The organism is Humiphilus diazotrophicus (assembly GCF_059726315.1).
Window position 1 is genome coordinate 2,291,517 of record NZ_AP040870.1, and the last position, 115,343, is coordinate 2,406,859.

At 51.2% G+C, this 115,343-nt stretch carries 68 protein-coding genes (1 of these 68 only partly in view); 34 read left to right on the top strand and 34 right to left on the bottom strand.

What is annotated here, in order from left to right; all coding sequences use genetic code 11:
• Positions 1-524 precede the first annotated feature (524 nt).
• The 7 genes from AC6I7T_RS10560 to AC6I7T_RS10590 form a co-directional block, all read right to left on the bottom strand.
• Positions 525-1,760, bottom strand: a complete 1,236-nt coding sequence (locus AC6I7T_RS10560) for a Gfo/Idh/MocA family protein (protein WP_497793351.1) — start codon at positions 1,758-1,760, stop codon at positions 525-527.
• Positions 1,753-2,784, bottom strand: a complete 1,032-nt coding sequence (locus AC6I7T_RS10565; protein WP_497793352.1) for an FAD:protein FMN transferase — start codon at positions 2,782-2,784, stop codon at positions 1,753-1,755. The genes AC6I7T_RS10560 and AC6I7T_RS10565 overlap by 8 nt, the downstream gene beginning before the upstream one ends.
• A 126-nt stretch (positions 2,785-2,910) precedes the next feature.
• Positions 2,911-4,140, bottom strand: a complete 1,230-nt coding sequence (locus AC6I7T_RS10570) for a Gfo/Idh/MocA family protein (RefSeq protein WP_497793353.1) — start codon at positions 4,138-4,140, stop codon at positions 2,911-2,913.
• A gap of 613 nt (positions 4,141-4,753) precedes the next feature.
• Complete coding sequence (locus AC6I7T_RS10575; protein WP_497793354.1) at positions 4,754-7,822, bottom strand: beta-mannosidase; 3,069 nt, start codon at positions 7,820-7,822, stop codon at positions 4,754-4,756.
• A gap of 325 nt (positions 7,823-8,147) precedes the next feature.
• Positions 8,148-8,873: a TIGR03435 family protein gene (locus AC6I7T_RS10580; RefSeq protein ID WP_497793355.1), complete on the bottom strand. Its 726-nt coding sequence runs from the start codon at positions 8,871-8,873 to the stop codon at positions 8,148-8,150.
• 278 nt (positions 8,874-9,151) lie between these two features.
• Entirely contained in the window at positions 9,152-11,782 is a 2,631-nt protein-coding gene (locus tag AC6I7T_RS10585; protein WP_497793356.1) for an ABC transporter permease, read from the bottom strand.
• 8 nt (positions 11,783-11,790) lie between these two features.
• Positions 11,791-12,117, bottom strand: coding sequence for a PadR family transcriptional regulator (locus tag AC6I7T_RS10590; protein ID WP_497793357.1), 327 nt, complete (start codon positions 12,115-12,117; stop codon positions 11,791-11,793).
• A 200-nt stretch (positions 12,118-12,317) separates the two neighbouring features.
• Here AC6I7T_RS10590 and AC6I7T_RS10595 point away from each other — a divergent pair, with 200 nt between their 5' ends.
• A complete protein-coding gene (locus tag AC6I7T_RS10595; RefSeq protein WP_497793359.1) occupies positions 12,318-13,784 on the top strand; it encodes a hypothetical protein in 1,467 nt (488 codons plus the stop codon).
• A gap of 1 nt (position 13,785) precedes the next feature.
• Here AC6I7T_RS10595 and AC6I7T_RS10600 read toward each other — a convergent pair whose 3' ends face one another.
• The 3 genes from AC6I7T_RS10600 to AC6I7T_RS10610 form a co-directional block, all read right to left on the bottom strand.
• Complete coding sequence (locus AC6I7T_RS10600) at positions 13,786-14,787, bottom strand: glycosyltransferase family 2 protein (RefSeq protein WP_497793360.1); 1,002 nt, start codon at positions 14,785-14,787, stop codon at positions 13,786-13,788.
• Between the two features lie 7 nt (positions 14,788-14,794).
• Positions 14,795-15,577, bottom strand: coding sequence for a methyltransferase domain-containing protein (locus tag AC6I7T_RS10605; protein WP_497794590.1), 783 nt, complete (start codon positions 15,575-15,577; stop codon positions 14,795-14,797).
• A 198-nt stretch (positions 15,578-15,775) separates the two neighbouring features.
• Positions 15,776-17,023, bottom strand: a complete 1,248-nt coding sequence (locus AC6I7T_RS10610; RefSeq protein WP_497793361.1) for an acyltransferase family protein — start codon at positions 17,021-17,023, stop codon at positions 15,776-15,778.
• A gap of 340 nt (positions 17,024-17,363) precedes the next feature.
• Between AC6I7T_RS10610 and AC6I7T_RS10615 the strand changes: the two genes are divergently transcribed.
• From AC6I7T_RS10615 to AC6I7T_RS10655, 9 genes are all read left to right on the top strand, one after another.
• Positions 17,364-20,807, top strand: coding sequence for a TonB-dependent receptor (locus AC6I7T_RS10615; protein WP_497793362.1), 3,444 nt, complete (start codon positions 17,364-17,366; stop codon positions 20,805-20,807).
• A 96-nt stretch (positions 20,808-20,903) separates the two neighbouring features.
• Entirely contained in the window at positions 20,904-22,259 is a 1,356-nt protein-coding gene (locus AC6I7T_RS10620) for a Gfo/Idh/MocA family protein (RefSeq protein ID WP_497793363.1), read from the top strand.
• Between the two features lie 592 nt (positions 22,260-22,851).
• On the top strand, positions 22,852-23,877 hold the full coding sequence (locus tag AC6I7T_RS10625) for an IS110 family RNA-guided transposase (RefSeq protein ID WP_497793364.1): 1,026 nt from the start codon (positions 22,852-22,854) through the stop codon (positions 23,875-23,877).
• Positions 23,878-24,767: 890 nt separating this feature from the next.
• The gene (gene amrS / locus AC6I7T_RS10630; RefSeq protein WP_497793365.1) at positions 24,768-25,847 is read left to right on the top strand and encodes an AmmeMemoRadiSam system radical SAM enzyme; all 1,080 of its coding nucleotides are present in this window, start codon (positions 24,768-24,770) and stop codon (positions 25,845-25,847) included.
• 21 nt (positions 25,848-25,868) lie between these two features.
• Positions 25,869-27,419, top strand: a complete 1,551-nt coding sequence (gene amrB, locus AC6I7T_RS10635; protein ID WP_497793366.1) for an AmmeMemoRadiSam system protein B — start codon at positions 25,869-25,871, stop codon at positions 27,417-27,419.
• 502 nt (positions 27,420-27,921) lie between these two features.
• Positions 27,922-28,059, top strand: coding sequence for a hypothetical protein (locus AC6I7T_RS10640; protein WP_497794591.1), 138 nt, complete (start codon positions 27,922-27,924; stop codon positions 28,057-28,059).
• Between the two features lie 347 nt (positions 28,060-28,406).
• Complete coding sequence (locus tag AC6I7T_RS10645) at positions 28,407-30,257, top strand: CRTAC1 family protein (protein ID WP_497794592.1); 1,851 nt, start codon at positions 28,407-28,409, stop codon at positions 30,255-30,257.
• Between the two features lie 210 nt (positions 30,258-30,467).
• Entirely contained in the window at positions 30,468-33,953 is a 3,486-nt protein-coding gene (locus tag AC6I7T_RS10650; RefSeq protein ID WP_497793367.1) for a CRTAC1 family protein, read from the top strand.
• A 186-nt stretch (positions 33,954-34,139) separates the two neighbouring features.
• Entirely contained in the window at positions 34,140-35,759 is a 1,620-nt protein-coding gene (locus AC6I7T_RS10655) for a S41 family peptidase (RefSeq protein WP_497793368.1), read from the top strand.
• An 83-nt stretch (positions 35,760-35,842) separates the two neighbouring features.
• Here AC6I7T_RS10655 and AC6I7T_RS10660 read toward each other — a convergent pair whose 3' ends face one another.
• Positions 35,843-36,979 (bottom strand): tetratricopeptide repeat protein, encoded by a 1,137-nt coding sequence (locus tag AC6I7T_RS10660; protein ID WP_497793369.1) that lies wholly within the window; start codon positions 36,977-36,979, stop codon positions 35,843-35,845.
• A gap of 92 nt (positions 36,980-37,071) precedes the next feature.
• On the bottom strand, positions 37,072-40,626 hold the full coding sequence (locus tag AC6I7T_RS10665) for a carboxypeptidase-like regulatory domain-containing protein (protein WP_497793370.1): 3,555 nt from the start codon (positions 40,624-40,626) through the stop codon (positions 37,072-37,074).
• Positions 40,627-41,414: 788 nt separating this feature from the next.
• Here AC6I7T_RS10665 and AC6I7T_RS10670 point away from each other — a divergent pair.
• From AC6I7T_RS10670 to AC6I7T_RS10680, 3 genes are all read left to right on the top strand, one after another.
• Entirely contained in the window at positions 41,415-44,474 is a 3,060-nt protein-coding gene (locus AC6I7T_RS10670; protein ID WP_497793371.1) for a sensor histidine kinase, read from the top strand.
• A 130-nt stretch (positions 44,475-44,604) separates the two neighbouring features.
• Entirely contained in the window at positions 44,605-45,231 is a 627-nt protein-coding gene (locus AC6I7T_RS10675; RefSeq protein ID WP_497793372.1) for a response regulator, read from the top strand.
• The gene (locus tag AC6I7T_RS10680) at positions 45,224-45,787 is read left to right on the top strand and encodes a hypothetical protein (RefSeq protein ID WP_497793373.1); all 564 of its coding nucleotides are present in this window, start codon (positions 45,224-45,226) and stop codon (positions 45,785-45,787) included. The genes AC6I7T_RS10675 and AC6I7T_RS10680 overlap by 8 nt, the downstream gene beginning before the upstream one ends.
• A 222-nt stretch (positions 45,788-46,009) precedes the next feature.
• On the opposite strand, the gene AC6I7T_RS10685 is transcribed toward AC6I7T_RS10680, so the two are convergent.
• Positions 46,010-49,015: a TonB-dependent receptor gene (locus AC6I7T_RS10685; RefSeq protein WP_497793374.1), complete on the bottom strand. Its 3,006-nt coding sequence runs from the start codon at positions 49,013-49,015 to the stop codon at positions 46,010-46,012.
• Positions 49,016-49,550: 535 nt separating this feature from the next.
• On the opposite strand from AC6I7T_RS10685, the gene AC6I7T_RS10690 reads away from it, so the two are divergent.
• The 3 genes from AC6I7T_RS10690 to AC6I7T_RS10700 all read left to right on the top strand — a co-directional run bounded on the left by AC6I7T_RS10690 (position 49,551) and on the right by AC6I7T_RS10700 (position 56,421).
• A complete protein-coding gene (locus AC6I7T_RS10690) occupies positions 49,551-52,931 on the top strand; it encodes a carboxypeptidase-like regulatory domain-containing protein (RefSeq protein ID WP_497793375.1) in 3,381 nt (1,126 codons plus the stop codon).
• Positions 52,932-53,299: 368 nt separating this feature from the next.
• The gene (locus AC6I7T_RS10695) at positions 53,300-54,295 is read left to right on the top strand and encodes a LacI family DNA-binding transcriptional regulator (protein WP_497794593.1); all 996 of its coding nucleotides are present in this window, start codon (positions 53,300-53,302) and stop codon (positions 54,293-54,295) included.
• A gap of 251 nt (positions 54,296-54,546) precedes the next feature.
• Positions 54,547-56,421 (top strand): glycoside hydrolase family 35 protein, encoded by a 1,875-nt coding sequence (locus AC6I7T_RS10700; RefSeq protein ID WP_497793376.1) that lies wholly within the window; start codon positions 54,547-54,549, stop codon positions 56,419-56,421.
• 62 nt (positions 56,422-56,483) lie between these two features.
• On the opposite strand, the gene AC6I7T_RS10705 is transcribed toward AC6I7T_RS10700, so the two are convergent.
• The 5 genes from AC6I7T_RS10705 to AC6I7T_RS10725 all read right to left on the bottom strand — a co-directional run bounded on the left by AC6I7T_RS10705 (position 56,484) and on the right by AC6I7T_RS10725 (position 65,419).
• Positions 56,484-57,656 carry a glycoside hydrolase family 5 protein gene (locus AC6I7T_RS10705; RefSeq protein ID WP_497793377.1) on the bottom strand — a complete coding sequence of 391 codons (1,173 nt, stop codon included), beginning with the start codon at positions 57,654-57,656 and terminating at the stop codon, positions 56,484-56,486.
• A 183-nt stretch (positions 57,657-57,839) separates the two neighbouring features.
• Positions 57,840-59,069, bottom strand: coding sequence for a hypothetical protein (locus AC6I7T_RS10710; protein ID WP_497793378.1), 1,230 nt, complete (start codon positions 59,067-59,069; stop codon positions 57,840-57,842).
• The gene (locus AC6I7T_RS10715) at positions 59,066-60,226 is read right to left on the bottom strand and encodes a hypothetical protein (RefSeq protein ID WP_497793379.1); all 1,161 of its coding nucleotides are present in this window, start codon (positions 60,224-60,226) and stop codon (positions 59,066-59,068) included. Before AC6I7T_RS10715 ends, AC6I7T_RS10710 begins: the two co-directional genes overlap by 4 nt.
• Positions 60,227-60,239: 13 nt before the next feature.
• Positions 60,240-61,643, bottom strand: a complete 1,404-nt coding sequence (locus AC6I7T_RS10720; RefSeq protein WP_497793381.1) for a tetratricopeptide repeat protein — start codon at positions 61,641-61,643, stop codon at positions 60,240-60,242.
• 155 nt (positions 61,644-61,798) lie between these two features.
• Positions 61,799-65,419, bottom strand: a complete 3,621-nt coding sequence (locus tag AC6I7T_RS10725; protein ID WP_497793382.1) for a TonB-dependent receptor — start codon at positions 65,417-65,419, stop codon at positions 61,799-61,801.
• An 824-nt stretch (positions 65,420-66,243) separates the two neighbouring features.
• On the opposite strand from AC6I7T_RS10725, the gene aroF reads away from it, so the two are divergent.
• The 8 genes from aroF to AC6I7T_RS10765 all read left to right on the top strand — a co-directional run bounded on the left by aroF (position 66,244) and on the right by AC6I7T_RS10765 (position 77,261).
• The gene (gene aroF / locus AC6I7T_RS10730) at positions 66,244-67,113 is read left to right on the top strand and encodes a 3-deoxy-7-phosphoheptulonate synthase (protein WP_497793383.1); all 870 of its coding nucleotides are present in this window, start codon (positions 66,244-66,246) and stop codon (positions 67,111-67,113) included.
• Positions 67,110-68,483 (top strand): HzsA-related protein, encoded by a 1,374-nt coding sequence (locus AC6I7T_RS10735; protein ID WP_497793384.1) that lies wholly within the window; start codon positions 67,110-67,112, stop codon positions 68,481-68,483. The genes aroF and AC6I7T_RS10735 overlap by 4 nt, the downstream gene beginning before the upstream one ends.
• 1 nt (position 68,484) lies before the next feature.
• Positions 68,485-70,155 carry a CRTAC1 family protein gene (locus AC6I7T_RS10740; RefSeq protein WP_497793385.1) on the top strand — a complete coding sequence of 557 codons (1,671 nt, stop codon included), beginning with the start codon at positions 68,485-68,487 and terminating at the stop codon, positions 70,153-70,155.
• A complete protein-coding gene (locus AC6I7T_RS10745) occupies positions 70,152-72,035 on the top strand; it encodes a YVTN family beta-propeller repeat protein (protein WP_497793386.1) in 1,884 nt (627 codons plus the stop codon). The genes AC6I7T_RS10740 and AC6I7T_RS10745 overlap by 4 nt, the downstream gene beginning before the upstream one ends.
• Positions 72,032-73,132, top strand: a complete 1,101-nt coding sequence (locus tag AC6I7T_RS10750; protein WP_497793387.1) for a ligand-binding sensor domain-containing protein — start codon at positions 72,032-72,034, stop codon at positions 73,130-73,132. The genes AC6I7T_RS10745 and AC6I7T_RS10750 overlap by 4 nt, the downstream gene beginning before the upstream one ends.
• Positions 73,133-73,142: 10 nt before the next feature.
• Positions 73,143-73,640, top strand: a complete 498-nt coding sequence (locus AC6I7T_RS10755) for a Rid family hydrolase (protein WP_497793388.1) — start codon at positions 73,143-73,145, stop codon at positions 73,638-73,640.
• 147 nt (positions 73,641-73,787) lie between these two features.
• On the top strand, positions 73,788-75,794 hold the full coding sequence (locus AC6I7T_RS10760) for an ABC transporter substrate-binding protein (protein ID WP_497793389.1): 2,007 nt from the start codon (positions 73,788-73,790) through the stop codon (positions 75,792-75,794).
• A gap of 60 nt (positions 75,795-75,854) precedes the next feature.
• On the top strand, positions 75,855-77,261 hold the full coding sequence (locus AC6I7T_RS10765) for an amidase (protein ID WP_497793390.1): 1,407 nt from the start codon (positions 75,855-75,857) through the stop codon (positions 77,259-77,261).
• 108 nt (positions 77,262-77,369) lie between these two features.
• Here AC6I7T_RS10765 and AC6I7T_RS10770 read toward each other — a convergent pair whose 3' ends face one another.
• The 4 genes from AC6I7T_RS10770 to AC6I7T_RS10785 are packed head-to-tail and all read right to left on the bottom strand — an operon-like array spanning position 77,370 to position 81,816.
• Complete coding sequence (locus AC6I7T_RS10770; protein WP_497793391.1) at positions 77,370-78,500, bottom strand: DegT/DnrJ/EryC1/StrS family aminotransferase; 1,131 nt, start codon at positions 78,498-78,500, stop codon at positions 77,370-77,372.
• 2 nt (positions 78,501-78,502) lie between these two features.
• Entirely contained in the window at positions 78,503-79,651 is a 1,149-nt protein-coding gene (gene neuC, locus AC6I7T_RS10775) for a UDP-N-acetylglucosamine 2-epimerase (protein ID WP_497793392.1), read from the bottom strand.
• Complete coding sequence (locus AC6I7T_RS10780; RefSeq protein WP_497793393.1) at positions 79,648-80,748, bottom strand: polysaccharide biosynthesis protein; 1,101 nt, start codon at positions 80,746-80,748, stop codon at positions 79,648-79,650. Before AC6I7T_RS10780 ends, neuC begins: the two co-directional genes overlap by 4 nt.
• 42 nt (positions 80,749-80,790) lie before the next feature.
• Positions 80,791-81,816 (bottom strand): Gfo/Idh/MocA family protein, encoded by a 1,026-nt coding sequence (locus tag AC6I7T_RS10785; protein WP_497793394.1) that lies wholly within the window; start codon positions 81,814-81,816, stop codon positions 80,791-80,793.
• A gap of 243 nt (positions 81,817-82,059) precedes the next feature.
• Between AC6I7T_RS10785 and AC6I7T_RS10790 the strand changes: the two genes are divergently transcribed.
• The 5 genes from AC6I7T_RS10790 to AC6I7T_RS10810 all read left to right on the top strand — a co-directional run bounded on the left by AC6I7T_RS10790 (position 82,060) and on the right by AC6I7T_RS10810 (position 89,600).
• Positions 82,060-82,734 carry a 3-keto-disaccharide hydrolase gene (locus AC6I7T_RS10790; RefSeq protein ID WP_497793395.1) on the top strand — a complete coding sequence of 225 codons (675 nt, stop codon included), beginning with the start codon at positions 82,060-82,062 and terminating at the stop codon, positions 82,732-82,734.
• Positions 82,735-83,004: 270 nt separating this feature from the next.
• Positions 83,005-83,844 (top strand): ATPase domain-containing protein, encoded by an 840-nt coding sequence (locus AC6I7T_RS10795; protein WP_497793396.1) that lies wholly within the window; start codon positions 83,005-83,007, stop codon positions 83,842-83,844.
• Between the two features lie 6 nt (positions 83,845-83,850).
• Positions 83,851-85,368 (top strand): DNA polymerase Y family protein, encoded by a 1,518-nt coding sequence (locus AC6I7T_RS10800; protein WP_497793397.1) that lies wholly within the window; start codon positions 83,851-83,853, stop codon positions 85,366-85,368.
• A complete protein-coding gene (locus tag AC6I7T_RS10805; protein WP_497793398.1) occupies positions 85,361-88,594 on the top strand; it encodes a DNA polymerase III subunit alpha in 3,234 nt (1,077 codons plus the stop codon). The genes AC6I7T_RS10800 and AC6I7T_RS10805 overlap by 8 nt, the downstream gene beginning before the upstream one ends.
• Before the next feature lie 169 nt (positions 88,595-88,763).
• Positions 88,764-89,600 (top strand): hypothetical protein, encoded by an 837-nt coding sequence (locus AC6I7T_RS10810; protein ID WP_497793399.1) that lies wholly within the window; start codon positions 88,764-88,766, stop codon positions 89,598-89,600.
• A gap of 83 nt (positions 89,601-89,683) precedes the next feature.
• On the opposite strand, the gene AC6I7T_RS10815 is transcribed toward AC6I7T_RS10810, so the two are convergent.
• Entirely contained in the window at positions 89,684-90,157 is a 474-nt protein-coding gene (locus AC6I7T_RS10815; protein ID WP_497793400.1) for a YbhB/YbcL family Raf kinase inhibitor-like protein, read from the bottom strand.
• Between the two features lie 407 nt (positions 90,158-90,564).
• Between AC6I7T_RS10815 and AC6I7T_RS10820 the strand changes: the two genes are divergently transcribed.
• Positions 90,565-91,008, top strand: a complete 444-nt coding sequence (locus AC6I7T_RS10820; protein WP_497793401.1) for a DNA-binding protein — start codon at positions 90,565-90,567, stop codon at positions 91,006-91,008.
• A 236-nt stretch (positions 91,009-91,244) separates the two neighbouring features.
• On the opposite strand, the gene AC6I7T_RS10825 is transcribed toward AC6I7T_RS10820, so the two are convergent.
• The 4 genes from AC6I7T_RS10825 to AC6I7T_RS10840 form a co-directional block, all read right to left on the bottom strand.
• On the bottom strand, positions 91,245-94,673 hold the full coding sequence (locus AC6I7T_RS10825; protein WP_497793402.1) for a TonB-dependent receptor: 3,429 nt from the start codon (positions 94,671-94,673) through the stop codon (positions 91,245-91,247).
• 168 nt (positions 94,674-94,841) lie between these two features.
• Complete coding sequence (locus AC6I7T_RS10830) at positions 94,842-97,043, bottom strand: alpha-galactosidase (protein ID WP_497793403.1); 2,202 nt, start codon at positions 97,041-97,043, stop codon at positions 94,842-94,844.
• Between the two features lie 371 nt (positions 97,044-97,414).
• Positions 97,415-99,478 carry a glycosyl hydrolase family 79 C-terminal domain-containing protein gene (locus tag AC6I7T_RS10835; RefSeq protein WP_497793404.1) on the bottom strand — a complete coding sequence of 688 codons (2,064 nt, stop codon included), beginning with the start codon at positions 99,476-99,478 and terminating at the stop codon, positions 97,415-97,417.
• Between the two features lie 319 nt (positions 99,479-99,797).
• Positions 99,798-102,311, bottom strand: coding sequence for a glycosyl hydrolase family protein (locus AC6I7T_RS10840; protein ID WP_497793405.1), 2,514 nt, complete (start codon positions 102,309-102,311; stop codon positions 99,798-99,800).
• Between the two features lie 1,026 nt (positions 102,312-103,337).
• Here AC6I7T_RS10840 and AC6I7T_RS10845 point away from each other — a divergent pair.
• Positions 103,338-104,225, top strand: coding sequence for a rhamnogalacturonan acetylesterase (locus AC6I7T_RS10845; RefSeq protein WP_497793406.1), 888 nt, complete (start codon positions 103,338-103,340; stop codon positions 104,223-104,225).
• A 29-nt stretch (positions 104,226-104,254) separates the two neighbouring features.
• Here AC6I7T_RS10845 and era read toward each other — a convergent pair whose 3' ends face one another.
• The 5 genes from era to AC6I7T_RS10870 all read right to left on the bottom strand — a co-directional run bounded on the left by era (position 104,255) and on the right by AC6I7T_RS10870 (position 109,323).
• Positions 104,255-105,301: a GTPase Era gene (gene era / locus AC6I7T_RS10850; protein WP_497793407.1), complete on the bottom strand. Its 1,047-nt coding sequence runs from the start codon at positions 105,299-105,301 to the stop codon at positions 104,255-104,257.
• A 32-nt stretch (positions 105,302-105,333) separates the two neighbouring features.
• A complete protein-coding gene (locus AC6I7T_RS10855; protein ID WP_497793409.1) occupies positions 105,334-106,623 on the bottom strand; it encodes a hemolysin family protein in 1,290 nt (429 codons plus the stop codon).
• The gene (gene ybeY, locus AC6I7T_RS10860) at positions 106,623-107,183 is read right to left on the bottom strand and encodes an rRNA maturation RNase YbeY (RefSeq protein WP_497793411.1); all 561 of its coding nucleotides are present in this window, start codon (positions 107,181-107,183) and stop codon (positions 106,623-106,625) included. The genes AC6I7T_RS10855 and ybeY overlap by 1 nt, the downstream gene beginning before the upstream one ends.
• 175 nt (positions 107,184-107,358) lie before the next feature.
• A complete protein-coding gene (locus tag AC6I7T_RS10865; RefSeq protein WP_497793412.1) occupies positions 107,359-108,390 on the bottom strand; it encodes a PhoH family protein in 1,032 nt (343 codons plus the stop codon).
• 333 nt (positions 108,391-108,723) lie between these two features.
• A complete protein-coding gene (locus tag AC6I7T_RS10870; RefSeq protein ID WP_497793413.1) occupies positions 108,724-109,323 on the bottom strand; it encodes a TetR/AcrR family transcriptional regulator in 600 nt (199 codons plus the stop codon).
• A gap of 92 nt (positions 109,324-109,415) precedes the next feature.
• Between AC6I7T_RS10870 and AC6I7T_RS10875 the strand changes: the two genes are divergently transcribed.
• The 3 genes from AC6I7T_RS10875 to AC6I7T_RS10885 all read left to right on the top strand — a co-directional run bounded on the left by AC6I7T_RS10875 (position 109,416) and on the right by AC6I7T_RS10885 (position 114,225).
• A complete protein-coding gene (locus tag AC6I7T_RS10875; protein WP_497793414.1) occupies positions 109,416-111,014 on the top strand; it encodes a phytoene desaturase family protein in 1,599 nt (532 codons plus the stop codon).
• Positions 111,015-111,222: 208 nt separating this feature from the next.
• Complete coding sequence (gene rpsT, locus AC6I7T_RS10880) at positions 111,223-111,498, top strand: 30S ribosomal protein S20 (RefSeq protein WP_497793415.1); 276 nt, start codon at positions 111,223-111,225, stop codon at positions 111,496-111,498.
• A gap of 192 nt (positions 111,499-111,690) precedes the next feature.
• Positions 111,691-114,225 (top strand): ABC transporter permease, encoded by a 2,535-nt coding sequence (locus tag AC6I7T_RS10885; RefSeq protein ID WP_497793417.1) that lies wholly within the window; start codon positions 111,691-111,693, stop codon positions 114,223-114,225.
• A 30-nt stretch (positions 114,226-114,255) separates the two neighbouring features.
• Here AC6I7T_RS10885 and AC6I7T_RS10890 read toward each other — a convergent pair whose 3' ends face one another.
• Complete coding sequence (locus tag AC6I7T_RS10890; protein WP_497793418.1) at positions 114,256-114,420, bottom strand: hypothetical protein; 165 nt, start codon at positions 114,418-114,420, stop codon at positions 114,256-114,258.
• A gap of 285 nt (positions 114,421-114,705) precedes the next feature.
• A protein-coding gene (locus AC6I7T_RS10895; RefSeq protein WP_497793419.1) for an HD domain-containing protein crosses the window boundary here: on the bottom strand, positions 114,706-115,343 show its 3' portion. It continues 4 nt past the right edge of the window; 638 of the gene's 642 nt are visible here — the last part of the coding sequence; the start codon falls outside the window, past its right edge; it ends in the stop codon at positions 114,706-114,708.

The window sequence follows — 115,343 nt, forward strand, 5'->3', positions numbered from 1 at the left end:
TGCATCGTTCCGTAAAGAAAGCTGCACCTAAAGTCATTGAAGAGTTCACAGCGCTACGAAAGATGTTCTAGTGCACATCGACAGTCCGTTCCCCTTCGTAATGCAGGATGTGGTAATATCCCTCCCAATCTGCCCAGCGTATAGGTGCCGGAATCAAGTTCGAAGGATCGGCAAGAAACTTCTAGTAGTGGGCGAGCGCCTCTCGTGTACGATCAACACTTGTAAACCAATCCGGAAATATTGGCGAACGTGATTAATAATCTGCCTCCAGATTGGCAGACTAGGAATCTGTAAATTTTGATATCTACAGCTGTCATTGGCTGGAGGGCTGGGCCTCCGCAAGTTGTGGCAGTTCAAGTTTGGTGACATACACCACGGATATCAACATCAGTGTCAATGCAAACCTCAAATGTGGCCGTGTAGCGAAGCTTATAGACTGAAAGATGTTTTCATCCAAGCTTCAGCCTGCACTGGCAAATCTTGTTATCTGGGTAGTCCCCTCGATGAGGGGGACTACCCATACCTTATGCAGTCGCAGAACCGAGAAACTCGGCCATCGTCACTTTACGTCCAAGCTCCATCGCACGATTACATAGAGCAACTGTCACACCTTGGCTCCAACCAGCATTTTCGTCCGCAACGGGGCGACGGTGATGACGAATGCAATCGATAAACTCTCGACAAGCTAGTAAGTCGGCATCCGAAGCATTCCCTTTGATCGGACAATCCCCTTTGCCTGTATATGGCTGCTCTGCCGAATAGGTGGGCCCGGTAATCAGTTTGTGCTGGATGGTAATTTCAGGAGGAATTGCGGAATTTGGATACCAGGGTTCTTCAAAGTAGCTAGCTTCTGTATGCGTCAAAACCACGCTTCCGCCAGTTCCGAAAACGCGTTCCTGAGCGCCCTCCAGACGGTTCGTTGTAATGTAGCTCGCCTGTAAAGTTTGGCCTCCGGGATAGCGCAAGGTTGCATAAGCATTGTCGGCAATCTCCCGACCATCCTTCCAGAAGTCGATGCCACCGTCGGCAATTGCCGATTCCGGCAATGAACCATAAATCCTGTTAACAAAGCTAATATGATGTGAGCCTAGCTCAGCAAACAAGCCACCGGACCATTCACGATAGAGCCGCCAATTGAGTAGATGCTCCAACTGTGCGCCTCCATCCTTCGGCACGGGCCGACGCCAGTTATTGTTCCGGTGCCAGTAGGAGTGGATGTGAGTAACCTTTCCAATTTTGCCTTCTCGGATACGCTTCTCCGCTTCCTGATACCAGGGCGCATAAGTATATTGGAGGCCAATCTGAAGCATCTTCCCCGTATGCCGAGCAGCATCGCGAATGCGATTGCAGTCCTCCAAAGTACGCCCCATGCTCTTTTCGCCATACACCGGGCGGCCACTGTCTAGAGCAGCCGTAACATGCTCAGCATGCAGCCCCAGAGGGGTTGAAACCATTACCGCATCGATATCGCGTGCCTCAAGTAGCTTACGATAATCGCTGTAAGCCGGGGTTTGCTCTCCGGTTACTTTGCGGCCTTCGTCGATGCGGGGTTGATAGATATCGCAGAGCCCTGCAATCCGAACACCTGGGACACGCAGCATCATGCGCATCATGTGTTGGCCACGGCTGCCGATTCCAATCACCCCTAAATGAACCCAGTCACTGGGCGCAATTTTTTGAGGGGAACCACAACCGCGCAAACCAAGTGACAGACCTCCAAGTCCAGCAGCAGCGAGTCCAATAAAGTCACGTCTATCCATCTTCACCCTCGTTCAGATTTGCAGGGGAACCAGAGCCTTTAGATTCATAAAATCCTCCAGGCCACCGAAATGCCCTACAAATTATGTCTTCAGCATTTGAACACACCCAGAATGCTGCACAACCGGAAAATCTCTCCATGACAACGCTGCCACGTTCGGGGCCGAGCAAAAACATAGCAGTAGACAAAGCATCGGCCACCGTAGAAGACGGTGCAAGGACCGTGACTTGCAGAACTTGGAAGCCGTCTGCAGCACCTGGATCCGCAAGAGCTTTGGGATCGATCAAGTGGCTATAAATACGGCCTTTCTCGACAAAACTTTGCTCCCGCACTCCTGAGGTCGAAACCGACCAACCTGCAAGATCGAATTCACCTAGCGATTGCGATGTATTGTTTGGATGAGCTATTCCCATCTTCCACCCAAGACCGAAAGTCTTGTCTGTGGCGGCAATGCTGCTCGATCCACCATCGACTAATGCCGATATGCCAAGGGAGGACAGCAAGTCAATCGCGCAATCCACGGCATAGCCCTTGGCAATACCGCCCAAGTCGAGCTCTATTCCAGGCTTCAGGAACTGTACGGTACGCCATTCCCGGTTCAGTTCTACAAAATTCCAGCCGGTCATCGCCTTGGCCGTGGCCAGAACATCCGGCTCTGGGACCTTGGGCTGTCGTGATGCAAAGCCCCAAGCTGATGTGAGACGTCCTATAGTGATGTCAAAAACGCCCTCAGTTGACGCGCTAATCTCAAGGGCTGTTGCTAACAGCTGGAAGACCTCCGGATCTGTAACAACCGGTCCTTCTGCAGCTTCTCGATTCAGACGTGAAAGTTCACTCGAAGCACGAAAACGGCTGAAGGTATTCTCAATGCGATCAAGCTCCTCACAAACACTCTGAAAGCAGGCTAAAGCCTGCCCAGGCTCTTTCTCATCAAGATAGATGGTAAAAGCCGTCCCCATGGCAGGATGAGTCTGCGCCCAAAGATTACTGGTTCTCTTTGCCGAGTGTGGAGCGAATTGAATCATACTGTAGAGAAATCATCGAGAAGAAGGATGCATCTAGAACGCGGGAAAACTGCCCGATACATACCTCCTAAAGAAGAAACATATCGGGCACTAGGGTTTTCCCCATAAAAAGTATCCGCCATTCAGCTAAACTTTCTTCTCCCAATCGACATGAGCGTGCGTAGCATGGAGCTGGGCCTTGATCGAAAGCTCAGCGGCTAAAAGGCACTGCGTCTGATCCTGGGCAGTATGAGTACGGTTGACAACATCGCTAACAAATTGCAAACCAAAGGGCAACGTCAAATTATTGCAGTCGATATATCTCGCATTCTTTCCATCGACAACAAACAGGTTGTTCCCTTGCTTACTCACGGCTACATTCGTATATTTACGAAGCTCCATATAACCATCTGTGCCGAGAATGAATAAGCGGCCATCTCCCCAAGTGCCTAAGCCGTCGGGAGTAAACCAGTCAAGCCGAACATAACCAAACCCCTTATTGCCACGAAGCATCATATCGCCGAAGTCCTGGAAGTGGGGATGCTCCGGATGACGCAGATTTGCCACCTGAGAAGCTACGACCTCAGCCTCTGTGCTGCCGGTGTAGTAAAGGAACTGATCGAGCTGATGCGAGCCGATATCGCAAAGAATTCCTCCGAATTGGACATCATTCCAGAACCAATCCGGCCGGCCCCCGTTGCTCCCTTTGCTCCCCATCACACTTCCAGACCCCTGAACAATTTGGTGAGGAGCGATATTGATAGTCTGAATCACCTGCCCTATTGCGCCGTCCTTTACCAGTTCACCGGCTTTGACCGCTGCCTTCACACTAAGGCGCTCAGAGTACATAATTCCAAAGATGCGTCCGGTTTCCGCGATACATTTCCTGACTGCGGCTAATTGATCTAGAGTGGTTATTCCCGGCTTATCCGACAGGAAATCTTTTCCAGCCTTCATCATGCGCAAACCAATTGGAGTGCGTTCGTTGGCCACTTGAGAACTAAGAACAAGCTGGATAGAAGAATCGTGCTCGATGGCTTCCTGGCTGTCCACCACTACAACTTCGGGATGACGCTTCTTAAAAGCTGCCACTTTCTCCGGTTCGCTGCCCCAGAGCTTTACCAGTTCGCCTCCGCCTTCTTTGATAGCCTCCGTCATACCGTAGATGTGGTCATGACTAATACCGCACACGGCAAACTTGATCGAATGCTTGGGCGTGTCAGTGGCAGGAGTATCCGGCATAGCTACCTCATGCAGAATGTGCCCCGTGCCGAAGCCCGCACTGCCAAGTTGTCCAAAAGCTGGCAAAGCGGTTGCAATCCCCGCAAGACCGAAGGACTGTAAAAACTGACGACGCTGAAAAGAAGATGAAGGCATCTACATTACCCCACAATGATTTATGGAACCGGACCAAGCCAAGTTCGTTCTTCAAAACCAGTTTTCGAACTTCGTTCGGTGAAACAACAAATATTACAGGTTCTCAATAGGGTTTGTCTCCCTACTTTCTGGAGCATAAGAAGAATAGACATTTCGCTTTCTGTGTCAACCGCAGACATCCCTTTACGTCAACACACGGCTAAAGAACCGTCGCGATTGGAGAATGTGCCCAATTAAGTCTGAATGCCCAGCACTACTGATGTCGTTATTGTGATCTACAACTCACCACAAGCTATCGATCGTCAATCATGGTACTCAGAAAGAGCACGCCACGCGATGGCAAGTTGAGTATTACCGGATACCATATTTATGGCTTTCAACGTCTTTTGGCTTCAGGGAAATAGTCGCTATCGTGATTCCTGTCCGAAGAGAACGAATCGTGCCGCATTATTGTTGTTCCAAGCATCGGTACCTTTATCTTGATGTTGAGGGAAATATCCGTGATTTGAGCTACTCAGGATTAGCGCTACTGATCAAAAAACATGCGAGCATGGCCATTCCGTCAGAGAATGGCCACGCTCGCAATGAATCGTTTGATGTCACCTGTGGGGATCTACTTTTTAGCCGCAATTGGATGTGCAGGAGGAAAAGCATCGGACAAGCTCATCACCTTCAATGCAGATCGCAGCTCCTCTAGAGAAGCATTACTATGAATGCTGACCTCTGCAGTCTTTCCGGGTACGAGATCGAAGTAGTTATCTGAAAGAGTTGCATCCAATTTCCCGAAGCTAATGAACACTGAACGAGCCAGCATCTTCGACGAAAGTTGAAGATGATAAACCTTGTTCTCTCCCTCCAGATGGCTATCGATTGCCACCGGGATGAGTGACATCTCTTTAGGTTTGGCAAAATACAACTGATTGGAAGAGACCTCCTTGTCACCGACCAGCAACTCAGAAGCAATGAAGACCTTTGCAGGATCGTAGGCGTGAATTGCGCTTAATTCCGCCATCGTCCATTGCATAGCGGATGTACTGGCGAGTGCTGGAAGCTGAACTTCACGCGTCTCCTCTTTCAGCACCTCTCCACTGAGGTTCATCAGCCTCAAATGAAGCTTCGCACTGGTAGCGGTTGTGCGATCGGAAACGATATAGGTATTTACCGCGCCGTCTTCAACATGCGAGGTCACCAGTAGATCGTTGTAGAAGCGCCGGGCATAGTAGTGGAGAGCTTTCCACCGCCCGTAATAGTCCAAGCTTGCCCAGGAAGCCACGGGCCAACAATCATTCAACTGCCAATAGATCGAGCCCATCGAACGTGGACGAATACGCCGCAAGTGTTCAGCTCCATACTTAATAGCCTCGGCTTGCAATACCTGACTGACATAGAGGAAAGAAGCAAAATCCTTTGGCTCAGGATAGTCCCGCAGCATGTATTCATGAATCTTCGCATTGCCGGCTGCATTCTTCTGGTGGATTAGCATCACTGGTGTCAGAATGCCGGTGCGATCTTCGGGCTCTGTAAAGGCTTCCACGCTGCGCATCTCCGGGAAGGACTGAAAACCAAATTCAGTCATAAAGCGGGGGAAATATTTATCGTAATCCTGTATGGGAACCATGCCATGCCAGATGTCCCAGTTATGCGTGTCTCCCGACTGATATTCCTTCGATGTATCTTCATAGTCAGCACTTGGAGAACTCGGCCAGTATGGAATCTCTGGTGAATACTGATGCACGGCACTGGCTAATACTCCGCTGAACAGTACAAGGTAGTCTTGCCACATGCGACGTTGAGCGTCAGGAGTAAGCGTTTTCGTAATATCTTGTTGCCAGTTCCATGAAATCTCGGTCTCATTATTCCCGCACCAGAGAACAATGCTCGGATGATTCCGCAAACGACGAAGCTGATACTCGGCCTCCTTCTCTACGTTTTGTTTGAAGTCATAGGTGCCCGGCTGCCAATTGTTGCCGAACATAAAATCCTGCCATACCATGATTCCCAATTCGTCGCAGATTTCGTAGAACTCGTCGCTCTCATAGTATCCGCCGCCCCAGTGCCGAATCATATTCATATTGGCATCGCGAGCCGACTGCAGTACGCGACGATACTCTAGGGTACCTACTCGCGTTGGAAAGCTATCGAAGGGAATAACATCGGCACCCTTCGCGAAGATTGGAATTCCATTGACTTGGATTTCAAACGAGCGTCCCCACTTATCCTTTTCCCGGCGCAATACTACAGAGCGCAGCCCTGTGCGGACCGTGGCGGCATCTACAACTTCGTTCCCAATCTTCAGCTGCGCATCGAATTTGTACATCGCCTGTGCACCATAACCTGCGGGGTACCAGAGCTCAGGATTCTTAATGTCAACAGGTAATACAACCCGATTCACCCCAGGATGCAAGGTAACCGCTAATGGGACACTCTGCGGCTTGCCATCATGTCTATAAGATACCGTCAGAGTTCCAGAGCAGCTTTCCGCTGCGGTAAGCTCTACCTCAGCACTGAGATGAGCAACCTCTTTCGTAATATCTGCCTGGCGGATATGAAAGTCAGAGACGCGAGCCTCATCCCAAGCTTCGAGATGTATAGGCTTCCAGATTCCGCTGGTCACAAAACGCGGGCCCCAATCCCAACCGAATTCATATACTGCTTTGCGCAAATATGATTTATCGGGAGTCTTGAACTCCTTATGCCACTTGTCCTTTTCTGCTAGCCTTGCACCTTCCTTTATCGGCGAGATAAAGAGAATCCGGATTTGATTTGCACCTGCATGCAGATAAGGTTTTGCGTTCACCCGCCAGGCACGAAACATATTGTCGGCAGCAAGCACCTGGGTGCCATTGAGATAAACTTCTGCCGTTGTATCCAAACCGTCAAAGACCAATTCGAGATTCCGGTGCTTCAGAAGTTCGGGAGAAACCTGGAAAGTGGTCTGATACTCCCAATCGGCGTTTTCAATCCACTGCAACTTCGATTCATTATCACGATAGAAAGGGTCGGGAATCACTTTATTCCGCAGCAAATCGGTATGAACAACTCCAGGGACCTGTGCGGGTAGCCACTTGGCGCTGGAGACATCGCCTCCTACCTGGCGAAATGTCCAGTTCTCATTCAAATTCAAGCTTTGCTTCTTGGTCGAACTCGATTGTGCTGCCAGGGGCAGAAGCAGCAGAAGGGTTGACAGTAAGATGACCAGAGGACCTTGTCTTTGCAACTGCATCCGTATCACTCCCAGAAAAGAATAAATATGTGTATATCTCAGAAAATCGATTACTAGAACTGAACTCAAGACTTCACCTCCACCGGATATACCAGTTGAGGTGGAGTCTTCGGAAGTTGAAAGCACGAAGAAATGTTGGGTGCCGTCCGTGCCTTTCAAATTACCACTCGAAACGAGCGCCACCCTGTCCCTTCCTTGGATCACCCAAATACCAGTTACATTGCCGAAGTGCTGGCCTTGAGTAGATCCTGCAACAGGATCATTGTAGTGATGACGGTTGAATGCGTTGAAGAATTCCGCACAGAAGGTCACCCGGAAACGGCCGTCGAGGCCGAATTGAGTTTTCTTCAGAAGGATCAGACCTTCATTCGGACATCCGAAACCGCGGAATTCCGTGTAATACGGCTTTTGATTGGCCAACTCGCCGTATGCGGGGTTGGAGAAAGGCAGCTGGCCCAAACTATTGATTACTATGATTATCTAGATTTGAGAGGTTGAGCTTTTTGAAATGGCGGGATAAGGGAACCGACTTATCGCGATTGGCATAGACCGCAGACCATTCGGGGCTTCAACAGGAAGGCACTGAGGCGGCGGGTTTACTTCTTGCAGAAGAAGAAGGACGACGCAAGCTTCGTAAAGTTCTGAATATTTCCGATAGCCAGCAAAAGCCTGTGTACTTCGAAGTCCTTCTACGTACTTCTACAGTGAACGGAGCTCCGGGAAACACGGATATTGTTGCCGCACGTCTACCGCAATGAACATGCACCAGGCAGCCCCAACTTCCTTAATTGCTCGTCGGCTCTTTATCGACGTGATCGACAATCAGAAAATCCACTGGAACCTTCTGCGGCACGAGTTTTAGTCCAAGCTGTTCCTGTACAGCGGTGAAGATTGTGGGAAGCTCCGAATCAGTAGAATCAACCGGGGCATAACGGAGCGAGATTTCATAGTTTCCTGTCAGCCCTGTCTGATCGATAACAGGTCGCCTCACCGGACGTGACAGCAGAGCAGCAAAGACTTTCATCGGCATGCTCTGACCTCGAATCTCTGACGGCAGGATGTTCCCCTGTGCCAGCGGAGCCTTGGTTGGCGTTAGCCTCTCAATGCCTCCTCCTAATACGAGGGCATAGCCTGATACCTGCTTAACGCTGTGATGCATAACCAAATGGAAGCGCTCCTTGAGTAATTGCTGAAGTGCAGGGCGCAATGTTTCGTAACTAAGATCTGCCTCATCTCTACGCCGAGCTGAAACGTCAAGATAGAGAGAATCAGTCTCCTTGGGCATTTCCAGATTTGCCGAGTCGAGATTGTAGGCAAGAGCTATCAGGATTGATAGCGGGATGTTTGTGGCCGTAAATATCCTCTCGTTATAAGGACCGATCGATGTGAACCCCCTTCGTTCCGGCGGAACAATGTGAATTGAAGCTACTTCAAAGGTCGAGCCTTCGACCGAGGTACCCGACACCGCGTTGTGCGCGTCCACATTTTGAGCCCAGAGAACGCTCGACATCAATATCCCAAAAATGAACGTGGTCACATACCTAGAATTGGAAACGCGATGGTTCTTCAACATAGGGTTCTCGTTTTACCGTCGCGTACATCTTACCTCAAGAGCTATGCGATCCTACTTCTTTCTATGGGTGTTACCCATTAAGACTGGAAGCAATCACCTCGTAAGGCATCAACCATATTAATTTGCCCAGGTATGGCTGGAAGATCAGCTCTCGTTGTTATTAACTTGTTTTGACAGAAATGCGAGCGCAAGGCCTATACCGGGACCCAAAAACCTTAGTCTTCCCGCAATAGACGTGCCGGATTAGCGGACAGAGCACGACCTGCCGGAATCCATGTTGCTACCAGACCAACAAATGCCATGACTCCGATAGCACCTATAAGAACCAGGGGATCTTTCGGAGTTGCCTGATAGACAAGAGCTGCAAGCAGATTTCCGGCTCCAATTCCTAATAACAAACCTACAAGCGATCCCACGAGGAGCAAAACAATTGGCCGACCTAAAGCAGAACCCAGCAATTGCGATCGTCTCGCACCTAAAGCTATGCGGATGCCAAGCTCGCGTAAGCGTTTCGATACAGAATAGGCTGCCATCCCGAAAATGCCAGTAACAGCGAGCATTGCGGCAAGCAGGCCCATAACTCCCAGAGAAATGGTAGCTACGCGTACAGGAAAAAGGACCAGAGCTAGAGCGTCAAACCAATTTCTGCAACTAAAAGGAATACTGGGATCCGCCTCCGACAATATATAGCTGAGCGAGCTTGTTATCTCTGCTGACGGCAGCTGCGAACGGACAACTATTGTCGTATCGTCTTCCGGCTCTTGCGCGAGAGGAAGAAACGCAGCCGCTGTGGACTCTTCTGTTAAGGAGCCATATTTGCCATCCTCGACAATTCCAACGATCTCGTACGGCGTTTGGCTATTGCGCAGAAAGTACCCGCCTATAGCCGTAGCACCTCCCAATAGCCTGCGGGCGAAAGTTCTGTTTACTATTGCGACCTTTGGTTTATTGGCATCGTCCTGCCAGGTAAAATCCCGTCCACTTAATAACTTCGTACCTGCTGCTTGCAGGTATCCAGGAGAGATAGTGAATGACCGCGAAGACATCACACCATTGGAAGGACGCAGATCTGTAGTACCCTGCCGGAAGATACGAACCGTATCACCATGCCCACTCAGCGGCAGGCCATCGATCGTTCCGACTCCAGTGACGCCAGGAATACGAGCAATTTCCCGAATCAAACGACGCTGCATAGGAAAGGCCGTGGCATCTGTATAACCGGCCATATGCATGTCCATCTCGGCAAGCACCACATTCTGAGGAACAAAACCGAAGGGAGCATGTACGGCTCGCGCCATTGCGCGCAGAGAAACGAGTGAGGCCGTTACCAGCAACGCACAGAGTGTAATCTGAACGACTAGCAAGATATCGCGCAAGGTAAAACGCTGCGCTAGCCTCTTCTCGGACCATCCCTTCATTGCTTGCATGGCACTCGTTTTCCAGACCTGTCTCGCAGGCAGAAGCCCGGGTAGCAGCCCACTCACGAAGGAAAGCAGCAAGGCCATTCCATAGACACGGGTGTCAGGCAGCACTGTAACGTGGATAGGAAATTCCGTAATCGGCTGCCAGCGACTGAGAACATGGAGCAGTCCAGAAGCAACAGCAGTTCCCAGTAGTCCACCGATCATTGAAATCAGTACCGATTCCGTAAGCAGTTGCCGGAGGATTCGCCAGCGAGTTGAACCAATCGAGAGACGGATTGCCAACTCCCGCGTCCTGTCCGCAGCTCGCGCCGCAAAGATCCCGGCCAGATTTGCGCACGCAGCTACCAGCACCAGCAGAGCGAGAGCCATGATTGCCGTAAGGAAAGGCTTGGCCGGTCCGCCGAGGGTGTCTCCCATCAGTCCCGGCTTGATCAGCCGTGCTCTCAGGCCGTCGTCGGTAGACGGGTACTCTTTGGACAATTGCAGGGAAATCGTATTGAGATCATTTGTTCCCTGGTGAACGGTAACTCCAGGCCGAAGCATTCCAAGAATAAAAAGCCCATGGTTGCTTCTGCGCTCTAGGAAGTTAGAACCCTCAATTTGCGCTCCGTTCACAATTGGTATCCAGAAGTCGGGCCAGAAGAAAAGCTCTGTGCCATTGAAGGTTCCAGGAGCCACACCAATGATAGTGAAAGGATGCTTATTCAGATCTACGACTTTACCAACCACACCCGGATCGGAATGGAAATGAGTACGCCAGTAAGCATCACTCAAAACAATGTACGGAGCGGAATTAGGACCATGTTCGTCGCTCGCATGAAAGAAACGGCCTAGTGCAGGTTTAACACCCAACATGTCGAAGTAATTGCCGGAGACCGAATACTCCCAAGCCTTCTCTGCCGTCCCACTAATGCCGATACCGACCATACCAATACGGAAGGTTGCAAGATCGCTGAACGTGCTATTGCGATTCCGATAATCGAGATAGTCCGGATAGGACTGCGTCATACTATCGTGCTGGCCCACTTCAAAGAGCCTGTCGGCTCCTGGGACATTAAGCGGACGCAGTATCAGAGAATTCAGGACGCCGAAAACGACCACATTGGCGCCAAGGCCTAAGGCGAGTGTGAGGATGGCAGTTAGCGCGAAGCCCGGCGAACGGCGTAGCTGCCGGGAAGCATAACGAAGATCCCGGACAATACTCGCTACACCAAGATTTGTGTCTGCTGCAGTTGCGCGTTCTTTCATGACAGCAGGATTGCCGAAACGAAGCATAGCATCGTGCCTGGCCTCATCCGGAGACATGCCGGAAGCAAGGTTGTCTTCGATACGCATCTCGATATGAGACTGTAGCTCCCTATCGATTTCACGCTCTACGCGAGAGCGGCAAAGGAGATTTGTAAGGCGACGCAAGCTGGACATAACACTCCTTACGCATAGCGCAGAATGGCACGAACGCCTTTCACCAACTGCTCGAAGCTTTCCTCGGCCTCCTGTAATTGCTTCTTCCCGGCAACAGTCAGCTTGTAGTACTTGGCTTTGCGATTTGTCTCGGTCATGGCCCACTCCGAACTGATCCATCCACTCTGCTCCATACGATGGAGAGCGGGATAAAGAGAACCTTCCTCTACCTGCAGCAACTCGTCGGACGCCTTTTGAATATGGAGGACAATCCCATATCCATGCAGTCTTCCCCTTTGGGACAGGGTCTTGAGGACCAAGAGATCGAGGCTTCCCTGTAGATCATTTCTCGCCATGCAGAACGCACCCCTTTGCTTCTTGGTATGGAGCATAGGCCTAGACATCTTGGGATGTCAAGATACTGAGAGCTTCGTCATAGGCAATCTTTGCCTGTGGCAGGCATAATCGTAGATAGATGAGAATATCGGGAAAATTTCTTTTACTACTTATAAGCCTTTTGGCAACACTTCCTATTTGGCTGTCGCCCTATCCCCCGATGTCTGATTTACCTCAGCATGCGGCACAGATTGCGCTGCTCCAGGATTTGCACAACCCCAACTTTGCCTTCGCGTCGTTATACCGGATCCATTGGTTCACGCCCTATCTATTCGGCTACATGCTGGTATATGCGGTAGCTTCGTTGACCGGAATTGCGATGGCCTGCAAGATTGTTGTGGCTCTTCTATTGGTCGCTGTTCCGTTAACAACGGCGCTGCTGTTGCGCTGGGCTGGTATCGATAGATTCTGGGCAATCCTTACAATTCCCGGCTTATATGGCTTCGCACTGCAATGGGGCTTCCTCAATTTTGTAGTCGCAGCACCTGTGGGGCTATTGTTTCTCTGCTTCGTGCTTTATCAGGCCAAGAACGTAACCGTTCCGAAGGCGGCACTCATTGCTGCCTGTACTATCGGGCTCTTTTTTTGCCATGCGCTCGTCTGCGCATTTCTGCTGCTCGTAGCCGGGGGATATACGCTACTTGAAATCCGTCCTGTTAAGAAAGCAGCACTCCTGCTGGCATCCTTTGCCGCAGTTGTTCCGGTAGCCGGGCTTTGGGCACATAATACGATGTCGAGTCCAGGGGCGAAGAGGCCGTCCCTCTTGGACCTGCATCTTTTCCAGACGGCTGAGCCTTATTACGCCTTTCTCTTGGACGCAACACCGCACCAGGGATGGGGACGCTTGAGCGGCTTTTTCCCACGCTTATTCGGTATGCGTGAGGCACTGCCCTCCCTACTGATCGGACTAGCGATTCTGGTGCTTCCCCTCCTTGCCGGTATGCGTCTTCAAAAAAGATTCAGTCGCTGGCTGCCTCTTTTAGTGTGTCTCGCGATCTTGTTCTTTCTGCCTGCCACGCTCTTCGGAACAGACTTCACTTACCAACGGTTTGCCGTCTTTCTGCTGCCCATGTTTCTTCTCGTGCTGAAACCGGCAGATGCCGAAGGTAGAAAAACACAATGGGCAAAAGCTGCAGCGATTCTCCTTGTTGTGGGCTGTGTCGCCAACTTTTCTTACCGGACATGGGATTTCGGAAAACAGGCAAAGCAGTTCCGGCAACTCGAAGCACAGATGCAACCCGGACAGAGAACTTTGTCCATGGTGTTCAACTATGACCATGAGCTGTTTCTCTCTCCCCTCTTCCTACACTTTCCAAGCTGGTATGCGGCAGAGAAGGCCGGGGTCGTCGATCCCAGTGTTGCCATGATGCATCCGGAGTTGGTTGTTTATCGGGAAGGGAAAATACCACATGCCGTGCTCTGGGATTTCGAATGGAACCCGGATGAATTCGAGTGGCAGGAGTTTCATGGGGACCTCTATCGGTACTTTGTTGTCAAAGCCGATCACGATATCTCGTCAGAGTACTTTGCCAAGGCACCCTGTACCATTCAGCTCCGGTATCACGTGGGGGAATGGTGGCTCTATGAGAGGATTGGAGCCTGTCCTGCTACGCCTCAGGAAGAATAAGCTATAGCGTCTTTTCGATGATGAAACGCGGGCGTCCTTTGGCCTCTGAATATACCTTCGCAAGGTATTGGCCAATGACGCCCATGCAGAAGAGCTGGATTCCTCCAAGCAGATAGATAGGAATCACAATAGATGCCCATCCCGGTACCGCAGCCGGATTGAGAATCCTCACCCACAGAGCCCAAAGCGCCATCATGAAGCTGGCAATCGAAACCAGCACCCCAAGCACGGTAATAAGCTTCAGCGGTATCTCAGAGAAGGATGTGATTCCTTCTATCCCTAAAGCCAACATCTTTGCAAAGGGATATTTGGATTTCCCAGCAAAGCGTTCTCGACGATCATAGGCAACTACTGCCGAACGGAAGCCAAGCTGAGGAATCAATCCTCGCAGAAATAGATTGGTTTCTTTATAGCTATCCAATGCCAGAATGACACGACGGCTCAACAATCGATAATCGGCATGATTAAAGACAAGCTGAACACCCATCCGCTGTAGCAGGCGGTAGTAAGCTTCCGCAGTAGAGCGCTTAAATAACGTATCGGTACTGCGTTCGCGGCGGATTCCGTAGACAATCTCCGCACCGGCACAATACTCATTCACCATGCCACGAATTGCTTCCAGATCGTCCTGCAAATCGGCATCGATGCTAATTACAGCGTCTCCAGGAACATTCAACAAACCCGCAAGCAGAGCGGCCTGATGTCCATAGTTCCGAGAGAGCTTGATTCCATGGATAAAGCTGTTCTGTGAGGACAGTTCTTCGATCAGCTGCCAGGTACGATCATTCGACCCATCGTCCACAAAATAGGCAGCAGCTTCGTCAATAAACCGATTCTGTAACAAATCTTGCAGCAGAGCAGTCAGGCGAAAGGAGGTTTCCGTCAGAACCTCTTCCTCGTTATAGCAAGGAATAACGATCGACAGCTGATGCAGGGATCGCCTGGCAACAGGGCCGGACTCTGTTTGACTCACAACAGACTTGTTTTGTACTGACGTTTCCATTTGCTCGCTACAGGGCTGCTTTTTTCTGCTTCAGAATCCCTCGGTATGTGAGGATACACCGGTGCTTCAAGATCGCGACTTTCGATAAAGAGGAAGGTGGCAATAAAGAAAGAATCCCACACCTGAGCCCATAGAACAGGCTCCAGACCTTTGGTATCGGCTTTCCATCCGGAATCGCAGTCGCAGCAACAGCAGCCGGAAGTGAGGGAATCTCCCTCTCCGCTACATACAGGATTACGTTGTGCCGGTACCAGCACTCCACATCCGCATTTCCCCGGATTGCCGGACGGACAAAGTCAAAGGGCTTATATCCGTGCTTGGCAAAAAGAGCACGCCAGTATTCGAACGACTGTTCATTGAGATGGTTCTCACCACCCTGTCCCGGAGGCGCGGCAGAGAACAATACCTTGCCGCTATGCCTGACAAGATTTTCGACCATTGTGGCAGCAGCGGGCTTCGGCAGATGTTCTGATACTTCCAGGCATTGAACCAGATCGAATTGCCGCTTCAGATCGAAGGGCTGGGTGAGGTCATGAGGCTGGAAATGATCGGCTGGAATCAGCAAAGACTCAGGCAGGACGTAGTCCCCATCAATTCCCATATAGTCTTCGAGGGGCTGGTTACGATACGCACTCAACCACGCACCCGCTCCACAGCCCACATCCAGTACGCTCCGTAGCCCCAGAGCGTTGACTACCAGTGGAACAACTTTTTGCGCAGATCGAATCGAGCCTTCCTGGATGTACCGGAAGAACTCATTGTCGTAAACATAACCGTCGGATTTCTTCATTAGCACCTGGGAGCCGATATCTCCCGCCGCCTCTCATTGCAAAGCGGAGCACCGGCTCATACCTTTATGTGTGTGTTGCAGCTCTTGCCGCAAAAGGCAGGACGACCTAAAGACTCCTGACCCACACATTAATGCTACATGCTTACGACGGTTTTGGAACAATCCTGAAAAACACACCATTCCAGGGCTGAATTCGCCTCAGATCCGGATGAATATCTTATTCCGGTACATCCAGTACAAAGCTAGCCAGTAGCACAGCATCACGCCGATTCCCAGCATCAGTGGCTCCATCGATGCCCCGATAACCTGAAAGACCCTGTATCCAAAGTGAATATGGAGATTATTGACGATGAACCCCTCCCAGAGATGGGCCATCATGTAGGCGGCGATAGAGTTCATCCCTACAATGACCAGTGGAAAAGCCCAGCGACGATTGCCTTTGACATCAATCAACCAGGAAAAGGCAACAAGGAAATAGAAGCAGAGGCCGCCGCTGAAGAGCGTCCAGCTCGGCGTCCAAATGCGCTTCACAATGGGGCAGATACCGAGAAAATGCAGCATCAGACTGCCGAGAATCAGCGCTGAACCAACAAGGAAGAAGCGTTTTAAGGGAATCTTCGGAGAAGAGGCCCGGAACCACTCTCCGGCAAAGAGCCCCAGCAGCATCGTCCCCAACGTCGGGATAAAGCTGAGTGTGAGATAGCCCCCTTCGTTAAACCGGAATGGCGAAGAACGAGGGAAAAGGTTTAGGAACCAGAGATCGAAGGCCTGCCCAAGATTGCTGTTCTTGTTCCAATGAGACGCAAACCCTGTAAAGTTATGGTGCCAGTCCGGGGGCACTCCGACGGCAGCATAATCGAACCCCGGACCAGGTGCCGGATAGAGTGCCCAAGCCAGCCAATATCCAAACAGAATTGCTCCTAATGAGATCCATTGCCATTTGGGACGGCAGAAAGCCAATAGAAACGCAGCAGTGTAGCCGAGGCCGATCTGGGTTAAGGTGTCCTCAAAGGTGAAATAGGTCTGAGTATCATGAAGCGAACGGAGGAAGATTCCGAGAGCAATCAGGACGAAGCTTCTCCACAGCGTGTGAAAGAAAAGCTTCTTGACGCTGTCGCCTTTTCGAAGCCGGCTCTGGATGGAGTAAGGCAGGGCAACACCGACCAGGAAAGTAAACGAGGGCTGGATCATGTCGTGCAGCCCAAGGCCTGCCCACTCCACGTGCGTTTGGTTATAAGCCAGCACTCTCCAGAAAAGACTGTCCGGATGACTGTGGGAGACAGCCGCAAACTGCAGGACCTCCCCCATCATGAGCAGCATTACCAGTCCCCGATATGCGTCTACCGCGACATTGCGCGGCGGAGGCTTAAGAGTTGAGCTCTGGGAGACAGGCTGGCTATCGACCTTTTCTGTCTCGAAAGGTTGAGAGCTGACAACAGAATGCATCTGGGCCTCCGTTGCTTGTCGGGTCATTCTTTGAACGGAATGACCACGCACATATCAATGTTTGGTCTGCACCGAAACGAAAACTGTTCTAGAACTTGATATCACATTTCTATTTGTTATTAAAACTTTCTTTATATTTCTTATTTTCCGAGTAGCCGGTAGCCCGATTCACCCAGGATTTTGTTGGATAGTCGCTCAAACTTCAAGATATTTTGCGAAATATCGAGTAGATTTTCATTGACAGGTGAAAGCATTGATCCTAAACTCGGCCAACATACGAAAGTATTCGAAATAAATGGAAATATAAGAGTCAAATATCAAAACACGAAGGGAAGTTCCGATGCAATCCCTACATCGTTGTTCCGTTCGGGCCATCCTTACCCTACTGCTCCTTCCCTGTCCAATGTTCGCGCAGAAGGACACAGCTTCCATGACCGGCCAGGTGACAGACAGCTCCGGAGCTGTAGTTCCCGGAGCAAAGGTTGACGCCGTCAACCTGGAAACAAACTACACATATCACGCCGTCAGTAACACCACTGGAGAGTGGACAATCACTCCGGTGCGCATCGGCACCTATCGCGTCACCGTAACAGCGACAAATTTCAAGAAGGCTGAACTAGGACCACTCTCTCTCAACGTGCAGCAGAGGCAGCGTCTAGATGTAGAGCTTCAGCCTGGAGCCATCACACAAACTGTCGAGGTAGGTGCGGTTACCCCACTGCTAGAGTCCGAGACCTCGGACCGTAGCCAGCTGGTAGATAGCAAAACGATGGTGACGCTTGCACTGAATGGGCGAAATCCCGTTCAACTCGCACAACTCACCGCCGGAGTAACCATCAGCGAACCGGGATCTCGTGACGAGAACGGATACGGCTTCAGTGCAAACGGTGCCCGCTCGCTGCAGAACAATTTCCTTCTCGACGGCATTGATAACAACTCCAATCTTCCCGATCTGTTGAATGAAGCAAATTATGTGATCATGCCCTCGGTCGATGCTCTGCAGGAGTTTCGGGTGGAAACCAACTCCTATGCAGCTGAGTTCGGACGTGCCACAGGAGCTGTTGTAAACGCAACCATTAAAAGCGGCACAAATCAGTTTCACGGAGTTCTCTATGAGTTCGTGCGCAATCAGATGTTCGACGCACGAAACTACTTTGACTCCACGCTTCCGCCCTATCATCAGAATCAATTTGGAGCCACCGCCGGAGGTCCAGTCCTGCACAACAAGCTCTTCTTCTTCGTAGATTACGAAGGGCTGCGAGTGCGCCAGGGGCAAACTTACACCACTCTTGTACCGACAGATGCACAACGCGCAGGAGATTTCTCCAGCCAACTAGATCTCACGGCACCGACCACCGCTTTGGACTGCAATGGCCGTCCAACCTACGCTGGAGAGCTCTTCGATACGACACAAACACAAGCGAACGCATCAAGTGCAACAGGGTATTGCGGCGTTCCGTTCAGTTACTCAGCCGACGGGACCCCCTCGAATGCAATCCCTGCGTCCAAACTCGATGCCTTAGGTCTAAAACTTGCCACTCTTTACCCCAAGCCCAATGCCTCAGCATCCGGTTATAACTATCTTTCGAATCCAATCCTGATTCGAGATCGAAATCAGGGCGATGTACGTATCGACCAGGTAATTACACCAAACGATAATGCCTTCTATCGCTTCAGCATGGGCCGCCAGCCTTCTACGATTCCCAGCCCATTTACGGGCTTCGCAGATGGCGGCGGATTCTTCTCCGGCATCGAGCAAAACAACGGCTACAGCATCGCTGCAAGTGAAACGCACATCTTCTCACCGAAAAGAGTCAACGAATTCCGACTCGGATATAACCGCCTTCATTCCATTCGAGTGCAGTTCAATTACAACCAGGATGTATCGGCAGCATTAGGCTTCCCAGGCGTTCCCTACGCGAAAGGGACCTCCAATGGCGGCTTGCCGCAAATGACCTTCAATGACATGGCCACGCTCGGCAGCCCCACATTCCTGCCTTCGAATGAAATTCAGAACACCTATAACTTCTCCGATACCTTCACGCTGATTCAGGGCAATCACAGCTGGAAGTTTGGAGGGGAATACAGACCGGAAGAATTCACCATCTATCAGCCAGCCGCACCGCGTGGCTCTCTTAGCTTTGGCACACAGTTCACGGATAACCCAGCAGCGCAAGGCACGGGAGGCAGTGGCTATGCAACGCTGCTCACCGGACAGCCAAGCGGTGGCACGATCAACAACCTGAACAATGTCGATTATTTCCGAAAGGTCTTCGCATTCTTTGCTCAGGATGACTGGCACATAACGCCACAGCTCTCTTTGAATGCTGGCGTTCGCTATGAATTCTTCTCCCCTATTACGGAGAGACATAATTCGCAGGCTAACTTCAATCCTATTACCGGATTTCTCGATATTCCGCGCAGCAGTCATGTAAGCCTTACGCCGACATTGGCCCAGATTCTACCTGTAAATCACACCGCATCGAACAAGCTGATTCATTCCAACTGGAAGAACTTTGGACCGCGCCTGGGTTTGGCCTATCAGATCAATCCTAAATTCGTCTTTCGCGGGGGCTATGGAATCTTCTTTAATGGAGATGAAAGCGGCCCTTATAGTAATCCCAGCCCCGGATTCAATCCACCGTACTTCTCCAGCCAAAGCTATAACGCAGACTGCAGCCAATCTTCCTATCAAGGAAGCGCGCTGAACTGCTCCGTTCCCGGGCTGGAAAGACTAGCAAATGGCTTCCCCTCTACAGCACTTAGCGATCCCAATACCCCGAACATGTTCTCTTCGCAGATCAACCTGGCAACACCCTATGTTATGCAATGGCACGGCACTGTTCAGTACGAGATTAAGCAGGACACAATGTTTGAAATTGCCTATGTTGGCTCGAAAGGAACGAAACTCTATACCTTCTGGAATATGAATCAGGCAGCGCCCACGGCAGACGCTTCCGCCTCCTATGCCGAACGACGTCCCTTCCCCTATATCAATGCCAGCATCAACTACCTGAGTGGCGGCGGCTATTCCTCCTATAACGGACTACAGACCAGGCTGCAGCATCATTTTCGTGGAGGAATCATGGCGTTGGTCAACTACACGTACAGCCATGCCCTCGGCAATTCATCCAACGCCAACCTTGGTGCGCAAAATAACGACGGCTTCCGCTGGGGCAGACATCCAGAGTGGGAGTATGGCAATCTCGACTTCGATGTTCGTCATCGCTTCGTCTCCAGTTACACTTGGGATCTCCCTTTCGGCCATGGACGCTATTTTGCCTCGAAGGTAAACGCTCTAGCCGACACGCTGATTGGAGGCTGGCAACTCTCAGGTATCGTTACACTCTCCTCAGGCACCTGGTATACGGTCACAGACTCGAATGCCACCTTCTCCAACTCTGACGGACAGCAGAGACCCGATGTTGTTCCCGGACAGAAGGCGGACGGTAAACCCTGCGTGAAAGGTACATATTTCAACACCTGTGCCTTTACCGATCCTGCTCCTGGCTCCTTCGGGAACGCCAGCCTGAACAGCCTACGCGGCCCCGGCGTAGAAAACTGGGATTCCTCCGTGCTCAAGAACTTCTCCTTAGGGGAAAGCCGCCGCCTGGAATTTCGCGCAGAGTTCTACAACCTGTTAAACCACACGAATCTTCTCTTTGCTGCTCCTGGACCACAGAACTCGAACAATGCAACGGTCCTGGGCTCCTCAACCTTTGGCTTCGTCTCGGCTGCTCGTGCTCCCCGGCAGATTCAGCTAGGACTGAAGCTTTACTACTAAAACTTATTTTCCATCCCTACACGAACAGTTATGCTTCTTGGCAGAACTGTTCGTGTATTGTTTTGAGTGCTCTATCCAAGCATGTCTGGAGATACGATGACCGGTAAAGAATCGAATGGATTTGTTGAACTTTCGAGACGAGGTTTCCTGCGCTTAGGAACACTGGGTTCGGTAGGGCTTGCGCTCTCCCCCTCATATCTGGAAGGTGAAAGCACGCCCTACACAAGCATGATGAATGTTCCTTTTACACGTACAAATCCCAGGATCGGAATTATCGGAACAGGAAACCGGGGAACCAGCTTATTACAGAACCTACTCGCAGCCGATGCTCAAATCCTCGCACTCTGTGACGTGGTGAAGGAGAAAGCAGTGCATGCGCAATCACTGGTTGCAAAAGCTGGACAGAAAGCTCCGGAACTATACACCAACGGCGACCATGCCTTTGAAGCCCTCGTTGCGCGCGAAGACCTCGACCTGGTGATTATCGCCACGCCGTGGGACTGGCACGTAGAGATGGCGCTGGCAACCATGAATCATGGAAAGCACGCCGCTGTTGAAGTTCCTGCCGCTACTACCATCGAGGATTGCTGGAAGCTTGTCGACACCTCGGAGAAGACCCGCCGCCACTGCATCATGCTCGAAAACTGCTGCTACGGGTATAACGAAACCCTGGTGCTTCGCATGATCAAATCTGGAGAATTAGGGGATTTGCTCTATGGCGAAGGCGCATATATCCACGACTTGCGCGAAGAGCTCTTTGCGAATCAAGGGGAAGGCTTATGGCGCAGAACAGCTCACACACAGCGCGAAGGCAATCTTTACCCCACTCATGGTCTGGGACCAGTCGCAAACTATATGGGAATTCAGCGCGGAGACCGCTTCGACTACCTTGTATCCATGAGCAGTCCGCATCGTGGGCTTGAGTCCTATCGGCAAAAACATGTCCCCTCTTCCGATGCCAAATGGTCAGAACATTATGTAAACGGCGATATGAATATCTCCCTCATCAAAACTTCTAAGGGGTTGAGCATAACGGTAAAACACGATGTAACGAATCCTCACCCATATGACCGCATCAACACGATCGCTGGAACCAAGGGAGTATTTGCCGACTATCCTCCACGCATCTATATCGATGGACAAGAGGGAGGAGAAAAATGGGCATCTCTCGATAGCTGGAAGAGGTATGAGCATCCACTCTGGAAGAGTGAAGGAGAGATGGCAAAGAAGGTCGGTGGACACGGCGGAATGGATTACATCATGTTGTACCGGCTTCTCCAGTGCATGCGTGAGGGTCTAGTCCCCGACATGGATGTCTACGACGCAGCAGCCTGGTCGGCTCCCGGACCATTGAGTCGCCTTTCTGTAGAACAAGGAAGTAGTCCAATGAAGTTCCCCGATTTCACGCGTGGGCATTGGCAAGACAGGACAACATCTCCCATCGCACTCTAGAGCCTGTTATTAGCTTCTAGGGCAGAGGTAAAGGACACGGCTCCGGGCGTGTCCTGAGTTTGCTGACAAAGGTAGGCGTTGGACAAAAGAAGGTATTGTATCAGGGCCGGACTTTGAGTCCGGCCAACTTTCTCCCGGTAGGGAGAAATCTAAAATAGCCCAGGACGGAGCGAAGCGTAAGCGAGCGGAATCCTGGGTAACGTCGCATAAGAAAGATACCCGTCCCGGAGGGCCGGGGCGAAGACCAGCTTCGCAGGTATGAAACGAGTACCGCGTAACGCACACCTATTGGTCTCCGCTATTTCATTGTGTCTTTTCGACGCAAACCGTCTTAAGACCATCTGACGGAATTTCAAAACAGACTATGGTCTTACAGGGGAGACTTTGCGCGGGAACTATAGCATAGACTACGATCCCGATTCACGTGGGACGGATCTTCGTCCCGGCCCTTACGGGACGGGCCTTCTTTTCCTATCGACCGACCCAGGATTCCGCTTCGCTTCATCCTGATTACATGACAGCGTCGGCTCCCCCGACCGAGTAGAGTGGTTGCTAGCAAAACGACCAAACACTCGGGAAGAAAGGAGCCGAGATGCTAATTATAGGCTGTGATTTTCATCCGAAGTTCCAGCAGATTGCTTATATGGATACGGAGACTGGTGCATATGGTGAACGGCGGTTGTTACACATCCAGGAAGCCACGGCATTCTATGAATCTCTTCGTGGGCAGCAGGTACGCATAGGGGTAGAAGCAACGGGGAATTTTCGTTGGTTTCAGCGTTTGCTAAGTGGTTTAGGGCATCTATTGTTGCTCGGAGATCCAAGCCAGATTCATGCTTCTTCACCGCGCAAGCAGAAGACCGACAAACGGGATGCCCGACATATTTTAAAGCTATTGGTGGAAGATCGTTTTCCTGCAGTTTGGCAGCCACCAATGGACAACTTAGAAATACGCCAGTTACTACGGCATCGCGATTGGGTGGTACGTATGCGCACCAAGGTCAAGAATCAATTGGATAGTTTGGCCAAGAACGAGGGGTTGTTGGGAGCACGCGTTTGGTGCGCCCAACGTCGCCAGCAAATCGAAGCTTTGCCGTTAAGTGGATGGCGGCAACAACGGCGGCAAGATCTGCTTGCTCTGCTGGAAGATCTGAACCAGAAGGTGGAGCCTTTAGATGAAGCCGTTAAACAGTCCGCCCAAGAAAATGCGGCGGCCAGGCTGTTGATGACACATCCGGGAGTTGGGCCGATAGTTTCGCTGGCCTATGTACTAATCATCGGTGATTGGCGACGTTTTCCGCGAGGCAAACAAGTATCCAGTTATCTGGGATTGATTCCTGGCGAAGACTCCAGTTCCGATAAACGCCGTTTGGGCAAGATTACCAAGCAAGGCAATACTCTGCTGCGCTGGTTGTTGGTGGAGGCTGCAAGTAAAGCCCATAAAGATGATCCGGATTGGCATCGGATCTATCTACGGTTATCGCTCAGCAAGCATCATGGCGTAGCCAAGGTGGCAATTGCCCATAAGTTAGCAGTTCGACTGTATTGGATGTTGCGCTCCGGGCAGACTTACGAGCAAGTCAGAGAGCGCGGTTCGCATGCGGGGCAGTCCGACTAGCCCAGTGGAGCGGCTTAGGCCGACATCCTGATTGGACGCCCCGGCTCCCCTGTTTGGGGAGTTCGAACAAGGAATCATGGAGTAGTACCGGACCGAATACATGGTTGGTGGAACCTTATCGGTTGCCATCGAGAGTGATTATTTGACAGGCGAGCTTGGTCGTTTTGGAAAAACAAAAGCGGCGCCAAATATGGAAGGAGTCTCAGAGAAAGAACTCTGAGCCTCCTTCCCTTAATGAGGCTGGGGTGTGGCAAGGCCGGCGTCAAGGGTCAAGATGAACGCAAAAGACGGCGCCCTTGACTCCGTCCTCGCCACACCGAGGTGGCTTTTACGCGTTTTTTCAGCAATGACCCAAAAAGAAACGAAAGAATGTCAAAAACATCTGTTGACAAAGCCGACGCTGTCATACATGGGCTATTCTCGTATGCTCCCTAACGGGAGAGAAAACAAAACTAATAGAACGCGAGACTCCACCCTCTATCCGTAACTCCTCGAGGTGCAAACGTGATTGCCGCAACCTTCACCTTTGCCATCCTTCGAACAAAGCGCCATGATCAATCATCGAAATCCGGGCTCCAGTTTCATCTTTCGCGGGTCGGAATCACCGGTGCGGGACTGACACAAACCACGCCCCTGAAGTGGAGCTAGATTTGTCAGAAGTCTGAGGACACGGCTCCGGCTGTGTCCTTCCTTAAACTTTGTGCGCTCCTTTCTCGGCAGTTCCTTTTGACACTTCTGTCATAAACCCAAGAGATTCAGAAATCGCCAGACTTCTGCCCGTTAACCTTCAAGCCGATGGGCCGAAGGTTGTGTGCATTGTCACTGAATAAACAATCCGTTAAGCGTAAGCGAAGGAGATAGAAACCTACATTGTCCCAGAGGCAGGAGAGATGCGCCAGCGGAGCGATACAAGCCGTCGGGAATATATGAAAGACAAGGAACAGAACGACACGCTATTTACACAAGAAGCCAGGTTCTATCAGAAACTTCCCAATAAGAAGATCAAATGCACTCTTTGCCCCCGTGGCTGCACGGTCGGAGATAAAGAACGCGGCTATTGTGGAGTACGTGAGAATCGCGGAGGCCAGTACTACACTCTTGTTCACTCACGCATTTGTGCCGCACATGTTGATCCGGTAGAAAAGAAGCCTCTCTTCCACTACCTTCCCGGGAGCCTCGCCTTCTCTATAGGAACAGCGGGCTGTAATGTAAATTGCAAATTTTGCCAGAATCGGGATATCTCGCAAAGTCGTCCGGAACAGATTCCCTCAAATCACATTCCACCTCGAACAGCCGCAGAACTAGCTAAGGAATACAACTGCCCGACGATTGCATACACCTATAGCGAACCGACTGTCTTTGCCGAATATGTAATGGATACGGCCGATGCTGCTCATGAAAATGGAATTCGCAGCATCGTTATTTCAAACGGCTACATGCAGGAAGAAGCACTAAAGACAGCCTATGCAAAGGTTGATGCCGTCAAGATCGATCTCAAGGCATTCTCCGAGACTTATTATCAGAAAATCGTTACAGGCGAACTAAAGCCAGTCCTGAACTCACTGGTCGCGCTCAAAAAGATGGGGCGATGGACAGAGATTGTCTATCTTGTGGTGCCATCACTGAATGACAGCGAAGCTGAGTTCACGGGATTGGCCCGCTGGATCAAGACAAATCTCGGCACTGACGTACCGCTCCACTTCACACAATTTCATCCCGATTATCTATTAAAGAATCTCCCCATTACTCCTGTAGAGACACTCGAGCGGGCTAAGGCAATTGCCGATGCAGAGGGCTTGCATTACGTATATGTCGGTAATGTTCCGGGACATCCTTCTGAGAACACTTACTGTCCGAAATGCCACCATCTGCTCGTAGAGCGCACAGGATTCATGGTGAAACAGATGCTAATCCGTAAAGGTGCTTGCCCGTTTTGCCACCAGACGATTGCAGGCCTTTGGCACTCGTAGGCAGGAAAGGAAGGCATACATATGGATCTAAAAACGTATTCGGGAATATGGGTCCCATCAATATTTATGTGCATAGTACTACCAGCAATCAAGACTTGGCGAAACACCGATAGCGTCCACGCAACTACGCAGAGAACACCGGCAGTTGCAGGAAGCTTTTACCCTGCAGATCCAGAAGAACTCACCGCCATGATGGATACGATGATGGCAAAGGTATCCGAAGTTCCGATTTCTGGAGACATCTACGCGGTTGTTGCACCTCATGCCGGATATCAGTACTCGGGGCCGGTCGCAGCCTATACCTTTGCTGCCTTGAAGGGTCGCAAATTCTCACGGGTAATCGTAATTGCACCCTCGCACTACGAAGCCTTCGATTTCACCTCTGTCTATGACGGCGGTTCCTATCAGACTCCTCTAGGAACTATTCCAGTCGATCATGAGTTTGCAGTACAGTTGGCAAAATCCAGCCGTACGATCAAGCTTTCCAGCCACGGGCACACTCCGACTCCTCAAGGCGGCGAACATGCTATAGAAGTTGAGCTACCGTGGTTACAGAAGATACTCGGCAACTTCAGCCTTGTTCCAATTGTGATGGGAGCACAGAGTTATGAAAATGATCGAGCACTGGGCATTGCCTTGGCGAAGATGATTCATGATCGCGATACGCTTATCGTTGCCAGCTCCGATCTTTCCCATTACCACACCTACAACGAAGCCGAAAAGATGGATCGCAACATGCTTTCTGCGCTCCAGGACTGGGACTATTTCAGCATGTCGCGTAACTTCGACATGCGCATTTGGGAAGCTTGCGGTGGAGGACCTATTGTAGCGGCAATGATTGCCTCAGAACGCATGGGCGCCAATCAGACACAATTGCTTCGTTATGCCAATTCTGGCGATGTAAATGGAGATCGAACCAGAGTTGTCGGCTACTCAGCCGTAGTAATGACAAAAGACCAATCCCACACTCTAAAAGAAAGATCCTTTTCATTAAGTGACGCAGAAAAGAAAGAGCTACTGACAATTGCAAAGGAATCCGTCGAACATGCTGTACGGAATAAGCAAGCCTACGAACCTCCAGTAATTTCGAGCGACATATTGAATCGGGAACGCGGAGCCTTTGTAACCCTCAAGAAATCCGGCGATTTGCGAGGATGTATCGGGTATACCTCTCCCAGCAAGCCGCTTTATCTAACCGTGCGAGATACGGCAACGATGGCAGCGTTACGCGATCCCAGATTTGTTCCCGTCTCAGTTTCAGAGTTGCCTCAGCTTGAATACGAGCTATCGGTGCTCTCCCCTTTGCGGCGCATAACAGACATCCAACAAATAAAAGTCGGACGCGATGGTCTCCTCATCAAGAATGGGGAACGGGAAGGGTTGCTGTTGCCACAGGTTGCAATAGATCAGAGATGGGATCGGGAAACATTCCTGAACCAAACGTGCATAAAAGCCAGGATGGATCCCGACTGCTGGAAAAGCGAGAAGACCGACATCTTTGCATTCACAGCTGAGGTGTTTGGAGATGAGGAGTGGAAAACTCATACACCTGGACAACCCGGTCCCAGGTAATTGCCTATTTCAGCAAAGCGCTGCCCTCGCAGCCTAACGCCACAAAAGAATTCCCCCAAAAACATTCGACTGTACCTTGATGAAACATTTTGGCAAGCGCTCTCGAGTATTCTAAATAGAACATCAACTGCCATCTTTTCAATGGGATAACGCGAGAGGACTGTCTCGCGCCCTTCGAGGACGAATTTTCGCCCATTCTCCATTCAGAGCCTACACGCGCGGACGAAATGGCCGCGACCCGTACAGATCGAGGGATGTAAATGATTGACCGCAGTCGCCCAATATTGAATTCTGAATTTCACCTTTTCTCTTCCATACCGAGTTGTGCCGCGTGGACGCGGCTTCGCGGGTTGCTTAGGCGAACGCTGGGCATGGCTGCCCTCTGCCTGCTGGCCGCTCCGACCTGATCGACATGATCCGAAAAGTCCGAGATCCTTGTTTCCGAAGTTAAAGACCTCGGGAACAAGGATCAAGACATTGGTCAGATGATATGTATGTTCGCATGGTGGACGATCTGAGGCGAGGAGCTGATGACAATCCCACCGTGGGCATCATTCCATGTACGCACAAAGATGTCTCAGTTGTTCAATACTCCGTGCTGCATGAGCGTTCAGCTAGAGTATTTCCCGAAAAGATATAGACCGAGGCAATAGAAGTTGGCGCGGCTTTCCGCCAAAGACCGGGGTCCCTAGCAAATCTGTCTTTGGTTTGCTGTGGTGGAAAGAAAGCCGCTCTTCACCTTATTTGCAAAGTTCACAGTATTTCGGGAAATGCTTTAAAGTCGGGAAGTATAATCCCATTCTTGAATTGTTTTGTAAGCGGAGGAGTCCAAACCTCCGCTTCTAGAACGGCGTGTCAAAAGGAAAAACTACAATGAGATTCTCTACAGCCGGGTTTGGGGGCTTGACGACTGGGCGATACGCCTTCTCTTTCTGGAAACATCTTGGAAAATCGTGTTCCATACCGGCCATCTTGGTTCTTGCAGCTATGAGTCTTGCTCCGGTGGAGGCACAGCAACCTTCCGGTTCAGGAACATCCGCGGCAAAGCCAAGCATGCCGCAACAGGGGGGAATGGCAACCGCCGGTGCTCAGAAAGCAGAATTCGACAGTCAGCATCGTCCAATCACGGCGGGCGGTTTCGTAAAAACCGGACCAGTCGTCTTCATGGACATAGCGGAGAAGGCCGGACTGGCAAAGTGGCAGAACAAGACCGGGACCCCGGCTAAAAAGATCATTGTCGAAGCCAAAGGATCTGGAGTCGCGCTGCTCGATTATGACAATGACGGTTGGCTCGATATCTATCTGGTAACCGGATCGACCTTTGAAGCAGTGGAAGGAAAGGCACCGTCCCCCAAAGCGGCCCTATTCCATAACAATCACGACGGAACCTTTACCAATGTTGCGGACAAAGCCGGTGTCACCAATGACCGCTGGGGACTGGGTGTAGCCGTAGGCGACTACGACAATGACGGCTGGCCGGATCTCTATGTTGCGAATCTCGGAAAAAATCGTCTTTACCACAACAACCACGACGGAACCTTTACCGACGTAGCGGAAAAGGCAGGTGTCACTCTCGATAGTGGCTCCCCCAGCATTGCGATAGACCACACCGGCGTCACCTTTGGAGATTATGACGGAGATGGAAAGCTGGACATCTTTGTCGCAGGCTATATTCGCTACGATTTCGAGCACCCGCCTATCTCCGGGACGAAGACCGTCAACTATGCTTTCTGTCAGTATCGCGGGGTTGAGGTTATGTGCGGGCCGCGTGGACTAAAGGGCGGAGAGGATCATCTACTCCATAATAATGGGGACGGTACATTCACAGACGTAAGTGCAAAAGCAGGAGTTACCGATCCGAATGGTTACTACGGCTTAGGAGCCTTGTTTGTCGACGTAAATGGAGATCGCAAACCCGATTTGCTGGTTGCTAACGACTCCACTCCAAACTACCTCTACATCAATAAGGGCGACGGCACATTCGACGACCAAAGTTACCTTAGTGGTTATGCACTAAATCAGGACGGCCGCGAAATCGCCAATATGGGAATCGCTGCTGGCGATTATGAAAACAATGGCCATCTAAGCCTTGTAAATACCGACTTTGCGGACGATTACAATGTTCTCTTTCATAATGATGGAGAAGGCAACTTTACCGACCTCGGCTATCGCACCGGAATAGCTTCGGCAAGCATTCCGTTTGTAGGTTTTGCCGACGGTTTTCTCGACTACGACAATGACGGGTGGAAGGATCTTATGATCCTGAATGGCCATGTTTATCCGGAGGTAGATAAGCATCCGGATTGGGGAATGAGTTACGCACAAAGACCACTACTCTTTCACAACTTGGCTAACGGCAAGTTCGAATTGGTTCCTCCTGTTGAAGGTACAGGCCTTGCGGTACTCAGCGTAAGCCGGGGCGCTGCTTTTGGCGATCTCTTTAACGATGGCAAGATCGATGTAGTAGTCAATAATCTCGACGGACCGCCAATACTCCTTCAAAATGTCAACTCCGATCACCATCACTGGGTCGAAATAAAGCTCATAGGAGGAGCGAAAGGTCCTCGCGATGCGGTTGGCGCTACGGTTTATTTAACTGCCGGGGGCATCCGCCAGCGCGCCGACGTTCTCAGCGGTGGCAGCTACATCTCCAGCAATGATATGAGGGTCCATTTCGGGATAAAGGACGCGACCACGATTGATGCCGTAGAAATCCAGTGGCCAGACGGAACAGTGGAGAAACCCAAGCTCCCCAATATCGACAGGATCTTCACCATTGAAGAGGGAAAAGGTATAGCGGGCGAACTCTGTACTACGTGCAAAGCCGAAAAGAAATAGCACCCGCACAGGAAACTCCGAAACCGCCCGTAAACATTCTTGTTTACGGGCGGTTTTGTTCATACCGGCCCGCCCCAAATTCAAGCTCGAATAGAGATCTCTCTGGCAAGCCAACCAGCTTTTATCTCTCGCTGCATAGAACAGTCCGCAATCTCTATAATGAACGCGACCATGTCTGCCCTAAATTTTCGCCGTTTCCGGATTTGCAGCTTGAGACGAACCTATCCGTCTGCTGCCCTTATTTGTAAGGTTCTCTTTTTCTGCTTTGCTCCACTCCTGACGATGTCTGTTCCGCTGCTTGGTGCAGCATCTGCGCAACTGGAAGCAGCGCGGCTCAACAGCGTTGGTATTGCGCTGATGAACCAACAGCTAACCGAAAAAGCTCTGGAGAAATTCGAACAGGCGAATACGACCGATCCTTCAGCAACTATTCCGGTACTCAACAAGGGGATTGCGCTGCTTTATCTACAGAAGCTTTCTGAGGCCGAAAACTCCCTGGGGAAAGCCACAGAGATGGATCCGAAGAATCTGCGGGCATGGTACAACCTGGCACTTGCACATTTGGATTCAGGCAATGCCAAGCAGGCAATCACGGACATGGAGCATGTTGCGGCACTCGATCCGACGGATGCAGATGCTCAGTATTATCTGGGTTCGTTTTATCTCAGCCTGGGAGATCCAGAGCACGCCATTACCCAGTTCCAATCCGCACTCCGGCTCAACCCTATCCATGCTTCCGCAGAATTCGGCATAGCGCGAGCAATGCAACGGGCAGGCAGAGCCACCGAGGCGCGTGAGCACCTGAAGCGCTTTCAACATCTGACGCAGAATAAAGTTGCAGCCCCGCTGAGCGTAGCCTATGGAGAGAGGGGCCGCTACAGCAGCATGCAGGAGATGAGCCTCCCCCTTGAACCTATCGGGCCAATGATCCCTGTCCATTTTGTTCCTCAATCGCTCCCTCCTACATCGTCTAGAGGCAATGTGGCAACCGACCTGCCAGGTAGCGGTGGATGCATTCTCGATATAGAGGGCACAGGAAGAAAAGATCTGGTGGTCCTTAGCAACGGAGATCATGCCATACAGAGCTATCGCAATCGCGGAAACGGAACTTTTGAAGCTATACCCGACAGCGAAACCGGTCTCTCTGCAAAGGGAGAAGGTGTTGCCTGCGCAGTAGGCGACTATGACAATGATGGCTTACCGGATATAGCCATTGCCCTGCGCGATCGCATCCTTCTCTTTCACAACCTCGGCAAAGGACACTTCGCCGACGAAACTTCCTCCACTGGAATCAAGCAGCTTAATCGCCCGGCAGGGATGACCTTCATCGATTTCGACCACGACGGGGACCTCGACCTAATCGTAACTGGAACAGCATCCGATCCCGGCAAGACAGGGGCTAACGTCCTTTGGCGGAACAACGGTAATTCGACCTTTACAGATTGGACAACCACAGCGGGATTGTCGGGCAGTACAGGAACTCTCCAGGCAGTTCTCTCCGACATCAACAATGATCGTGCCATCGATATGGTTATCAGCAGCACCGGGGGAGTTCCAACAATCTACGAGAATGCCCGCGAAGGAGCATTCCGAGCATTGCCGCTCTATTCCGAAAAGAACCTCGGAGCAACGCGTGGTCTTTCTATTTTCGATTTCGACAAAGATGGATGGATGGACGTTGCGGTTACGCATTCCGGGGCTCCAGGCATCAGCCTATGGCGCAACACAAAGAGCCAACAATTTGAGCGTGTATCGTTACCCATCCCTTCCGCAACCGGAGCATGGGGAGTTACACCAATCGACTTCGATAACGATGGCTGGATTGACCTTGTAGTGGTGCTGCAAACCTCGCACGGACCGGAGCTTCACGGCCTCCGCAATCTCGGTCCCAAAGGCTTTGAAGATGCCAGCGTAGCTTTAGGCTTCAACAAGATCAAGCTGGAGAATCCGCGTTCTGTCATCGCTACGGATATCGATGGAGATGGTGCAGCCGACCTCATTATTACGCAAGCCTCCTCTGCGCCACTTCTTTTGAAGAATATAGGTGGCAACCGCAATCACTCTCTGCACATTGACCTGACAGGTTTGGCCGACAACAAAACGGCACTCGGAACAAAGGTAGAGGTTTTCGCAAACGGACAATCCCAGAAATTCGAAGTAGTAGGTGGATCCGGTTACTTAGGACAAGGATCGACAGAGATTCTCGTAGGGCTCGGTCAAACGGAAAAGGTCGACGTCGTACGCCTTCTATGGCCTACCGGCGTGCCTCAAGACGAAATCGATATCGAAAAAAATAAGAGTCTGGCTCTGAAAGAACTGGACCGCCGTGGCAGTTCCTGTCCGGTAGTCTTTGCCTGGAACGGCAAGGAATATGAATTCATCTCCGACACAATAGGCGCGGCCGTCATTGGCCACTGGGTCTCCCCTACAGCAACAAACAATGCAGATGCCGATGAATGGCTCAAGGTAGATGGAGACAAACTTCAACCAAGAAACGGATATCTTAGCCTGCGCTTCGGCGAACCGATGGAGGAGGTCAATTTTGTCGACCAACTTCGTCTGGTAGCAGTTGACCATCCGGAAGGAACCGAGGTTTATCCCGATGAGCGCTTCCTCAATGATCCGCCTTTTGCTACTGGCTCGGCTGTTGTAACCTCCTCCATGCATCCTCTGGCAGGAGCATGGGACGACAAAGGCCGTGATGTCTCTCAGCTTCTGGTAAAACGAGATCGTCGCTACGTACGCGATTTCACTAATCTCAGTTATGCGGGCTATGCCAACTCACACACTCTGACCTTTGACATAGGAAGCTGGTCTCCCCAAAACCCGCTTCATCTTCTGATGTACGGTTATATCGAATACTTCAGTGCCAGCTCAATGTACGCGGCATGGCAAGCAGGTCTGCAACCCAGTTCCCCCCGGATAGAGGCGCAACTGCCCAATGGAAGATGGAAGGAAGTCATCCACGACATGGGATTTCCAGCCGGATTACCCCGAACCATTGTTGTCGATCTCACCGGCAAGCTTCCCGCCGGAACTCGGCGTCTTCGTTTGACGACTAACCTACAGATCTATTGGGACCAGGTCCTAGTCGATAACGGTGTGGATCAAACAAAGCACATTCGACAGACCGAGGTACCGCTTGCCTCTGCATATCTTGCCTTCCGCGGCTATCCGCAGCAGATAGAAGGAGAAACACCAGGCGACCTGACTTATCGCTACGATCGCATCAGCAAAACAGGGCCATTCCTTTGGGCACGTGGAAACTATACGCGTTATGGAGACGTCACTCCGTTGCTATCAAAGATCGATAATCAGGACGTCATCTTTGGAACAGGAGAGGAAATCGACGCAGAATTTCGTGCCGATGCGCTGCCTCCGCTTCCACCAGACTGGAAACGCGATTACTTTTTCTATGCCAATGGCTTTGTAAAAGATATGGACTTCTACGAAGCATCGCCATTCACCGTGGCGCAGATGCCCTTCCACGAGATGAGCCGGTATCCATATCCTGCGAATGAGCAGTATCCGGACACGCTGGATACGACGAGATATCTCCTCAATTGGAATGATCGCTTTGAATCCGGCAACCGTCTGCAGCGCTTTCAGTTCCATTACGCTCCCGCAGAAGAAAAGCCGATCCTTCCGGAGGATAAAGGGGATCAGCGTATCTCAAAGCCAGATATCGTCAACTAAAGCACTCATAATCCTGATCGACAGAATCGGCGCACGACAATGTGCGCCGATTCTATTTCCCTTTCATCTAAAAAGGAGAAACGGAAATTATCAGTGCTATACTCCGCCTCATAGTTGCTTTCGGTCCGGGTTGGAAGGATTGGAGTATCTTTAGTAAGCACCAGACGCCGGAGGTCTCTTTCGACAATGCCATCCCCTGCTCGTCGCGCCCTCTTTTCTCTTCTTATCTTCTTCACTGCCTGTGGTTTAACCGGAACGGTCCTGCAGCAGCGAGTCGGGGCCCAATCGGAGCCAACCGAAGCGCAGATGCGTGACAGCTTGCGGGAATTCACCAGTATCTACAGCATTGTCGAACAGAATTATGCAGACCCACTCTCTGGAGACAAGGCGCAAAAGCTTATCTACGAAGGGGCTATACCCAGCATGCTGCAGGTATTGGATCCCCACTCCAGCTTTCACGACCCCAGAGACTGGGCCAAGATGCAGGAAGAACAGAAAGGAAGATATTTCGGGGTAGGTATGGGGCTACAGGCTCTGGACGGCAAGATGACGGTGTTGGCAGTCTTCGAAGGCACTCCATCGTTTAAAGCCGGGGTGCGTCCTGGAGACATTATCTCTGCTGTGGACGGCAAGTCTACGGAAAGCATGGACATCAATGATGTTACCGACATGCTGAAGGGACCCAGAGGAACACATGTCCAGGTTTCGATTCTCCGTGAAGGAAAAGATAAACCGCTTGCACTCGATCTGATCCGCGACGAAATTACGCAAAACTCTGTCGATGTGAAATATGAGATCAAACCCGGCATCGGCTACATCCACCTGACCAACTTCCAGGAAACTACAGGACGAGATGTATCCGAAGCGATTGACAGTTTTGGCGACCTGAAGGGACTGGTGTTCGACCTCCGCAACAATCCCGGAGGCATTCTTCGGGAAGCAGTATCCATCTGTGACAAGTTGCTAGGGAAGGGACAAACCATTGTCAGCCAACGCGGTCGTGCGTATCCGGAGCAGGTCTATCGCGCCATGCATGGAAATGGCGGACGCACCTACCCCATCGTTGTGCTCGTCAATCACGGAACAGCCTCTGCTGCAGAGATTGTTTCCGGCGCTCTCCAGGATCACGACCGCGCGCTTATCGTCGGGGAAACAACGTTCGGAAAGGGCCTGGTGCAGAGTGTTTATAACCTCTCGGAAGACACCGGCTTGCTCCTGACCACATATCACTACTACACGCCCTCGGGACGCCTGATTCAGAGGAATTACACCGGTATTTCGCTCTACGACTACTACTACAATCACGACCAAAAGCAGAATGAGGGAGTCAGCCGCGAGGTCAAGCTAACCGATTCAGGACGCACTGTGTACGGCGGTGGAGGAATCACTCCGGATGAGAAGATCGATGCTCCAGCATCCACTCATTTCCAGGATCTTCTCCTCAGCCATTCGGCCTTTGCCAGCTTTACGAGGCACTACCTGGCAAACCGAAACGTCGGACATGACTTTCAGGTTGACGATGCAGTTCTCTCGGAATTCAAGCACTCTCTTGCCAACCAACAGATCTCTTATTCCGACCAGGATCTGAACGCGTCAGTGGATTGGCTCAAGACAAACATCAAAGCAGACATATTGACCACACAGTTCGGACAGACAGAAGGGCTAAAAGTACGCGCCGATTCAGATCCTGTAATACAGAAGGCTCTGGAGTATCTGCCCAAGGCACAGGCACTTGAAAAGAATGCTCAGCGGGTGCTGGCACAAAGAGCGCAGGCGCGACTCCATAATCAAAATCAGGAATTCTAGAACAGTCTATGTCTTAACAGTGTCCAGCCAGGATTCATAAGGAGTGGCGATTCCCTCGCCACTCCAATCCAGTTTCAAAACTTTTATTTGCGACTATTCTCTGCCTTACCGGAAATCTGCTGCACCAGAGTAGAGTCCCGTTGTTGATGTAATTGACTGGCTTTCGCAAGTTCGAGTTTTGCCTCTTCTTTTTTCCCCATCTTCTGATAGAGGCGAGCTAGTCGCCAATGAGCATCCACCTGTGCTGGATCCATCTGAATAGCGTGCCGAAAGGCTTCAGCCGCTTCTTCGTTCTTATTTCCTGCAGAGAGAAGAATTCCAAGATCGAGCCAGGCTAAACGCACGGGTTTTGCCATCTTAGTTGCACGTTCAAGCGTCTCTTGTGCTTGTGCATTATTTCCGAGCTTCAGCTGAGCATCGCCGAGATACGCAATTGCCTGAGCGTGATTGGGCTCGTTCTTAAGCTCCAAACCGAATTCTTTCTCCGCCTCCTGATAGCGACGCTGTGTCCATAACAGATAGCCCAGGCCGAAATGGACATTGGGTTCCTCCGGCGAAGCCTTTGCTGCAGCTTCAAACTCGGTAATAGCCTCTTCTGTACGGCTGAGTCCGTCCAAAGCTTCACCTGCCAGCATATGCGCCTGAGCAGAATCTGGATTGACTGTAACGATCTGCCGATACTGCTCTAACGCACAGTTATATTGCTTTGCATATAGGCAACTCTGGGCCAGCACACCACGCAATTCCAGATTCTCAGGTGAACTTTGGATAGCAGATTGCAGATTGGGAATAGCTTCCGTATAACGAGTCGCGCCGTAGTAGCTCATCCCAAGCAATGTCCGTATCTGATTGTTCGAAGGGCTCGACTTCAGTGCAACAAGGAGTGGAGCGATAGCATCGGAGAACTTACCCTGCTTAAATTCCGCAAGACCGAGATTAAGCTGTATCCCTGACAGACGTGGATTGAGAGCAAGGGCCTTTCTGTAGGCAGAAGCCGCTTCCTGATATTTCTCTTCTTTGGAAAGAACAACACCCAGACTGGCTAGAGCGCCAGCATCACGGGGGCTCTTCTCAATTACCGACTGCCACGCCTTCTCCGCTTCGGCATATCTTCCCTGATTCTGCAGCGCAATCGCTTCGTCTGCAGCAGACGATTGCGCACGAACTGTAAGCGAAAACAGAAGCAGCAGAATAACGCCCGGAACACTCTTGTGCTTCATACGAGAATCAAGATAACTGATGGGCAATTGTAGCTTAGAAAAGGCCTCGCTCCAGAAAGGACCGAGGCCTTTTATTGATGAGAATAAGTCGGCTAGAAGGACATCTTTGCTCCAAGCTGGAAAACTCTCGGATCCCATGCTGAAGTAATTACCCCGAAATTGCTTCCGGAAAGTTTATTGCCGACGCCGTTGTTCTGCACATCCGCTTTATATTGTGTGTGGTTCCAGGTGTTATAGCTTTCAACCCGGAATTCCAGGTTTAAACGTTCGGTAAAGGCAAAGTCTTTATGCATTGCCAAGTTCCAGTTATCGCGCCCTGGACCACGCAGTGCATCGTGTTCGAGATTGCCCCACTGACCGAGCGCCGGAGCAGCAAAGGCTGAGGGATCGAACCACTGCAGACCAGCAGCAGCAGTCTTCTTGGGATAGGAGATCTTCCCGGTAAGGTTAGGCCTGTTTGTTCCGTTTTGTACGCCATTACTGCTCTGAGAACCCGCCATGACGAGGTTTAGTGGCGCACCAGACTGCATAGTGACAATGCCCGCAAGCTCCCAGCCACCAAAGGCGGTCCGTAAAAAGTGGCTCTGGTTCTTTCGGAAACTCGGGATGGAATAAATGAAGTTCACAAAGGCAATGCTCGTACGATCGAAGATAGACGGTCCCACATCGTACTTCCATCCTTCATATGGATTAGAAACAGGATCGAGATCGAATCCATTTCCTCCTCCTGTGGACGGATCAATAGCCCTAGACAACGTATAACCAACTTGGGCTTGAAGCTTTCGCTGCAACACCATATGCAGATCCATCTGCAGCGAGTTGTAATGACCGTTGGCTTCGTTTTGCGCCTGCTTGATCGAACGGAAACCAGGGTACTGAAGCAACTGGTTATAGCCGGTGCCTCCGCTTGAGATCAGCCCTGCCAAGGCTGAGGCTGGCGGTAGATTTGTCTCCCGGTAATCACTCTGATGTCGGTTTTGATTTCCAACGTAAGCAAGTGAAAGAACAGAGTTACCCCAGAGTGACTGCTGAATACCGCCACTGTATTGATAACTGACCGGCAACTTGTAATTATCCCGTTCAAGTCCCGTAATACTTGGCGCTACGATCGGAACGGCCTGAGTCTGACCGCTTGTAATGCTGGTATGCGGATTCGACAAGAGTACGTTGTTGAAATTGGCAGTGGCATCAAAGGGAACGTTGGTGGCACCGTTATACATATCATTCCCTTGAATACGCTCATACATCATGCCGAAACCACCACGAATTACGGTCTTCCCCTTACCTGTCGTATCGTAGGCAAAGCCGATACGAGGACCGAAGGCCGCCCAATGGTTGTCTACCAATCCTTTTGGGATCCCGTCCCTGCCATCGACGCCGATACCGTTCAGATAGAACTGATAACCGGAAAGAATCGCATTCGGACTCGATCCCAGGCCAGGACTCGCTGCTGTACAACCCGGACCGGCAGCGGAGCTGCAAATATTTCCGGCAGAATCAAAGGTCGCCGCATTTGCAGGGTTATAAAGTTTGGGATAGAAGTTAGAAGCTCGATGATTTGCTTCATAGGTATGAGGAACGCCGTCCCAGCGCAAGCCCAGATTTAAGGTCAATCGCGTGGTTGCGCGCCAATTGTCCTGGAAATAAGCGGCCCAGGAAATATTACTCCAGGTTCCGCTATCGTGTACGGCATCCTCCGAATAGGAATTCGAGTAGCCCAGGAGGAAGTCGGCAAAATCGTTCCCGGTATAAAACCCATTGAAATGGAAAGTTCCTTGAGTGCTTGCGAATGCATTTTGAGTTTTCTTATACAGAGCCCAACTGCCGCCTAACTTGAGCTGGTGCGCCCCTTTCACCCAGGAGAAATCATCTCTTATCTGGTAATCGTCGGCTTTGTTAACCCATGGGGTCCAATTCGCAGTGTAGTAAGTACTGGTATTCGCTAATTCCACACCTGGAATCCGGTTGTTCTCATTAGGTCCAGTAAAGATCCTGTTAAAGGCAAACGAGGATGGAGCTGAAAGGGTAGCACCCATCATGGCCTTGGGAAGAATATTGATTCGGTTCCCGTTGTAATTAAATGCTATTTCGTTAAGCAAGTTTGGACTGATTGTGTGGGTAGTATGAATAACCGCGCTGTAGGATGGGTTTCCGAAAGTGTTACCGATCGTCGGAACATTATCGGAACTCCACATGGTGGTTCCAAAGGTTTGGGAGATCTGCTCCGAAATCCAGTGTCCGAAAACAGAAAAGTTGTCACTGAACTTATGATCGACACGAACAATCTCTTCCCTTACATTGGTCGGAGCATTGTTGCCACCCTGGAATTGAGTACCGCTGGTTGGTGCGGGAAAAATCTTGGCCTGGGTTAGCAGTGACTGAGAATTCCCATCCAAGAGTGTTGTCGGGATCGTGTTACTCGGGAATTGTTGAAATATCGCATTGCCTGACGAATCGTTCGAGCAGGACCCGTCCGGAGCAGGAGTACTGAAATTCGTAACGCCCGCACTCTGGAAGCGGGAGATCTGGGCGGCAGATAACTGGTTTGCACACGGCACGTGGAGATCGGATGACGTAAGCGATTGGGCCGAAAAGTTCCCGCCATAGGTGCTCGGCAGCGGAACCGCCTGATTCAACGTCTGCCCTTGAATCAAGCTGCGCCATTCCATGTTGTAGAAGAAGAACATCTTCGGGTTTCTGCTGGGGTGGAAGGAAACAGGACCACCAACATTGAATCCATACGTATTAAAACGCAGCTTTGCAACCTGGGCCGGTTTGCGATTGAAGTAATTGCGCGCGTCCATTGCATCGTTCCTATTGAATTCCCATGCAGACGCGTGAAAAGTCCTGGCTCCCGACTTAAGAACAGTCGTCATAGTAGCAGAGGAGGAAAGACCGTATTCCGCACTGTAGTTGGAACTGAGAACACGAAATTCAGCCAGCGACTCCAGTGAGGGCATAACGCTGAAGGTTCCGGAGCCGCCACGGTCCAGATTTTCGCCGCCATCCAGCAAATAGAGGTTGTGAGCCATCCGCTGGCCGTTAAAACTAACATTGGCATCGCCACCTACTGGAGTAGGGGTTTGGAAATCAGACTGTAGACTTGAGGCTCCCGGTGTCAAGTTAACCAGGGTATAGATACTCCTGCCATTGGTCTCCAGTTTTGTAATCTGTTCTCCACTAATCAGATTACTAACTTCTCCGGAATCGGTCTGAACGCGCACGGCAGCAGCTTCGACGGTAATGCTTTGCTGCTCGCTGCCCAGCTCCATTTGAAAATCCAGTCGAACACGGTCGCCTACATTGAGCACCAAGCCACTCTTCTCAACGGTCTTAAATCCATTAGCAGTAGCTTTCACCGTGTAATGGCCAATTTTGAGTTCTGGAGCAGCGTACTGCCCACTCTGATTGGTGGTTGAAGTACGGGTCTGGCCCGTTTCCGCATTCGTAATGGATATTGCGACATTTGGAATAACGGCACCAGTCGGGTCGGTTACTGTCCCGAGGACTGTCGCATCCTGTGCAAATGCATGAAGGGAAAAGAGGAAGAATAAGGTGGTGGGAAAGGTGAGCCAGCACGTCTTGCGTCCTGGCATAGTACGAACAACCTGCCGTATTGCGTCAACGAAGGTATATGAACCTTCCATAGACAGCCTCCTGTAGTTGCATCCGAGATTCCACGAGGAGTCACGCGGTACAAAGAACTTGTGCTATCAGGAAACTCCCAGATTTTAGCGATCTTCTGCCAGCGCCCCCCTTAGAACTGTTACGATGACAACGCAACGTCAAATTCCAACTGGCGCTTAGTCGCCACCAGGGAAGATCGGCGGCCGCAACGAACCCGCCGCACGATGTCAAAATAAAATGTGTTTAGAATCACTATTTAGTAAATAAATTGATTTACTGAATCATTTAGTAAACGCGGGCGGAAGTATGGCTTTAGCAAATGCGATTGTCAAGAGATTTCTCATCTCCCTATCTCCAGCCCGTCGGAACTTATGCCCAGTCCATTAAATTAGCTGCAAGCTAAAGGGCTAAAGACAAGGCTTTCTAAGTGGAAGACCACTCACAAAGTAAGGACATGAAAGGTTAGTCCTGCTTACCATTCAGCCTCTAAGCTGCTCAATTTATGTAGATCACTTAGCAAACCGCTGCCGGAAAGAAATGGTTGTAAGGTCATTCTCCGGACAGCGCTGGAAACCTCCCGGAGGATGTCATTGGTGGCAAACGTGCAAACGTTTTTCTAACGGGGTACATTGGTTGCATTCACATTTCACGGCATTGGCGGTTACATCCTAGGTTCCGAAAGTCCTTCGGGCTAGCCCGGAAATGCTGAATTGTGGTGAGGTTTAAGGGAAAGATTGGAGCATTTCCTGCTAAAGGAAGCTGCGCCTCTGTATTGCTGGACGGAAGTATCCTTGGTGATGGGGAAAGAATGATTCGAACGGCGGCCATCTGGCTCACAATTGCGATCGTATTTGCAGTGCCCTTTCCCGTCCTTGCTCTAGACCCACATCGCGCTCTTAGTCAATATGGCCATCAGCAGTGGCAGAGTGATTCAGGACTACCCCAGGATTCGGTGCGTGCGGTCATGCAAAGCTCAGATGGTTATCTGTGGCTGGCAACCAATGGCGGCCTGGTTCGGTTCAACGGGCTTAGCTTCCGGGTCTTTAATACCGAAAACACTCCACAAATGCGGAGCAACGTGATCCGCGGTATTATGCAAGACCGCTCCGGCTCTCTTTGGATCAGCACGGCAAACGGACTGCTGCGTTATCGGGATCGTCAATTCCGGATTTTCGACACTACCACGGGGCTGCCATCGAATACAGTCTGGTTTGTGCAACAGGACAAGGGCGGACGTCTGTGGGCAGCAACCTCAGCCGGTCTCGCAATTTTGGAAGCAGAGCACTGGAGGTCGCTCGCAAGTCTGCCCCTTCATCCCGATACTGAGCAAAAATTTGCCAGTGCCCCCGACAGCTCTATATGGATTGCGGATGGCAACCAAGTCGCGCACCTGGATTCTCAAAAGCTGAATATCAAGGACCAATTCCGTACTTTATCCTCCGCTGAAGTGGTCAGCATCGCCTGCGAATCGCAGGGAGATCTCTGGATCGGCACACAGCAGGGTCTTGAACTATTCAGCCAGGGAAGGCTCAAGCAAGTGCCGCTGGCCTCCTCTCGTGGCGTACAGGTGAATACCATCCTGCCCTTTCAAACGCATAAAGCATGGATCGGGACGTCTCAAGGGCTATACCAGGTGGATGCGGGCAGAGCAGGCCCAATCAGACCAACTGCGGCAACTCTTTCCGACCCGGTATTTACATTGATGTTCGATAAGGAAGGCTCTCTCTGGATCGGAACCGATCGCGGAGTAGCCCGCCTGCAGCAGAGCCACCTGGAAGTATTCCCCGCTGATTTGGATCTTCCGGTCGGCACCATTGATGCCGTCATGGAAGACAGAGAAGGCAATCTATGGATTGGCAGCGAATCCGAGGGCTTGGCCGTACTCCGCGATCAGAAATTCACTACCTTCACCAAAAGAGAAGGCCTGTCGAGCAATATGGTCACATCGATCTACGGCGATTCGATCGGTACTCTCTGGATTGGAACCGATGGCGCCGGGCTCAACCATCTTGTCGACAAAAGGTTTTCCTCCTATACAACGGCGGCTGGCCTTTCCAGCAATGTAATCCTCGCGCTCGCTTCTGATCCGCACGGCGATGTATGGATCGGCACGCCAACCGGCCTCAATCGCCTCCGTAATGGCAAGGTGAAGGTCTATAACATCGATGATGGACTAGCGGACGATTTTGTTCGTTCTCTCTTTCTGGACCGGGATGGAAGCCTCTGGATCGGTACGCGTCATGGACTAGCCCATATGGCTGGTGAGCATTTCACCAACTATTCCAGTCTCGATGGGCTAGGAAGCGATTTCGTCGGCACCATTTTGCGTACCCGGGATGGCAACTTATGGGTGGGCACCAGTGGGGGTTTGTCGCTCTTCAAGAACGGTACTTTCACCACACTGACGACAAAAAATGGTCTATCCAACAACGTCATTACGGCTATGCACGAGGACTACGAAGGAACCTTGTGGCTGGGGACAAATGGAGGAGGACTCAACCGTCTTCGGAATAACCTTATTCAAGCGATTCCAGCAAGGAAGTTGCCTCCCATCATCTACGGAATCCTGCAAGACAACGCTGGCGATCTTTGGATCAGCGCGCCTACGGGTATCTATCGAATTAACCACAACAGTTTGAATCAAGCCATTGACCGCCACGCCCCCGATTCACTGGAGATCAAGACCTTTGGCATCGGGGATGGGATGAAGACCCGTGAGTGTAGTGGCAGAGGACATCCGGAAGCATGGAAGCAACTCGATGGCAGTCTATGGTTCGCCACGGTTCGTGGCATAACCAGCATTGTGCCGGAGCGTTTCGCACAAAATCTCGTGCCACCTAAGACCGCAATAGAAAGTGTCCTGATTGACGACCGCCCGGTCGATGCTTCGAACGCACTCATCTTGCCTCCGGGGAAGCATCGGGTTGAATTCCAGTATGCAGGTCTTAGTTTTGTCGTGCCGCAACTGATCTCTTACCGCTATCAATTGAAAGGCTATGACAGGGGATGGATCGACGCCGGACACGGCCACTCAGCTTATTACACGAATCTGCCTCCTGGGCGGTACACCTTTCAAGTACTCTCCGCCAATAACGATGGGGTCTGGAACGAAGTACCTGCAGAAATTTCCTTTCAAATCAAGCCCTACTTCTACCAGTCAATCTGGTTTTATGTTGCGCTAGGCATAGCTGCTCTTTGCCTGACACGGCTTATTTATTGGTGGAATCTGCGTCGTGTACAGACTGAATTCAATGCCGTCCTCGGCGAACGTAACCGCATAGCCCGCGAAATTCACGACACACTGGCACAGGATATTGTTAGCATCTCGCTGCAGCTTGAAATTGCTTCCCGCCTTCTTGGCGGCCCGGTACAAAAGGTCCGGGAGCAACTTGACCGCACCAGAGAGCTGGTAAAGAGAAGTCTGGTAGACGCTCGTAGCTCGATTTGGGCGCTACGTTCACATGATCGCAACCGCAGCGATCTACCGGCGCGCCTATCCGCTGAGATGGGAGAAATTGGTCGCGGAGAATCCAGCCAGATACACTTCGATGTTCAGGGGACCTATCGCCCCGTGGACAGGAAGATTGAGGATGAGCTGTTAAGAATTGCGAAAGAGGCAGTCGGCAATGCATTGCGACATGCAGGAGCCAATCGTATTGATGTCAGATTGCTCTACGATACCAATACTGTCGGACTCCGTATTGAAGATGACGGCAAAGGATTCGATCCCGCCAATAGTGTCGGACATCGAGAGGGCCATTTTGGCCTGCAAGGTATGAAAGAACGGGCAACAGAGATACATGCCGACTTTCATCTCGACAGCCAACCCGGACATGGAACCCGGATCGGGGTGGAGCTACATATTTAAGTCATTCTTGAAAAAGAACAAAGAAAGCCTTCAGGCAAAAGAAAACCTCTGCCAAAGTGTTGCGAAAGAACTAAAGTAGAGATGAAAATGCCGTAGGTGCCCAAGCGAAGAAAGCCGAGAAGCTAATCGTATGAGTAATCCGATCCGCATCATGATCGTCGAAGACCATGTCATCGTACGGCAAGGGCTTGCAGCCCTCCTTGGAACAGTTCCCGATTTCGAGGTTGTGGCAGAAGCCGACGACGTTACGCAGGCCATCGCGTTTTTCCGTCAACACGAACCCGATATTACCCTGATGGATTTGCGTCTGGGAAAGTCGATGGGTGTCGATGCAATCACTAAAATTCGCGCTGAACATCCGGATGCACGAATCATTGTCCTCACAACGTTCGATGGAGATGAAGATATCTATCGTGCTCTTCAAGCAGGTGCGCGCGGCTACCTGCTAAAAGGCATGGACGGGGACGAACTGATGGAAGCAATTCGGGCCGTCCACGCTGGAAAGAAACGAATTCCCGCATCAGTGGCTGAGCGTTTGGCAGAACGCATGAGCGGACCGGCACTCACCAGCCGTGAAATCGAGGTATTGCGTCAGATCGTTCTGGGCTCCAACAACAGGGAGATCGCGGCAGCACTCAACATCTCGGAAGCAACCGTCAAGACGCACATCAATAATCTGCTCAGTAAACTAGGAGTGAGCGACCGGACCCAAGCCGCCACAACCGCGCTGCAGAGAGGGATTGTGCATCTTGAATAGGGTCCGCGGTTGTTTCAGGATAAGTTTTTTTGCTGTAGCCATAGCTCTGCTGTTTCTAAACTCCGCTCTCGGAGCCAATGCAGTTACAGGACACGGAGAAAAATCCTCTCTATGGCGCTCCGCTACCGTTGCCGAACTCCACACGATCATCCCGGCACGAGCTCCGGTGATTTCCGAACATATTGAAACGGAGTTCCGCACCGCTTCGGCAATCACCAATGGGCAGGGGAAATATGTCGCTGGAGTTGTCCTGATTACGGCCGGGTATTCAGCAGAGGGGAAATACTCTCACTTCTTCTTTACCCAGGTGCCGCTGCATGTGGGGAATCTGCACCTTAGCCCGGGTCAGTATCTGATTGGCTGGACACATCACGATGATGACAACCTGCTTGTCAGCTTTTATCGAGCCTCTACCGGTGACCCCGTCGGACAGATTGCAGCTCCCCGGAATGAGAGCATCCGCCGTATTGAATCCTTTCGCGTCTGGCCGCCTGACGTCCGCCCGCAGATCCAAATTGGCCGCTTCACCTTTAGTTATTCTCTCGACGCGAACTGAGCTCTCCGAGGCTCTTGTACTCGCAGGGTGCTTAGAGACAAGTTTCGTGGACAAATAAAAAGGACGCTGGCCCGGGGGGTGTGTGGGACCAACGTCCAAAATCATCAACTTCGAGTGTGATTATCGTTTTCGAGCTCCGTCTTCACAACAACCCGGGGATTGGATTTTCTCTCCATCTTTCGGACGAGAACCGGAGCTCCTGTTCCACCCCTTATTTCTGCTCTAGAAGTGCAGCTTGGCCGCTAACTGGAAGGCCCGAGGGCCACCCGAACCAAACACTCCCCCGGCGGTCGAAACCGGTTTGCCGAAGGAAGAGGAAAAGCTGGGGTTTCCTCTATCCGGCGAAAGCGTATTGGCGAAACCAGCGTAATTCAGGTTACTGGTTCCAAGAAAATTAGCTACGTTGAATATATTGAAGGCCTCCCCAATAAGATCGATATGGATGCGTTCTCCAATAGGGAAGGTTCGATCCAGACGAAAATCGAGAGCGTTGAAGCTGTCGCCAAAACGCGCACTACCAGCGACCTGCGGCAACATAACGTAGCTGCTCGTACTCGCTTCGTAAACACCACCCGCAGCATTTGTCTTTTGAATAAAGGCATTCAATTCCTTCGCATTGTGAAACTGACGACCTCCAGCATTCCGCTGCATGGTTGGTACCCGCTCACTGCCATCGGGCAGCAGGATGTCCATAGGAACTCCGGAGGCAATTGTCCAGATCGGAGCAAAGTGGAATTTCCAGGGAAGATTTGCAACTCCGGAGAGAACCAGACGGTGCCGCTGATCGTTTGGCGGCGGTCCATACTCACGCTGCAGATTGTTCGGGTCTATCGGAGAGTATTGGAAAGGAATCTGGTCGTCATTTGCGTAATTAAAGGCCTTACTCAAGGTATAGGCTGCATTGAACTCCCCATAGCGGGCTAGACGTTGACGAGCGCTAACCCAAAGGGCATCGTATTTCGTATTTACCGCTGATTCCAGATCCGTGACCTGATCCGGTCCCTGCGTCAAAGGATTGTAGACCGACCCCACAGGACGCCCGATAATAAAACGCGTGCCGAGATTGTGAACGCCATCCACCTTTAGCAGCAGGCCACCCACCTTCTTCTCGATGCCGATGTTGAAATGCTGCACCATCGGGTTTCTCAGGCGGTTGCTTATGATGTCAATGCCGGTAGCACCAGCCCCTGTGAAAGGAAATCCACTAAAAGGACTCGAGAGTAGCTGAGGTGCACCGGGAACGAAGGTCCCGTCGCTGTTCAAGTACGCGGGGCGGCCAGTCTGGTCGGTAACGGCATTGCCGGCTGTAACGTTTAGTGCCAGCGCACGGCCGTCAAAACCTTTCTCAAGAGACATCACTTCCAGAACAATTCGGTCATAGTAGATGCCGTAGCCTCCATGGATGCTGAGCTGGGAATTCACTGCGTAATTGAAGCCGATACGAGGTGCCCAATTGCTGTAATCTCGATGTCGTTGTCCTTGGAGAAAGGACTCGATAAGCGGATTCCGGTTGCTATACCAACTCAGGTTATTCAGGTTCGTATCCAACTCCCACCGCAAACCGAGGTTCAGCGTGAAATTGGAGAGAAGTTTCCAATCGTCTTGCGTGAATAGTGCCAGATGGTAGTTGTCATTATTAGGCAGCAGGAGAGGCTTGGTTGGAGTTGAGCTGCGCAACCCAACGGCAAAGAGCAGATCGTTGTCGTCAACTTTGCCGTCTCGATTCCGGTCAAAATCCGGGAAGTCTTCGACCGCCTGGATATTGCCTTGCTGAAAAACCCCCAGATTGTAATCTGCATTTATCCATTGGATCTGCCCGCCAAAGCTGAAGGAATGCTTATGCCGAGACCAGTTGAGGACATCATCTCCTTGAAGACGAAACTGCCTCGTCTCTTGTGGCACACGATAGGTTGCACCGTCGTCCAGATTGGGATAAGTAATCTGTGCCGCTTTCGAAGTGGGGGAAATGCTATTGATAAAATTGTTTTCCGCAAAGCTAAGACGGTTCACCACCGAAGGAGTAAAAATATGCACCCAGTCAGCTATCAGACCCTGTAGATGATTCATAGCCGTCTGACGATATGCGGCGCTCCCAAGCGAACGATCCAATTTGCTCTGACTGAGATCGTCTTCCAACTCCAACGACTCACGAAAGCCAACACGATCCTGGCTGGTTGTCTGCCAATCTACCCTCGACGTACTTAGGAAATCATGAAATGGTGCAGTAGCAAATGTGCGGCTGATGGAGCGTTGCGCAGTATCTCTGACGCCAACAAGATCTGCTCCAAGCTGTTGCCTGTCTTCCACTGCCATAAACCACCACGCTTTATCAGTCCGGAACGGTCCACCAAGATCCGCGGCGTATTGCTGACGATGGAAGGGAGGCGTTGCTCCTATGCCGGAATCGTAAGTAGCAGGTAAACCTTGCAGAACTCTGTCTCGCTCGTAAATAGCCAAGCCACCATGAAGACTGTTCGTTCCTTGCTTCGTGACTACATTGATCACTGTCGATCCGGAGCGCCCCATCTGAGAAGAAAACCGGTTAGTTGCAATCTGAAATTCCTGTACGGCATCTTCAGGAATATTTACCAGCGAGCCACCGACAGTGTCATCATTGTTATCCGCCCCATCGATGGAAACATTTCCGCCACGGCCGATTTGCCCTGCTGAAGAAACTAGTACGGTATTGGCCTTTGTCGGATCGAAGCTTGGAGCCGGAGCATTGCCGGGAACAAGAAAAGCCAGCTCGAGATAATTTCTCCCATTCAGAGGAAGACTTTCTATCTGGCGGGTATTAATTACACCACCGACAGAAGAACTAGTTGTCTCAATTCCCTGCTGTGTATCTGCATCAATCTGGACCGTCGTTTCGCTTCCTGCCGGTTCTAGCCGGACTGAGATATTCAGACTTTCACCGACATTCAAACCGATTGTCTGCTGCCAAGGGCCAAAGCCAACGGCAGGGACCACCGAGAGCCTATAGTTTGCCGCCTCCAGAGTAGGGAAAGAGAATCCTCCATCATTTCGGGTTGTAAATGTTCTTGTGGTTCCTTGAGAAATATTCGTCAAGGTAAGAACGATGTTAGCAACGGCGCGTCCAGACGGATCAGCTACAGTACCATTGATATTTGCCGTGGCAGACTGCTGTGCATAGAGGGGAAATGAGAACAGAGAAAGAACTAAAGATAGAATCCGGGGAATTGCTTTAGCGAATGTGGGTTGATACACACGTTCCTCCGTTGCGTTGACCTCAAAAGGTAATTTTTGTCGCCGACATGATTAGCCTGTTTATCTGCAGAACTTGTTATTGAGAATGTTCAGAGTTTGTACGCCAGAGCAGTGCTTCCAAGAGTTTGGCTAAAGGCCATCAAAGAATATGATTTCGCGGAGATATCGTCTTGCATCTGAGGATTGAGCTTTTCGTCAAACCAACGGCGGAGTTATCCTGCCCCTTCCAAAGCAAAACAATGTTCCCGCTCTAGGTCCACGCATTGAAGAGAATGAATATTCCGTAGCTCCCATGCCACCAGGCATCCAATTTTCTTTGCACTTTAGTTCAATCTAAAGGTTGAGTTTTATCTCAACCTGGCGCCCGTTGACACGGATGTCTCGAATGAATACTTTGGGCTGGTCTCTAGAAGTTCAAAAAACATGCCATAAACATAACGAAATTAAAAGGCTAGAAAGTTCGCATCATACTGAAAACTTGGGAGTTCCCCTTTAACTCCCAGGCTGGAGTTATGCGCTTCCCCTGGAGGTCACAATGAATCGCAAGCGGCTAGGAGTCTGCCTCCTCGCGTCCTTCCTTCTCTCTTTTCCCCTGCAATCCCAAACCAACTACGCCGACCTACATGGAGTGATCTTTGATCCACAGCATCGCCCTATTCCTAATGCAAAGATCCATGTAACTTCCATAGCGACAAATGCGGCACGAGACGTCGCCACAAATAATGTCGGGCTGTACGACCTGGATGGCTTGTTGCCGGGAGAATACGCCGTAGAGGTAGAAAGCCCAGGGTTCGCCAAGTCTACGCGCCGGTTGCAACTCGAAGTCGGTCAGCAAATGACGCTGGACCTGAAACTTTCCGTAAAGAATGAAACGGAGACGGTTCTGGCCGTTGCTGCCCCTGCACTGCTAAAAACGAGCGATGCCAGTGTCGGAGAAGTAGTCGAACAACGCTCCGTACAGCAACTCCCGCTGAATGGCCGCATGCTGATCGATTTGATGCTCACTGTACCGGGAGCACACGTCAGCCATGGAGCACAGACCGGAGATATGAATCCGCTCTACTGGCGTCCCGGGCAGCGATCTGCCGTAAGCATCGGAGGAAACCGTCCAAATGGAAACTACTTTCTTCTGGATGGAGCAACCAATACAGATCCAACGTTCAATACACAGAATCTGAGCGCGTCACCCGATGTCGTACAGGAATTTCAAATTCAGATAGGAAGTTACTCGGCCGAGATGGGGGGAGCCGGAGGCGGTCAAGTCAATATCGTCACCCGCTCTGGGACCAGCAATTTCCATGGGACGGCGTATGAATTTCTCCGCAACGGAGCAATGGACGCCCACTCCTTTAACCAGATGGGCAACACTAACCATTTGGTTCAAAACAACTTTGGCGGCTCCTTCGGTGGGCCACTGCCAGGGAAACACACCTTCTTCTTCGTGAACTACGAAGCTTTGCGCCATGTCCAGGCTGATACAAACATCGAAACGGTTCCGATGGAAATGGAAACCATGGGAGACTTCAGCCAAAGCGGTGTCGATATCTACGATCCCCGAACTACCCAGTCGAACCCCAACTATAACCCCAATCTTCCTGTCAGCAAAACCAACCCGCAATTTACCCGCCAGCAATTTTCTGATGGAGGCGTACTCAACAAAATCCCTGCGAGCAGGATCAGTCCTGTTGCAATGATGATGCTGAGCAAATACGTTCCCAGGCCGAACGTGATGATGGGAATGGGCGGCATGACTATGATGGGACAGCCTACCGTCATTGGCAGCGGCAATGACTCGAACAACTACCTCGACACACGAAACGAAATTCACTATACGGATCAAGGCACCATCCGAATCGATCATAATTTTCATGGGCAGGACAATGCTTTCTTCCGCTATAGCGTGGGCGGAGAACATGGATACATGCCAGTAAACCTGCCAGGCTTTGGCAACTACCATGACAATCTTGCGCAACAAGGCATGCTGGCCTTGAGTCACGTTTTTACCTCCAGCATTGTGAATATGGCATCGGTGGCAGTTTCGCGCCTGAGCATGAATCACACCACGGAAAGCGCAAACAAGAACGATATCGTTACAGAGCTTGGAATTCAGGGTATTGGATATGGAGGCCCCGGAGCATGGGGCTCACCCTACTTCAATGTCCAGGGATTCTCCCCCGTAGGCGACAACTACAGTGCGACTCCGATGCACGCCTGGGATACTATCATCGAAGGACGCGATACCTTGAGCTGGACGATTGGGAAACATAGCTTGAAGTTTGGTGGCGCATACCAGCGCTTTATCTGGCCCATGTGGGGATTCTTTCAGAATCGTGGCTACTATCAGTTCACGAATGGATTCACAACCGACATCGGAGCAAACGACGGCACAGGATCAGCGATGGCAAGCTTTCTGCTCGGTTTGCCGGCCGTTCGACAGAGGCAGGCAGGTATTCCGCAGATGAACCTCCGGCAGTGGTATGCGGACGGCTACGCACAAGATACCTATCGCATCAGTAGAACCACGACTCTCGATTACGGCGTTCGCTACGAATATATGAGTCCCCTGTGGGATATCCGTTTTACTAATAGCAATCTGACCTTCAGTAATGGCGTTCCCTCTGTCTTCATTGGAGGACAAAACGGCAAGCCTAAGGGATTGATGTATCCCAATCGCGCAAACTTTGCCCCCCGCTTCGGTATTGCCCAGAGCGTACCGGGCACGGGCCTTGTACTGCACGCGGCATATGGAATCTTCTACACTCCGGTAGACATGAATACATGGTGCAATCAGCGCCATAACGTTCCTTACGTCTTTCCTGAAACCAATCAAAGCGACAACTTCCAGCCCTCGATCACTTCCTTCGACTTCCCGGCTCCAGTTCTGGGCAAGACAACCGTGAGCTTCACCGGCATGGAACTACACCCAGCTCCGCAATATATCCAGCAATGGAGCGCATCGGTTGAAAAGAGCTTAGGGAGCGAGACGACACTCGAGATCGGCTATCTAGGTTCTGGCGGCTTCCATTTGCAGCGCGCGCACCTGATCAACAATGCTGCTCCTGGACCGGGCCTCATCCAGCCGCGTCGGCCGTTCACTAAAATCAGCTTTGTACCGGATACCGTTTTGCCCGCAAACATCACAGTCGCAAGTACTACCTTTGGTGTTAGCACAATCAATCTGTTGGAGAACTCAGCCCAAAGCTGGTACGACGCCGGATACATCAATCTCCGCCGCCGTTACTCGCACGGACTGAATTTGCTTGCGAACTACACCTGGTCAAAAAGCTTATCGAACGCCCCCGACTTCCGCTCCCCGATGTTTGAGGCGAGCATTCCTCAGAACAACTCGAATCTGGAAGCCGAAAAGGGCCTGGCCTGCGATGTCCGCCACCGCTTCTCTCTCAGCGCTGTTTACGATCTGCCTGCATGGGCACAGAACCGGACCACCCGGCTTCTGACTCAGAACTGGAGAGCTTCAACCGTCTACCAGGTACAAACAGGATTTCCCTTCACTGTTTCAGTATTTGGCGATACCGCGAATGCAGGAACCGCTTTAGGAGAAAATCCTATTCGCGCCAACTATACCGGCCAGCCCGTATTTGGGCATGGAACAAAGACTGCAGCGCGTTGGATCAATCCTGCGGCATTTGCTGCACCCCGGGCATATACCTTCGGAAATACCGCTCGCAATGCAATCGAGGGACCTGGGTTACAGACGATGGATCTTGGCGTAGTCCGCAGCTTTTCGCTAACAGAGCGGTTGAAGTTTGAAACACGCGGCGAATTCTTCAATACTTTGAACCACACCAACCTTGGAGTTCCCAATAGGTTTGTGAACACGGCTGGCTTTGGTTCCATTACGGAAGTCACCACTCCTGGACGTGAAATCCAGCTTAGCGCCCGGCTTTCTTTCTAATTCTCTCCGATAACATCCCCTGGTAATCTGACTAGGACCAGGGGATGCCCTCTTGCAACCTCCAGCCTGAATCCTACTTTGGAATAAATGATCAAAGCCCACCTAACACAATAAGCTCCGCATTATTAGAGCGGAATCAGGGTTACTGTGTCCGATCCCTCAAGGGGTAAGTGCAGCTTTTCTTGACGAAAAAGCTGCGCAGTCCGCTGTGGCTTGCGGATACATCTACCCTGATTCCGCTCTAGATTTCTGTATTCGGATCCAGCCTGCAAGCGTAACATTTAGAAACTAAGGATCTTGGAGCACTCGACAACGATTGATCCAAGAGGAAACATGTAACTGGCAAGGTATATATTACCCACATGAACATGCGAGACATCGCAAAACGTGCTGGAGTGTCCAGTGCAACAGTATCACGTGTGATCAATGGATCACATTTGGTGACAGAGGACACAGCTAAGCGCGTTCGAAAGATCCTGGATGAAGTCGGATTTATCCCAAACCCTCATGCGACTACGCTGAAGTATGGACGAAGCAAGATATATGGACTGATTATTCCCGATATCTGCAACCCATTCTATGCAGAGTTTCTGGGGTGCTTTGAGCAACTCCTGGGAAAGATCGAACACGAAGTCCTGTTCCTCAACGTTGGAACCGATGCAAAGATGGTAGCCTCCATTCGACGCATGTTGATGCGTCAGGTCGATGGAGCGGTGCTGATGGCCTCCGAGTTCGATACCAAGGCGATTGAGCCGCTGCTTCTGCACAAGATCCCTATCGTTACCGTCGACAGGCGAGTTGTACAACAAGGATGCAGCGATGTTGCTGTCGATTATGAAACCGGATTTCTGCAAGCCGTCGGGCATCTCAAGAAATTGGGACATAAGGAAATCGGCTTTATAGGCGGGAATCAGGGACTGAAGACCTCACAGATACGGTTTGAAGCCTTCAAACAGGCTGTGATAAAGCACGGGCTCAAGTACCGGAAGGAATTCACCCGTTTCGGCAACTATCGTGTCGACGGAGGAGAGACAGCAATCCTTTCACTGTGGTCCAAGCAAAAAAGGCCAACGGCCGTTCTTACGGCTAACGATCTCACCGCCTTTGGTGTCATTCGCGGACTAAATAGCATGGGCTTGAGTGCACCCAAGAATCTGTCGGTAATCGGCGTTGACGATCTGTTACTGTCCGACGTGATGCAACCGCGTCTGACAACGATACGTCTTCCGCGCCAGCGCATGGCGGAAACCTGTCTAAAGGCCTTGGACTGTACCAAAGAGGACGTAGAGCAGACTGGAGCGCAGTTCTCTGTTCCCACGGAGTTGATCATTCGGGAAAGCAGCGGACACCCGTCTCACTCCTAGGCAATTGCTCTCGACAAAAATACTGCAGATCCTCCACCCTCTCAAACAGCAGGTCTCCGGTTTGTGGGTGGAGACATCCTTCGAGAGACTTTCCGCCGAGCCGCCCGCTCCGATCGTCTGCTGCCTTGACGGGAGATTCTTCCCTCCGTCAGCCCCCAAATTCCCTATTCAAGTTTTCTGTTCACCTGAAATGATTCCGTATACAATTATGGCGTCCCACAGGCTACAGCTGCATTAATGAAGGAACACGGATGTCAATCAAATTACACACTGCCGTTCTTTATGTCTCTCTTTTTTCGCTCAGCTTTTCGACAGCAGAGACATTTGCCGCGACCCCACCTCAAGGGTCGACAACGTCACACCATAGCAGTTTTGAAATAAAGGGCTCCCAGTTTGTGCTGGATGGTGCACCTTACCAGATCATCTCGGGAGAAATTCATTACCCGAGAGTGCCACGAGCCTACTGGCGTGAACGTTTTCGGATGGCCCGGGCGATGGGCTTAAACACTATTACGACCTATTCCTTCTGGAACCTTCATGAACCGAAGCCTGGAATATACGACTTCTCCGGTCAGAACGACATCGCCGAGTTCATTCGAGAAGCGCAGGAAGAGGGACTAAACGTCATCTTCCGGCCCGGTCCGTATGTCTGTGCGGAATGGGAATTAGGGGGTTACCCCTCATGGTTACTGAAGGATCGCAGTGTCGTACTTCGCTCCACAGAACCCAAATACACTGCCGCAGTGCACGCATGGTTTGCGAGATTGGCTCAAGAGATCAAGCCGCTGCTCCTAAAGAATGGCGGTCCCATTCTGGCCATACAAGTTGAGAACGAATACGGCGCTTTCGGAGATGATCCTTCCTATCTGGAAGGAGTTAAAAAAGACCTCATCTCTGCTGGCTTAGGAGAAACCCTGTTATTTACCTCCAACCAGCCGTCGGATATCGACAAAGGTTCCCTTCCGGATCTGCCGACGGTCATCAATTTCGGTACCGGCGATGCGATGAAGAGCTTTCACCGGCTGGATCAAGTCCGGCCAAACGGTCCGCGTATGACCGGCGAGTATTGGGCAGGATGGTTCGATAAATGGGGGGAGGCACACCACGAAACAGATGGGAACAAGGAAGCTGCCGAATTTCGCTGGATGCTTGAACATGGCTACTCCGTCTCCCTGTACATGTTCCATGGCGGATCCACCTTTGGCTGGATGAATGGTGCGGATTCCCATACAGGCAAGGATTATCATCCCGACACCACCAGCTACGACTACAACGCTCCTCTGGACGAGCAAGGAAAACCTAGATACAAGTTCGATCTCTTCCGCAATATCATTGCCGAGATCACACACGCCAACCTGCCTCCTATACCGAAGGTACCTCCTGTGGCAACATTTCCGGCAGATCCTTCTAAACTGAGCGCATCGTTGTGGAGCAACTTACCTACGCCTATCCACTCAAAAACTCTGCTTACCTTCGAAGATATGGATCAGAGCTATGGATATGTTCTGTACCGAACCAAGCTGGAAAAAGGACAGGGCGGATCGTTGGTAATAGATGGACTGCATGACTATGCTCAGATCTATGTCGACCAGCACCTGATCGGATCTCTGGATCGACGTGATAACACCAACACACTTGAGATCCCGCTGCAAAATCAAGATGCAACCCTGGATATTCTGGTAGAAAATACCGGACGAGTCAACTACTCACAAATAATACGGCAAGAGAGAACAGGACTTATAGGCAAAGTCTCAATCGGTGGTAAGCCCCCCGAAAGCTGGGACATCTACTCGCTGCCAATGAACGACCTCTCCAAAATTCAAATGCGGCCGGAACCATGCAGCGGACCTTGCTTCTACCGAACCAGCCTTACCGTAGATCAGCCGGCGGATACTTTCATCGATACACGCTCGTTGCATAAAGGACAACTCTGGATCGGTGAACGCAATTTGGGAAGATTCTGGTCCATTGGACCCGTGTATACCTTATTCGCTCCTGGCCCATGGCTACAGAAGGGAAAGACTCCTGTAATGTTCTTCGATCTGCAGGGCGATGCGTCCGACAGTATCAAGACGACTACAGCCCCAATCTTCGGAACTACAACCAGCACACGCGAACAGCAATAAAGAAACCTTCAATAACTCCCTCTGCTCAGGAGGGAGTTATTGAAGGCGTAAACCGGAACAATTTACCGCTTTCCTTGAGGGGACAAACCAGCCTTTTCCAACTGCTTTAGTACCTCCGGTGCAGCGGCACTTCGATAGTCCGTCGTTAGCAAGCCATAAGTTTCAGTATTCCCGTAAAACCTGCCAGCCCCACTCGATTGCGTGCCATTGAGCGCCCAATAGCTCCAACCGACACCGGTTTCAGAGATATATCGAACGAGAAAGTCAAACCATTGGCCAAAGTCGCGGCAATCGGCGGGATTCTGACAAATGCCTATCTCTCCAATCCAGATAGGAGTAGCATGATCCCCCGATCTCAGATAGCCCCACTGTTGGTCTAGATACTTTTTAAATTGCTCATAAGTCTGAGAAACAGGCTGGCTCCATCCGTAATTGTGTGGAGAATAAACAAGCCGGTTAGGAACAGACAACTGCACAGGCAAACGCCCGAAGTCTTCGAGGCGTAAGGAATATCCAGGACCCTCGACAAACACCAGCAGATTGGAATTTTCACCCAGAATGGCATTGCCTCCGCGTTCAGCCGCCGCATGCCAGTCTACAGAGGGATCGCTTCCTCCCCACTGTGCCCCACTCCTTAGCTCATTCCGAAGATCCGCACCTATAACGTAAGGCTGAGATTTGTATCTATGAACAAGGTTCTTCCAATCTTCAAGCCAGTGAGTTTCCGGATACTCGCGGCTATACCAAAGACCGTTTCCATCTTTCTCATTGCAGCACCAATCTGCACGGCTAACATGGTTATCCAGAATCACCATTAGGCCTTCCGCAGCCAATGCGTCAATGACGGTATCCATGATTTCCAAAGAATGCTTTCCACGCAACTGAGGATTTGCATTCAAGGCATAAGCCGGCACCGAGGGATTGTCTTCGACAATCTGATTGGCCCAAGGCAATCTGACGGAATTGAACCCCATCGTTCGGATCTGCTGTGCAAGCTCCTTAAGCGGAACCCGATCAAGACCACCAACAACGTATTCTCCTTGATCGAAACCATACCAGTTCACAGAAACCAGCTGTACCGGATTGCCCTGAGCATCACGAATCGCCGCTCCATCTGTATGCAACGGCAATTTTGGACGCTGTGGAGTATTTTCCATAGCAGATGAAATGGGACCGCAGAAGATGATTCCAATAAACAGAACAAAAACCACAACTCTAGAGACTCTCGAATACATCCCTTTCCTCTTTCAAAAATTCTTTTATGGCAATTTAGATTTCGATATAACCGCAAATATATCGGAGACGTCGTTTCCTCAAAGAGCAATCATGCTTTGCAATCCGAAATGCACTAACACATTCAGGGATAGCTTTTGTGAAAGTTATTTAGTAAACAAAAACACGTATAAGCAGGACCTCATTCAAAGGCTGATCCATGCGCTCAGATCCTTTGCACTCACAGCCGCCGCAGAATTCCACGGCAGGGTGGTTTCTGGCTTGGTTATCACCCAGGCAGAATTTGCGGCTTCTGCAATACATAAGCATTGCGATTGCTCATATTCGGGATAACGCTTAGCCGCCAGCCATACATACTTTGCCAACATCTGCGCATCGACCGAACTGCCCTCAGGATCGTCAACATCCGGTAGGGTGCTGACTCGTTGTTGATTTTCAAAGATAGCAATCCCGGTGAACGGCTTGGGACGAGCACGCAACCCGAAGCGCGCCACCAGTGTATCGGGACGAGCCCTCCGCAATGCCTCACTAGCAGCCCATTCCACGAAGCTATTGGGAAAGATAAGTGCGCCATTGCCGCTGAGAAATAAATCAATTAGAAAAAAACGTAGCCGCGGATCATTGCCACAAGATGTCGGCCACCACGGCTCCCAATTCTGATGTCTTACCTCGGAGAGGATTTGATCACTGGCCTGGATGTTTTTGGGAACGGCATTAACCGCCTCGAGAAAGCGATCACGAAAATCATGTAGCGCTGCATAGCTCAAATAACTTACAGAATCGGGAGAGCCCCAGTGCGTTCCGAGCTTGTTTTCGGCATCGATCAACCAGCAAGCACTCGTGTCGGGATCAGTCTGTCCCCCTCTTTTTTCGCGCAGACCTTTTAGGAAGGCTTCACCAAATGATCCGGGTTCTTGTGCCAGATGAATCTCCTGTCCCGTCTCTCGCCAGCCTTTCCAGAAGGAGTGTGCATCCACGGGCAAAGATGCAGGAAGAATCAGCACAATACTGCGGGCCTTCGGCTTGAGTTCTAGCTTAGCTTTGTCCGCCTCCGCTTCAATTTCTCCATAGATGCGTTGCACCTGAGCACGCCATTCTGAGTAGTATTCCGAGCGCGCTAGCAGCGAGGAATTTTCCATTGTCTCGTTTGCGGAAGTAAAGCCCAGATGCTCGAGATCCATCTTCACTTCCAGTGCACGCAAGGGCTGCGTTAGGGTATTCAGCCGGCTCGGGGGAATAGCCGCAACACCATCCAGGAACATGCGTAAACGGTTCTGCTCGTAGGGGAAGAGTCTTCCCCACGCAGATAATTGCTGTAACGGAGTAGGCCGCATGGTGAGAGGAAGGCGTTCGATCAGAGCCCGATAATGTGCTTCATTGGGAATCGACACCAACTTTTCGCTGAACGAGGTCATAGGAGCACCCCTTCCAGCGGGTCCTTAGCAGGCCCGACACCTCTAACTTCCAAAAGGCCAGTCATTGCCGACAACAAGCTTAATTGACTCGTAGGACGATCCACCAACACTCCCGGTTTCTTCACTGCCTGACCAAGACACACCATCCACGTCTGTCTTGTTGAATCGTTGTTCTGTCGATGATTGAAAAATCCGTTGGTACTCGAGCCATCGGTATCACGCCCAAATTCAGGCAGCACAAACAAGGTGGTCTTGTTCTTGTAAGCAGGAAGTGACTGCACTTCGTTCCACAGTTCGTAGACCAGACGGTCCATGGTCCGGATGCCGCCCAAGTGCAAGGAATAGGAACCGAAATGTGCTACTTCTACGTCGGAAAAGGTAATCACCAACAACGAGGGAGCAAAACGGCGCATCACCTCGACACTTACAAGATAGGTAAACTCATCGCCAGTTACGGGAACATTGGTATTGACCAGCCTGCCGATAGCCTCTTCGACTGCGTTGAGTGTCTTGGGTCCCAGAGAAGAGTTCCCTTCAGAAACCGACCAGCCAAGGCCATCAAAATTATCTCCTCGCAACATAGCTTCAATCTCCGGACGTACGCTTCCGCGATCCGAATTATGTGCCGCACGCCCTTCAGACGCCGCGCGGACAACAGCACTGATTAGCAGTTGTTTCGGGAACAGTACATTAGCGCCAAAAGCTGGGCCATATTCACGCACGGAACTGGCGCCGATCTTGCTTGTCAATGCTTTATTGCTGGAAACAAGCCAGGTTTCTTCCGGACCCCAACTCCTCTGCCTACGCGCTAGTTCGAATAAGGTCGGACTAATCGGCGCGGTTTTTCCCCAGTCATCCAATCTCTGCCATTGTCCGGTCAGCATACTGGAGATGGTGTTGAAATGAGAGGTTACTCCAAGATTGTGCACTGCCGGATAGAAGACACCTTGCGGCACTAGATCCTGATAAAGATGGGGAATATTCCCCACTCCTGTTTCTGCAAACGAATCCTCACGTCGAATCCCCCCGCACGTGACCAGCAGGACTTTGCGCCCAGGATTGTCAGGAGATCTATCCGCAATCGCTCTGGAGCTAGCCCACTGCTCGACAAGGAGTGCTGCGGTACTAGCCAAAAAGTTACGACGTGTTAATTCCATCTTGCTGCGCTCCCTACGGTTGAACCTCTAGAGCCAATAAAGTAATGTCGCGGTAGCTCTGATCTCGCTCCTCATTTGCAAGACGCGCATATTTCTTCTGCAGTTCCATCTCCGCCTGAGCCTCAGCCTTACGCCCTATCTTCAAATAGGCGCGGGCCAGCCGATAGTGAGCTTTTGAATTTTCCGGCTTCAGCTTGAGAGCACGTTCGAGGTAGGGGATGCTTCCCTTCCAATCCGAATCATCCTGCAAAAGAACTCCCATCTGCAGTTGTGCCTCGGCGTAGGTAGGATCGGCAGTAGTGGCATTTTCCAATAGCTTGCGCGCCAGCTCGATATTTTGCTTTCCATCATCGCGGCCAACAATTGTCGATGCCGCATAGGTCGCCGCCTTGACATCTTTCGGATGAGCCAAAGCATAATCCGACAGCTCGGAACAACGGGAGCTAAGGTTCTGTACCATGGCGTTGCAAGAGATTCCCAATAATTCGGCGTACACAGCATTGTTCGGGTCGCTTTTTAGCAAATCTGCAAAAACAGTGGCTGCTTCCTCCTTTTTCGCTCCGTAAAGAGCCGCGCCCAAACCAAGCCGCATACGCTTACTCTCCGGAAACTTAGCGGATGCAGCCTTAAACTCCATCACCGCAGCGCTAAACATCCAATGTCGCAGGAGATCATAGCCAAACTGCCAAACATTTTCTTCACTCGGGTCTAACTCTATAGCTCTCGCAAAATGTTTGGCGGCATTTTGATAATCCTTACTTTTTTCGTCGGCTTCACCTAGCAGCATCTGTGCACGTGCGGAATTTTCAGCATTTGTAACAGTTGCAAGAAGATTTTGAGCCTCGCTGAGCCGATCGGCACTCAACAGAACAGCGATAGTATCAAGCTTCAAGTCCGCATCTTTGGGATTCAGGCGCAGAGCAGCCAATAGAGCTCTCGCAGCTTCCTGCGGCTTGTTCTCCTCAACACACAAACTTCCTAAGCTTTGCTGAACCTGGCCGTTAGCGGGATTAAGTTGTACAGCCCGCCTTAATTCTGCAAGTGCCTCTTGATTACGATGAAGCTTATAAAACGCCGCTCCCAAATTCGCATGGGCCACGTCAGAGGTCGGCTTTTCCCGAACTGCGGCCTGAAGCGGAAGCAATGCTTCGGAATAAGCTCCTCGCGCGGCAAGAAGCACGCCCAAAGTTTCGTCTACAGCGAAAATCCCAGGATGTGCGGAACGTAGCCGGACAAGAATAGCCTCGGCCTTCTCAAGCTCTCCGCGATCCCTGGCCGCCATCGCTTCCTGATATTCCCGTTCCAGGCTGGAAGCTTTAGAGATCTGTGATACCTGAGAGCAGAGCGGATGTGTTGCCAACCCGGCTATTCCGGTGACAGTCAAAACCCAGATACACAGATTGATCCATCTTCTCACCTGCAAACTCCTGGAACCGATCCGCCAATATCCTAATCAGCTGACCACAGTTGCGCAAAGCATTTCCGTCAGTAGCCGATTCAGAAGTAAATAAGGGGATCCGCCGATTGGCGAATCCCCTCGTGGTAATGCAAATTAAGTGGTGCTTTCAACGACTAGAACTTGTAGTTGACTGAAAGCTGGAAGAAGCGCGAGTCGGGAGCATTGTTTTGCAAGCTACGGAAGTTGGTGATATTGCCACCGCTCGAACTGGTGTTCTGGTTGCTTGGCAAATCCCAAGTTGGATGGTTGAGCAGATTGAAGGCGTCCGTACGGAACTCCAACTTCTGTTCACGATATACCGTAAAGTTCTTAAAGACAGACATGTTTACGCGATTAAAGCCAGGACCAACTGCAATGTTGCGGCGGCCACCAGCATAGCCCTTGATCATGGCACGATCCGTCACATAAAGCGGCGTCGTGTCTCCAGCAGGACGGGTATCCGTTGCACTCGTAGGAATGTAGTGAGGATTGGCTGTTGTTTTATCCCAAAGTGTTTTTGATCCACCATCCCACGGATCACTGAAGGAACAAGGATTGAACCAGTGGTCCTTGGTTTTGGTTTTTGTCGCGCAGGTTTGACCGTGTGAACCGGTACCACCCGTAGCAAACTGGTCCTTGACCTTATAGGCAAAGGGACCATTCTCAAAGCCACCAGCAGTCGATATGCCGTTAGACCAAACGGTGAAGTAATTGCCGGATTGTGCGGTGAACATAGTATTGACCGACCATCCACCTGCAATCATGTCCCACGCCCTGCTCTTATTCAGATAAGCACGGCCTCTGCCGAAAGGCAGCTCATAGATAGCGTTGAATGTAAAGCGATGCCGAGTATCAAACGGCGAATTCGCGTAGTTTTCGCCTACAGGGATAAGGTTGTATTGAAGGAAGTTGCCGTCGCCAGAGGAACCCAATGGCGTTCTGGCAGCGTCCAGAGCATGCGACCAGGTATAGGTGGCCAGCAGATCCCACCCATGAGCCATCCGCTTTTGCAGCTTTGTCTGCAAGGAGTGATAGTTGCTGATGCCCGAATAAGCAACGAAAGCAGCACCACCGTAATGGGGATGAGGTTTCGCCAGGTATCTTTGTGAATTGCCATTGTTTGTAAGAGCCAACGGCGCATTTGTATCGACATTGACCTGCAGATGCCGAGAGGTGTTGCCAACATAAGAGGCCGTCGCAACGAAGTCACGGCCAAAAGCTCGCTCTACCGCCAGGTTCCAGGACTCGGTATAGGGAGTTTTGAGGTTCTCCGGGGTGCCGCGCAGGCCCAAGCCTGTTACTACATTTGCGAAACCGTTGGCTAACACTGTGCTGAAGCCCTTAGCAAAGGTGATGCCATCGGAGGCGCAATACAAATTGTTTGGGCAACCAGTGGTGTTGTTATAACTGGCGGAAATCTGGAATGGATAGTTCTCACCCAAGTTGCCCCAGTATCCCAAACTCTCCAGTCCGCCAAAGAATAAGCCGACGCCCGCACGTACCGTAGTTTTATCGTTCAGGGAATAGGCCGCGCCTAAACGAGGAGCAAAGTTGAGATGCGAGGCAGTGGCCAAACGCGGGTTCTTGTTGTAATAGATGCTGATGTTATCAGCAGCTAAAGCTTTATCAAAGCCGTTAGCACTGATAATCGGTTGTGCATATGCTTGCGAGAAACGCGGAATTGCATATGTTGCAGAAGAGGTAGAAGTAACAGTTGCTGGATCGAAAGTAGGTTTGGAGGTCGGATAGTAGTTAGCCTGATAGCCGTTCGCCTCCAAGTATGGCTGGAAGTACTCCCAGCGCAGCCCAAGATTCAAAGTTAGCTTGCGGGTGATGCGCCAATCATCCTGAACATAGAGAGCATCATTCCAACGCTGGTTCCTGTCCGTCACAGAATTGGAAAGTGTCCAGGAATTCTGCTGATCGAGCAGGAAGGAAGCTAGACCATACCCGGTGTTGCTCTGATTGGGATAGGAAGTCTGAGCTTCGGTGTAGTGGTATTCGCCGCGAGGTACCTGCGGCTGCAAGGTCGCAAAGCGGACGTTCAGGAACGAAATCCCCATTTTTATTGAGTGGTTACCCACGATCTTGGTCAGGTTGTCGAGGATGGAAAGGTTGTTGTTGTGCTCGTCAGTGGCTCCCCATTCAGGCGCGCCAAACTCAGCGGGGCTGGAAGTGCCGTTGAAAATAGTGCGAGGCAATCCTCCGTTTAGCGTTCCTTTTGGTATGCCGCCAAAGCCCAGGCTTGAAGCCAAGCCGTCATTGGTAGCATTCCGCTGCTGGAAGCCAGAGTGCAGATAGTTGAAACCTACACGTACCTCGTTGACCAATGTCGGGCTGAACATGTGGGTTTCCGACCACATGAAGTTATCGCCCAAATTCTTTTGCTTACCAGTTCCAAAGCCACCGCCATCGAGGACGTCTCCCAACGGAGTAGCCTTATCTCCGACCTCGTTGTAGTAGCTGAACCGGGAATAGGTGGAGTCATTAGCACCGATGGTCCAGTCGGCACGAACATCCCACTGGAACACATTATCAATTACGGGAAGAGTAGTGGAGTAGTTGCTGTACAGCTTACTGTTGTCGGTCGGCTTGGGATACAGGCTTAGAATCTTAAGCGCTGTCGGATTCATTGTTAAGCCGCTGTTAGCCAGGTTGTTATTGGCAATCGCAGCCGGTGGCGTGACGCCATCGGTAGACTGGCTGTACAGTTGAATCGGATTGCCGCCTAGCATCTGCCCATTCAACAGCTCGGAGAAATCGCCGTTGCGCTCTTTGAGCGAAGGGACATTAAAAGTGCTTGTGCTCCCATACTTCACACGTGTTGCCTGAGCATCCGCGAACAGAAAAAGCTTGTTTTTGAAAACCGGGCCACCCAAAGTAGCACCGAACTGGTTCTGGTGGTAAACGGGTGTTGTTTTGACGTTATTTTGGATGTCAGTCCACGACGGAATATCGAGAGCAGTATTGCGCACGTACTCCCAGACACTGCCATGGAAGTTGTTCGTACCAGATTTAATGCTGGCGTTGATAACCGCGCCGGCAGAGTGGCCGAATTCAGCGGAGTAATTGCTGGTTTGGACCTTAAACTCAGCGAGAGCATCTGGCGGAGGATTCACGACATAGCTTGCGCCGTTATAGAAGTCGACGACATTGGCATTGTTGTCCACGCCGTCGAGGATAAAGTTGTTCTCCTCGGCACGCTGGCCATTAGCTTCAAAGTCGCCCTTACCACCACCACGCGATCCGGAAGCGATAGCGACACCAGCAGAAAGATGCGCAATGTAAACCCAGTTGCGGCCGTTGAGCGGCACGTTATTGATCTGCTCGGCATTCATGGTCTGACCGACAGAACTCTCCTGCGTCTGCATGAGAGGAATCTCGGTCGTGACCACAACAGTTTCAGAAGCTGCACCCGGAGTGAGGGTGAGCACTACGTTCAAACGTTGTTGAATATTCAGTTGAAGATTGGTTTGCGTGGTGCTTTTGAAATTGGTAGCGCTTGCGGTGACTTCGTAATTGCCGATCTTGATTGGTGAAAATACATACACACCACCGGAGTCTGTCGTTGCTTTGAAGACTTGTCCGATGTCGACATTTTTTAGCGTTACAGATGCATTCGCGATTACAGCACCCGAAGTATCTTGAACGATACCGGTAATGGTGCCTTGATCAGCCTGCCCCAGCATGAACTGCGCTGGCACTAGACATACAAGCAGCACAAATATCGCTAGTATCCACTGGCGTTTTTGCATGCTAATTGCCTCCCCCAAATGCGTTCTACATACAGAAGCGGAATACCCAAGAGTGCGAATGAATACAAAAAAGTATTCGTATTCAATTTCGATCCCCAGAGTCGGGATGTATTCGTTTACATCCGCATCATGTCAGCTTCACGCCCGGGACAGTACGCTGGCGATGTATACGTTGTCAAGAAAAAATATTCCGGGCTTTTTATCGTTTTCCGCCCCTAATTCCGGTGTGTCATGAACGAAACTCTTCGTATACAAATGTGATGGAATCTACGCGAAAAACCCCTGTCGCTATCCCTCGAAGAAAGTTTCACTTAACCACAACTCAGAGGAATTCGGTGATACAGCAAGCCTGTTCAAAGACGGATAACCGCTATTTATAAATTAGTAACATATGGAAATACAATTGTTTTACAGAAAAGCATCAGCCGGAATCCGGGAAATCCGGAAGCATTTGTCCGTTTCGGAATCGTGACAGAGCCTTCCCTTTCCGCTGTACCCCTGCAAGGTCGTTTCACACATTCGATCTCTGACAGAAAGTCCAATTTGCCAATCTGACATTCATACTCAGCCCCGTTTCTGCTCCGAATGTTGTGCACGCACCGATGAGGCTTGCTGATCAAGGAGACGCCTAATGTGAGAGCGCTCAATCATCTATTTACTATTTCGTCATCAACCATTCGATGGAGTTTTTTATCAACCAAAAGATCGTTATTAGAATCAACTACTTAGATGACATTACCCTCACTGCAGAATGTGACCTGCACCACCGAACCTATGTTCATCGACAGCATAAGGTGGAGCCCGATCTTTGTGGGGCTTTTATCTTGAATCCATCTTGGAATGGGCAGTTTTCAAAATTCGACCGTGTCGCTCGTACAGAGGCTGCCCCCAGCTTTAGCGTCTGGATTGACGACATCGAAATCGGAGGACCGGACTTCGTGGTCATGGCCGGGCCCTGCTCTGTCGAATCCGAAGAACAGATCCTTGAAACAGCAGCAGCGGTATGCAGTGCCGGAGCACGGATTCTACGTGGCGGAGCATTTAAGCCGCGGACCTCTCCTTATGCGTTTCAAGGATTAGGAGTAGAAGGACTCAAGCTGTTGGCCAAAGCAAGCAGAGAGACTGGACTAAAGGTTGTTACAGAAGTGATGTCCGAAACAGACGTCTCTTTGATCGCCGATTACGCGGACATTCTTCAGATCGGCGCGCGCAACATGGAAAACTCCTCGCTACTGGAAGCCGCCGGACATTGCGGACGTCCAGTCCTGCTGAAGCGCGGCATGTCAGCCCGCATCGAAGATCTCCTTCGTTCGGCACAGATCATCGTCGAATCAGGCAATCCGAATGTCATCCTCTGCGAACGAGGTATACGCACCTTTGAAAATGCAACGCGCAATACCTTCGACATCTCTGCTATTCCTGTTCTCCACGCAGTTTCACGACTTCCAGTAATTGTCGATCCCAGCCACGCAGCAGGAGTTCGCCAGATTATCCCTGCACTATCGAAAGCAGCAGTGGCCGTGGGTGCAGACGGCTTGATTATCGAAGTTCACCCTAATCCGGATAAGGCCTGGAGCGATGGGGCACAATCGCTGACACCATTAATGTTTGCCGAATTGATGAGCGATCTACAACCCTATATGGCCTTGCGAGCGCAAGCCTTAACTGCCTCGTACAGCGGAGCGTGCCGATGAAGTTTTGCGTTTCTCTCTTCCTTTTAATCCTGGCATCGGCGACTACGTGTATGTTTTTTCGCCATACGTCACAAGTATCGGCATCCGATCATCCGGCACAGATCCTCTACACGGCGACTGCGCAATATCAACCGATGGCCTGGCTCAGGGGCGGCGAACGCTTTCCTCAGGGAGCACAGGTTTATCTCGACGATGGGCATACGGCCAAACTGCTTGCCGCTGGATTTGCGGCAACGGCCGATCCCAGCATCTCTCCGGATGCCACACACATTCTCTTTGCGGGTAAACATCATACGAATGAGTCCTGGCAAATATGGGAAGTAAATGTAGCGGGCGGAGAACCGAAACAGCTTACCTCTGGGACAGACGATCATATCCGGCCCTTCTATCTTCCCGATGCGCGCATCGTTTATGCCCGACATCAGCAGGGCCGCTTCTTGTTGGAAGCAGCACCAGTTGATCCCAAAGACGATCCGACCAAACCGCTCCTGTTGAGTTTTGCTCCAGGAAATTATCTGCCGACTGCCGTATTGAAAGACGGACGCATTCTCTTCTCTGCGAATTTCCCTCTTGGACAAGGTGCAGGAGCGGAAATATATACCGTCTACTCCGATGGCACAGGAGTCGAAGCTTATCGTTGCGACCATTCCGTCACTGCCAGCCAAAGCCGCTACGCTGCAACTCAGATCTCTTCCGGCGACATTGTCTTCACACATGGAAGCAACTTAGCCCGCTTCACTTCTTCTATGGCACATGAGGTTCCCATCGCCTCACCCAACGGGGAATATACCGGGGATGTTGCAGAGACGTCACAAGGTTCATGGCTAGTCTCCTGGCGAACCGATGCGAAACAGTCCTATGCCCTAAAGCTGTGGACTCCAGGTTCCAAAGAATTGCAGCCTGCTCCTATAGCCGAGTCAAAGCCAGGGATGAATCTCGTGGAGCCTGTAGTACTCGCGTCAACTGCCACTCCACGCCGCTTTCCGTCAGCACTACATGATTGGCGTTATGCCAACCTCATGGCTTTGGACGCTTACACCTCTCGGGAAACGATGCCCGGAACGAAAATTCAGTCGGTACGCGTCTATGTTCTCGACGCAACAGGTAAGAGCCAGGTGTTAGGAACAGCTCCAGTCGAAAAGGATGGTTCCTTCTACATTCAGATTCCGGGAGACCGTCCGGTACGCTTCGAACTCCTCGACAGTAAAACAAAGGCAATTCGCGCGCAGCACGGATGGATGTGGGCCCGTGCTGGCGAACAACGAATCTGCGTCGGCTGCCATGCTGGACCTGAACATGCACCGAAGAATGCCGTCCCGGAAATTCTGAACCGTTCGACCAATCCCACAGTTCTCACGGGAGGCCGCTAGAATGCTCACCCCACTTCTTGGATCTTTACTTCTAAGCTCTGTCATGAGCGCACTGCCTGCGCAGACAGCAAACACAGCGAAGACGGTCCCCCCTCCGGCACCGCAGACATCGTCACCGATTCATTTTGACGACGCGACCGCCGCCTCTGGAATCGACTATGTCCATAGCATCGGCTCCAGTCAGTTAGGAACGCTCCTCGAAGCAACCGGTGCAGGTTGTGTCTGGTTTGATTACAACAACGATGGCAAGCTCGATCTCTATGTGACAAATGGACGCCCACTGGAAGACAGCATGCATCCGCATCCGATGAATCCGAAGCCGGACCCGCTCCCCCAGGGACATCTATACCGCAACAACGGGAATGGAACCTTCTCCGACGTCACCAACAAGTCGGGAATCAAAGCGGATCTGTATGGAATTGCTGTTGCCGCTGCGGACTATGACAATGATGGCTTCCAGGATCTATTGATTACAGGCTATGGGCGAGCCATTCTCTACCACAACAACGGGAATGGAACCTTCTCCGACGTCACTTCCAAAGCAGGTATTTCGCTGGATGGGTGGTCGATCAGCTCGACGTGGCTCGATTACGACAAAGACGGTTGTGTAGACCTATTCATCGGCCGCTACGTAAAATTCGATCCTACCTATCGCAACTTCTACGCAGCGGACAACTATCCTGGTCCTCTTGACTACGAAGCCACCACCAATCGGCTATACCGCAACAACTGCAATGGAACCTTTACAGATGTAACCGATAAATCCGGAATTGGGGCATATAAGGGACGGACCATGGGTGTCACCTCTGCGGATTTCGATGGAGACACGTGGCCGGACATCTACATCTCGAACGATAAAACAGAGAACTTTCTCTTCCGTAACAATCACAATGGCACATTCAGTGAAATGGCCGCCGATGCCGATGTCGCTTATGGGCAAAACGGTGAAAGCACCAGTTCAATGGGCCCGGTATTTGCAGATATCACGGGTAACGGCAGACTCGACCTCTGGGTAACAGACTCGAAATACAACCGTCTGATGCAGAACACGGGAAAGAATCTCTTCGTCGATATCGGCGCGCAGGCTGGGATATCACAAGCAAATGCTCAATACACCAGTTGGGGCACCGGAGTCTATGACTTCGACAATGATGGTTTGCTGGACATTCTGATCTTCCATGGCGGTCTGATTCATCTGGTTCCGCAGGAGCACTCACTCTTTCGCGGTATAGGAGCAGGAAAGTTTTCCGATGTTTCACTCACCGGAGGCTCCATCCTAAGTGTCAAAACCGTGGGACGCGGCTCATGCTTCGGCGACTACGATAACGACGGAAAGGTCGATGCCTTTCTGGTCAATCTGAATGCACCGGGCAGCCTTCTGCATAACACCACAGCCTCTACCGGACACTGGATTGCGATTCACCTCAAGGGAACTAAGAGCAATCGGGACGGTATCGGAGCTCATCTTGAAATGTTTGCCGCCGGACGCCGTCAGGTAGCTGAACGTATTGCCGGTTCAGGATATCTTTCGGAAGACGATGGGCGAGTTCATTTCGGAATTGGCAAGGCAACGAAGATTGATAAATTAACTGTGCGTTGGCCTAGCGGTACGCTGCAGACTCTCGAGAATGTGGCTCCCGATCAAGTACTCACTGTAGAGGAGCCCAAATGATTGCAGTCTCCTCATGGCGGCTTCTGGCGGCAGCAACGTTAGCAGTAAGCCTTTGCCTCACCGCAGCGGTCCCCCTGAGCCATCTGGCGCAAGCAAACTCGGCACCAACGCCCGACGAGTATCTTTCTCCTGGAGAGATGGCTCTCTCTCCAGACGGTACGCAATTGTATGTCGTATGCGAGCAGAGCAATGAACTACTCGCTATCGACCCGGAATCAGGAAAGATTCTGCACCGCATCACCGTTGGACGTGGTCCACGCGGGCTCTCAGTCGCTGCAAACGGCAAGCTGGTCTATGTAACCAACTCTTGGGACGATACAGTCTCGGTCATCGATATCGCTAATTTCCAGCTAGTCCGTAATCTCCCAACCGGCGCAGAGCCGTCAGCCGTAATCCCCGACAGGGATGGAAGCTCCCTTTACATTGCAAATCGTATTAGCAACGATATCTCCGTCATCGATCCGAGCAGCGGAGAAGAAAAGAAGCGCCTGCTGGCCGGACGAGGGGCAAGTTATCTAGCCATCTCATCCGACGGCTCGCACATTTACAGCACGCACATTTATCCGAATCAAAGCGTATACCGTACTGCTCCGGAATCGGAGATCACGGTAATTGATGCCTCGCGTCAGGTCGTTACGGATCGTATCCCACTACACAACATCGCCGGAGTATTTCATATTGCTACCTCCGACGATGGCCGCCTCAATGTCGTTGCCCAATTGCAGCCCAAGAATCTGGTGCCTCTTGCACATGTTGCACACGGTTGGGCTCTGAACAACTCCCTGACCCTCTTCGGAGAGGATGTCGGTACACCGGTACAAGTTCCGATTGATGAATTGGACCGATATACCTCGCTTCCTTATGGCGTGGTTCTTTCACACGATAAGAGCCGGATCTATATCTCGGCGTCTAGCTCAGATAGCGTTGCTGTCATAGATACAAATCTGCTACTGTCCTACGTTCGATCCCATCATAAAGCTTTCTCCGACGATCTCTCGGCAACGGGAAATTACCTCATTGCACGCATTGACGTAGGTAAGAACCCTCGCGGCATGGTTCTGACTCGTGATGGTAAACATCTGCTGGTTGCGAACCGCTTCGACGATTCCATCAGCTTGATCGACACAGCAAGCAATACAGTGGTCTCCACCTTCGACCTCGGAGGTCCGAGAAAGGCCAGTGCCTGGAGACGTGGGCAACAAAATTTCTATAGCGCGAAGTATTCCTTCCAGGGACAATTCTCCTGCGCCAATTGCCACATCGACTCAACCTTTGATGCTCTAGCCTGGGATCTGGAGCCGGATGGCTTTGGCAAAGACATTGTCGATAACCGCTTGCTGGAAGACATCAAGGATACCGAACCCTATAAATGGAATGGCGGCAACCCTGACCTACCTACCGAATGTGGACCGAGAACCGAGAAGTACTTCTTCCGCTCCCAAGGCTTCTCACAGGCGGAGTTGGCCGACATCGCCCTCTATGTTCGTAGCCTCCCAGCCCGGCCCAACCGATTCCGCCTGCCGCATGGCCAGCTGACAGCTTCGCAACAACGCGGCAAGATGATCTTCAATCGCATCCGCGACAAACGCGGCAAAGCGATTCCGCAAGAAAGGCAATGCGCCTTCTGTCATAGCGGCCCGAAGTACACCAATAAGAAGCAATTCGACGTCGGAACCGGGAAACCCAGTGACCGTTCCCCGATACTCGACACCCCGCAGCTCACCAATATAGGGCTCACTGCTCCGTACCTGCATGACGGTTCGGCACGTACGCTTGAAGAGATTTGGACCATCTTCAATCCTAACGATATCCATGGGGTCACAAACGACCTCACCAAAGACGAACTTAACGATTTAATTGAATATCTGAGGACACTATGACAAGCATTCCTTCTAGAATTCGAATCCTCAGCATGGCTTTGCTTCTCAGTATTCTGGGCATCGTGCCTGCTATTGCGTCTGCGCAGGATGCCAGTGTGCCCTCCATGCCGCGCTTTCGTTGGGAAAACTTCACCACAGCAAACGGACTGCCGGACAATCATGTCTTCTGCGTTCTGGTAGACGGCAACCGCATATGGGCCGGTACAGAAGGCGGGCTCGCTTTATATGAGGGAGGAAAGTGGAAGGTCTATACACCGAAGGATGGCTTGGCGCATAAAGTCGTACTTTCTCTGGCACTCGACCGCAAAACAGGAGATGTGTGGGCCGGAACAATGGCAGGATTGAGCCATGTTTCTGCAGGACGCATCGATACCTACACGCAGCTCAACTCCGGATTATCAAACGATGTCGTTTACGGGGTTTCTGTTTACGGTGACGAAGTATGGACAGCCACTGCAGCGGGCGCCAGCCGGTTGAATACCCGCACCGGGGAATGGACACTCTACAACGAACGCAACACTCCGATGCAGGAGATCTGGGCCTACAGCGTTACAGCTGCAGAGGACAAAGTTTATTACGCAGTCTGGGGTGGAGGCGTACTTGAGTACACGAAGGCCACCGGACAATGGAAGGACTATAACGATCCCGATGGCGAAACCGAGATTGTTCTATTCAAAGATCAAGGCCTGATTCACGAAATCACGACTTCGGTAAGCTACGTAGACAAGATTCTGTGGGTTGCAACCTACTTCGGCGACAGCCGTTATGACGGACGCAATTGGCACAACTTCCTCACAAAAGATAGCGGCCTACCCTCAAACTTCACCAATACAGTCAAGGCCATCGATGCTAACCGCGCCTGGTTTGGCACCGATAAAGGACTTGCTTATTACGATGGCACCAATTGGGCCGTCTATCGTCCTTCACTCAATGGAGGCAAACCGGAGATGACTGTTCGCGATGCTGCCGGGCATATTACGAACATTCCTGTCGATTCGGCTCCATCGCACAATTACATCCTTGGCCTCGATTTTCACGGCCCCGATCTTTGGGTAGCCACGGCCAAGGGACTCAGTCATGGAATTCGCAACAATTAAGGAGAGGTATATGAACATCGAAGAGCTCGTCATGCAAGCAGCAGTCAGCAAGGAACCTATCGAGAAACGGGCCATCACGAACCTTAGCGTCTTGAACGAGGCCTATGATTACGGACGCCCAAGTTCTTTCTCGCGCGGAATGCGCATTGACATCGGAAACGTCGTAATTCTGCTTATCTCCGGAACAGCAAGCATCGACGAAAACGGCGTATCAGTTCACGTCGGCGATTTTCGTGCCCAGTGCCGCCGGACATTCCAGAACATTACCGCATTATTGGCCGCTGAAGGTGCTACCTGGCACGATATCGTACGCACCAGCTGCTACATGCGTGACATTGACCGCGACTATGCGGAATTCAATGAAGAACGGACGGCCTTTTTCAGAGAGCAGAAGCTCGATCCGCTCCCAGCTTCCACAGGCATTCAGGCAAAACTATGCCGTCCCGAACTGTTAATTGAAATTGAAGCTATCGCGATGTTCAAAAAAGCGACTCCAACAAACGCCTAAGTATTTCGGGTTTCGGTGCAGGCAAAGAACTGATGACTGCGTGGCCATTCCACCTCCCCAATGGCCATACTTCAGGATTCTTTGGCGGACCACATAAAAACCGAAAATGCTTTAGCTAAATGACTATCGATCGATAGGAGAAGGTTTATGAAGCACCTCCGATTCAGCCACATCTTCTGCGCATTACTTGCTGCAGCGGCGAGCCTCCCCTCGCCTGTGGCACGTGCACAATCTTCGAGCTGCGGGAGCCATCCTCCAGGTATTCCGCCAGTGCGAAGAATTACGCCCTATGCCGGAGAGCCTGAAGACCTTCGCCCTTTTTCTAAATTCACTACACCGTACTACCAGCATTACGTCGAAACGAATGTCTATTCCGGGGGAGCCAGGGATATTCCGGATCCGGATCCTTCGACTCTCAAGGAAATTCGTATCGGATTCTTCGGTCCGGCTGGCACTAATCCGGATCACGTTGCCGGTACGCGCATGTTAAACGGTGCACAACTCGCAATCGATGATGCCAACGCCAAAGGAGGCTATTGCAGCAAACCTTTTAAGTTGATGGTTCATAACGATTACGACAATTGGCAAGCAGGCCAGGTCTACGGTCCCGACCGCCCCACGAACGAAGCTATTTGGGGCTCTGCTTCCAACGCTGTTGTGCAAATGACGTATGACGAAAAGGACTGGGCCATCTTTGGCTCGATCAGCTCGGAATCGACTCACATCATCCTCCGTGTTGCCCTCCGCTCAGAGATTCCAATTATTAACTCTGCCTCTACCGATCCAACTATTCCTGAAACCCTGATTCCCTGGTACTTCACCGATATCCAGGATGATCGTGTTCAGACTCTGACGCTGGCTCGCCGTATCTACACAGAGCTTGGTCTGAAGCGTATGGCCATTCTGCGCGTCAACAATCGTTATGGACGTTTTGGTGTTGGCAAGTTTCGCGATGCTTCTCGCCGCTTGAGTCATCCTGTTGTGATTGAACAGAAATTTCGTCCTGGCGACACAGATTACAGGCATCAATTAAAGATCATTCAGGACTCCCGGGCTGATGGCATTCTGGTTTGGGCCGATCAAGCCGAAGCGGCCAATATCCTAAAGCAGATGCACGAATTAGGCATGAAGCAGCGGGTCTTTGGCAGCCATCGCACGATTGGCGACGATCTTTTGCAGATTGCAGGAGCTGATGCCGAAGGTGTGGAAGCGGTATTTCCTTACGATCCTCTTCGTAACGACCCCAAATGGATTGACTTCAATAAGCGCTACGAAGCTCGCTTCCACGAGAAACCGGGTCAGTTCTCTGCTCTGGCTTACGACGCCATGCAAGTTCTAGTCGACAGCATTCGCAAAGCGGGGTTGAACAGAGCTCGTATTCATGACGCTCTTGCACAGGTATATGAGTACAAGGGTGTCACTGGAGATATGGTCTTTGATACCAATTCGAAGAACATCTCTCCGATGTATCTCGCAACTGTCCACAATGGAAAGATCAGCTACCGCCGTGCCTTCATGGAAAAGCTTCCTCCTGAGGAAAAGGAAACAGCTAAGCCAGAACCCGAAGCAGAAAAACCTGCGACCTCAACCCAGAGTCTGAATAATAGCCAACCCGCCCCCTATGCCCGGGTTGGCGAAGATGGAATCAACTATCTCGGGCCTTCTATTCGCGATGTATCTGCAAGCACTTTGCCGATTGCGGTTGTAGGGCCTCATGCTACGGAAGCAATCTCAGCTTCTTCAGTACTCGATGAGCTCAAGCTCTCAGAGAAAGCGGGACAGCCGGTTACGCTTATTCCGATCGACTCCCAGCTTTCCTGGGGACGTGCTTCTACGGGTCTGGTCGATTCGCTCACGCAGCAACACGCTATCGCGGTAATCGCGCTTGACCGCGATTCCGCACATCTGGCCGAACAGCTGTCGCTCAAATTCTTTGTACCAGTATTGGCACATTCGAAGGATAAGTCCTTAACTTCCGTCAATATCCCTTGGATCTTCCGTCAGCCTGCAGATACAACGGTTGCACAATCGTTGACGACTCTGGTCGAAGCAACACGACGCGCTGGCCCCAATGCCGAAAAGATTCGCAATCTTCTGGCCTCAGGCACAACAGTTGCCGGAATGCGCTTCCAACCAACAGGAGAGCCGTTCTAGAACGTTTGAATATTCCCTTAGAATGATCTAGCGAATTCTTTCTCAAGACGATAAATTTCCATGAGCCAACTCACCACTAAACCTGCGGTTGATCTGTTAGCAATGCTGCAAAGCGGAGAGATCTCCGCAGTTGAACTTACGCAGGCATACATTCACGAGATTGAGCGGCTCAATCCCAGCCTGCATGCCTTTGCAGACTTCGATGCAGAGCGCGCGCTGGATCAGGCACGCCGTTGCGAATCGGCCTCCTCGGACGAGATGCCACTCTTAGGCTTGCCGATGACGATAAAGTCATCCATTGCGACTTCGGGCTATCGATGCGAAGTCGGAAGCACACTTAATCGCGACTTCGTCCCACAGCAGGATGCGGTAATTGTCGAGCGTCTTCGCCGTGCTGGTGCTGTCTTGCTAGGAACCACAAACTGTCCTGAATTTCTGATGGCGTATGAGACCGATAACCGGCTTTATGGCCGGACTGCCAATCCCTGGAACCTGGCCTACAATGCCGGGGGATCAAGCGGAGGGGAGGCCTCGGCCATCTCAGCGGGATTGTCGGCAGGAGGCTTCGGCAGCGATAGCGGAGGTTCTGTTCGAGAACCTGCACACTTCACCGGCATTTGTTCCCTCAAACCCACTCCGGGACGGATACCGGGTAGAGGACATTTGCCAGCCTGCTCCGGACCATTCTCAATCCTCGGAGCCATTGGTCCAATGGCTCGCACCATGCGTGATGTAGTCTTTCTATTCCGCACGCTATCCGGGGCCGATCCGTTGGAAACAGTATCTGCACCTGCACATCTTCGATCGGTTTCCATCAGGAATCTCTGCTCAAAACCCATTGCCGTACTGGAAGACGATGGACGAATCCCCGTTACTGCAGAAACACGAGCAGCTGTAAAGAGTGCCGTACGCTCTCTGCAAGACCAGGGCTTCCACGTTGTCCCCTTCGAGTCCGAGTCTCTCGAACCGGCAAGACAGCTTTGGTGGAAATTCTTTATGCGTTGCGGCCGCATGCTGCTCGAGCCGCTTATCGAAGGCAATGAATCTGAACTAAGCAGTACTTTTCGATATTTTCTTGACACAGTTCGAGCTGAACCACTTCTCTCTGGAGAGGAACTGCTAGCAGCCTGGACACAGTGCGACGAGGTTCGTTCTGCCCTATTGGCTGATCTTGAGCCCTTCACTGCGTTGATAAGCCCAGTGTGCGCCGTCCCGGCATTCCGCCATGGCGAACGCCAATGGAATATCGACGGTCAGACAGTGGAATACTTCAGTGCCATGCGTTTCACGCAATGGTTCAATCTGCTGGCAGCACCTGCCGCTGTAGTCCCGGTAGGAAGATCTCCCGAAGGATTGCCTATCGGAGTGCAGATAGCCAGCAGACCTTACTGCGATGAAGAAGTGCTCGCAATTGGCAAACTGCTCGAAGAAGACTTCGGCTACATACCACCACCGATTGCGCGTTAAGGCTACAGAGGGAAAGTTAATCCCGGTTCCACCATTCTTCACTATGACTATTGTCGGTTTCTCTCTCTGGCAGAGAAGCCGACAATAGCTCAATCCTGAGAAAGCTACTCATCCGATAGACTGCACAGCACTCAGCAACTCTCCACAGACCTCTTCAATCTCTGACTCAGTTAGAGAATTAAAGAATGGAAGGGCGAGTGTTCGCGCGGATATGCTTTCCGTGTTTGGCAAGGAGCCGTTGGCTGTTGGTACATCTGCATAAGCCTCCTGCAAATGAATAGGAGCAAAATAGCGTCCGCAGCCAATACCTCGATCAGTCAATCTGGTGGCTACCGCATCTCTTTGCGCGCGGGTAAAGCCTTCAGCCAACTGAACCACGTAAACGAACCAGCTTGTCTTGTAATCGGAACTCACCCGGAGAGGCAATACGAATTCATCGGAATGCCGCAATCGACAGCTATAAGCAGCGGCTACAGCCTCGCGTTTCATCAGAATATGTTCAACCCTGCGCAACTGAGACAATCCCAACGCACAATTCAATTCCGAAAGACGATAGTTATATCCAAGTTGCTGGTGCTCGAACCAAGAACCACCATCTCTACGTCCATGATTTCGCAAAGCACGTACCGAGGAGGCAATCTCGGCAGAGTTTGTCACCACCATGCCTCCCTCGCCGGTAGTGATTTGTTTGTTTGGATAGAAGGCAAAGATGGCTACGTCTCCGAAAGACCCTACTTTCTGCCCTTTATATTCAGCTCCAATCGCCTCACAGCTATCCTCGATCACAAATAGGCCATGACCCTTGGCCAAGTTCATGAGAGCAGACATCTCGGCAGGCCGCCCGAAGTTGTGAACTACAATCAGGGCGCGTGTACGACCGGTAATGGCCCGCTCGACAGCTGCAGGATCCATGTTTAGCGAAATGGGATCAATATCGACGAAGACAGGAGTAGCGCCAACATACCGGATTGCGTTTGCCGGCGCAATAAAAGTGAACGAGGGAACAATCACCTCATCGCCCGGCCCTAGGCCCAGCGCAAGCAATGAAAGGTGCAGGCCCGCAGTCCCCGAACTTACACCGGCAGCATGACCCACACCAATGTAACGGGCAAATTCAGCCTCAAATTCCTGCTGTACTGGTCCCAGGCTTAACCTTGGAGTCCGCAGGACTCCGACTACAGCTTCAATATCACTCTCGTCGATGTCAGGAGAAGAAAGCGGAATACGAAATGTCCTCACTGCTACGCCTCCGCCTTCTTCATCAAAAGCTCAGCACCAAGAGGTACCGAGGTTAGGACCTTAGCGATCCGTTCGCAGGCATGACCATCTCCATACGGATTCTCCATACCCTTTAGAGAAGCGCAAAATTCTCGGCTACGTCCTCGCTCAATGCCTTTCAGAATCGACGCTGTATTTGCATCGACATCGATAACATTCGATGCACGTTCTCTGCCCTTTTGCCTGAGGCCGATGTTGATCGTCGGCAGAGCAAAGGAACCTGTCTCCATGATGCCGCTGCTGGAGTTTCCAATCAGCATGTTGACTTGAGCCATCAGGCTCCAATACGTCAACGAATCCAGATTGGTAAACACGCGTCCAGTTCCACGCGAGGCTAGAAACTCTTTCGTGCGATGGATCAGTTGCCTGCCTCCTGCATCCGAGTTCGGATAACAAAAAACGATCTGCTCAGGAATTTCTTTTAGCGCAGCAAAGAGAGACTCAGACTCTTCCGTCGTATCCCGCAACAGAGTAACGGGATGATAGGCAACAAGCGCGGTATCTTGTTTCAGATCAAGGTCCAGTTTCGCTTCCAATTCCTCTCGGGTATAGAGTTTTTCCCTCGTCAGATGATCGAGAGACGGTGCACCGGCACGATGTACGCGCCACTCCTCTTCTCCCATAGCAATGACTCTGGCACGAGCTCCATAAGTGGAGGTGAAGTGGATATGACTCATCTTTGTCAATGCATTGCGAACAGCATCGTCAATCGCACCCTGGCTGATCTCTCCCCCTTCGATATGAGCAATCGGAATCCGTAAAGCAAGAGCAACAGAAGCAGGAGCCAGCATCTCGTAACGATCCGCAATAAGCAATAACAGGTCCGGGCGCATGGTTCCGAGGAGATCGGCAAGGCTCAGAGTAGCAAGCCCAATCGTCTTAGCCATGCCAATATCTGTATCCGAACTCAGCAGGCACTCCACACGGCCATCGATGGTAAAGCCGTCCCGCTCGATTTCCCGCACGGTATACCCGAACTCCGGCGAGAGATGAGCACCGAGAACAATTACCTTAAGTGAAACCTCAGGATCTTCGGCAAGCGTACGCATCGGCCAATAAAGATGGCTATAGTCAGCACGCGAGGTAGTTACTACCGCAATTGTTCTTTTCATTTGCATTCCACGAGTAAGGAAGAGATCTGGCTTCCAGGTTTATATTGAGGGACCAACTGCGTGATGGTTGCTATTAGGGCGCAAAGATCGGAGCTCTCAATCGCGGACTCAAGAGCGTTTATAGCCGCCGTTACGCCAGAAGCAGCAGGGTGCGGGCTATGGACAAAGCTCAGCCTCCCCATCTCTCCGATTTCTACAGACTCATCATCCGCTACAAGCTTCTCCCGTAGCTTGTCACCGGGGCGCAAACCAATGAACTGGATCTCCGGTTCTTTGGACCGGGTTTCCTGATGGGCAAGGAAAAGAGCTAAATCCAGAACCCGTCGCGGACTTCCACAATCGGCAATCCAAATTCCCTGCTTTTCTTCGCAGCGAATAGCTTCCAGCAATGCCGACTCTACCTCTTCAATCGTGAGGAAGTATCTCTCGGCATTTACATTCGTCACCGTCAGTGGTTGCTTTGCACGTAGTTGTTCCTGGAACAGGAGACTTACACTGCCCGAGGAGCCCAGAACATTTCCAAGCCTTAACACTTGCAACGCAGGGCTGGCACTGGAGTGCGCCAGCACAACCAGCTCCGCCAGTCGCTTCGAAACACCCATCATGCTGCACGGATCTACAGACTTGTCGGTCGAGACCATCAGCATTTTGTGAATGCCATGCTTGCGGGTAGCTTGAACAAGACGAAAGGTTCCCACGACATTGTTACTTATTGCGCTGAATGGATTCTGTTCCATCAGAGGCACATGCTTGTAGGCCGCAGCATGAACGATCAGATCCGGAACATACTCGCCCAGGACACGGTCCAGCAGTACGGTATCGCATACGCTACCAACGACGGGAATAATACGTGATTGTGGCAGCAATGGAATTTTCCGGTGGCTTTCGTAAAGAGCTGCCTCGGAGAGATCGAGCATTACCAGCGTTTCAGGGCTACCGGCAGCAAACAATCTGGAGACGGCAGAACCGATGGAACCTCCCGCGCCTGTAATCAATACACGGCGTCCACGCACCATGCCTTCAACACGGGCAGGTGGAACACCAATCACTCTACGACCGAGAAATTCTTCCCAACTCAGATTATCTTTCTTCTGCAAGCTACCTTCCGCCATCCGAATCGATAAAAATAGGACTTTCCGTCACAACCGGACAGCATCTACTGTAATCGGACGTTTCTCCTTGCAAGAAGTATAGATACTTCGTACCAGCTGTAGTGCACGATATCCATCAACTCCGGAGCAGATTGGGCTACGACCTTCTAGACAGGCCTTGGCAAAGTCACTGAATTGCCGTTCAAAGGGAACGACAGAAATGGCCATGGGATTGGAGGCTCCAGAATGTTCCTGCCTGGCCAGTGGGACATCGGAACTCGATTCTTCCCGGACATCCCAATTTACCAACTTGTCCCCTGCAATGATGGCTGTTCCTTTTGTTCCATGAATCTCCAGCCGTTCGGGATATCCAGGCCACATGGCCGTCGAGGCCTGAATCACTCCGGTAGCTCCAGTGGAATATTGCAGCAGCGCATTCACTACGTCTTCTGACTCGATTTTGTGGAGTGCACCCAATCTCCAACTTCCGGAGACCTCGATAACTGGAGCAATCAGATATAACAGCAGGTCGATTTGATGGATCGCCTGATTGATGAGAGCGCCGCCGCCCTCCCCTGCCCAACTTGCTTTAACCGGGCGAGCATAATACTCCGCCGAGCGATACCACTTCACATAAGCATCGGCTTGGATGATATTCCCCAGTCTCCCTTGTTCAAGAGCCTGCTTGAGAAACAGCACTGAATCATCAAAACGATGCTGACTGACCACTCCCAACTGGATGCCAGCCTGCCCCGCAAGAGAAACCATCTTTTCAGCGGTGACCAGATCAATAGCCATTGGCTTCTCTACCAACACATGCTTTTTGCTCTCAGCACAGAGTTCGAGAACCGGCAAACGAAAGTTGGGAAGAGTACATACATCGACAAAATCTATCTCGGGATGGCGGCAAAGTTCTTCCAGTGTTGGGACAAACTCTGCACCGTTCGCCTTGGCAAACTCTTGGCCTTTTGCAGGAGTGCTATTGGTACATGCGACAACAGGAAATCCCAAGTTGCGATAGGCTATGACGTGCTTAGCAGCAATGGCGCCAGTTCCAACAATTCCGACTCTCAAGATCCCTCCAAGACGCAGATGCAATTCCAAGATAAACCTGGCACATCTACGGTATATGCCGGAAAAGCATCGGTCTAGAGCAGTCAGAGTGGAGTCTCACAACGCGAATCAGCTCTCAATAAAGTCAGCTAAATACGCCATTCGTTCTGACCTCATCAGATGGCGAGTACAAGAGGTATCGGCTCAGCTATCATCCAGACGAGCACATTCTTCTTGTACCTACATAATCTGGAGACGAACCGAATGAGACTACTGCGGTTACATACCTTGGCTGTTCTGTTGGCGATCTTATCTATCTCAGCTTCGGCTCAGGAGTGGAAACAACTCTTCAACGGTCACGATCTTTCAGGATGGAAACATGTCGGCCCTGGAGGAATGACTGTAGAAAACGGCTTAATGCAGACACATGGCGGTATGGGGCTGTTGTATTGGACCGGCGGCAAAATAAGTAACTGCGAAATTCGCATCGTCTTCAAGATGAAAGATGAAAACGACAACTCCGGCGTCTTTATCCGTATTCCCACCGAACCACAAGACGCCTGGATGCCGGTTAACCGGGGTTATGAGGTACAAATCGATAATCATCCGGAACGAGGAGGAGAAGACGACTACCACATAACCGGCGCTCTCTACTCTTTGACAAAGCCCCTCGCCAAACCCGGCAAACCTGGTCCGGAATGGAATGAGATGGTAATTCGCCTGGAAGGACCGCGAACCATCGTTCTAGTCAATGGCCTTAAGGTGACGGACTACACAGAAGGACAGCCCGTTCCGCCCAAGAAACTGCAATTTGAACCGGATCGTGGCCCCCGTCCATTAGAAGGATGGTTTGGACTGCAAAATCATAGCGATAAAGACATTGTGTTTTTCAAAGAAGTTGCGATTCGCGCGATACCCTCCAAAGCTTCCAATAATTAAGTGGAAGATGAGCGTTTGCACGGTTGGCGACGATCACCAACTGTATCAGGGGGATGACTGCGACCATGACGAACGAGCTTTCATCATGGCTGCAGTCATCCCCTGATACTTTGGACCGGATACCCCAAAACGTGTAAACGATAGAAAACATTCCAATAACGTCCTCAATTCCCTTCGGAGTTTTCCACCGACTTAACCGTTGACAGGCTTTCCCGGAAGAACGAAACTTGTTTAGGCGAATAAAAAGCGAAACACAAAGAACGAGTATGTATGCCTTCCGCTGCCACGCTTCGTATCCAGATTGAATCTGCGCTCGCGCAGCGCATTCCTGGAGCACTTTCTCCTCGGATTCATCACCGCCCGGATCTTTTTCCTACCGGGATTGCGGAATTGGATGTGCTTCTGGAAGGAGGCATTCCCCGCGGCGGAGTCACAGAGATTAGCGGCCCAGCTTCAACCGGCAAAACAGCTCTGGCTCTTTCTCTCTTGGCTGAAGTCACGTGCAAGGGGTCGGCATGCGCATGGATCGACGTGCAGGACTCGCTTCATCCTGAATCTGCGGCAGCATGCGGCGTCGCGCTGAATCAGCTCCTATGGATTCGCACCAGAGAGCAGCAGACACAGAACCGAGACCTAGAGAACGCAAACGCCGATCCAATACGGCCGGCTGCACATACAACAACTAAGCATCAGCAGCAGAAACCCTGGTCGCGCTTAGACCAGGCACTAAAAGCAACGGATCTACTTTTGCAAACAGGCGGCTTCAGTGTAGTGGTTCTCGACATGGGCGATGTCAAAGAAGAACATGCGCTTCGTGTTCCAATGGCCTCCTGGTATCGCTTTCGTCTGGCAGCAGAGCAGGCACAAACGGCACTGCTTTTACTTACTCGCACACCATGTACTAAGAGCTGCGCCTCCGTTGTCCTACGTACAGAAGGAAACGAAGCGCGGCCCTGGGCCATAAATGACGCGAAGCCGCTCTTCACTTCTATCGAGTTTCAAGTTCTCCGCGAACGCAAACGCAATCCGGAGCCTCTGCCCTTTTCCGTTAAGAAACCCTCCGGATCAACCGAGGCCACATGGACAAGCCATACGCAATGGACGAGGTAACTGGCTATGTATGCATGCCTTCACACTCCCGATTTTTCAGTACAAGCAGCTCTACGCCTGCGGCAGGAATTGCGACAAGCTCCAGTAGCAGTCCTGGACGGAGAAGCACCGCTCGAAACAGTTGTAGGTTGCAATGTCTATGCGCGAAAGCTAGGCGTCGCCTTGGGAATGAGACGACTGCAAGCAGAGAACTTCGACCATCTGCATCTTTTCAAGCGCTGTCTTGCACAAGAAGATGCAGCACAGCAATCGTTACTTTTCTGTGCAGGCATGTTTTCTCCGCGTATTGAACCGGTCTTCTTTGAGCACATTGCCGAACCGGGCGGCACTCTGATTCTCGATATTGCTGGAACGGAAACGCTCTTTGGACCGGCGGAAGTTATTGCCAATAAGCTTCGTCGCACGGCTGCCGATATCGGTCTTCGTGTGCGGATAGCTGTGGCAAAGAATTTCCATGCTGCCGTCTGTGCCGCCCGTGGCTTCTCCGGAGTCGCAGTTATTCCCGAAGGCAAAGAAGCAGAGATGCTCGGCCCACTGGCGCTTAAGTTTCTCGATCTATCTCCTGAGACGGCAGAAACTTTTGAGTCATGGGGAATTCACACGTTCTCGGAACTTGCTGCACTGCCGGAACGGGAGTTGATTGCACGGCTAGGACAAGCAGGACAAAGACTTCGCCGTCTGGCACGAGGAGAAGAACCTCACCTCCTCGTCCCTGTAGAAGCTAATTTTGCTTCGCAGTTGCACGAAACAATTGAACTCGATTATCCAGTCGATCTGATTGAACCGTTGCTCTTTCTTCTCAGTCGAATGGTTGAGCAGCTGCTTGTTCGCGTCCGCTCGCGTGCTTTGGCGATTGCTGCTATCACTCTTCAACTAACACTCGATTCCACCTCCGAGGGAGAACCCCGTACTTATCAGCGAACCATACGTCCAGCATTGCCCGTACAGGATTCACGAACCTTATTGAAGCTTATCCAACTTGATCTGGAAACCTATCCCCCACCCGATGCTGTAACGAAGCTCCATATGCAAGCAGAACCGGCAGCACCGCAGGTTTCTCAGAATGGGTTATTTCTCCCACAGGGACCAGCCACGGAGCGGCTGGAAATTCTCTTGGCCCGGTTACGCAAACTAGTGGGAGAAGACCATGTTGGCTCGCCGCAGCTTCTCGATACTCATAAACCGGACAGCTTCCGGATGGTACCGTTCTCTCCTCAAGCGGGAGATATTCAGAAGAAATCCACTTCTACACCACCAGTCTGTTTACGTGTTTGCCGTCCCCCGCTGGCAATTGGAGTCACGATTCAATCCGGCAAGCCGATTCAGGTCAATCTGGAAAGCGAAAGATATAACGTTCTCCACTATGCAGGTCCATGGAGAACGAATGGACAATGGTGGTCAAACGAACGCTGGTGCCGTGAAGAATGGGATGTGGTGCTATCTGCACGACAAGAAACAATGACCTGCCGCATCGCGCGTGATCCACAATCCCAGTGCTGGTATCTCGAAGGAACTTATGACTGAATACATTGAGCTCCATGCGCGCTCGGCTTTCAGTTTTCTGGAAGGTGCTTCCCTGCCCGAAACTCTCATACAACAGGCAGTGAAGTTGGGCATGCCCTCAATGGCATTATTGGACCGCAATGGATTCTATGGTTCAGCTCGTATGCACACCGAAGCCAAGAAGTTGGGCGCTCGCGCACACGTGGGAGCTGAGGTAGCTGTCTGGGACGCAGGTACGCGCATGCTTCCTCCTCCGTATCTTCCGCATCAGCTTCCATCGGAACCGGCGCGATTGCCACTCCTCGCAACCTCCCGCACTGGCTATCAGAATCTTTGCCGCTTAATCACTCGTTACAAACTGCGAGAGAGCCAGAAGGCAGAAGGCTCTGCAACCTATGATGATGTCGAAGAATACTGCGAAGGATCTATATGCCTCACAGGAGGAGAAGAGGGCCCTCTTGCCGCTACACTCTCTCGTGGCGGTTACGAGGAGGCGCGAAAGGAGATTGATCGGCTGATCGGCATCTTCGGACAGAAGAATGTCTATGTCGAATTACAACGGCATTTCTCCAGAGAGGAAGAAGCGCGCAATCGTGCCGCTATCGATCTTGCCCGATCTTTTCATCTTCCATTGCTGGCTACGAATGGAGTCAACTACGCAACACCCGCAGACAGGGAGATCATGGATGTACTGACCTGCATCCGACACAAGAGCACACTCGATACAGCCGGACGTCTTCTTGCGAGAAACACGGAACATCATCTTCGTGCGGCAAAGGAGATGAGCAGATTATTTCAGGATCTCCCGGAAGCAATCTCCAACACAGTCGATTTAGCTGCGCGCCTCGAATTCGAATTGAACGATCTAGGTTATGAGTTTCCCCTCTATCCAATCCCTGAGGGCGAAACGATGGACTCCTTTTTACGCAAACGTGTAATGGAAGGAGTTGAGCACCGCTATGGTTTGAAACAAGATAAGGAACTTCATCAAAAGGCGAAAAAGCAGGCAGAGCATGAACTTCGTTTGATAGAACACCTCGGCCTTGCAGGTTATTTCCTCATTGTTTGGGATCTTGTTCGTTACTGCGAAACAGAAGGCATCCTGGTACAAGGCAGAGGATCCGCTGCAAACAGCGTCGTCTGCTACGCTCTCAAGATTACTGCCGTCGATCCAGTGGGTATGGATCTTCTCTTCGAGCGTTTTCTTTCCGAAGAAAGAGGCGAATGGCCGGATATAGATCTTGACTTGCCTAGTGGAGAAGAGCGCGAACGTGCAATTCAACACGTCTATCAAAAATACGGAAAGCTAGGCGCCGCTATGTGCGCCAACGTGATCACCTACCGGGGACGATCCGCTTCTAGAGAAGCAGGCAAAGCCTTAGGCTTCGATGCAGAAACAATCGACCGCCTCAGCAGTTTTATCGGCCACTGGGAATGGAAGGGTGCCGAGGACACACTCGACCAGAGACTCATCGCCGCAGGATTCGATCTTGCGCATCCGCGCATGGCAAAGTTTCTCCAGATTGCGCAGAACATGCAAGATTTGCCTCGACACTTAGGACAGCATTCCGGAGGCATGGTGATATGCGAAGGTCAGCTAAACTCCATTGTGCCCCTTGAACCTGCATCCATGCCCGGAAGAGTAGTCATTCAATGGGATAAAGAAGACTGTGCCGATATGAAGATCATCAAAGTCGATCTCCTCGGCCTCGGTATGTTGGCTGTAATGAAGGACTGCCTGACCCTCGTTCCGGAATATTATGGAGATCCTCTCGACTTGGGAAATCTTCCCCAAGATGATCCTGACGTCTACAAAGCGCTGCAAAGAGCTGACACCATCGGCATGTTTCAAGTGGAAAGCCGTGCACAGATGGCAGCACTGCCTCGAAATAAGCCTAAGGTGTTTTACGATCTTGTCGTTCAGGTAGCAATTATTCGTCCTGGTCCCATCATCGGGAAAATGATGAACCCGTACATGTTGAGACGACAGGAGCGGCAGAAGGTCACATATCCTCACCCAAAGCTGGAGTCTGTTCTCCACAGGACTCTCGGTGTTCCACTGTTCCAAGAGCAGCTCATTCGCATTGCAATGACAATCGCAAACTTTACGGGAGGAGAGGCCGAAGAGCTACGTCGAGCCATAGGAATGCGCCGTTCAAAAGACAAGATGCGTAAGCTCGAAGACAAATTGCGTGCCGGAATGACAGCAAACGATGTTGACCCGGTGGCCCAGGAACAGATTGTGCAGTCTATCAGTTCTTTTGCACTCTATGGATTTCCCGAATCGCACGCTGCCAGCTTCGCTCTTATCGCCTATGCCAGTGCATATATCAAGCAGCATTATCTTGCGGCCTTTACCTGCGCCACACTCAACAATCAGCCGATGGGCTTCTACTCTGCAGCTACGATTGTGAAAGATGCACAAAGGCACGATCTCAAGGTAAAGGTAATCGATGGGCAGCATTCCCGCTGGGAGTGCACCCTGGAACGCCTGCCGGAAGAGGTAGATCCCAAGAGGAAAGAACGCTTCGCTGTCCGGCTCGGATTTGGCTATGCCCGTGGACTGAGAAAGCAGGCAGGACTAGCTATTGTTGTGGAGAGAGAAACAGGTGGACCCTTCGCTTCTGTTTACGACCTGGCCAGACGTGTTCCCGAACTTCATAAAAACGAACTTGTTGTTCTGGCGCAGATAGGAGCATTGAACTCTCTCGGAGAAAAGACTCATCGTCGCGACGCACTCTGGCAAGCAGAACGCGCAGGGCGGTTAGCGGGCCCCTTGCTTCGTCCTGTTGCCGATGAATATGAAGAAGCGAAATCCCCGCTCTTCCAGATGACTACGGAAGAACGTATTGTCGCAGACTTTCAAGGAACAGGATTAACAGTAGGACGTCATCCCATGGCATACCATCGCCAGCAACTGGATGCTATGGGAATTGTTCCCGCCAAGAGGCTTACACAACATCGAGGAGGAGAAGTAACACGTATTGCCGGATGTGTGATTGCAAGGCAACGTCCGGGAACAGCTAAGGGTTTCGTCTTTTTGAGTATTGAAGACGAAACCGGTATCTCCAATGCGATTATTCACCCAGAACTCTTCGAGCGGAATCGTGCACTCGTCTCCAACAGCAAATTCCTTATGGTTGAAGGTCTTCTGCAAAACCAGGACAATGTGATTTCAGTAAAGGCTTCATCGGTGCAGCCACTGCCAATCAGCGCAGCCGATATTCGCTCTCATGATTTTCATTAGAGATTACAGGTGCCCCCTGGAATCAGCCGTACCCCTCCTCATTTCACCACTTACGACTGTAGCTAAACGCCGTGGCTACAGTCGTTTTGGATTTCTTATCTTTCCAGGCAACCCGCAGGAAGGCAACCTATACACCTACTTTCTTCCATCGAATACACGGGAGATAGTTATGCTTGCAAGGTTTGTTCCTGCGGTATTTTCCTTAGGTCTAGGTATCGCAGCTAGTTCACTTTCTATTGCGAATGCACAGGAAGTTTCTGCTAATGAACTTGCCAAAGAAGTGGTCACACATGAAATACAGGAACAGGATGCGGATCATGCACACTGGCAATATCAAATGGAGACAATAAAGTCAGGCAAAAAGGAAATCAGAGAGGTCATCGAAACCAAGGACGGAGAGCTAAAGAAGCTCATCTCCATTAACGGTCAACCCCTCACCACCGACCAGCAGAAAGACGAAGAGGAACGGATACAAAAGCTGATATCGAATCCGTCCGAACAACGGAAACTACAACAAGCCAGTAAAGAAGATTCGGAAAAGACGAAGCAGCTTTTTAAAATGATTCCGGAAGCGTTTGTCTTCAGCTACGGAGCAAAAAACGGTGACAGAGTTACGCTGAACTTCAAGCCGAATCCAAACTTTCGTCCGCCAACACGAGAGGCACGTGTCCTTCACGAAATGGAGGGCCATATCCTCGTCGACACTAAACAAAAGCGGCTTGTCGAAATAAGCGGGCGTCTGCTTAATGAGGTGAAATTCGGAGGAGGGTTTCTAGGACATCTGGATCCGGGAGGAACCTTTTACGTCAAACAAATCGAGGTGGCTCCCAATCACTGGCAGATCTCTGTCATGGATGTAGAGATGAGGGGAAAAGCTCTCTTCTTCAAAACTATTGCTGTACAAGAGAAGGAACTTCATACTCAGTTCCAACCGGTACCTAACTCTCTAACTCTCGCTCAAGCGGAAGATCTATTGAAGAAAAAACCGGCCCAGGCTAACCCCTAATCTCTAGGCTGCAAAGAGGGAAGGGCAAAGCTTTAGTAGTGCTCTTCCCTCTTTGAAATTCATATCGCCTAACGAAACACGAGCTAGGCTGCGTTTTTCGATTTTCTTGCATACATGCCCATTAGTTCCGCTTGATCTATGACCAATCCCTGCATCGCTGCGGTTACTAATTGATAGGAAGCCCCTGGTTGCAGGTTGAGTTCTTCCCGCAAGGCATAGAGCCGGGCAAAGTATCTATGTGTTCCCGCAGGAGGACATGGTCCCATATATCCAACTTGATCGCCGCTATTCCGGGCCTGCGATCCTAGTCCCGGGATCCACGCTTTTCGAGGGACCTTCTCATCAATCCGCTCTACATTCGGAGGAATGTTGTAAACCACCCAGTGGGTGAATCCTCCCATCCTGGGAGCATCCGGATCGTAAAGTACGAGAACAAACGACCTTGTTTCCGCCGGAACATCACGCCAGGAAAACTCCGGAGAAATGTTCTCGCCCTCGCAGGTAAATCGAGAAGGGATCGGTGCTCCGTATTGAAATCCAGAGCTAAACAACTCCATTTCGTACCTCCTTACGAAGTAAGAAATTGACACGTACTGATCCGTTGCAAGCGCCAAAACTGAAGCGATAACGGCTCTACGGAAGAGAACATCCAGGACGTGCACAAGAAGAAAGTATTCCTGAGGGGAAGAAGCATTCGTCCTTAACCGATTCAAGTAGGGCTATGCTGGTGTAGCCTCAGCGCATTTTCGCTTTTAGTATGGTTCGGCGGAATTCAGCGCAGAGTGGCCGTCTTTAACGGAACGGCCACGCGGTCATTTGTTCCGTATCTACAGTGAAGGCGAAAATGCCCCAGCGCCATCTCAACCTATCTTAGAACAATTTGGTGCTGCAACCTCCTTTTCCTGTCTATATCTACGCGAAAGCTATCTTAGTCGCATCCATATATAGCCAGGAGCAGAATTATATGCCTGAAAAAGCAACTGTCGAGCGTGCGAAAAAAGATTTGCGCCAGGGGAAAGCTCCGACCACAGCTGCCGGAGAATTTGTCCATGAGGAAATCGAGCACGTACGCCACGGAAAGCACGGTGCACGGTCTCCCCAGCAAGCCATCGCCATTGGACTAAGTAAAGCTCGGCGTGCAGGAGTTCCACTCCCCCCACCAGCGCCTGGAAAGGTAAAAGAATCTACAAGAAAGGCAGCAGAGCGAGACTACAAACGAGGCCAAACCGAGGCAGAGAAAGCTCCCGCTCCCAGAGCTTCTCGCGCTCGTGAAGAGGTTTTAAAACGGGAACCCCGTTCAACCACCTCCCATAAGGCACTTTCTAAACAGGCTCAAACCGCCGCCCGAAAACGAAATGTCAACCGGTCTTCTTCAACGCCCGCCTCCAGTAGGCGGCGAGCGGCATAACCTACTTTTTCGAGTGCAGGTGCATCTATGCCCAGTCCTTTCCCAAGGGGATCAGCGCCTTATCTTTTATGGGTAGCTATTTTGCTAGTGGGGGCATTCTTTCTGGCCTGGTTAATATTCCACTCCCATGGAAAGCGTACCTTACCTGAGCCCAACACAAATTCCTTTGTAAATTCAATCACCAACGAGAAAAGCCCATCGTAAAGATGGGCTTTTCTACAACTGGTAAAAAACTTCTAGTAAAGAATCTTCAAACCGAACTGAACTACACGAGGTTGAAAGGTACTGGTAACCTGCCCGCCTGTACTGGGATTTCCACCCAACGTTCCACCTACTGTATTCGGAAGATAAAGATTTGTGTGGTTGAAGAGGTTGTAGAACTCTGAGCGGAATTCCACTTTCAGTCTTTCCACCGGAGTATCGAACTTCTTATTCAGAGCAAGGTCACTCTGATAAAAAGCAGGAGTTCGTCCAGGATTTCTGCCCATATTCCCGAAGGGGCTCTGGACATTGCCGGAGGTGTCTTTGGTGGCTGGTAACACAATAGCCTTGTAATTGACGTACTGAATATATCCGTTTGCCAGCTTCGTCTTCTTGATGAGGTCCTGACCAGGAACACGATTGGGACGGTAAAGATTCGCGCCACGATAGCTCGCCGTAATCTGTTGAGAAACCTGATTTGTCGAGCTGGGAGAATACGTCAAGTTGAATGGAGTCCCAGCTTGCATCGTATTGATCAAGCTGGTTTGCCATCCGCCAAAGACAGCATTCACAAAGCCATTGGAGCCGGAAAGGAATTTCCGTCCATGGCCAAACGGCAACTCATAGACAAGACTGGTGACATTTGCAACCGGAAGGTTGTAGTCCGACTGCGCATAATCGGCACGGATGTTGTTCGCATCCTGAGGTGACGGAGTATTGCCCTCCAGCGAGGCACTGGCATTATCCAGCGAATGCTCCCAGGTGAAGGAATTTAATAGGGTCAGGCCTCCCACGAAACGTTGTTCATAACGAGCCTGCAAGGAATCGTAGTGAGAGTAAAAGCCGTTGAGGGCTTCCGTAATATCGCTAGGCCAGTTGGCAAAGGGACGTGCAAAGCCGTTTGCAGGATTCTTCTGGTTGGCATTTAGAAAGCCTTCCAGTCTGACTCCGTGGTTTCCTACATAGGCAATGTCGAGAAGGATGTTCTTTGCCAATTCCCGCTGCACACTCAGGAAGTAGCTCTCAACGTAGCTGGCTTTCGTATTCTTCGGAATGTAGGTGATGTTATCCGTTGCAGGATTAAAGGTTGTCAGACTACTCGGAAATCCTCGATCGAGAGTGACAAAGCAGGTCGTCGCCGCACCACCAACAGGGCATCGAGAGGAAGGCGAGGGTGCCACAGTCTGGGGAACGCTTGCGAACTGTGCATGAGGCCCGTTAATCGCCAGGATGTCACCGGAACCTGCCCGTGAATAATGGGCATAGCTGATACCGAATCCGGCGCGAAGAGAAGTTTTCGAATCAACGGCATAGGCAAACCCGATGCGGGGACCGAAATCTGTGAGATCAGGATTCACAAGCGTATGGCCGTAAACACCCGACCCACGATAAGGCGTCAATCCTGCTCCGCTCGCCCCTGGGGTAAGTGTAAGCAGAGTCTGCGAGACTGGATCGAAGTTCGAGATATTGTTGTGCTCTTCCGAATAGGGAGAACCATACTCCCAACGCAAACCAAGATTGAGGGTCAGACGATGCGTAACTTTCCAGTCGTCTTGGGCATAAGCGTTATTCATTGTCTGCCGCAGATGAGCAACGTAGTAGTTGGCCAGGGAGTATCCGGTCGGCAATCCGAAGAGGAAGTCTGCCCAGTAGTTATCAGCAACCGATGCAGTCTTATTCGGATTGCTATATCCGGTGGAGAAGCTAAAACCCCCGTAAAGCGGGTTATTGTCGTTCACCGCCATCCAGATATGTTCGTATTCATAACCGAATTTCAGGGAATGCTTTCCCCGTACCCACGTGAAGTTGATCTTGGGATCGAGCAATGTGGGATTCTGCCACTGCGGATTCGTACTCTGACGGCCAAAGGCGGTGAAGTTGGATATGCTGATGGAGGGAAGTCCACCAGCAACAACGGGATTGGAAGGAAGCCCAGGAATATCGATCTTTGAGTTGTTGCCAATCGAAAGGGTGTATTTTCCAGCTCTTGTGCGCGAAAGCCCGAGACGTGCATCCAGCACCTTGTTAGATCCAAACAGATGCGTATGCCCTAGCGCAATTTGCTGATCGAGAATTCTAATCGTCCCATTGGTTTGGCCGTCGAGAGGCAGGGGGATCGAAGGATAGTTCACACCGGTTTCCTTACGATCACTTACACGAACAAACCAGGAACTGGCCGGACTCTGTTGCCAATCAAGGCGGAGATCGCCTTTGTCAGAGTTATCCGTAAACGGCACCTGAACTGCATAATCGGCTGAATTCAGACCTGTTGAAGGAGAGCCTGCCCGAGGAAGCCCCGAAATCTGCTTAAAGGCGTTGACGATTTGCTGCGAGGTGGGATTGATGTCACTGGCAGGAATTGCCGAACCGGCTTTGTAAAGCGTACCGGTAATAGGGTTCCTGACATCGGTAACCAAGATCCCATTCAATTGATTTTGAGTAGGAAGCGTAAGAACACTTAGGGGCTTCAGCGTCTGGCGGAATCCTTCATAGTCGAGGAAGAAGAAGAACTTGTCCCGCAAAACCGGCCCACCAAAGTTCATACCGAATTGATTGCGATTGAAGGTCGGCTTTTTGAAAGGGACGGAATTGCCGAGATTGCTGATCACCGTCGGCTTAAAGAACCCGGCCGCGTTCAGATCGGTATTACGAATGAACTCATAAAGAGCGCCATGAAATTGATTTGTTCCGCTCTGGGAGGCCACATTGATGGTGGCACCGGAGGAGCGTCCGTACTCCGCACTCTCATTATTCGTCACCACCTGAAACTGAGCGACGGAATCCGGAGGCACCGCAATAATCTGATTATCAAAGCCCTGGTTGCTTTCTCCATAAGCATTGTTGTCGATACCATCCAGCAGGAAGTTGTTAAACATACTGCGCTGGCCGTTGACGTTATAAGCTCCGGCACGTACCAAACTGTTGATTGAGCTGGTAGTCGCAGCCGAAGGGGCTTGTCTGGCCCCTGTAACCAGACCAAGAAGATCGGAGTAATTTCGCGTAACCAGAGGAAGTGCCTCGCTCTGGTAATTTGTAATGTTCTGTCCGCGCTGACTAGACTCGGTCTCGACCTGAATCGCAACATCCGTTACTTGGACCGAGGTCTGTGCCGCGCCTACCTGCATCGTCAGATCAATACGCTGACGTGTACCAACAGATATAGTGATGTTCTTTGCTACCGCATCCGAAAATCCCTGATTGCTTGCAGAGATGGTATAGACACCAATTCGGAGGGAAGGAACTTCATAGTCACCTTCGGCGGTAGTCTTCACCTTCGAGCTGATCGATGTCGCATTGTTTGTGATTGTAACGACAGCACCGGAGATCGGAGCTCCACTTGCATCGCGAATGGTTCCGACCAGGCTCCCGTTTTCATATTGAGCGTAGAGGTGAGCGCAGGAGAGGAAGAGCAGAATGGCCACCAGAAACCTAACCGCAAAGAAAGTCCTATTATTCTTCTGCATGAGCACTAAATGACAAGATGCCTGTTAAATCCGGATTAACAGGGAATGAACGCAGTGTTTACATCGTAAGAAGTTAGGTCAAGGCATCCGGGTATATGAATTCTCCATGAAAGCAAAAAGGGCCAGCTGGAAGAAGCTGACCCTTTGACAAGGTTTTATAGGTTCTTGCTAGGGAAGTCTCTCGAATAAAACCGACGTTGCGTCATAGTCGCCTCGCAATCCGAGGTCTATTCCAAAGTTCATCAGATAGCTGCCACTAGCTTCCGCAGGAACCTGGGCCTTTCGTTCATCCAACGCGGTGAGACGATAGCGTGCCTTCGGATCCAGCCCACGCAAATAGAGTTTGGGATAAGGATTTCCAAAGTTTTGAGAATGTTGGTAAGCAAAAAGAACAGCTTGCTTACCATCTTCAGAGACATACTCGGTTGCTGAGGCGGCATTCTTCTCCGGCTCCCGTAACCGGTACAAATTTCCCTTCTGGACTGTTGCTCGAATCTTCTTGTAATAGCTGACAAAATTCTGTCCTTTTACCAGATCTTCTTCCGACCACTTATTCAAATTCCCGCCAATCCCGAGAGAACCCTCCATCGCAGCAAGGAAACGGAAATCCAGAGGAATAGAGCGGAAATCTGCAAAGTTCGGCACATCTGTCACCCAAGCCATCATGACAGCCGGAGTGTACGCGTGACTGAAACCATTCTGCAGAATCAATCGATCGTAAGCATCGGTGTTATCCGAAGTCCAAACCTCTTCTGTGCGACGCAAGATCCCCAGATCGACGCGCCCTCCACCGCCGGAGCAGGACTCAATTTCCAGCTTTGGATGCTTCGCTCGCAGCCTGTCGATAATGTCGTACAGATTTTCGACGTACTTTACATAGATCTTCTTCTGGTCCGGCAAGGGAGCAGCATCCCAGCCGGGATCGGACCAGTTGCGGTTGTAATCCCACTTGAGAAAAGCAATATCGTTTTCTGTCACTAACTTGTCCAGCACCGAGAAGATGTACTCTTTCACATCATTCCTTGCCAGATTCAGTAGCAGTTGGTTCCGTCCTTCAATGCGTGGGCGGCCGGGGAAATTCATTGCCCACTCAGGATGCTTGCGATAAAGATCGCTGTCGGGATTCACCATCTCGGGTTCAACCCAGATGCCAAAGTCCATCCCCAGAGCATGAACGCGATCGATCATGGACTTCAGGCCATTCGGAAACTTTTGCTTATTCACGTACCAGTCTCCGAGTCCTCGATGATCATCATTGCGCTGCCCAAACCAGCCATCGTCAATCACGAAGCGCTCTACGCCCATCTTTGCTGCCTTTTCTGCAAGAGCAAGTTGACCCGCTTCATTGACGGCAAACTCGGTTGCCTCCCAGGAGTTGTAGAGAACGGGACGAATTTTAGAAGAGGGGTGACCGGGCAAGATTTCGGCCTGTTGAAAATGATGCAGAATGCGAGAGGCCGCACCTTGTCCCTTCGAAGTAAAACCTGCATAAAAGGGCGGTGTTTGCAGTGACTCCCCTGCTGCTAAGTGATACTGAAAATCGAAGGAGTTATAACCACCGGTTACCCGAATCTGATCCCAAGAGGTGTCTTCAACCGTAATTCGCCAGCTTCCACTCCACCCTAATTCGCCAAACCAGACAGGGCCATTCTCTTCTGTCGTCTCCCCTTTCCGCGCCACAGCGAACCAGGGATTTGCTTGGTGAGAGGTGCTGCCTCTGCGGCTCTCTATCACATAGCTTCCAGGTTCAATGGATTCAGTATGGAGTTGCCATTCTCCAGCCCAACGGCCTGTCAACCGACTCCACTCGTACCCCTTTCCTACCGGGAGACTCCAGGTTGCAGAAGCTGCAGTTTCAAGCTCTACCGGGTCCTTACCCTTGTTTTCAATCTTCGACCAGCGGGCGATGATTCCTTGTTGCGGATAAACCTGGTAATAGAGATGGACATAGACAGGAGCAAGAATGTCCTTAAGAACCACCTCCAGCAGATTTCCCTCAATAGAGTGATTCTGATAATGCAGAACCAGGGAGCGGTTTCCATCCGAGGAAGTCGCCTTCAATGCCGGCTCAGTGTAGAGCCCTGCGCCCCAGCCCGCATATTCCTGTGGAGTGGTATTCGTGGTGAGATCGAAGGACGCCAGTTCGCGATTGCTATGCAATGAAGGAAGATCCTGGTCCTGTTCGATTCGCCCGCCCCAGTAGAGAGACTGGAGTTCTCCGCGCTCGTTCACGCCAAACGCATAAGTGGTCTCACCAGCCTCAAGTGTCCACAGCTTTTTGTCTGCCAGGTAATGGATTGCGTTCTGCGATAAAAGATGCGGCACGGCAAGAAAGACGGCCAGCAGAAAGACAGAAAGACGATGAGGCAAGTTGGTTCCTCCGATCGAAACAATAATTCCTCAGTACGGCAATTCGCCACATTCAGCCCTCCCCTTCCCGACCACAAGGTAAATACCGAACGGGGAGAGAGCCATCTCAACTTACGCTAGACGGCAGCCAGAAGGCAGCATATTCGCTCGCCGGAATTGTATACGTTTTCTCCGCTTATGGGAGGGGAGGACTTCCTCTTTTAAGCATCAGCTAAATCCTGTAGCACTTTTTCAGAAGCAAGTTCATTCGGTATAGGCGAAGTTATTTCTGACACCCACTATTCCGATAACGAACCCGGCCGCTTGGCTCAGGACCAGCGGCCAGGCTCCACGGATCTCTACTTCCCTCTGTCTCGGGAAATAGGTACAAGCTACTTCTTCAACACGAGAAGAACTGCGCTGGTTGGCTGCAAATTCAGATCGTAAATTCCATTCTGAGCAGAGACAATCTCGTTCGATGGCGACCCCACTAGCTTTCCATCTTTACTGCCGTCGAAAGTTTGACCACCGAAGGTAATTCCCGTAGTGGACTGATAGTTCGGTGCTGTCATACGAAACACCTGAGCATCTCCATATTCCGGAAGAGTCACGGCAAAATGGCCACCGAAAGAAACGTCTTTATTCAAGATGGCAACATATACAGTATTGGACTGGTCGATCGTTGCCCAGACCTTGATATTTGAGTTCGTCTGTACTCGAACAGGAAGAAACTTTGCGTGATTACCCGTAGCCTTCTGGAAGAAGAGCATGCCGTAGTACAGCGGATTCACCTGGGTCAGGGAGAAGATGTTTCCATGAGGTCCGTCATTGACGACCTTCATCGTCAACGCACAATAAGTGCAGCCACTCATTCCATGCCAATTGACTCCATCGACGCCCACATTTGCGTATTCAAACATGTTGTCAACGGCCCAGAGAGCAGAACCGAAGGCATTGCTGATGCCCGGCACTCCGCCCACATCGATGGAATTGATTTCGCCGATCCGGAATTGCTGCCCCTTGCTGTGCGCAATTTTCACGCTGTTTGCGACTGACGATGCTCCATAAGTAGAAGCCGCCGGAGTAAGGAGAAAATCGCTGGCGTATTTCTCGCCATTATCCTGCTTCGCACCATACAAGTGGTGAGTGATGATCGAGGTGTTCGCTGATTCCTGCGCCTCAAAAGTCGAGAGGTACTGTGTCAGAGTCTTAACCTCCCCCCAAGAGGGGCCCATCAGGTGCGTAGAACTTGGCAACGCGGAAAGAATGCTCTGACGCCACTGCCCATACTGCTGCAGAAAACCATTGATGACGTAGCTCCTTGGCCTTCTGCCGTTATAGATGTAATCGTCAGGCTCATTACCGATTTCAATAGCTTCGACAGTATTCGCAGGCATGTGCGAGGCATAGAACTGAGCCTGTGCCGTGGCCATATCGACATCACCTGCAGCGAGATTTACTCCAAAGGTGAAGTGCACATTCATGTCCGTCGCCAAAGAAGAATACGCCGCAAAAGCAACAGCAGTATCATTCGTTGGCCAGCTTGACGCATCCGTACTACCGCCGCCGACACGAATCAGAAACGGAGCATCATGGCCCTCCATCAGGTTCTTGAGCAACTGACGGTAAATGGTGTTGACCTTAACAGCAGGCCATCCCATATACCACGATCCATCGCCCCATTCATAGGACGCCCCAAGGAAATTCTGCGAGATGGCATTTCCCGGTGTCAGTGTGATCATTGCAGTATCGGCAGGCATCGTTATTACCGGAACGGAAATAGCATTGCCTGTAGCTCCACCGGGATCGGGGTTCCGTATCGAAAAGGAAACGGAGTTGGAAGAAAGCAAGGCACTGCTAACAACGGCAGTGATTTGCGATGAATTCTTATAAGTTGTGCTTAGCGGCGTGTTGTTTGCCAGAACCGTCGAACCGGAGACGAAGCCCTCTCCCGCCAAAGTGATTGTCACATCGGCTCCTGCTAATAGTTCCGACGGCTGGGAAGCCGTAAGATTGGCCATCGGATTGAGGATGCTCTCCGTCAATGTTGCAGAAGCTGATGGACTCGCAACGGTGGTGGCTTTAATAGATACAGTATTGGGATTCGGAAGAGCCGCGGGAGGAGTATAGAGTCCACTCGAAGAGATAGTTCCAACTGAACTATTGCCGCCCAATATCTCGTTAACGCTCCAAGTCACGGCTGCCGATGTAGTTCCATTCACCAGAGCAGTAAATTGCACCGTCGAACCAACGCGCACGGAATTTGCACCAGAAACGGAGACTTGCGGCGCCGAAGGATTTGAGCCTCCCGTCGGACTTCCTCCTGACGTTCCTCCCGATGATCCGCCTGTAGAACCACCCGGTGTATTTACAGAACTGTTTACACTAGTCCCACAACCAACGAGCAAAAGGATCGCGACAAGAAACAGAGAGAGACTGGTGCGCCCAAAAGGCATAAGAAGGTCTCCTGTTTCCGCATCTGAAGCTGAAGATTTTCAGGCTCTTACACAACTGCTCGGAATTGACTCAAACGAAAATGGAAAAACGAAAGGCGTGCTTATTTCGAAACCTACAGACCGGCAGTAAAAATCCAGCAATTACGGAAACTAGCCTTCTACTTCTGCATGTAAACGTCCAAGAATCGGACACTTCGATTAGAAGTCACTAAACAATGGAATCGAACACAGATGATCGAATGTAACTTCTTGATTCATAAAAAGAAAGAAGGCGAGCCATTGCTTCGGCTCGCCCCCAATCCAGACACTTTAGGTTGTATTACTTACTAATAGTTAACATCACCGCACTGGTTGGCTGAATGGAGATACTGTAAGCACCGTTTGAAGAGCTCAGTGTCTCAGACGAAGGACTTCCAACCAGCTTGCCGTCAAAGCTGCCATCGAGTGTCTGACCATTGATGGAGACACCTTCAGTAGATTGATAGCTAGGCGCCACTAGTCTTTCGATCTGCGCCGTTCCGCTATAGCCAGGGACGGAGACATTTACAGCTCCATCGAAGGACTTATCCTTGTTGATTACAACAACGCGGACCACGTTGTTCTTGTCAATCGTCGCCCAGGTCTTTACGTTGGCGTTGGTATTCACTTTGACATCGAGCAAGCGGGTACCGTGCAAGGTCGCATCCTGGAAGAAGAGCCATCCATAGTAGATTGGATTTATCCGTTCAAGAGTATAGATTCCTTGGCCGCCAACCGAGGCTTTCCCAAAAGTGAAGGCACAGTATGCACAACCATTGTTCGCAGCATGCCAGTTAACCCCGTCGACACCGGACTTGAGCAGCTCAAACATTGCGTCAACTGCCCACAAGGCGGAGCCAAAGGTGTCACTGATTCCGGAAATGCCACCTTCGTCGATTGAGTTGATTTCACCGATGCGGAACTTCTGCGAACGCTTATGAGCCTCTGCCACATAGGAAGCTACATACTTTGCGCCTTCAGTGGCTGCAGTATCGGATAACAGAAAATCCTTCGCATACCCACCGATGTATTGATGCCCGGGATACCAATGCTCGCTGACGTAATTGACCTTGGACTGCTGTCCATTCTCGAAGGCAGTAAAGTCCTTTGGCAGAGAAGGCAGGTTTGCCCATGCAGGCCCCATAAACTTGACGGAACTGCCAACAGCTGACTGAATGTTCTTGCTCCAGTTTCCAAAGTCGTCATTGTAATCGGTGAAAGAATAAGAACTGGTCCTATAACCACGGGTAATATAGGTATCCGGTTCGTTCCCGAGTTCGAAAGCGGCAATCGATCCGGAGGGCATCTGATTCATATATGCCTTGGCCTGATCAACCGCTAGATTCACATTGTCAGAACCGAGATTGACGCCCAAGGTGAAGTGAACACCCGTTGCCTTCGCCAGTTCGGCAAAGGGAGGAATGGTTCTATCCGTGGGCTCACCCGTACTGTCTGTGCTTCCGCCCCCGATACGAATAATGAAGGGATAGGATGCATTGAGCATCAGGTTCTTCAACAACTGGCGGTAGATCCAGTTTGTACCGATCTGCGTTGAACCTAGAATATTCTCCGCATCGCCCCACTCATGCGAGAGGCCGAGGAAATCGGGCGGAACCCAGCGGCCAGGCGTCAGGTCGACCGTTGCCGAGGCTGTATTTCCAGAGGAAACAGCTACCCAGAATTTGGAACTCTGCGCGGCTCCGGGACTAGGATTATGTGCCGAGAAACTTACCCAGGTGGTACCACTGCCAGGAGTGTAGGTTACCTGCACTGCATCCGGTGACTGATAAGTTGTCTTCACCGCAGTGTCGGAAACAAGAATCGTAGTGCCGGGCGTAAAGCCAAAACCACGAATCGTAACAGTATTGGACTTACCCGGTGTCAGCTTAGCAGGACTAGTCTCATTAATCGAGGGAACAGGATTCAGCAGAGACAGCTGGTAAGTGGCATATGCGGCAGGATTGGACACGAGTGCGCCAGTGACAGTCACCGTGCTGCTGCTAGGCATTGTCGCAGGGGCCTGATATAGGCCGTTGCTGGAGATTGTGCCGCCTCCCTGCACTTTCCAGGTGCAAGCCGTGCTTCCCGGACCAGTGATGCTCAAGGTGAACTGCGTGCTCAATCCCAGTCTTGTCGTACCAGTGTTGACGCCTTCTGCATTATAGGCATCGACAGTCACTTTCTTTACAGCTATAGGAATGGAGAAGCCGGCGGTCGTTCCACCACCAGGGCTTGGACTTTTAACCGCAAACGTATAGCTGCCGGTTGCATTGTCGGCAACCGCAAGATTAGTCGTCAGCTGTGTGGACGATACATAGGTTGTATTCACCGCCGAACCGTTCAGCAATATTGTGCTTCCGGGAACAAAGTAGTTTCCGAAAACGGTGACGGTCTGCGTAGTCGCTGTAGCTAGCTGAGTCGGATAGATGGTCCGAATCGAAGGAATCGGATTTTCCAGATACATCGTGTAAGAAGATGAAATCGAGGAATTCGAAGTCAATTTAGCTGTCACGACTACTTGACGATTCGAGGGCATTGAAGCTGGAGCCGAGTACATTCCGCTGGAAGAAAGTGAACCCGCGCCGCTGAGGCTCCAATTAACAGTTTTAGTGGTGGAGTCTCTAACAGTAGCGACCACGGAAACGCTCGCGCTTAAGCGAGCCACTCCAGCGTTGGTTCCATCGCCGGAATAAGCCGACAAAATGATTGAAGGGGTAGTGAAGCCGTAAAGATTCTTGGCACCTACGAATTGTAGGGCTAGGAGTGCAAAAAGAGTGAGCGCACACTGCGACACTGAGCGTTTCATGAATTTCATGACAACTCGCCTTTGAACTAATTTGTTTGGGCAGAAAGTGCAAACGGCTTACTAGGTTGTCTTGCATTCTTTACGCGCTTCTGTCCACGAAGGGATCAAACGCTTTATAAGGTGTTGAACTATTACTAGCATGGCTTGTGATCGTATCCAAAGGATAAGCACAAGCAAATTTCAATAAAAGTTACAGCTAAGACTGATAAATTTCCTCAATCAACACTGGGCATTATTTACGGTGCAATTCCAAGATTTGACGATCACGATCTTTGGAATTAGTATGCCGCGCACTTACAAGTTCCTCTCTCCCCGTCAGAACCTGCCTATGCTCTTTCACCGCTACCGGAAATCGATTCTGTCGATCCAGGCAAGCCGCTTCTTGCTTTACTAAACGGTGACAACTGTCATCGTCTTTTCACACAAATAGTGCGGCGTTCCCAACATCTATCAAGAACGCTTCATACGATTAGCACTCGCTGCTTTTCACGGCGCTTTTCTACGAATCGGGAAATCTTTACTGCTTAGGACTAACAGAGGATCTTCTCTCTGCAGTCCTTAAGATCTCACATGTCTTATTGATTTGTTATTGCAAGCATACAAGATTGATTCGATCTTGCAAGGGTAACTCCATACACCTTTGGTTGTAGACACTAAGAATAATTCCGATGAAAATGGCGGACATTTTCTGCGTAAGCTTAAGTCGCTTTGTTTCAGCGTTTACAGGAGACAAGAACGAGTGAGCAGATAACAAAATTGGAGATTTGTAATCCTTATTTGGAAAAGTCGAACGACGAAAACTAATCGATAATTTTCCTCTATGAGAGTTATGTGATTTATATCACTTATTAACACATAATCAGTGAGGGCGTAAGAATGATCAACAAACAGGCCCATATACATTGATCGATTCGCAATAACGTAATGCCTATTACAGCCCGATGAAGTTTTGCGGAAAGTTAAACCGTGAGGATTCTCGATTCTAAAGTTTCTAATGGAATATTGTTTCAGAAATGACGTATATTGGCTTCTCATATGAGATTTCAAGGTCGCGTTCTTGGACATTTGCTGCTCGCATTTTTCCTGCTGATCCCCGCAGCACTTCACTCACAGACGGCTCCACTCAACACCGACCCCAAATCGGGAGCTGTCAGGAATCTGCCAACAGTGGCCAATCCCAAATTACCCAGTCTCTTTCTGGTAGGGGATTCCACCGTTCGCAATGGCCGTGGCGATGGAGCAGGCGGGCAGTGGGGATGGGGTGAACCGCTGACGGCCTTCTTCGATACTTCGAAGATTAATGTAGTGAATCGTGCAATTGGAGGAAGATCCAGCCGTACCTATATCACCGAAGGACAATGGGAGGACACACTCGCCCTCATGAAAGCAGGCGACTTTGTCCTGATCCAGTTTGGGCACAATGATTCCGGACCACTCGACGACACGAGTCGTGCGCGGGGAACTCTACCTGGAGTTGGGGAGGAAACAAAGGAAATCGACAACCCCATTACGAAGAAGCATGAGGTTGTGCACACTTATGGATGGTATTTGCGGAAATATATCTCGGATACGATTGCAAAAGGTGCCACACCTGTCCTCTGCTCTCCCATTCCTAGAAAGATCTGGGAAAACGGGAAAGTCGTTCGTGGCACGGCAAGCTATGCCGGTTGGGCACAACAGGTCGCCGAAGCTCAGCACATCGGGTTTCTGGATTTGAATGGGAAGATTGCAGCCCGTTATGACAAGCTTGGAGAAACAGCGGTAGAAGCCTTCTTTGCCGATCCCCACACACATACCAGCCGGAGCGGAGCAGAGTTAAATGCCACCTGCGTCATATCGGCTCTTAAGCAATTGCCTAAAGAGCCGCTGACGCCGTATTTCTCGGCTAAAGCTGCGGACACGAGTACATGTTCGAAACAGTAATCGTAAAACGATCAAAAAGACCCCGAAGATTACTCTTCTTCGGGGTTTTCGTTCTTTAGGGCATGCTTTGCAGCAATTTCCTCCAGCTGCTTGCGCCAATCGAGGGATTCGACAAATCCACGCGATTCACGCCAATTCGGTTCAACGATCACATGCAGCTCTAGAAAGACGCGGGTTCCCAACAGAAATTCGATCTGCTTGCGAGCAGCTGAACCAATAGCCTTCAACTTACTGCCGCCCTTGCCAATAAGAATTGCCTTCTGTCCGTCGCGCTCGCAATAGATCGCAGCAGCGATCTTGGTCACCGGTAACTTAGCAGGCTGCTTTCCCTTTTTTACCGGGGGAAGCTCCGCCGGTTCCTCGAAGCGCTCAATCACAACGGCTGAAGCATAGGGTACTTCCTCCCCGGTCTCAAGCAGGATGCGTTCGCGAATTAACTCGGCAACGAGAAATCGCTCCGGTTGATCGGTAAATTGGTCCTTTGGAAAATATCTCTGGCCTTCCGGCAGATATCCCACAAGACTGGCTATTAGCCGATCGAGGCCATCCTTCTTGCGGGCAGAGATGGGAATTACCTCGGCAAAGGAGTGCAGGGCCGTCAATTCCGTAATCAACGGCAGAAGCTTCTCTCTCTCGATCAAGTCGATTTTGTTGATAACCAGAAGGACCGGACAATCAAGCTTGCGAACCAGCTGGAAGACAAACTCATCTTCCGATTTTCCGGCAGACTGCTTCTGCTCATCCGAATCACCTTCTTTTGCCACCTGAATGCGTCGCGTCGCATCCACGATCAACAAGACAGCATTGCGAGATTCAAGGGCGTCGTACACCTCTTGCATCATTCGCTTATCCAGAGCGGTAGTCGGCTTATGCACGCCGGGTGTATCGACAAGGACGATCTGAGCCGCCGGGTACTTGCCCTTCTTTGCAGGAACTTCCAAAATACCGCTGATACGGTTCCGCGTTGTTTGGGGCTTACTGGTTACGATCGCGATCTTCTCGCCGATCAGGGCGTTCAGCAGTGTCGATTTTCCCGCATTCGGGCGACCTAAAATAGAAACAAAACCTGAGCGCAATGCTGCCTCTCCATAAACATTCAACTAATTATCTACTGATTTACCAGGTGGGACACACGAAGACGCTCAATCCGACGATCGGTCGAGGCCAACACCTCAAACCGCAGCTCTTCGATTTGCACAACTTCGCCTGCATGGGGAATGCGTCCGACGCTTTCACTTACGAGTCCTGCGACCGTCGCCGCCTCCCACTCTTCATCCGGGTGCCAAGCCTCTTCCCCGAATAATTCCTGAAGACGGGATACTTCAAAGTTACCAGGCAATACCCACGAGCCATCTTCCTCATGAATTGGCTCGGTGCGTAGCGAAGCCTCTTCATGCTCGTCGCTGATCTGCCCTACGATCTCTTCCAACAGATCTTCAATCGTAACTACGCCGGCGACACCGCCATACTCGTCGATAACAATACACATGTGCTGCTTTTCACGCTGCATCTCGCGCAACAACACATTTCCCTTTTTCGTCTCAGGCACGAAAGCAGCCGGACGCTGAATACTCGCAACAGTACGTGTCCGCGCTTCTTCATCTGCGATTTGCAGCAGATCATGAGAGAAGGCGATACCAGTGATGTTGTCCAGCGAATCCTGGTAAACAGGAACACGCGAAAAAGGATGCTCCTTCAGCGATTGGAGGAAATCTTCCAAGGTCGTAGAACCTGGAACGGCAAACATATCCGGCCGCGGCGTCATTACCTCACGAACAATCCTGTCACCGAATTCGACAGCCGAGCGCACCAGCTCGCGATCGCTCTCCTCAAGGATTCCCTCTTCCTCTCCGGCCTCGATCAATGCTTCCACGGCCTCATTCGGAGAAGCATCCTCTTCCTTCGCCGCCGAGGGAGTCTCTGCCAAAGCAGCAATAGAAAGCAAGAAGCTGAGCAGGAGGGTAATCGGCATTACCAGGTAGAAGAGCATTCGCAGCACGGGTCGCAGACGCACGATCCACACGCCTCTCGTGCGAGTAAAGAAGACAAAGGGAAGCAGCCGGTTGAAAAAAATGATAACCAGAATAATGCCGAAGGCCGCCTGCGCCGCCTCTCCGAAGGATGGCCGATTTGTGCCCGAAGAGCCGTCGAAGAGCAGTGCTCCAAATAAGAGAGCAATGCATGCCGTCGTGAGCTGTGCGAGCACAGCAGAGCACAGGGCGATATTCTCCCGGCTGAGGCCAAGACGAGGCTCCACCAGCTGCTCCCAGGCATCGATGTTTTCCTGGAACTCGCGCGAGAGAAATTTCCCCATCTCCGAGTAGAGCCGGTCGACATACGAAACCAGCAGCAACACTGCCAGCATCAGCACAATCAGGATCACCGAGGGAAGAAGCATTACCTGCCCCCTCGGCGAGGCTTCGTGGCAGATACTCGTACAGCTTTCTTGGTTTTGGCTTTAGTGAACTTCCGGGACGCGGGCTTTTCCACCTGAACCGAGGCGCGCTGTATCAATCCCAAAGGCAACCCAAACCGTTTGCGAAGAGTAGCTTCCCGACGGGCCATCTGCCCATCGTCAACTTCATGATCGTATCCGGCCAGATGCAAGCTTCCGTGAAGAAGCAGGATCTTAACTTCCTCGCGCAGGCTGTGTCCGAAGCTTTCGGCCTGTCTGGCTGCAGTTTCGAGAGAAATCGCCAGATCTCCTGCAATTCCTGCGGACAGATCCGCAGCAGGAAACGATAAGACATCTGTCGGCTTGTTCTTCTTGCGAAAGCGACGATTCAGGTCCTGGATTGTTTTGTCGTTTGTAAGCAGGACAGATACCTCACCGCGCAGCCGTACCGCTGCACATGCCTCATTCAAGAAGCGTTCCAAGGTTCGCTTGCCGGGTAAAGCTGTCCGCCTGGACGAATCCGCCGCAGGGGACAAAGGTTGGAAAGGATCGAAGACGATCATGGGTTCTCGGGCCTGAGGGGCTTTCAGCTCAGGCCCTTCATCTCATGATGTTACAGCAAAGCACGAAACAGCCCTCCTACAGAGAAGCGTCCCAAAGAAAACAGCGCGGCTTTCCTCAATAGAAAAGCCGCGCTGTAACACCTTTGTTAAAAGCAGTTTAGCTCCGAACCGCTCTCTACTGGGGCTTGGCAACCTGATGAGATTCCCGGCCTGCAGGAAGATTCTGCGACTCTGAAATTGCCAACGGCAGTTCCTGCTGTTGACGGCCCGAACTATCGTAGGCGCGAATAATCCGCTGTACCAGATGGTGACGAACGACATCGGCATCTTCGAAATGGCAGAAGCGAATTCCCTCCACCCCTTCAAGGATATTGATCGCCTCAACCAAACCTGATTTCTTCGGGTTGGGCAAGTCGATCTGCGTGATGTCACCAGTGATCACGGCCTTGGAGTTGTTCCCAAGACGAGTCAGGAACATCTTCATCTGCTCACCGGTTGTGTTCTGCGCTTCGTCCATGATGATGAACGAATCGTTCAGAGTACGACCGCGCATGAAGGCCAACGGCGCAATCTCAATAACATTGCGCTCCAACATCTTATCGACGCGCTCCGGCTCCAACAGATCGTAAAGAGCGTCGTACAGTGGGCGGAGATAAGGATCTACCTTCTCCTGCAAGCTGCCGGGAAGAAATCCCAAACGCTCGCCAGCCTCTACGGCAGGACGAACCAACACAATCCGGCTCACCTTCTTCGCAAGGAGAGCAGCGGCAGCCATGGCAACAGCCAGATAGGTCTTTCCTGTTCCAGCCGGTCCGACACCGAAGACCATATCGTTTTGCTCGATAGCTTCGACATAACGGCGCTGATTGACAGAACGCGGCTGAACCATACGCTTAATCCCGGCAGAGCGCTGTTTTCCACTGTCGGCAAGAGAGCGCAAGGTTACTGCCGGATCGGCAACAACCAGCTTCAACATCCCATACAATTCGCCGTTGTGTAGGTTCACACCAGCTCGGCGCAACGACTCAAAGTCAGAAAAGATGCTCTGAACGCGAGCAATCCCTTCTGAACTTCCTTCCACATGAACAGCATCGGAACGCAGATCGATGCGAACGCCGAGGGAAGCTTCCATAAGCCTGAGATTTTCGTCGCGGGTCCCGAAGAGGGGCTCAAGGTTGGGCGTGATTTCCAGCGCTTTTTTCATCAAGCGGTGAAATAACCTCCGGTTGCGATCCTTGCGGGAATCGCCTGTTCAAGTTCGATTGTTGTGGGAGTACGAGACTCAGACGCATCATGCCAGCTTGCATCCATCCGGATGCTGCCAGCGAGCGGGTTGGGATTTAGCACCAAATCTTTCCCGTATCTGCGCTCAGAGTAGACCCACTGCGATACCACGTCAACTTCCGAAAACGTAAATTTTCTGTTCTTGATCCTCTCTGTGCATCCGTTCCCATTCCGGGTTCAAACGACATTTCGCAATAACTTGGCCTAAAGAATCCGGGGTTTTGTGCGATCAGAAGTGGATCGAAGAGATTATTTTCTATTGGTCCGGACGCTGGATGAACGACATCATCGCTACTTCTGCAAATTCCAACACCTCTGAAGTAGATTGATATGGCAACTGACCACCAATCGCCAACTTCGCTATCCCATGGACCAGAGACCACGCTGTCAGCGCGTGTTGTAGAGGATCTCTAATAATGAGATGCCTATCTTTCCGCCACGATTCGACAAAGGCGACAAGGGTATGAAAGGCTCGTTCCCCCGCCTCTAGGCACTCGGGAGACTTCTCCTTAATCGCTGGGATGTCGAACATTGCTGAAAAGTGCTGGGGATACCGTAAAGCAAATGCAATGTAGGCGAGACCTGCACGCTTCAGCTTCTCCAGCGCACTCTCTTCCGGCGCTGCAGCTACAAGCATTGCGTCCGTAAGCTCCTGAAATCCCTGCGTTGCGACGGCCGCTAACAATGCATCTTTATCGACAAAGTGGCGATACGGGGCATTGTGGGACACGCCTGCGCGTCGCGCTACCTCCCGCAAAGTAAAAGCTGTGGTCCCAACCTCGGCAATTAAAGCAAGTGCCGCTTCCAACAAAGCTCCCCGAAGATTGCCGTGATGATATGGCCGCTCAGAATCCATTTCTCAAAAATCTTATACGAAGATGTTGACAACAGCAACATCCAGTCGTAATCATAATGTTGCTATTGTCCACATTCGCTTTTGGAGAATTTATGAAGCAGACAGGTCTTCCATATAAGCAGCATTCCTGGGGAGAGAAATACGATGCCATCGTGATTGGGTCCGGAATCGGCGGATTAACGGCTGCCGCACTGATGGCGAAACATGCGGGAAAGAAGGTCCTGGTTCTCGAAAGGCATTACGTTGCCGGCGGCTTCACCCATGCCTTTCAAAGACCCGGCGGATATGAATGGGATGTTGGCCTGCATTACATTGGCCAGACACAGGAAGCATCCATGCCCGTTCGCAAGATGTTCGATCACCTGACCGAAGGGCGTCTGCAGTGGCAATCGATGCCGCCAGTCTATGATCGCGTCAAGATTGCCAATGAGCTATATGAATTCCCCTCCGGAATGGAAAATTTTCGTCGGCAGATGCTGGAGTACTTTCCTCGCGAAGGTAAGGCTATCGATCTCTACCTGGCGGCCATTTTGGCTGTAGGTAAGGCCTCAAGCTTTTATTTCATGGAAAAGGCGCTGCCCAATCCCATCGCTCGCTTGATCGGCGGTTTTCTCCGCTCCAAATTTCTCCGCTATGCAAGCAGGACGACGGCAGAGGTCATGAAGGAGTTCACCAGGAATCAGGAACTGATCGGAGTACTGACCGCCCAATGGATGGATTACGGACTCCCTCCATCGCAGAGCAGCTTCGCAATTCATGCCATGATTGCCTACCACTACATGGAAGGAGCCAGTTATCCGGTAGGCGGTGCTTCCGAAATATGCGCAGGTATCGCTCCCCTGATAGAACGCCAGGGAGGCAAGATCCTTGTCAATGCAGAAGTAAAAGAGATTTTGCTAGATGCGAATCAAACAGCCATCGGTGTTCGCATGACCGATGGCCGGGAAATCAATGCTCCACTGGTCATTAGCGATGCCGGAGCCCACAACACTCTTGAGCGCCTTCTGCCCTCCGAACTTGACTCAACTGCCAAGCTTCGCAGTGAAATCAATAGCATTCCAGCTTCAAGTGCACATCTGTGCCTCTATGTCGGCGTAAAACGGAGAGCGGGCGAACCAGAATTCCAGGGATCGAATCTCTGGGTTCATCCTAGCTACGATCATGACGCAAACCTCGCCAGATGTGCCGATTTCGGGCAGGCATCTTTTCCGCTGTTGTATTTCTCCTTCTCTTCCGCCAAAGATCCAGCATTTGCCGCACAACATCCCGATCTTTCGACCATGGAAGTCATTACACCGGCTCCCTATAAGTGGTTTGCCCAATGGAGCGATACTTCCTGGAAAAAGCGCGGTACCGACTACGACTCCATGAAACAGAAACTGGCAGAAGCCATGCTGTCATCGCTCTACGAGCACTTCCCTGCCACCAGGGACAGAGTCGAGCATTACGAAATCTCCACTCCGCTTTCCACTCGGCATTTCGCCAACTACCCTCAGGGCGAAATCTATGGAATAAGCGCAACTCCTGCCCGGTATTGCTTGCGCAGCCTTGGAGTGAAGACACCGATTCGTAATCTCTACTTCACCGGCCAGGATGCCTGCTCTCTGGGAGTAACAGGAGCACTGCTGGGAGGAGTGCTCACCTCATCGGTAGTCCTCAAGAAAAACATGATGGCGAAGGTCTTTGCCTGAGGAATTCGGGAATCACAGTATCCGGAACAGTTTTCTCTTCGCCTGCAGTCGTTCCCGATACAATTGATTTCAGAAGGGTTTGCCCTTATGCTCGAAAGCCCAATGAAACATTGACCAAAAGGGCCGATTTTAATAGACTTAGAGATTGCAGGGGATGCGGGATGCGAGTCTCTTCTGCCTGCATTCCATTTACAGAAGGACTTCATCGATGGCGAACCATGTTTCGGCGCTGAAGCGCGTCCGTCAAACAGCAAGAAAGACAGCAACGAACCGCGCAAACAAGAGCCGCGTCCGTTCAGTTCTTCGCGCAATGCGCGAGGCCCTGACCAAGGGCGATCTGACTGCTGCGCAGACGCAATTTCGCGTGACCGTTTCCCAGCTCGACAAGAGCGTTCATAAGGGAATTTTCCACAAGAACACCGTTTCCCGCTACAAGAGCCGCTTGAATGCGCGTCTCAAGGTCTTGGCAACCAAGGCTGCCTAAGCGGACTACAAGCATTTCTTAAGAGAGGCCGGAGACAAAACTCCGGCCTCTCTTTTTGCCTTCCCAGATTCTGCCTCACGCTGAACCTTTTCTTTCGATCTTGCGTATCTGTCTCCATTGCAGCTCTTCCTGCAACCGTCTTCATCCCTGAGTCAAATGGGTCGGGTCTCCACCCGATGCCGAGGAGCCTCTATGCATCTGATGGAAGATATTCGATACGCATTACGGCAGTTCGGAAAAACTCCAGGCTTTACAGCCACGGCAATTCTGACTTTAGCTCTCGGCATCGGAGCAACCACTGCCATCTTCACCTTAGTACACGCCGTACTACTGAAATCCTTACCGGTAGTAAAGCCGGAAGAGCTGTGGCGTGTAGGCAACGAAGAAAACTGTTGCGTTAATGGAGGAATGCAGGAGAACTGGTCACTTTTCTCCTACGAGCAATATCGATTGTTCCGGGACCATACACCGGGTTTTGAAGAGCTTGCAGCATTCCAGTCGGGAGGCAGCCTGATTGGCGTACGACGGGCAGGCAGCAGCAAGCCATCTGAATCGTTCACCAGTGAATATGTATCGGGTAATTACTTCTCGACCTTTGGAATCCCCGCCTATGCCGGACGCACAATTACACCGCAGGACGATGTAAAAGGTGCTCCGACCGTGGCAGTAATGAGCTTCCGCACCTGGAAGGAAAAGTTTGGTGGAGATAGCTCGGTTATTGGCTCGGGCTTTGTTATCAATGCACAACCGGTCACCGTCGTAGGGATTGCCCCTCCTGGCTTCTTTGGAGATAGAGTACGAAGCAATCCGCCTGCGTTCTGGATTCCTCTTGCGGCAGAGAGAGTAATTGAACCGACCAACGCTCTCATGGACGATCCGGCACTCGATTGGCTGGACTTAATCGGACGCGTAAAACCCGACGCCAACACAAACGCCATGGAAGCCCAGCTGCAAGTGCAACTGCGGCAGTTTCTTTTGAGCCCTGAAAGCAAAGTCGAGGAACGCGATAAATCTCTGGTACCCAAACAGACTCTGCATCTCTCTCACGGAGGCAATGGGGTACAGATGATGCGTGACGAGTACAAAGACGGACTGCACCTGCTAATGTGGGTCTCCAGCTTTGTGCTCCTGATCTCTTGCGCAAATCTTGCCAATCTCATGCTGGTGCGCGCCACGGCGCGAAAGCAACAGACTTCGGTGCGTTCGGCATTGGGAGCCTCTCGCTTCATACTCATTCGACAGGCATTAGTAGAAAGCATCGTATTAGCGGTAATGGGCGGACTTGTTGGAATAGGAATAGCCTTCGCCGGAACGCAAATGATCCTGTACATGGCATTTCGAAGCGAGTACGTGCCAATCCACGCGATGCCTTCCTTACCAGTACTCGCCTTTGCCCTTGCTGCATCGCTCTTAACCGGAATTCTCTTTGGAGTTGCGCCTGCCTGGATGACCGCAAGGGCCAATCCGGCAGAAGCCTTGCGTGGAGCAAATCGAGCAACGGGACACAAAGCCTTGGGCCAGAAAGCGCTGGTAGTTGTACAAGCGGCATTGTCCCTCGTACTTCTCTGTGCTGCAGGATTACTGACGCGAAGCCTGAGTAATATGCAAAGTCAGAACTTCGGCTTCGATACTACGAATCGCTACATTTTGCACATCGATCCACAGATGGCCGGATACAAACCGGAACAAACGGAACCACTCTATCGCCAGATCAAAGACAGGTTGACCTCGATTCCAGGAGTAAAGCAGGTCAGTTTCTCCCTCTATAGTCCGATGGAAGGGAATAACTGGGGAGAGGGTGTTTATCTCGAGGGCGAACCACCTCTCGCGCCAGGCACAAGGAATCACGGAGCTTCCTGGGTAAGAGTGAGCCCAGGATACTTTGACACCATCGGCACCAAGATCTTGGCTGGGCGGCCCATCAGCGAGCAAGATACTCCCACGACACATACAGTAGCTGTCGTAAATCGCTTCTTTGAAAAGAAGTACTTCAAAGATGGACACGCACTAGGGAAACACTTCAGCAACGACATGCGTTATCCCGGAGCCTTCGAGATTGTGGGCGTAACAGAAGACACTCACTACTGGGGAGCAACAAGCAAAATGCGCCCCATGTACTTCCTGGCGCAGGGACAGAGCGCACACATCCCAGATCCACGCTATGTCCAGTTCGAAAATCGTTCCGAATATCTAAACTCCGTTGAGATTGAAACACATGGCCCGATTGCCGGATTCGACTTCCAGATTCGCAGGGCGCTTTCGCAAATTAATCCGGATCTCGCGATCACACACTTCGAGAGCTTTGCCGACCAGGTGAAGGCTAACTTCACACAACAGTCGATGATCGCCAAGCTTACTTCTCTCTTTGGAATCCTGGCCCTAATTCTGGCCGCAATCGGGCTCTACGGTGTAACAGCATATTCTGTCGAACGCCGTACCAGCGAAATCGGCATTCGCATGGCCCTTGGAGCAAATCGCAAGAATGTGCTCAGACTTATTCTGCGTAGCGCCTTCCTGCAGATTGCAGCAGGACTACTGATTGGCATTCCGGCGACAATCCTGGGTGGACGAGCCATGGCGAACCAGCTCTTCGGCGTGAAACCATACGATCCGGCAATCCTGTTGATAACAACCTTTGTTCTTGGTTTGGCTGCCTTTATTGCTGCCCTTCTGCCAGCGCGTAGAGCGGCGAATACAGAGCCAATGAGGGCTTTGCGGACAGAGTAAAAAGACTAAGGAGAGATTTCTCGGAAAGCTCTAGTCCGTCTCAACCAGGTTAAAGCAGTGCGAACACAGGCCGTCTTCGAAGATCTCTGCTTCCGACTCGGGAAGTTCGCCGCACATTTTGCATTCGTGCACTTCGAGTTGGCGCTCCTGATGATCCAGCTTCTTTTGAGTTCCCAATGCTTCCTTGACGGGCATAGATGCGCTCTCCGTTTTGCAGCATTCGGAACCGAAGAATTCGGTCGTGCGCACGGTTATATCCAAAGGGGAGCACCCAGTGCAATCGAAAAACAACTTAGCTGGCTATCGAATTTTCTTGTCGCCTAAGTCATTCAAAAGAGTGAGACAAAAATCGAGAGAGCAGAAAAAACCGGTCTAGAACAAAGATGCTGAACTTTCTATCCTCTGCTATCCCATTCTTCCGGATGAACAGCAGCCAGAAAGAATGGGACGCAGCAGTTGTTGTTCTATCCCCCTCGGGACTCACGAATTCGGGAAAGGAGAATTCGCAATCAAATCGCAGAAATTAGGGCTCTTATAACCGGGAATGAACCTTTCGCAAACATCGGCCTTCACAGTGCCGAAGGTGGATTCCGGCTTATGTTCAAAACCGCTGAAGAAGGCCCTCACGATTTCGTCTTTAAAATTCTTGCGTGGATAAGCGGCAACAATTTCCTCACGCAGCTCCTTCGGGAAGCTTTCATATCCTTTCCCGAGAACATCGAGACCAACGCCTTTATTAAGCAGCTCCACTTCGGGCTGCATATACTGAGTCACTCCAGGGGTAGTGTGCAGCGCGATGGCGGTCCATGCCGTTTGAGCCTGATCTTCTGGGATATCGTGTGCGACCAGGAACTGCTTTGCCGCATTTGCCCCATCAACCTCGAAACGCTCCGTCGCACTGCTGAACTTCTTTACAAGCCCCATGTCGTGAAAAGCAGCACTCACATAAAGCAGCTCCGCATCGAACTTCTTTTGCTGCTGGCGACCAATCTCCGCAGCGAAGAAATACACGCGCAAGGAATGATTGAAGAGCAGTGGCGTTCCATACTCTTTCAAAATTTCCGTTGCTTCCTGAACGAGCGTCGTATCTGGAATACGAATTGCCGAGGCTGTCTGTA

Bases quoted from the DNA above. Each gene is read 5' to 3' on its own strand.
- AC6I7T_RS10795 (WP_497793396.1), top strand. From the start codon at position 83,005: ATGCCTTCCGCTGCCACGCTTCGTATCCAGATTGAATCTGCGCTCGCG.
- AC6I7T_RS10765 (WP_497793390.1), top strand. From the start codon at position 75,855: ATGAGCCAACTCACCACTAAACCTGCGGTTGATCTGTTAGCAATGCTG.
- AC6I7T_RS10695 (WP_497794593.1), top strand. From the start codon at position 53,300: ATGCGAGACATCGCAAAACGTGCTGGAGTGTCCAGTGCAACAGTATCA.
- AC6I7T_RS10710 (WP_497793378.1), bottom strand. From the start codon at position 59,069: ATGACCTCGTTCAGCGAAAAGTTGGTGTCGATTCCCAATGAAGCACAT.
- AC6I7T_RS10840 (WP_497793405.1), bottom strand. From the start codon at position 102,311: ATGAAATTCATGAAACGCTCAGTGTCGCAGTGTGCGCTCACTCTTTTT.
- AC6I7T_RS10845 (WP_497793406.1), top strand. From the start codon at position 103,338: ATGAGATTTCAAGGTCGCGTTCTTGGACATTTGCTGCTCGCATTTTTC.
- AC6I7T_RS10735 (WP_497793384.1), top strand. From the start codon at position 67,110: ATGAAGTTTTGCGTTTCTCTCTTCCTTTTAATCCTGGCATCGGCGACT.
- AC6I7T_RS10825 (WP_497793402.1), bottom strand. From the start codon at position 94,673: ATGCAGAAGAATAATAGGACTTTCTTTGCGGTTAGGTTTCTGGTGGCC.
- AC6I7T_RS10815 (WP_497793400.1), bottom strand. From the start codon at position 90,157: ATGGAGTTGTTTAGCTCTGGATTTCAATACGGAGCACCGATCCCTTCT.
- AC6I7T_RS10560 (WP_497793351.1), bottom strand. From the start codon at position 1,760: ATGGATAGACGTGACTTTATTGGACTCGCTGCTGCTGGACTTGGAGGT.
- AC6I7T_RS10805 (WP_497793398.1), top strand. From the start codon at position 85,361: ATGACTGAATACATTGAGCTCCATGCGCGCTCGGCTTTCAGTTTTCTG.
- AC6I7T_RS10625 (WP_497793364.1), top strand. From the start codon at position 22,852: ATGCTAATTATAGGCTGTGATTTTCATCCGAAGTTCCAGCAGATTGCT.
- AC6I7T_RS10615 (WP_497793362.1), top strand. From the start codon at position 17,364: ATGCAATCCCTACATCGTTGTTCCGTTCGGGCCATCCTTACCCTACTG.
- ybeY (WP_497793411.1), bottom strand. From the start codon at position 107,183: ATGATCGTCTTCGATCCTTTCCAACCTTTGTCCCCTGCGGCGGATTCG.
- AC6I7T_RS10885 (WP_497793417.1), top strand. From the start codon at position 111,691: ATGCATCTGATGGAAGATATTCGATACGCATTACGGCAGTTCGGAAAA.
- AC6I7T_RS10835 (WP_497793404.1), bottom strand. From the start codon at position 99,478: ATGCCTTTTGGGCGCACCAGTCTCTCTCTGTTTCTTGTCGCGATCCTT.
- AC6I7T_RS10760 (WP_497793389.1), top strand. From the start codon at position 73,788: ATGAAGCACCTCCGATTCAGCCACATCTTCTGCGCATTACTTGCTGCA.
- AC6I7T_RS10585 (WP_497793356.1), bottom strand. From the start codon at position 11,782: ATGTCCAGCTTGCGTCGCCTTACAAATCTCCTTTGCCGCTCTCGCGTA.
- AC6I7T_RS10855 (WP_497793409.1), bottom strand. From the start codon at position 106,623: ATGCTTCTTCCCTCGGTGATCCTGATTGTGCTGATGCTGGCAGTGTTG.
- amrB (WP_497793366.1), top strand. From the start codon at position 25,869: ATGGATCTAAAAACGTATTCGGGAATATGGGTCCCATCAATATTTATG.
- AC6I7T_RS10580 (WP_497793355.1), bottom strand. From the start codon at position 8,873: ATGTCGAGCGTTCTCTGGGCTCAAAATGTGGACGCGCACAACGCGGTG.
- AC6I7T_RS10655 (WP_497793368.1), top strand. From the start codon at position 34,140: ATGCCATCCCCTGCTCGTCGCGCCCTCTTTTCTCTTCTTATCTTCTTC.
- AC6I7T_RS10790 (WP_497793395.1), top strand. From the start codon at position 82,060: ATGAGACTACTGCGGTTACATACCTTGGCTGTTCTGTTGGCGATCTTA.
- AC6I7T_RS10740 (WP_497793385.1), top strand. From the start codon at position 68,485: ATGCTCACCCCACTTCTTGGATCTTTACTTCTAAGCTCTGTCATGAGC.
- AC6I7T_RS10595 (WP_497793359.1), top strand. From the start codon at position 12,318: ATGTCTGATTTACCTCAGCATGCGGCACAGATTGCGCTGCTCCAGGAT.
- AC6I7T_RS10820 (WP_497793401.1), top strand. From the start codon at position 90,565: ATGCCTGAAAAAGCAACTGTCGAGCGTGCGAAAAAAGATTTGCGCCAG.
- AC6I7T_RS10875 (WP_497793414.1), top strand. From the start codon at position 109,416: ATGAAGCAGACAGGTCTTCCATATAAGCAGCATTCCTGGGGAGAGAAA.
- AC6I7T_RS10565 (WP_497793352.1), bottom strand. From the start codon at position 2,784: ATGATTCAATTCGCTCCACACTCGGCAAAGAGAACCAGTAATCTTTGG.
- AC6I7T_RS10715 (WP_497793379.1), bottom strand. From the start codon at position 60,226: ATGGAATTAACACGTCGTAACTTTTTGGCTAGTACCGCAGCACTCCTT.
- AC6I7T_RS10620 (WP_497793363.1), top strand. From the start codon at position 20,904: ATGACCGGTAAAGAATCGAATGGATTTGTTGAACTTTCGAGACGAGGT.
- AC6I7T_RS10570 (WP_497793353.1), bottom strand. From the start codon at position 4,140: ATGCCTTCATCTTCTTTTCAGCGTCGTCAGTTTTTACAGTCCTTCGGT.
- AC6I7T_RS10590 (WP_497793357.1), bottom strand. From the start codon at position 12,117: ATGGCGAGAAATGATCTACAGGGAAGCCTCGATCTCTTGGTCCTCAAG.
- AC6I7T_RS10755 (WP_497793388.1), top strand. From the start codon at position 73,143: ATGAACATCGAAGAGCTCGTCATGCAAGCAGCAGTCAGCAAGGAACCT.
- AC6I7T_RS10660 (WP_497793369.1), bottom strand. From the start codon at position 36,979: ATGAAGCACAAGAGTGTTCCGGGCGTTATTCTGCTGCTTCTGTTTTCG.
- AC6I7T_RS10705 (WP_497793377.1), bottom strand. From the start codon at position 57,656: ATGTATTCGAGAGTCTCTAGAGTTGTGGTTTTTGTTCTGTTTATTGGA.
- rpsT (WP_497793415.1), top strand. From the start codon at position 111,223: ATGGCGAACCATGTTTCGGCGCTGAAGCGCGTCCGTCAAACAGCAAGA.
- AC6I7T_RS10745 (WP_497793386.1), top strand. From the start codon at position 70,152: ATGATTGCAGTCTCCTCATGGCGGCTTCTGGCGGCAGCAACGTTAGCA.
- AC6I7T_RS10645 (WP_497794592.1), top strand. From the start codon at position 28,407: ATGAGTCTTGCTCCGGTGGAGGCACAGCAACCTTCCGGTTCAGGAACA.
- AC6I7T_RS10605 (WP_497794590.1), bottom strand. From the start codon at position 15,577: ATGAAGAAATCCGACGGTTATGTTTACGACAATGAGTTCTTCCGGTAC.
- neuC (WP_497793392.1), bottom strand. From the start codon at position 79,651: ATGAAAAGAACAATTGCGGTAGTAACTACCTCGCGTGCTGACTATAGC.
- AC6I7T_RS10600 (WP_497793360.1), bottom strand. From the start codon at position 14,787: ATGGAAACGTCAGTACAAAACAAGTCTGTTGTGAGTCAAACAGAGTCC.
- AC6I7T_RS10750 (WP_497793387.1), top strand. From the start codon at position 72,032: ATGACAAGCATTCCTTCTAGAATTCGAATCCTCAGCATGGCTTTGCTT.
- amrS (WP_497793365.1), top strand. From the start codon at position 24,768: ATGCGCCAGCGGAGCGATACAAGCCGTCGGGAATATATGAAAGACAAG.
- AC6I7T_RS10890 (WP_497793418.1), bottom strand. From the start codon at position 114,420: ATGCCCGTCAAGGAAGCATTGGGAACTCAAAAGAAGCTGGATCATCAG.
- AC6I7T_RS10640 (WP_497794591.1), top strand. From the start codon at position 27,922: ATGGTGGACGATCTGAGGCGAGGAGCTGATGACAATCCCACCGTGGGC.
- AC6I7T_RS10870 (WP_497793413.1), bottom strand. From the start codon at position 109,323: ATGGATTCTGAGCGGCCATATCATCACGGCAATCTTCGGGGAGCTTTG.
- AC6I7T_RS10675 (WP_497793372.1), top strand. From the start codon at position 44,605: ATGAGTAATCCGATCCGCATCATGATCGTCGAAGACCATGTCATCGTA.
- AC6I7T_RS10810 (WP_497793399.1), top strand. From the start codon at position 88,764: ATGCTTGCAAGGTTTGTTCCTGCGGTATTTTCCTTAGGTCTAGGTATC.
- AC6I7T_RS10670 (WP_497793371.1), top strand. From the start codon at position 41,415: ATGATTCGAACGGCGGCCATCTGGCTCACAATTGCGATCGTATTTGCA.
- AC6I7T_RS10665 (WP_497793370.1), bottom strand. From the start codon at position 40,626: ATGGAAGGTTCATATACCTTCGTTGACGCAATACGGCAGGTTGTTCGT.
- AC6I7T_RS10800 (WP_497793397.1), top strand. From the start codon at position 83,851: ATGTATGCATGCCTTCACACTCCCGATTTTTCAGTACAAGCAGCTCTA.
- AC6I7T_RS10610 (WP_497793361.1), bottom strand. From the start codon at position 17,023: ATGCATTCTGTTGTCAGCTCTCAACCTTTCGAGACAGAAAAGGTCGAT.
- AC6I7T_RS10725 (WP_497793382.1), bottom strand. From the start codon at position 65,419: ATGCAAAAACGCCAGTGGATACTAGCGATATTTGTGCTGCTTGTATGT.
- AC6I7T_RS10690 (WP_497793375.1), top strand. From the start codon at position 49,551: ATGAATCGCAAGCGGCTAGGAGTCTGCCTCCTCGCGTCCTTCCTTCTC.
- AC6I7T_RS10700 (WP_497793376.1), top strand. From the start codon at position 54,547: ATGTCAATCAAATTACACACTGCCGTTCTTTATGTCTCTCTTTTTTCG.